This window comes from Antarcticibacterium sp. 1MA-6-2 (assembly GCF_021535135.1).
Lineage (GTDB): Bacteria > Bacteroidota > Bacteroidia > Flavobacteriales > Flavobacteriaceae > Gillisia.
This window is the reverse complement of sequence record NZ_CP091036.1, coordinates 288,356-403,698: the sequence shown is the minus strand read 5'-3', so window position 1 is coordinate 403,698 and position 115,343 is coordinate 288,356. Positions and strand designations below refer to the sequence as shown.

Sequence of the window (115,343 nt, the reverse complement as noted above, 5' to 3'; positions counted from 1 at the left end):
CATCCATATTCGTGTGCAGCAACAGCAAATTATTATCTGTCTTCATGTCCCGTAATTTTGCCACCCACTTTGCTTAGTTCCCAATATTGAACTTGTGAATCGTGCAAACCAGTTGTAATCAACATATTAGGATACTCTTGTTTCTTCACATTATCGTATGGAGAATAGGAGAGCATATATTCAAAATAGGTGCTGTCATTGGGGTTACCCCATTCATCATATTCGCCAGTTGTAAGGGGGATACTATCGTCTAGCATCGTAGTAACAACATCTACAAACGGTACTGCGGCAATAACACCATTATAAAGAGCTGGTTCCAGATTTACAACTGCTGCCATTAGTAAGCCTCCGGCAGATCCTCCCATAGCATAGAGATGTTTGGGTGAGGTATACTTTTGATCTATTAGGTGCCGGGAAACATCTATATAATCTGTAAACGTGTTCTTCTTATTTAAAAGTTTCCCGTCCTCATACCATTTCCTCCCCAAATATTCTCCACCCCGTATATGAGCAATGGCATATATAAATCCTCTATCGAGAAGTGATAATCGTGCACTTGAGAAATAAGGATCTATAGTTGAACCATATGATCCATATGCGTATAACAACAAAGGATTGCTACCATCTTTCTTAATGCCTTCCCTGTAAACCAGGGAAACCGGTATTTGAGTGCCGTCTTTGGCGGTTGCCCAAATACGTTCGGTAGCGTAATTATTTTTATTGAATTCTCCTCCTAAAACCTCCTGTTCCTTTAAAACTGTCTTTTCTCTTGTTTCCATATTAAAATCTACAACAGAAGTGGGAGTATTCAAGGAGTTGTAGGTATATCTGAGAATATTGGTATCAAAATCAGGATTTATACTTGTGTAAGCGGTATAGGTTTCATTGTCAAAAGGTAAGTAGTAACTTTCTCCACTATCCCACCGAGTGATCTTAATTTTGTTCAAACCATTGTTGCGCTCACTCACCACGAGGTATTTTTCAAAAATATCGAGATCCTCAAGCAGGTAGTCTTCCCGGTGCGGAATTACCTCCACCCAATTCACGGCTTCAGTATGTTCGACAGGAGTTTTCATCAACTTAAAATTAGTTGCCCCGTCTTTATTAGTGAGCACATAAAAATATCCGTCGTAATGACTTATCCCGTACTCATGCCCTCTTTGCCTTGGTTGAAAAATTTTGAATTCCTTCTCAGGAGTGTCTGCACTTAAAATACGATATTCACTGGTTAAAGTACTGTTGGACCCTATTACAAGGTACTGCTTAGACTTGGATTTATAGATATACGTATTAAAAGTTTCGTCTTTTTCCTCGTAAACTAATTCATCTTCATCGGGATTTGAGCCAAGGATATGTTTAAAAATTTGGTTGGACCTTAAGGTTTGCTCATCCTTTTTTGTGTAGAAGAGTGTTTTATTATCGTTAGCCCAGGTAGAACTTCCTGTTGTAGTAAGAATTTTTTCAGGACGAATTTCCCCCGTTTCGAGGTTTTTAATTTGTATGGTGTATTTCCTTCGACTCAGGGTGTCTACTGCAAAAGCTATTAATTTATTATCAGGACTTACATTTAATCCTCCCAGGCTGTAGTAATCATAACCTTCGGCCATTTCATTGACATCAAATAAAATTTCTTCAGGTGCGTCAAGACTTTCCTTTTTACGGGAATAAATAGGGTAATCTTTTCCTTTTTCGAAACGGGTGAGGTACCAGTAGCCATTCAGCTTATATGGAACTGAAGAATCATCTTCTTTGATCCTTCCTCTCATTTCATTAAACAATTTCTCCTGGAATTCTACAGTGTGAGCCGTCATTTTCTCATTATACTCATTCTCGCTGTTCAGGTAATCAATGACCTTTGGGTTTTCCCTGTCATTCAACCAGTAATAATCATCAACCCTTACCTTATTGTGGTGTGCCAGTTCTTTAGATATTTTCTCTGCTTTTGGGGGAATGATTTCTTTTTTCAAATTGCTGTTATTTTGTGCGGTCGCAAAGGTAAGGCATCCTAAGAAAATAATTAATAGTGTTCTCATATTAACTATAATGAGGAGGTAATTTAGTAATTTTGAAATTACGCTAATTAAAAAAAAGAAAATATGTTTGGAGATATGATGGGCATGATGAATAAGCTCAAGGAAACCCAGGAAAAAGTTGAAGCCACTAAAGAACGTCTTAAAACCGTTTTAGTTGATGAACATTCCAGCGACGGATTATTAAAAGTGACCATAGCAGCGAGTCGTGAAATCAAGAATATATCCATTGCAGATGAACTGCTGGAAGACAGGGAACAGCTCGAGGATTATCTCGTTTTAACTTTAAATAAAGCTATTACAAAAGCTTCAGAAATTAATGAGAATGAATTGGCAGCTGTAGCCAAAGATGGTATGCCGGATATTCCGGGTCTTGATATGTTTAAATAATCAAGAAGAGAAGGTGATCTATTTCTACTAATATTTCACCTTCTTTTAGACTTATTCTCCCCCCTTGCAGGATAATCATTATCCAGAATATAATCAGTAGATTTTATTATATCATCTATAGAAGGTCTCGCAAAAGGCATAGACTGGATGTTGGCAGCGTACAAAGTATTATCTGGCTTCACCAGAAAAATTGCAGGTTCAAAGAAATATTCAGGCTCTTTTTTATTAATTCCCTTTGAAATATACAGGTCCCACTTGCGGGCGGTCTCTATAGGTAAGCTATGGCCAATAACGAGTTTCTCAATTTCCCATTTAGTCACCGTGTCTTCTGCCAGTCTACCGGAGTTGGCACTTATACATATAACGTTAATTCCATTATCCCTTAATTTATAAATTTTAGAATTAATTTCTTCAAGATATACTTTACAATACGGGCAGTGGAGTCCACGATAAAAAACAATCATGGTAAAATTTTCGGGTTGTTCTTCTCTCAGGTCCCACCTCATCCCATTTACAGTTTTCACGACTAATTCAGGGACTTCCTGTGTTGGAATCACGTTCTTCATATAATTATATTTTGTTACATTTTTAAAGTAATTTAAATCTCTTTACCTAAGATAAAAATCACATCCAAAATTGAGTTAAAGTTTTGATCTATAAATTAATAGCTGAGACAACTTCAATAAACCGTTGATGCATCTCTGCAGTATAATCCAGGTGTGTAACTATACGCAATTTCCCCTGTCCCATGTTACTAATCCTTATTTTTTCCTGCTGAAGTTTTCTAAGGAACTTTTCTTCTGCTAAAGGATTCTGAAGATAAAAAATGACAATATTTGTTTCAACAGGTTCCACTTCTTTTATAAATTCGAGTTTTGACAATGCCGCACCTATTTCCGAAGCTCTTTTATGATCTTCTGCAAGGCGTTCCACATTATTATCCAGTGCATAAATTCCTGCTGCAGCCATAAACCCTACCTGCCTCATTCCGCCCCCAAGAACTTTCCGAACTCTCATAGCACCTTTCATTATTTCCTTGTTACCAATTAAAACGGTACCTATAGGCGTTCCCAATCCTTTTGAAAGACAAACCGAAATGGTATCAAATATTTTCCCATACTCCCGTGGATCTTCTTTTCGAGCCACCAATGCATTAAAAAGTCTCGCTCCATCCAGGTGCAAGCCCAAATTATGTGCATCACAAATTTCTCTAATTTTTCGGAATTCTTCAAAATCGTAACAAGCCCCTCCCCCTTTGTTCGTAGTATTTTCCAAACATACCAGAGAAGTTAAGGGGCTATGATAAAAATCGGGTGGATTTATATTCTCCTTTACCTGTTCTGCTGTGATCATTCCTCTATTGCCATCTATTAACTTACAGGAAACACCACTATTAAAAGAAACCCCACCCCCTTCATAATTATAGACATGAGCCCATTTGTCACAAATTAGTTGTTCTGCAGGTTGAGTATGTAATTTAATTGCAGCCTGATTTGCCATACTTCCTGTTGGAAAGAATAAGGCTTCATCTTTTCCAAACAGGCTGGCTAGTTTCTGTTCAAGCTGGTTTACTGTTGGATCCTCTTTGTATACATCATCCCCCACCTTCGCACTCATCATTTCTTCCAACATTCCCTGGGAAGGTTTTGTCACCGTATCACTTCTTAAATCTATGTCCTTCATCAAATTATTCGCTAATTCTTTATAAATTTCTTTTCAGCAACTACTACAGTTAGTAATCTCCGCGGTTTTATAAAACAACATTTGTCGGTTTAATTTCAGCCGGAAACTTCTACACTTTTCAATTTCTTTTTATAATTTCTGAAAACAGTATTGCTATCTTTTAATTTTTTCCGCAGCCATCTCCATAATTTAATTTTATTAGCTTATTTAGAAAATAAAATTGGAGAGTAAGTCCATTTTATCGAACTCTTACTTTTAACCAAAAGTTGAGGAGAAAAATCCAAAGTTATAGAAATTGTAGTTAAGATTAATATCAGGGAAAGAAGAAGAAATCCATTTCAGGAGTTTTTCAAAATAAAAGATAGTTTTTTTAAAAAAAAAATTCATTTTTAAAAAGCTATTCCAGACCCTTCCATGGTTAAAGCTGTTAACATTAGATTCCCAAAATAAGTATCTTCCTACGAACTAAAAGCTAAGATTCCTTTACCTTTACCTCTCAAAATAATTGTGACTTTATGGTAAATACCGAGCAGGTGAAAGATTTGAATACAAGGCTTGATGCCTTATATAAACACCTGGATATAGAGCAAAAACAAATAGAAATTAGGAATGAAGAGGAAAAAACCTTTGATCCTGATTTTTGGAACCACCCCAAAGAAGCTGAAGATTTCATGCGCTCCCTGAGAGCAAAGAAAAAGTGGGTACAGGATTATGAAAAAGCTAAAAGCCTGCTTGAGGAATTGCAAATCCTTATTGAATTTAAAGATGAAGGAGACGCAACTGAAGATGAAGTGAAAAGTCATTATGACAAATTAATTGATCTTATAGAGGAAATCGAGTTCAGCAACATGCTTTCTGAAGAGGGGGATAATTTAAGTGCAGTTCTTCAGGTTACCGCAGGTGCTTAGCGGTACAGAAAGTTGTGATTGGGCTGAGATGCTTATGCGAATGTACCTAAGATGGGCAGATAGCAGAGGGTATAAAGTAAAGGAGCTAAACTATCAGGCAGGGGAAGTTGCCGGAGTAAAAACCGTGACAATAGAAATAGATGGGGAATATGCATTCGGTTGGTTAAAAGGTGAAAACGGGGTACACAGGCTGGTGAGAATTTCACCATTTGACAGCAACGCCAAGAGACATACCTCTTTCGCATCAATTTATGTTTATCCACTTGCAGATGATACCATAGAAATTGAAATTAATCCTGCCGATATTTCCTGGGAAACCATGAGATCCTCAGGAGCCGGGGGTCAAAATGTAAATAAAGTAGAGACTGCAGTAAGGTTACGCCACGCTCCTACGGGTATTGTCATAGAAAATTCTGAAACCAGATCTCAGCTGGACAACAAGACCAAGGCTATGCAACTTCTAAAAAGTCAACTGTATGAAATTGAACTTCAGAAACAGCAGGCCCAGCGTCGCGAGATTGAGGATTCAAAAATGAAAATTGAATGGGGCTCCCAAATTAGAAATTATGTGTTACACCCTTACAAACTGGTTAAAGATGTTCGCACGGCAGCCGAAACCGGAAATACTGAAGCAGTTATGGATGGGGAAATCGATATGTTTTTAAAAGCTTATCTCATGATGATGGGTCAACGGAATGATGATTGATAAATAATATTCAAATAATTTAATTAATAGGAATAATTTGTTACTTTATAAAAGTTATGATTACTATTTACCACAATTCGAGATGTAGCAAATCCCGGGAAGGTTTAAAAATGCTGGAAAAATCTGGCAGGGATTTTAAAGTTAGAGAATATCTTAAAGAGCCTTTATCTAAAGATGAAATACGGGATCTGGTAGTGAAATTAAAAGTTGTACCAATCCAGCTTGTAAGAAAAGGAGAGGCTATATGGAAGGAAAATTATAAGGACAAAGATTTAGGTGATGAAGAAATTATCCAAATCCTATCAGAAAATCCAAAATTGATTGAAAGACCAATTATTGAAAATGAAGATAAAGCTGTCATAGGAAGGCCGTCTTCCAACATAGACACCATTTTATAATTACAATTTTATCAAATTATGAAGATGAAAAACAAACTCTTATTAATAAGTATGGCTGGAATGATGGTGGCCGGGTTTGTATATTCACAAATATATTTTCACCAACAAAGACGCCGGGATCTTAAGGAAATAGTTCAGGAAATTGCCCTCACATGGCAGGAAAAACTTCATTTATCTGTTATTCAAACCCTGCAGCTTGAAGGAATAATCATCTCCTATACTCTCAGGAAAAACGAAATTATTACGGCTAACATTCCGCGGCAAAGTAAAATTAAACGGCTTCAAATAGTGCAGGCCAGGGAACATCAAATTATTAAAAAGATCATGAACGAGGATCAATTTGCCGCCTATGCCGGAATTAACAGGAATATTCCTGATGTTACTTTAGATCCTATAACTGAGCGCTAAACACCCCGGGCATACAAAAGATAATTCGCTTTAACAGTTTTTTAACGGCTTTAGATTAAACCTTTCTCTTCTCTTCAGGTCTAACTTTAAAAACGTTTTATGACTACCAAAAAGTTCTTACCTATCAGTTTCCTGCTGATATTATTTTTTTCAATTAACTTATTTTCCTACGCACAAACCCCGGAGTACACAATTTCAGGTAAAGTAATAGATGATGAAATGGGCGTACCTCTGGAATATGCAACCATTGCTATTACAAAACCCAATGATCCTGATTTTATTACTGGTGGGGTAACAGATCTTGAGGGTAATTTTTCTATAAGTGTTCCAGCGGGAACTTATAATATTGCGGTTGAATTTATTTCGTTTGAAACCAAGAATTTCAATAACAGGGAAGTTAATTCCAATATTAATTTAGGAACTATTGTACTGGGATTAAGCTCAGACAGTCTTGATGAAGTAGTTGTAAGGGCTGAAACTACACAGGTGGAAGTAAGACTTGATAAGAAAATTTACAACATTGGAAAAGACCTTACAACTGCTTAGGTGGAACGGTAAGCGATGCCCTTAATAACGTTCCATCAGTCACTGTAGATCTTGAGGGAGGGATTAGTTTGAGAGGAAATTCAAATGTGAGAATTCTTATTAATGGAAAACCATCTGCAATGGCAGGCTTTGGCGGAACAGATATTTTAAGCCAGTTACTTAGCCGAAGCCATAGACAGGGTTGAAGTTATTTCATCTCCTTCTGCCAGGTACGATGCTGAAGGAACTGCAGGTATTTTAAATATAATTCTTAGAAAAGAAAAAACTCTTGGTTTTAATGGATCTGTAACTTTAAATGCAGGTTATCCTGACCAGGCCGGAATTTCTACCAATATTAATTACCGTACTGAAAAATATAATTTGTTTAATACCACGGGATTCCGATATTTTGACGCACCAGGAAATGGTTATTTTGATACCCGATTTAACGAAAACAGCAATTCCAGGTTTGACAGAATCATTGAAGACAGGGAAATTGACAGGTTGAACAGAGGCTTCAATACGAACCTGGGAATGGAATATTATTTAAGTGACCAATCATCTATTACAGGAACTATATTTTATAGGACTGGAGAAGATGTTGATGTCACCACAAACATTTCTGATTATTTTATTGCCGGAGAAAATGTTCTTGAAACTATAAGAAAAGAAAACCAGCAGGAAAATGACAACAGTTATCAATTCTCGCTTTACTATATCAATAAATTTAACGAAGACGGTCATCAATTAACTGCTGATTTTCAATACGAAAATGACGAAGAAACGCAATTGACAAACCTTAACGAAATTGAAGAACTTGATCTAATTGATAATCCTTTGTTTTTAGCCGAAAGAATAGATCAGGTTGAAACTCAGCAGGAATATCTATTCCAGGCCGATTACGTTCTCCCCTTTAATGAAGATTCTCAATTTGAAGCCGGGTACCGCGGGAATTTTGAAAATTCAGTAACCGATTATGCTCTAAGTAGAGATTCCATTGGAGGAGGAGCTTATGAGTTAGATAGAAACTTAACCAACATTTTCGATTATACTGAAAATGTACAGGCACTATACACTCAATATGGTACAAGATTAGGTGATTTTTCTTTCCTTCTTGGACTAAGACTGGAACACACCAAATTAAAAGGGGAGATTAATTCTGAATTAACCGAAGAAGAACTTCAGGCAGAATTTGGATTTCCAATAGATACCAATTTCGATAACGACTACCTGGGATTATTTCCTACTGTAAATGTTATTTATGAATTAGGAGAGCAGGAAAATATTACTTTGGGTTATAACCGAAGAATCAACCGACCAAGAGGCTGGTTCATTAATCCTTTTCCATCCAGGAGCAGTACAAACAACGTATTCCAGGGAAACCCTAATTTACAACCAGCCTTTTCCAATGCTTTTGACCTTGGATATCTTAAGCGATGGGAAAAATTGACTTTGACTTCCTCAATTTATTATCAAAATGAAACTGACAGTTTTGAAAGAATTGAACAAAATGTGGAAGGTTCAAATATAATTAGAACCATTCCTGTAAACCTTTCCAGTAATGAAAGAACAGGTGGAGAATTAGGGCTTTTATACAACCCTGCTGACTGGCTTCGGCTAAACGGAAGTTTTAATTTCTTTCAATTTAAAACTGAAGGACAGTTTAACGGAGTAGACTATGGTGCCGAAAACACAAGCTGGTTTGCCAGATTTAGCTCTAAGGTAACTTTACCTGCAAAAATAGATTGGCAAACAAATGCGTTCTACAGAGGACCATCTCAGGAAGTCCAGGGTACCAGGGAAGGATTTCTTTCAATAGATCTTGCTTTAAGTAAAGACCTGTTTAATAATAATGCTACTCTTTCTTTTAATGTACGGGATCTTTTAAATAGTGGTAGAAGAGAATCTTTCACTAATACCCGAACTTATGACAGGTACAGCGAGTTTCAATGGAGACAAAGATCCTTTAATGTTTCCCTGGTATACAGATTTAATCAACAAAAGAACCAGAGAGACCGTGCCGCCAGAGAAGGAAATGATGATGACATGGGTGGAGATTTTGAAGGATAATCAAAATGTATCATAAATAAAAAAGGTTGTCCATTCCGGACAACCTTTTTTATTTATGATATTGTCCTGTCCTGAAATAGCGATACACTAAAAATCTAGTGTAATGAAAACATCAGCGAGCAAAGGGTATATCAAGCGTACCCAAAAAGATTACTCTGTTTCTTTTAAGTTACAAGTTGTCCAGGAAATTGAATTTGGTCAACTAGGCAGGACAGAAGCTTGTCATAAATATGGGATTCAAGCTAAATCAACAATTAGGGAATGGCTCAGAAAATATGGTAACTTTGATTGGGAGAATCAATCTGGAACTATTGTGGCAAAAACACCTGAACAAAGAATCCTTGAGCTAGAGGCCAAAGTCAAACTGCTGGAGAAACAGAAGGCAAGGGCGGAGCATCTTGCCGAGCGAGCAGATAAGAAAGTCATTATCTTCGATATGCTGGTAGATATGGCCGAGAAAGAATATGACATCCAGATCAGAAAAAATTACACGCCCGGGTTATCGACCACTTCAAAGAAGAACACAAAGAAACAATAGTTTCTTCCTGTGATTTACTCGGGGTAAGTAGACAGGTATATTACAGATCCATTAGATCTACCATTGAAAAACAGGAAGTGGCACAAAAGGTAATTGCCTTGGTGCGGCCCGTAAGAATACTGATGCCCAGGCTAGGTAGCAAGAAGCTGTACCATATCCTTAAAGAAGAACTTGTTCCTTTGAAAGTAGGACGTGACAAACTTTTTAGAATTCTTAGGGCAAACCATATGCTGATAAAATCCAGGAGAAGCTATCACATCACCACAGACTCGCACCATAGATTTAGAAAGCACAAAAACCTATTGTGTGCCACAGAAATAAATAGGCCAGAACAGGTTTTGGTAAGTGATATTACTTATGTGGGCAATAGGAGGAATCCTGCATACCTGGCACTGGTCACAGATGCTTACTCGAAAGTTGTAATGGGGCACGACGTATCGAATAGTTTGGATGTGTCAGGATCAATAAGAGCTATGGAGATGGCAGTCAAAAACAGATGCTATAGCGACCAACCTTTGATACACCACTCCGACAGGGGCCTCCAATACTGTTCCAACGACTATCAAAAGGTACTGGATAAAAACAATATTAAACCAAGTATGACTGAGAAGTATGATCCCTATGAAAATGCCATTGCCGAGCGGATAAATGGAATATTAAAGCAGGAATTCCATATTGCAAAATACGATACTGACCTCACAACAAGAAAAAAGCTAATAGATGAAGCAATAAAAATTTACAACCATTTAAGGCCACACCTGTCAAACCATATGCTAACTCCACATCAAATGCATCAACAATTAGTCCTAAAAAGAAAACAGTACAAATCAAAAAAGCTGAACAATGAGATCATCGTTCAGCTTTAAATAATTAATTTTAATCCTTAATAATCTGTATCGCTCATTTAGGACTAGACATATTTATTAAATCCGCGAGAGCGGAACAATTTTTACTACTTAAGAGTGAAGCTCCTTTGCTTCTTTTTCTCTACGTTTCTTCTCCTTTTTTTCTTTTAACATTTCCTGGATAGAACCTCCAATCCAGTAAGGTAAAATAGCCATTAAAAATATCATTAACCAAAATCCCATTGTAAGGATTGTGAGAAAAGCTAAGAAGCCAAGGTATTGATCAAATTCGAACATAATTTCCAGCTGGTTTTTATAAACAGTGTCAAAGATAGTAACTCTCCTATTTATGTCCCAACAATAATTTAAATTTTAAAAGAAAAATTTTAATAAGAAATATGTTCCGGGAAAGATTTTATAACAAAAAGATTAAAATTTGTCAATCATTTAAACCATTAGAAAATTGTGAAAATGTAAATTTGTAATCTAATCTTAAACATATGGACTACCGAATAGAGAAAGATACCATGGGTGAAGTGAAAGTTCCTGTAGATAAATTATGGGGAGCTCAAACTGAACGTTCAAAAAATAATTTTAAAATTGGAGCTGCTTAGTTCAATGCCAATGGAGATTGTGTATGGCTTTGCTTATCTTAAAAAAGCAGCGGCATTTACCAATTGCGAACTGGGTGTTCTGCCAGTAGAAAAAAGGGACTATATCGCAAAAGTATGTGATGAAATACTTGCGGGAAAACATGATGAACAATTCCCTTTAGTTATTTGGCAAACGGGAAGTGGTACTCAAAGCAATATGAACCTCAACGAGGTTATTGCCAATCGTGCTCACCAGTTGGCAGGAAAAACCATTGGCGAAGGTGAAAAAACACTAAATCCCAATGACGATGTAAATAAATCTCAATCTTCTAATGACACCTTTCCAACAGGAATGCACATTGCAGCCTATAAAAAGGTGGCGCAGGTAACTTTACCCGGGCTTAAGAAGTTGAGAAACACCCTAAAGAAAAAATCTGAAGAATTTAAGAATGTGGTAAAAATTGGCCGCACCCATTTTATGGATGCTACTCCATTAACCCTTGGCCAGGAATTTAGCGGCTATGTTGCACAGTTGGATTATGGAATAAGAGCTTTGGAAAATACTCTTCCACATCTTTCTGAACTGGCACTTGGAGGTACGGCTGTTGGGACGGGGTTAAATACCCCAAAGGGTTACGCTAAACGAGTAGCAGAATTTATAGCAAAGTTCACTGATCTTCCCTTTACATCTGCTCCAAATAAATTTGAAGCACTTGCAGCACTATGATGCTATAGTAGAGAGCCACGGAGCTTTAAAACAACTTGCTGTAGCTCTTAATAAAATAGCCAATGATATAAGAATGCTTGCATCTGGTCCCCGAAGCGGAATAGGAGAAATTAATATTCCAGCTAATGAACCAGGGTCATCTATTATGCCTGGGAAGGTTAATCCTACCCAGTGTGAAGCCTTAACAATGGTTTGCGCACAGATTATGGGGAACGATGTTGCGATAAGCGTTGGAGGAATGCAGGGACAATTTGAGCTGAATGTTTTTAAACCATTAATGGCGGCAAACTTTTTACAAAGTGCGCAGTTGCTTGGTGATGCCTGTGTATCATTTGAGGAACATTGCGCAAGAGGAATAGAACCTAATCATCAAAGGATCAAAGAACATCTGGATAATTCTTTAATGCTTGTTACAGCCCTTAACACCAAGATTGGGTATTACAAAGCTGCAGAAATAGCAAACACAGCTCATAAAAATGGTACTACTTTAAAAGAGGAAGCAGTTAATCTTGGCTATGTTACCAACGAGGAATTTGATGAATGGGTAAAACCGAGGGAAATGGTTGGAGGCCTAAAGTAATATTTCCTACAAATTAAAAAATCCTGCTATTTGCAGGATTTTTTAATTTTAAACCGTGTCCTGTCCTGAAATAGCGATACACTAAAAATCTAGTGTAATGAAAACATCAGCGAGCAAAGGGTATATCAAGCGTACCCAAAAAGATTACTCTGTTTCTTTTAAGTTACAAGTTGTCCAGGAAATTGAATTTGGTCAACTAGGCAGGACAGAAGCTTGTCATAAATATGGGATTCAAGCTAAATCAACAATTAGGGAATGGCTCAGAAAATATGGTAACTTTGATTGGGAGAATCAATCTGGAACTATTGTGGCAAAAACACCTGAACAAAGAATCCTTGAGCTAGAGGCCAAAGTCAAACTGCTGGAGAAACAGAAGGCAAGGGCGGAGCATCTTGCCGAGCGAGCAGATAAGAAAGTCATTATCTTCGATATGCTGGTAGATATGGCCGAGAAAGAATATGACATCCAGATCAGAAAAAATTACACGCCCGGGTTATCGACCACTTCAAAGAAGAACACAAAGAAACAATAGTTTCTTCCTGTGATTTACTCGGGGTAAGTAGACAGGTATATTACAGATCCATTAGATCTACCATTGAAAAACAGGAAGTGGCACAAAAGGTAATTGCCTTGGTGCGGCCCGTAAGAATACTGATGCCCAGGCTAGGTAGCAAGAAGCTGTACCATATCCTTAAAGAAGAACTTGTTCCTTTGAAAGTAGGACGTGACAAACTTTTTAGAATTCTTAGGGCAAACCATATGCTGATAAAATCCAGGAGAAGCTATCACATCACCACAGACTCGCACCATAGATTTAGAAAGCACAAAAACCTATTGTGTGCCACAGAAATAAATAGGCCAGAACAGGTTTTGGTAAGTGATATTACTTATGTGGGCAATAGGAGGAATCCTGCATACCTGGCACTGGTCACAGATGCTTACTCGAAAGTTGTAATGGGGCACGACGTATCGAATAGTTTGGATGTGTCAGGATCAATAAGAGCTATGGAGATGGCAGTCAAAAACAGATGCTATAGCGACCAACCTTTGATACACCACTCCGACAGGGGCCTCCAATACTGTTCCAACGACTATCAAAAGGTACTGGATAAAAACAATATTAAACCAAGTATGACTGAGAAGTATGATCCCTATGAAAATGCCATTGCCGAGCGGATAAATGGAATATTAAAGCAGGAATTCCATATTGCAAAATACGATACTGACCTCACAACAAGAAAAAAGCTAATAGATGAAGCAATAAAAATTTACAACCATTTAAGGCCACACCTGTCAAACCATATGCTAACTCCACATCAAATGCATCAACAATTAGTCCTAAAAAGAAAACAGTACAAATCAAAAAAGCTGAACAATGAGATCATCGTTCAGCTTTAAATAATTAATTTTAATCCTTAATAATCTGTATCGCTCATTTAGGACTAGACACCTATTTTTCAGATTCAGATAATCTCTTGTTTCCTTTACTGTAGTACTTGTTAAATTTCCAGTAAGAAACTGCACCCAGAATAGCCACAACTCCTATAGAATAATATACGAAAGTCGGGGTAATTACCTTGTCGCCACTTGCATATGAATGTAGCCCGGCAAGGTAGAAGTTCACTCCAAAATAGGTCATCATAATACTGGCAAAAGCAACTATGGCCATTAAATTAAAGAACCAACGGCTTCGAAGTCCTGGTACAAGTCTCATGTGTATAACAAAAGCATAAACCATAATACTAACCAAAGCCCAGGTTTCTTTAGGGTCCCAACCCCAGTACCTTCCCCAGCTTTCATTCGCCCATTGACCTCCCAGAAAGTTTCCAATAGTAAGCATTACCAACCCAACTGTCAGGGCCATTTCGGTAATTATGGTTATCTCTTTAATATTTAAATCCATTTTTACTTTATTCTTCTCTGTAGTCATGATCATTAACAACAGGGAAACTGCACCCAGGATCATTCCCAGCGTAAACGGACCGTAACTTCCAACTATCACCGACACATGGATCATTAACCAGTATGAATCGAGAACAGGAACCAAATTGGCTATAGAAGGATCCATCCAGTTCCAATGAGCTATCATAAGGATCATAGAAGCAACAAAAGCTGTTGAGGCAATTGTTAGATTACTTTTTCTCCCGAAGGCAAGGCCAAAGAACATTGTTGCCCAGGCAACATAGATCATAGATTCATAAGCATCACTCCAGGGAGCATGGCCGGAGATATACCACCTTGCAGCCAAACCAAGAGTATGAAGCACGAAAAATATTAAAATTGAAATTGCACTAATACCAATAAGGATCCGAATTACTTTGGAATCTTTAAAGATTTGGACAATAACAAATATGAGCATTATCAATCCGGCCAGCATATAGAGCATAAACAGGTTTCTGAAGATGTCGTACTTATTATAAAGAATTTCGGCATTAATCTTTTCCTGAGGAGGTCTTACTTCACTTCCAAATTTTTTCTGGAAACCGTTTATGCTTTCCAGCATTTCATCGGCTCGGGTGTAATCTCCTGTGGTTCTTGCTTCCCTTAAAGTATTCATGTAAATGGGCAGGATTTGCCTCACGTAAACTGAATCCATTCCTTTAAAATTAGATTCTGCCACATCTGTATAAGATACCCATTTGTTATTTTCATCTCCCGGAATTGGGAAAATGCGCAGCATCTCTCCCTGCAATGCATAAAAAAGCAGGTTCACCTTACGGTCTACGTCTATAAAATCTTTTTGAAATTGGTTAGGCACAGAAGCTTTGTAAGCATCTTCAAGAAATGGAGATAGTTTATAAGCTCCCGTCCTGTCAAAGAAATCTGTCATTGCTAAATACTTCCGGCCTTCTTCAACACCTGTTATATGATGTATACTGTCGTTATTAGGCTTTACATAAATAAGAGGAGCATTGTACCACAACGCAGGATTCTCGATCATAGAAATAAGTACCTGGTCGGCATTTAAATCTTCATAAGAATCTTTTTTGCTGAGTTTCCGAAGCAATTCTGAAGAAAAAGTGTTGGCAGGCTTCATCCTACCCCCGGCATCCTGGATTACAAGTTTCCCAAACTTATCAGCATGCTCATCAGAAACTACAGTTGTCGCAATAAGAGAATCTACCTGAGTTTTGGACATTTTCACGTGACCGTGTTCAGGATCTGCATCCTGGGCAAAACCTGCAGTAGACAGAAACAGAAATACTGTGAGTGTTGCCAGTTTGGCTTTTCTTGACTTTACTTTGTCGAGCAACACTTTTAATTTTCCAAAGCGGCTTCCTTTATCAAACAAAATTAACATTAGTCCTAAATAGAGAAGGGAGTAACCTATATAGGTGATCCAGGTGCCCCAATAATCATGGTTTACTGAAAGTACTGTTCCTTTTTCATCGGGATCAAAAGAAGCCTGAAAAAACCTGAACCCCTCTTTATCCAAAACGTGATTCATATAAATTTCATAAGGCCAGGTAATTCCATCCTCTTCCACAATAGTGACTTCACTTTTAAAAGAAGAATAACTTGGGGTGGGATTGCTCTCTGTACCAGGATATTTTTCAGCAATAAAATCATCCAGTTTAATTTGGAAAGGAAGTTCCATTTCCTTGGAACCATAATTAAGGTACAAATCCAAACCGCCTACCTGTACCTGTTGAGGAGGATTTACTACCCCTTTAGCTCCCAGCATACTTACCGTGGTTGACTCCCCTCCCGTTGTAACTTTAAGGCTAACTGCATTCTCCTGCCCCATCTCCTTGGTTTCTGTTGGAACTATATCATAATGGCCTCTCACAGCAGGCTCTGGAACAACAAACTGCATTCCTCCAAGATCATACAGGGATCTTAACTGGAAAGTCTGCAAACTATCTGCACTCACCTCCCCTTGCAGTTGATCACTCATTCTTAAATAAGTTCCTTCAAAAGGAGTATTGATCTGGTAAACTCCTTCATCTTCATCTACTATAAGATTTATAGCACCTTCAGTAGGTTTATTATAGGCAAATAACATATTATGGATGTTCGCAACATCTCCTTCTTTAAGAAAATGTTCGTGTCTCCCACCATCTCCTGCTTCAACAATTTGAAGATAGTTATCTCCACTTTCACTCGGTACAAGTCCTTCTTCTGCACCATGAATAAAATTCACCACTTCTATAGTGACGGGTTGCCCGTTAAAATCGGTATTTATGGTAACATCATTTTCTGTTTCTGGAGCAAGAAGAACAGGCTTTTCAATTATTCTGCGCCGTGGTTCCCCATTGATCTCACCGTCTATGAATGCCGTTAAATATGTTTTTTCTGAAAGAAAAATATTAGTTGTTTCTCCTTCTCTAATGGGCATTATTCCTTCATAACTAATATAGCGGGTAACAAATGCTCCAATAAGAATAAGTACAAAAGAGAGGTGAATGAGGAGGGAAGACCATTTTTCTCTCTTGTGAAGATTGTAGCGGTAAATATTTCCTGCAAAATTAATAACAAAAAAGAGCATAATTCCCTCGAACCACCAGGTATTATAAATAAGTACTCTTGCTGTTTCTATAGTGTACCAACTTTCAATAAAAGTTCCCAGGGCAAGTGCAATGGAAAATACAATGAACAAGACTGCCATAATTCTGGTTGAGAACAATACAGCCGCTATTTTATTCTGCATTAAAGTAATTTTTTAAACGCTGCAAATTTAACGAATAATAAACATTTCGACCTCCGAATACCAAACCATTTACCGTTGAGATATGTTAATTTTAAATGACTTTGCTACTGCTCCTCCTCAATCTCTATTGATCCTCCCGATAAAATTGATGTATTTTCCAGCAGGTAAAAATCTATTCTCAAAGAATTAAATTCCTGAGGTCGTGTTAGAATTAATAAAAGTTGGAGGCTATATTTAAAGCGGGTTCTTAATTTTTAGTCCCACGGCTGGGAGATTAAAATGAATTTCAGGAGAAAAACGATATTTTCATGGCATTCCTTTTATTTCTTAAACCTCTACATCCCCTATTTTTTCGATTTCTGATCCCGGGCCACATTATTTTTTTGGTAATTTAGCCGAATGAAGAGTATTGTTCTGTTTGGAGCCGGAAATGTTGCAACCCATTTATTTTCAGCTTTATCTCAAGCTGAAGGTTACGAGGTGATCCAGGTATACAATCATCAGAAAAAAAGCCTTGAAGAATTTAAAGATAAAGTCCCTGTCACTACCGATTTTACTGAAGTTTTTCCGGCAGATATCTATATTCTTGCTCTTAAAGATGAAGCCATTCCCCTGCTGGCAGAAAAGATTCTCTACAGGGAGGCAATGATACTTCATACTTCGGGTTCAACACCTCTCTCGATATTGAAACATTTCAGCAAAAAAGGAATTCTTTATCCCCTTCAAACATTTTCAAAGAGTAAGGCTCTGGATTTTAAAACTGTACCGCTGTGCATAGAAGCAGCTAATGAGCAGCAACTCGAGGAGATAAAAGGACTTGCCAGGCAGCTAAGTGAAAAGGTATATGAAATCTCATCAGAACAAAGAAAGGCTTTACATTTGGCAGCAGTATTTGTAAGCAATTTCTCCAATTATATGTACAGTATTGGAGACGAAATTTGCCGGGAGAATGATCTGCCATTTGAGATCCTTCACCCTTTGGTCCTGGAAACTGCCACAAAAGCAACAAATATGGCACCCAAAGATGCACAAACCTAGTCCGGCTAAACGTAATGATCTCCAGGTAATAAATATGCATCTCTCTCTGCTTTCTGAAGAAAGAAAAAAAATATATCAAATATTAAATGACTCAATCCGGCAGCTCCATGGAAAAGAATTATAAAGAATACCTTAATCACATAAACACCTTCATTTTTGATGTAGACGGCGTACTTACAGATGGCTCTATACAGGTGAGTACAGATGGGGAATTGCTTAGGACGATGAACATTAAAGATGGGTACGCATTAAAAACCGCACAACTGGCAGGATATAATGTATGTATTATCTCTGGCGGAAAAAATGAGGGCGTTAGAAAAAGATTACGGGATTTAGGCATTACTAACATTTATCTGGGGATCCAGGATAAGGTAGAGCAACTAAACGAATTTTTTGATATTTATGAAGTAGACGCACAAAATGTTCTTTATATGGGAGATGACATCCCCGATTTATACCCTATGAGACTTGTAGGCCTTCCATGCTGCCCACAGGATGCGGCTGCCGAAATAAAAGAAATAAGTCGATATGTTTCCCATAAAAAAGGTGGGAAAGGTTGTGTGCGGGATGTAATTGAGCAGGTATTGAAAGTTCAGGGAAAATGGCTTTCTAACCCTCACGCAATATGAACTGGGTAATTCTTGTTATAGCAGGATTATTTGAAGTTGCCTTTGCTTTTTGCCTTGGCAAAGCTAAATTTTCAACAGGGGCTACCTCCACTTATTGGTTAGTTGGTTTTCTACTTTCTCTGGCCGTAAGTATGGCTTTGCTATACAAAGCCACTCAAACTCTGCCCATTGGTACGGCCTATGCCGTGTGGACGGGAATAGGCGCAGTAGGAACTGTTCTTCTCGGGATATTCGTTTTTAAAGAACTTAGCTCATTTTTGGAGGGTGTTTTTCCTTAGCACCTTAATTATTTCAATTATAGGATTAAAATTTGTTTCTAATTGAACTATAAACCACTCCTCTCCTTCTTAAATTTGATCAGGTATCAAAACCTGATTCTTATAATAGCTACTCAGGTTTTAATTAAATATGCTCTTTTCGAAACCTTCGGAATTGAAATAACTCTTAGTGATTTCGGATTTTTTCTATTATGTTTTTCAACTGTAAATATTGCCGCTGCAGGAAATATTATCAACGACATATTCGATGTAGAGACAGATAGGATCAATAAGCCCCACAAAGGTGTCATCCCGCACCATATTTCAGAAAAAACTGCCTACAATCTCTATATTGCTTTAACAATAACCGGGGTGGGAATTGGATTTTATCTTTCAAACATCATTGGCAGGCCGGGCTTTTCTGCTATTTTTATTATTATTTCAGCTCTGCTCTACCTTTACGCTACTTACATAAAGCAAATTCTCGTATTAGGAAATCTGGTGGTTAGCAGCCTCGTGGCCTTCGTTATTATCATTATGGGGTTATTTGATCTCCTACTTAGCCATAACTCCTCAAAATCAACACACCCAATCCATAATTTTCTCGATACTTCTGGACTATGCTTTTTTTGCGTTTCTAATTAACTGGCTGCGGGAAATGGTTAAGGACCAGGAAGATCTTATCGGCGATTACAATACAGGTAGAAATACTCTACCCATAGCCGTGGGAAGGAATAGAGCAAATAAAATAATATTTGCAACAGGCCTTGTCCCTCTATTTTGTGTTATTTATTATATGTATGAATATCTTTTTAATAATATTTACGCAGTATTATACGCTTTAGTACTTATTGTAGGACCTCTTCTCTATTTTTTAATTAATGTACTTAATGCGAAGACAAAAAAGCAATTTTCCCGGCTTAGCATCCTTATAAAATTTATCATGATCCTGGGACTATTGTCAATTGGTCTTTACCCTTTTATACTCACTTGATATGCTAAAAGAAATCCTTAAAAACCATCACCTTATTCTCGCTTCGGGATCTCCAAGGCGGCACCAGTTTCTTAAAGACCTGGATATTCCATTTATTGTAGACCATAAATCTATAAAGGAAGAGTATCCGGATACCCTTCGTGGCAGTGAGATTACAGATTATTTGTCTGAATTAAAAGCAGAAGTTTTTCTGAAAGCCTTAAAGGACCACGAGATTCTTATTACCAGTGATACCATTGTATGGCACGAAGGAAAAGCTTTGGGAAAACCTGAAACTTCTTCTGAAGCATTTAAAATGATCGAATCAATGTCTGGGAAAACACACGAGGTAATTACCTCTGTTACTTTTACCACAAATAAGAGTCAAAAAACTCTTAACGATACTACAAGGGTTACGTTTAAGGATTTGACTAAAGATGAAATTAGTTATTATATAGAACATTATCACCCTCTGGATAAAGCCGGGGCTTATGGAATTCAGGAATGGATAGGGCTCATTGGGATTACCCGGGTGGAAGGAAGCTATTTTAATGTAGTTGGTTTGCCTACACACCTTGTCTACAAAGCATTAGTGGAAATAGCATCCCGTTGATTTTTAGTACCTTCAGTATAAAATTACCGGGATGAAACTTCAGCACTCTTCTGCAACTTTTCTTTTTATAGTTATACTAGTTGCTTAGCTGTTCAAAAAATTCTGGTGGTGGAGAAGAGCTTCCGCAGAGAGAACTTTCCGAAGAATTTAAAGAATACTGGTTTACGGGTAAAGCTGAAATTTCCTCGTATGAACTGGAGCAATCCCGCTATGGAGAAACCAGAAAAGGAAATGCAGTACTCATTTTTGTTACCGAGGATTTTTTAAAAGATGAGCAGGTAAAGGCAAATGAGAAAACTACAAATACAATTGAAGTTCTAAAATTAAATTCCACTAAAAATTTTATAACCGGAATTTATCCTTATTCAATCATGCAGAGCAGCTTTTATCCTCTTGAAGGCAAATCCCATGCTCTCAAAGTTGCGGCTTCTATTCAGGAATGGTGTGGCCAGGTATATATGCAGTTGAATAACAGGGGAAAATATGAAATAGTTTCTCATTCCTATTTCGCCGGGGAAACAGATGAGGACCTTTCTCTTCACAAGGTGCACCTGGAAAATGAAATTTGGAATCAATTGCGCATAGATCCTGATCTTTTACCTACAGGGGAGATAATTATAATACCTTCTTTTGAATACATAAGATTGGCACATATAGAAATAAAACCACATCCTGCAACCGCAGAATTTTATCAGGATGGGAAACTTTCAGTTTACAGGATTACTTATCCTGAACTTAAACGTAGTTTGAAGATATACTTTAAGCCTACCTTTCCTTATACGATTGAGAAGTGGACAGAAATAACTAACCACGATGGAAATGAATATTATACAACAGCCAATAAACTGTCAACTATAAAAATGGATTACTGGACTAAAAATTCTAATAAAGATTTACCTTTGCGGGACACCCTGAATTTAAATTAATGTACAAATATATTACCGACTACAGGACCGAAATCGGTTATACCATCGCTATTATATTAGTAATAACAATCCTGCAGTTTATATTAAAAAAAGCTGCTCACCGGGTTGGAAAAAGATCTGAAATAAATATTACCCGAACCAAGCTGATGTTTAAATATATCAATATCCTGGTTTCCATTATTGCTTTTTTTCTCTTCTCTTTTGCCTGGGGAATGGATCTTAGAGATCTCTCTCTTATCTTCTCTTCAACATTTGCCGTGATAGGTGTTGCATTATTTGCAATTTGGTCGATCCTAAGTAATATTACTTCGGGTATAATCATGTTCTTTTCCTTTCCCTATAGAATTGGTGATAAAATAAAGATCCATGACAAGGACATGCCAATTGAAGCTGTAATAGAAGATATTCGGGCTTTTCACTTACACCTTAGGGATGACCATGGAGAGCTTACCACCTACCCTAACAATCTTATCTTACAAAAGGCGGTGACTCTTATTAAGAAGGATTACTATCTGGATGAAGGAAAAGACAGCCTTTAAAAGTATTCGAGGGAAAAACTAAACATAAATATCTAAAGTTGTTATATTTGAAAAGGTTGATAACACCTTTTTTTAAATGCGTAAACTTCTAACCCTCTCTTTTTGTCTCCTATTCTTTGTTACCCAGGGACAGACCCCACAAAAGCTTAATTCAGCCGAAATATATCAGGCAATTAAAAAACTGAATTTTCTTGGTTCCGTTTTATATGTAGCTGCACACCCGGATGATGAAAACACCAGACTAATTTCCTGGTTTGCCAATGACATTCATGCCGTACTTAGCTACCTGTCTATTACACGCGGGGATGGAGGACAAAACTTAATAGGTGCCGAGTTACAGGAGCTTTTGGGAGTTATTAGGACACAGGAACTGCTAGAAGCAAGAAGAATAGACGGTGGAGAACAAATGTTTACCCGTGCTATAGACTTTGGCTACACCAAAACTCCAGAAGAAGCCATGGAATTCTGGAACAGTAAGGAGGTTCTGGGAGATGTAGTATGGGCAATAAGAAAATTTAAACCCGATGTTGTAATAAACTAGGTTCAACCATCGCACTTCCGGAGATACCCACGGCCAACATACAGCCTCAGCCCTACTAAGTACTGAAGCTTTTGAACTGGCCGGAAATCAAACTTCTTTCCCTGATCAACTCAAGTTAACAACAACATTTAGCCCAAAAAGGCTCTTTTTTAATACTTCCCCCTGGTTTTACGGAAGCGAAGAAGAGTTTAAAAAAGCAGTTAAAACTAATTATCTTGAATTTGACACAGGAGTATATTTTCCTTTACTCGGGCTGTCAAATCCGGAAATTGCAGCTTTAAGCCGAAGCCAACATCAATCCCAGGGATTTGGAAGTAAGGCAGTCGAGGCTCCCAACCGGAATATCTGGAATTGATCAAAGGAGAACTACCTGCTGATGCAAAATCTGTTTTCGCGGGGATTGACACCTCCTGGAACAGACTTAAAGGCGGAAAAGAAATTGGAAAAATACTTCTGGAAGTTGAGAAAAATTTTGATTTTCAAAAACCTGCTGCCAGTTTACCGGGATTGGTTAAAGCTTATTCCCTAATACAAAAGCTTGAAGATGAACATTGGAAAAAAATAAAATCTAAAGAAATTCAAGAAATTATTGCTGCCAGTGCTTAGTCTTTTCCTTGAAGCCACAGCCCAATCTCAAAGTGCAGTTCCAGGAAAACAAATAACGCTGGAGCTTGAAGCTATTAATCGTAGTCCTGGGAAAATGGAACTCGTAACAGTAGAAATTAATCCCGGAGAAGAAAAGTTATCCCCAGCACAAAGTCTCGAAAATAATGAGGACTGGAAAGGAGAAATAAATTACACAATACCCAGGGATATACAATACACTTCCCCATATTGGTTAAAAGAAAAAGGAACTATAGGAAAATATCAGGTTGATGATCTAAGCCTGGTGGGAAAACCTGAAAATCCTCCTGCTCTTACCGCCTATTTTAATGTTATGATAAATGGAGAGGTAATCCCATTTGAAAAACCTGTTGTTTATAAATTTAATGATCCTGTAGAAGGAGAAGTTTATCAGCCATTCCAGGTTATTCCACCCGTTTCAGTTGCATTAGTTGACAAGGTTTTAATATTTTCAAATGAAGAGCAAAAAACTGTTCCGGTAAGCATTTTGGCAGGACAGGCCAATATTTCGGGAGATATTAAATTAAAAGCTTCCAAAGATTGGCAAATATCACCTTCCAGCGTACCTTTTAATATTTCAGAAAAAGGTGCGGGTTTTACAGTAAATTTTACTGTTACTCCTCCCCCTGGACAAAATGAAAGCGACTTAATTCCTGAGGTAACTATAGAAGATGAAACATTTGGAAAAGAAATGGTCAATCTTAATTACGGGCATATTCCGCAGCAATCCATTCTTCTTCCTGCAAAGGCAAAACTGGTAAAACTCGACATTAAAAAGAAGGGTGAAAAGATTGCTTTTATTGAAGGTGCAGGCGATGTAGTACCTCAAAGTATGGAGCAAATTGGTTACGATGTTGTTAGGCTGGATCCTGCAGGTATCTCTTCACAATCACTTTCAGGTTTTGATGCTGTCATTTTGGGGATAAGAGCCTACAACACGGTAGATGCTTTAAAATATGTTCAAAATGAACTTTTTGACTACGTAAAGGGAGGTGGGACTGTGGTAGTTCAATATAATACAAACCGCGGAATACTGGTAAATCCTGTTGCGCCTTATAATTTACAAATATCGAGAGATAGGGTTACAGAAGAAAATGCAGAAGTACGTTTTCTAACCCCGGAACATCCTATACTTAATGTTCCCAATAAAATAAGTTCAGAAGATTTTAAAGGTTGGGTCCAGGAAAGAGGTCTTTATTTTGCCGATGAATGGGCACCTGAATTTACACCCATTCTTTCAATCAATGACAAAAACGAAACTCCCAAAGAAGGTGCTCTTTTGGTAGCTCCATACGGGAAAGGATATTTTGTTTATACCGGATTAAGCTTCTTTAGACAGTTTCCTGATGGGGTTCCCGGTGCATTCCGGCTTTTTGCCAATATAGTTTCCCTGGGAAAGTAATGGAACAGTCAAAAAAATATATCTGGAAAAGGTCCTATACCATAGTACTGGCAGCCAACGCAGGTTACATCGCGGTTTTTTATCTCTTAATGAAAATCTTTACTTAGGATGCAGGAATTAGACTGGGTAGTTCTCATCCTAACCTTAATATTTATTGTAAGCTACGGCGTTTATAAAACTCGGGGCAGCCGAAATGTCCAGGACTACATCCGGGGAGGAAATGAAGCCGAATGGTGGACCATTGGACTTTCGGTAATGGCAACACAAGCCAGCGCTATCACTTTTTTATCTACTCCCGGCCAGGCTTATCACGATGGTATGGGTTTTGTTCAATTTTATTTTGGACTTCCCATTGCAATGGTAATAATTTGTATGGTATTTATCCCTATTTACCATCGCCTGAACGTTTACACTGCCTATGAATACTTAGAGTCCCGGTTTGACTTAAAAACCCGTACCCTTACTGCCATTCTGTTTCTTATACAAAGAGGCCTTTCGGCAGGGATCACCATTTTTGCGCCTGCCATCATACTTTCTGCAGTACTAGGTTGGAATCTGAACTTTCTCACGGTGATAATTGGGGTACTCGTAATTATCTATACCGTTTCGGGTGGTACTAAAGCTGTAAATGTCACTCAGAAATACCAAATGGGGGTCATTTTTGGGGGAATGTTAATTGCATTCTTTCTTATTGTTAGCTATTTACCTGCCAATATTAACTTCACTAATGCACTGGAAATAGCTGGAGCCAGCGGAAAAATGGATATTCTGGATTTCTCATTTGACCTGAATAATCGATACACATTTTGGAGTGGTATTATTGGAGGAACTTTCCTTGCCCTCTCCTACTTCGGGACAGATCAAAGTCAGGTACAACGATATCTCATAAGCAGGTCTATGAGAGAAATGCAACTGGGAATGATCTTTAATGGCTTGCTGAAGGTACCTATGCAGTTCTTTATTTTACTCGTAGGAGTTATGGTCTTTGTATTCTACCAGTTCAATCAGTCTCCACTCAACTTTAATCCTGCGGCAACTGAAGCCGTTATGGAGTCTCCATATTCTGCAGAGTATGAGGTGCTCGTCGAAGAAAACCGGGAATTACAAAAACAACAACAGGAGCTTACAATTAACTATGGGCAAAGGATAAATTCTAATCTTGCAACAAATCAGGAAAAATTTAGAAATGACCTTCGGGAACTTAATGAAAAGGAAAAGGAAAATCGTGAGCAGGCAAAGGAATTAATAAAAGCCGCAAATGATAAAATGGAAACCAATGATAAAGATTACGTGTTTATCCATTTTATTCTGAATAATTTACCAAAAGGTTTAATAGGTTTATTGCTCGCAGTAATTCTTTCTGCTGCTATGTCCTCTACTGCATCTGAACTTAATGCACTGGCCTCCACTACGACCATTGATCTCTATAAACGTAACCGTGAAAATAGATCAGAAGGCCATTACGTAAAAGCCTCGAAATTATTTACGTTGGGTTGGGGAATTATAGCTATCCTGTTCGCCAGCTTTGCCAGTCTCTTTGATAATTTAATTCAATTGGTTAATATTATTGGTTCTATCTTCTATGGAAATGTCCTGGGAATATTCTTACTGGCCTTTTTCATCACTTACGTTCAGAGTAACGCTGTTTTTATTGCAGCTTTAATAACCCAGATCGTGGTTCTAATTGTCTATTACAATGACGTAATGGAGTATTTATGGCTTAATCTTTTTGGCTGCGGACTTGTGATCATATTAGCTTTAATCCTTCAAATATTAATATATTCTCCAAAAAAAGATAATGCAAAAGAAAACAATTAAATGGGGAATTCTGGGTCCCGGAAATATTGCCCATAAGTTCGTGAGCGACCTTGCTACTGTTGAAGATGCTGAACTGTTTGCCGTAGCAAGCAGGTCTAAAATAAAAGCTGAAGAGTTCGCCGCAACACACAAAATCGCACACAGTTATGGCAGTTATGAAGCTATGCTTAAAAATGAAGAATTGGATGTTGTCTACATAGCAACTCCTCACGTATTCCATTATGAGCACACACTTCTTTGTCTGAAGCATTCCAAAGCTGTACTATGTGAAAAACCTTTTGCAATGAACCTGGAGCAGGTAAAAGAAATGATAAGTGTGGCAAAGGAAAAAAATGTTTTTCTTATGGAAGCTCTCTGGACCTATTTCCTGCCCCATTATAAATATCTTCTTAAAATTGTAAAGGAAGAAACTTTTGGAAAAATTAAAGAATTTAAAGCCGATTTTGGATTTGCAGCTCAATATTTACCTAAGAAAAGACTCTATAACAAAAGCCTTGGTGGAGGTAGTCTCCTGGATATAGGAATTTATCCCGTTTTTGCAGCTTTAAGCTTGCTGGGAAGGCCGGATGAAATTGATGCAAGTGCATTGCTTTGTGAAACTGGGGTAGATGAAACCTGCGATATTAAATTTAATTATAAAGAAGGGGCAGTTGCTCATTTATCCAGCGCCATAAACAAAAACTTACCAACAACAGCTGTAATAAAATTTGAAAAAGCTGTTGTCACCCTGGTAACACGATTTTATGCACCCACGGAAATTTTAATTCAAACAGAAGAACAGGAAGAAAGAAAAACTTTTGATGTTAAAACTATAGGTTACAGTTTTGAAGCTGAACACGTGCAGGAAATGCTGAAACAAAGGAAGATGGAGAGCGATATAATGACTTTTGATATGAGTCTTTTGCTTATCGAAACTCTGGACAATATCCGAAAAAAGATTAATTTGGAGTACAACTAAAGGTATACTAAAACAAAAAACCTGTAAGCGGGCAGGTCTTTTTGTTTCTCAAAATTTATTAGTTAGCTCCCCATTTTTTCAATGAATCTTCATTCATCTTTACATAATCAGCATTGTTTGCTTTTTTGGATGCTTCTAAAGAAAGTTTGGCCGTAGCAATGGCTTCCTTCTTCATTCCAAGATCTGCCTGAATAAGAGATTTTTTTCGCAGCATCCAAAACGGTGTATTTTCTGCCTGCATTTCAATGGCCTTATTTACCCATTCCAAAGCTTGCTTATTATCTTTATTGGTATCGTGATAATATGTTGCCGCCGCAAAATAATCATTAGCCTTAAGCTCAGCTCCACTCATAGTTTTTTCTATACTTGCCATAGCTTTTGCATCTGTAGGAAAATTGATGGGAAGGGAGGCCACGGTGTTCTCCCACACAATGTTTAATACAGCAGAGTCATGTTTTAAATCATCAAGGAATATTGTAAAAGTTTCCATTTCAAAAGGAAGCTGGCTTACCTGGGCTGTAGCTTTCAAGGCTACTTTACTTTCATCCCACTCCTGTGGGTTTCCCCAATTTGTTGCATCACTGTAAAACATTACCTCCCAGGCACCTTGTTGTGGACGGGTGTAAATAGCATAAATCCCGGCAGGTAATTTATTTCCTGATATTTCCACTTCATCACTAAATGTAATTTTAGTATTTTCATTAGCACCCGTGCGCCAAACTTCCCCATAAGGAACCAGGTTTCCAAAAATTTCACGGCCTCTCATGCCCGGTCGGGAATATTCAAGAGTAACATCTGTAAGGCCTACCTTTTGTTCTATTTTGGTTGAAGGGCTTGGCTGGGGAGTTTGGATTTGTGCTCCTGCCCCAATAGAAACTACTCCTGCAAAAAGGAATAAAATAAAGTTTTTCATAATAAACTGAGTTTGTTTAATCAAATATACACAGTTAGACCAATATCCTGATAATCAGGAAAATTATTTTTTGTTTAACTTTATTATATTTTATTTAAACAATTAATGCCTTATTTTTGTTTCTGACATTTTATTATGAAACTCTATAGATTACAAACTAAACAACAACTACCGATTTCTCTGGAAGCGGCCTGGGACTTCCTGTCTGACCCTGGAAATCTTAAAATAATTACTCCCCATTATATGGGATTTAATATCCTTGGAGGAGCGGAAAGAAAAATGTATCCCGGACAGATCATTCAGTATATTGTTACTCCTGTTGCAGGAATAAAGACAAAATGGGTAACAGAAATAACACATGTTAAGGATTTGGAATATTTTGTAGACGAACAGCGGTTTGGACCGTATTCATTGTGGCACCACAAACATTTCCTCAAAGAAATTGAAGGAGGGGTGGAAATGGAAGACATAGTGGATTACAAATTACCATTTGGAATTTTGGGTCAAATGGTCCATCCCTTTTTGGTAGGTCCCAAACTAAAAGAAATATTTGACTACCGCGAGAAAAAATTAAAGGAACTCTTTGGTGAATTTAAATCCCGCAGAATGAGAATAACCACGAAATAGTAAGTTCTACTATTTAAAAATTTCACTTATGAAAAAGAATATCCTTTGTATTGGTGGTTCCCATGGGATTGGATTTGAAACCGTTAAAATTCTGAGCAAAGACCATAATATTATTGTAGCCTCCCGTACATCTGAAATGCTTCAGGAACAACAAATAACACATCATACTTTTGATGTCATGACAGATAATATTGAAGATCTCGATTTACCGGAATGTCTTGATGGATTGGTTTATTTTCCCGGTAGCATAAACCTAAAGCCATTGAAAATGTTGAAAATAAAAGATTTTCAATATGACATGGAACTTAATTTCTTTTCTCTTGTAAAAGTAGTGCAGGCATTGATTCCAAAATTAAAAAGGTCAAAAAATCCCAGCCTCGTCTTTTTTAGTACTGTAGCAGTAAAAATTGGTATGCCATTTCATACAAGTGTTGCTGCAGCAAAAGGAGCAATTGAAGGTTTTGCTAAAGCTTTGGCGGCGGAATACGCCCCTCTATTCCGGGTAAATGTGATCGCTCCCTCTCTAACCAATACAAGTCTGGCACAAAAAATTTTGTCAAGCGAAGACAAAAAAAGTAAAATGGATTCAAGACATCCATTAAAACGGATAGGAGAACCTGAAGATATTGCGAACCTGGTAGTATTTTTACTTTCAGAAAATAGTAACTGGATGACTGGCCAAATACTTAGTATAGACGGTGGATTATCTTCAATAAATTTAAATTAATGGAAGATCCTATTTCAATTTTCTGGTTTAGACGTGACCTTCGGCTGGAAGACAATGTTGGATTTTTTCATGCTTTAAATAATTCATTGCCTGTTCTGCTTAGTTTCATCTTCGACACAGAAATTTTGGACAGTCTTCCAGAAGATGACGCAAGAGTTACATTTATTCATCAAATTCTTCAAAAATTAAGATATCAACTTCAGGAATACCACAGCTCCATTGCACTATATCACGGAAAACCAAAAGAAATATTTAAACAGCTTCAAAAGGATTATAATATTAAGAAGGTTTTTACGAATCACGATTACGAACCTTATGCCAGGAAGAGAGACAGAGATATTGCTGAATTTCTTGCTTCGGAAGGAATTGAATTTCAAACATACAAGGACCAGGTAATTTTTGAAAAGAATGAAATTGTAAAGAAGGATGGCGATCCGTACGTTGTTTATTCTCCATATATGCGGCTGTGGAAAGAACGCCTGAAGGCAAATGGGCTTGAAGTTTTTGATTCTAAGGTCCATTTTAAAAATCTCATACAACATTCTAAGCTCCCCGATTTAAGTCTTTCTGATATTGGTTTTACCGAATCTCAAATTAAGGTTCCGGAGCTGGATGTCTCCCCGTCTCGAATAAATGAATATGAAGCAAAGCGAAACGATCCTGCCGCAGCTGGTACTTCTCATCTAGGGCCGCACTTAAGATTTGGGACCGTGGGCATTAGAACTATTGTAGCTAAAGCAGTTGCTGAACCGAATGAGACGTTTTTACAGGAGCTCATTTGGCGTGAATTCTTTATGCAGATACTCTGGCATTATCCTCAAACCGTTACCGAAGCCTTTAAACCCCAATATGACCGAATAAAATGGAGAAATAATGAAGAGGAGTTTAAGATGTGGAAAATGGGAAAAATGAGCTATGCTTTAGTGGATGCCGGAATGAGGCAGTTGAATGCAACTGGTTTTATGCACAACCGGGTACGCATGCTGGTTGCCAGCTTTTTATGCAAGCACCTGCTCATAGATTGGCGTTGGGGAGAGGCTTACTTTGCTGAAAAACTTTTAGATTATGAACTGGCTTCTAATGTGGGCAACTGGCAATGGGGAGCCGGAAGCGGAGTTGACGCTGCACCTTACTTCAGAATTTTTAATCCTATGACTCAGGCAGAAAAATTTGATAAAGACAATGTTTATATAAAAAAATGGATTCGGGAATACAACACTTCAGCTTACCCTGCACCTATAGTTGATCATAAAGAAGCCCGGGAAAGAGCTTTACGAGTTTATAAGGAGGGGCTTTCCTAGAGAAGAATTTTAGATAGACCTCACAGGTTTTAGAAACCTGTAAGGTCTTATAAGAAGCAAATAACTTAGTTAAAAAGCTTTCTGGCTTTTTCAAGGTCTTCAGCAGTGTCTATTCCTATTCCTCTAAAATCTGTCTCCACCATTTTAATACTCTTTCCGTATTCAAGGTATCTTATACATTCAATCTTTTCCGCAGCCTCCAAGGAGAGCATTGGCAACTGGTGAAAATCCATTAAGGCCTGCTTTCTAAAGGCATAAACCCCAATATGTTTATAGTAAGTCACCCGCGCATCTGTATCCCGGGGATAGGGTACCGGAAACCTGGAAAAATAGAGAGCAAAATTGTCTTTATTGGTGATTACTTTTACATTATTGGGATTAGTGATTTCCTCACTCTCGTGCATAGGAGTTTTAAGTGATGCCAGGTCTATTCTTTTTTCTGTGTCTCCTTCAAAAACCTGTAACAACTTTTGAAGGCTTTGATGATCAATTAGCGGCTCATCCCCCTGCACATTAAGTACAATATCCACGTCCATGTTTTCTACCGCTTCAGCAATTCTATCGCTGCCACATTCGTGCTCCTGTTTACTTTTAATAGCTTTTCCACCATTCCTGATTATCTCTTCAAAAATAATATCACTATCAGTCACCACAAAGACTTCCTGGAATAGCCCTGTGTTTACGGCTGCTTCATAAGTCCTTTGGATAACGGTTTTCCCATTCAGATCCTGCATCAGTTTTCCCGGAAATCTGGACGCCTGATATCGCGCCGGGATCATTGCTATTATTTTATTTGAAGTAGTATTCATGTTAGTCTGTTTCAGTAAAGTTTACATTTTAATCTTCAGCAAAAAACTCATTTTTAAATCCTATGAGGTACAGTTTCTCCCTTGCACGCGTAACTGCGGTGTATAACCAGCGTAAATAATCTTTGTCCATTCCATTTGGAAGGTACGGCTGCTCAATAAAAATAGTATGCCACTGGCCACCCTGTGATTTATGACAGGTCATGGCATAGGAGAATTTAATTTGCAGTGCGTTAAAGTATTTGTTCGACTTAACCTTCATAAACTTCTTATACTTAGAGGTTTCGTCTTCATAATCCTTCATCACTTCCTGATATAAGTTGTTGGATTCATCGTAAGTTAGAGAAGGGGAGTTGCTTTGCAGGGTATCTAATATTACAACAGTTTCAAACGGTTTCATTTTTGGATAATCTACCATTTGCACTTTAACTTCAGCAAAACGAAATCCATATAATTCTTTTATTGCAAAGATTTCCAGCACTTTTATTATATCACCATTGGCTATAAAACCTGCTTCTGAAGAAGGTTTAATCCAGAAGTAATTATTCTTTACCACCATTAAATAATCCCCGGCAGAGATCTCTTCTTCCTGAAATAATATTCTCGACCTTATTTGCTGATTATATTGATTCGCCCTTTTATTGGACCTCACAATAATTGATGTGTCCTCGTGTCCAAGATGATCGTAGGAATCCTGAATAGCATCAAGGATCTCCTGACCATCCATAAGCCTAACGACATCGGCCTTTGAAGTAATTTGAAACTTAAAAGATTCATAGAATTCTCCCGCCAAAACCTCTCTAATATTCGTGGCATTTAATAGAATATCGCTTTCCTCACTTTGGCGTACCACCTCGTCCAGTTCAATATGAATTACTTCCTTTTGGTAAACCTCTCTTAACTTTTTCTCCTCGAGTGCAGGACTTACATCCAACTTTACGGGAGGAAGCTGTGCAGTATCCCCAATTAAAATAAGCAAACAATTTTTCCCGGAATTTACATATTGAATAAGGTCGGGTAACAGTCCATTATTTTCAAACAGTCGTGATTCAGGATCCTCATCGGGGATCATTGAGGCCTCATCAACAATAAATATTGAATTTTTATGCTTGTTAGGCTGTAAAACAAACTGTACTCCTGCCCCACCAGTTTTTTTGGGAAAATATATTTTTTTGTGAATCGTTTGAGCCTCCTGGCCGGAGTAAAGAGATATAACTTTTGCGGCCCTACCTGTAGGTGCAAGTAAAATACCACTCTTTTTTATCTTCCAAAGATTTTTCACCAGTGCGCTAACTATGGTAGTTTTACCCGTTCCTGCAAAACCTTTTAATAGAAATAAAGAGTCTGGAGAAGAATTTACAACAAAAGAGGCTAATTGTTGTAAAGCAATATCCTGTTTTAATTTTGCCGAGAAACCTAATTCCTTAAGTAACAGTTTATAGAATTTTTCGGCAGTGATGTCTTCCATGGATTTTCTTGAAATATCAAAGATAACAATGGATTTTTAGGGCAGAAACTTTTACGAATAAAAAAAAATTGTAGATTTGCGATGAACTCTAATTATTTTAAACTTAAAAAAGCATGAAACTTGTAATTCAATTACTCCTCTGGATTGTGATCTTCTTTCTGGGTTATCTGGTTTTTAATTCAGTATATGGCCCGGTTCAATTTAATGAGGTTAAAGAAAAAAGGTACGCTAAGGTAATTGAACGTCTTAAAGATATTCGTGCGGCCCAACTTGCACACCAGGAAGTAACGGGTACTTTTGCAAAAGATTTTAATGGATTGGTACAATTTATTGATACAGCAGAATATGTATTGACCCAAAGAAGAGATTCTACCGTTCTTGACGAAGAATACAAAAAAACTTACGGGGTAGATCAGTATAAAGACATAATAATTATTGACACTCTTGGTTACGCTTCGGTTAAAGATTCTTTATTTAAAAGAAGCAATTACCGGGAAATGATGAACGTACCTGTTGATGGAATAGATGCTAAATTTGAAATGGATGCAGGAACAGTATTAAAAAATGACAATAAAATTCCTGTGTTTGAAGCCAAGGTTGATAAGGCTGTAATTCTTCATGATCAGGATAAAGATCTTGTAATGCAGGAGAAACAGGTAGTTTCGGTTGACCAGGTAAATGGAGCTTTTATTAAAGTTGGTTCAATGGAAGAGGTTAATACCAACGGGAACTGGCCACAAGTATATGGAGCAAACGACCAATAGGGAAAATTCACAAAGTATAAAGTTGTCCATTCAGGTTCGCCTGAATGGACTTTCTTTTTGTACCATGAATGAGGAGACCCGGGAAGTTCTTTGGTACCAGAAAGTGAATTTTCATAAAGAATACAATCCACTGAAGATCCTTGAACAAATCGAAGCTCTTTATAATTCTGAAAAACAGCTGCAACAACCTGTAAAAGAAGTGAGCCTCCTTTTTTCAAATGAACTTTATTCCTTTGTGCCCAAAGATTTTTTTATAGAAGAGGAAGCTTCTACTTATCTTAAATTCAACACCAAGATCCTCAAAACCGATATTGTGGCTCATGATTTTCTGGAAGCTGAAGATTTAGTTAATGTATACATCCCTTACACCAACATTACAAATTTCTTTTTTGACAGGTATGGGGAATTTGAATATCAACACAGTTGTTCTATTCTGGCACAGGAAGTGCTAAATGATTTGAATAAGGACCGGGTTAATGTATATCTTAATAACTTTGAGGGGTATTACGATCTTGCAGTGGCAAAAGGGAAAGAGCTTTTGTTATGTAATACCTTCACTTATGATACAAAGGAAGATTTTATATATTATCTCCTGTTTACAGCTGAACAATTGAAGCTAAACCGCGAAGAGCTGGAATTAACTCTTCTTGGAAATATAAATGAGGATTCAGCTTTATATAAAATCCTTTATACATACATTAAGAATGTTAAGTTCCTGTCCAAAAGCCTGAACTGTACTTCGAAAAAATATCAGGGAGAGCAGTTCCAGCGTGAAGCTTTTCTCCTTCTCAAGACACTAGGATGCGAATAATATCAGGACAACATAGAGGAAAAAGAATAACAGCACCTAAAAAGCTGCCCATTAGGCCTACAACCGACTTTGCTAAAGAAGCGCTGTTTAATATTTTAAACAATAGATTTCACTTTAATGGCCTTAAGGTAATTGACCTTTTTTCGGGTTCAGGAAATATCGCTTATGAATTTGGATCCCGCGGGGCAGGACCTATTATCGCCGTAGATGAAAACTTTGAAAGTATTAAGTTCATTAAGAAAACTGCAGAGGAGCTTAATCTTGATATTTCTCCTGTAAAGAGTGACGCCTTTAAATATCTTGAGAAAGGCGCAGGAAAGGCAGACATTATTTTTGCCGATCCACCTTACAATTTTGATATTGAAACTCTACTCTCCCTTGTAACAATAACATTTGAAAGAGAGCTCCTGGAGGAAAACGGGGAGCTTATTATTGAACATTCAAAAAAACTTGACCTTTCCTCTTCCCTTAATTTTATTGAGGTAAGAAAGTATGGAAACTCCGTATTTAGCTTTTTTTCCGTAACTTGAAAATGCATGGAAAAAATACACAGCGTAAACATGGAATTTACCAGTTTAGAATTCTATCCTGATTATGTAATTTCACGGGTGCGGGAAGATGTGCTATTTAGTATCCAACAGGTCCGGGATTTATTAGAAGAGTGCGCCAGGTTCTATAAACAACATTCCTTTGTGTATATATCACTCCGGGAAAACGATTATAATGTTGATCCCACTATTTACTATAACATTAAGAATACAAATCTCGCCGGGATTGCCATTGTAAGTATAAAAGCCTCATCTTTAAAAATGGCCGAATTTGAGCAGAAATTTGCCAAAATGCCTTTCGAATTATTTACCGATCTTGAAGAGGCAAAAGCCTGGGTGAAGGGATTCGATTTAAAATAAAAAAGCAGGCCTATAAGCCGGATTCTGTTCTTCCAGTATCACTACCAGAATACCCTATCATTTATCTTAGATCTTTGTTACCAAAGAACTTTAGCTGCCTACCCTCCGGCAACGGGCGGGTAACCCTTAAATGCTTGTATACATGGCATTGCACCGCATAGAGTTTACCTGGTTTCACTACAGCATTACCTGTACATCCTTTCTGTTGCACTTGTCCTGAACCAATCCCGATAATATCAGAAATGGAACGGTGGGTGTTACCCACTATGCTACCCTCTGGTGTCCGGACTTTCCTCCCCGCTAAAAGCGGAGCGATAAGGCGGCCTGCTTATTTTAATGCAAAGATACAGCGTAAATTATTATAGTCTTCAGCCTAGAGAATAAATAAACAAATCTTAAGGTTTTTAAAATTGAGCGATCCAACTGGTGAAACATACCGTTTTATCTCCTCAAATCCGCTATTTTAGGCTTAGGCAATAAGAGGGGAGTTATGAAAATACTATTAACAGGTTCAACAGGATATATTGGTAAAAGATTACTCCCAGTTCTTCTGGAGCGGGGACATGAGGTGATTTGTTGTGTAAGGGACGTAAAAAGGTTTAATCCTCCCCGTTCTCTTGAAGCTAAAATTACTGTCATTGAAGTTGATCTGTTAGACAAAGAGTCGCTAAAAAAATCCCTACAGATATTGATGGAGCCTATTACCTTGTGCATTCCATGTCAACATCAGAAAATTATATGGAAATGGAGAAGGAATCTGCCATTAACTTCCGCACTGCCCTTAACAGTACAAAAGTTCAACATGTGGTATACCTAAGCGGAATTGTAAATGAATCTAACCTTTCAGAACATTTAGCTTCCCGCAAGAATGTGGAAATAGAATTGGAAAAAGGAAACTATGCTTTCACTACCCTACGCGCAGGAATAATAATAGGATCAGGTAGTGCTTCTTTTGAAATTATAAGAGACCTGGTTGAAAAACTGCCTGTTATGGTAGCTCCCAAATGGCTAAATACGAAATGCCAGCCAATAGGAATATCAGACGTTATTGCCTTTCTTTCGAAAACAATTTTTAATTCTGAAACTTATAATCAAAATTATGATATAGGTGGAAAAGATGTGTTGTCATATAAAGAAATGCTATTGGGATTTGCTGAAGCCCGTAATTTAAACCGAAAGATTATTACCGTCCCGGTGATGACACCAAAATTATCATCGTACTGGCTTTATTTTGTCACCTCTACCTCTTATAAATTGGCAAAATCCCTCGTTGATAGCATGAAAGTCGAGGTGGTATGCAGGGATAACAGACTTAATAAAATCCTGCAGGTTTCACCTTTATCATACCAGGAATCTCTTAAAAAAGCCTTTACCAAAATTGAAAATAATGAGATTATCTCAAGCTGGAAGGATGCGTATATTAGTAGTGGCCTCAACTTCAATATTTCAGATTTTGTGCGGGTTCCCATGTACGGCTGTTTTGTAGATAAACGCAGTCGTAAGTATGATAATCGTGAAGCCTGTATTAATAATATTTGGAGTATAGGTGGAAAAACAGGATGGTATCACGGGAATTGGCTTTGGAAGGTAAGAGGTTTCCTTGACAAGTTAATTGGAGGGGTGGGATTGAGAAGAGGCCGAACCAACCAAAATTCCATAAATGCCGGGGACACTTTGGATTTCTGGCGGGTTTTATATGCAAACCGGGAAGAAGGCAGATTGCTTTTATTTGCTGAAATGAAATTGCCTGGAGAAGCCTGGCTGGAATTTCGAATTGAAGAAGACGAGTTAGTTCAAACGGCTACCTTCAGGCCACTCGGGATCCCCGGTAGATTATATTGGTATTCAGTCTATCCCTTTCATGGAACAATTTTTCGGGGAATGCTTGAGAAGCTAACTAGTAACGGGCGCTAATATTAATTATGCTTTCTGAAAAATCTTTCTGAAAATATTTTTTTCGAAAAAAGGAACAAAACATTAAACCGGACCAGAATTACAGGAATATAATTCCCTCTTCAGGAAGCCTGTTTTATCAACAGGTTTGGGTATAACTCTTCAGAAAAATAAAAGATTAGTTAGAGTTCTTCAAGCAGGGTTTTTTATATTTGTTTCGAATTAAGATCTAATGGAGCACTTTGTTGTATCGGCACGAAAGTACCGCCCTCAAACATTTAAAGATGTGGTTGGCCAGCAGGCAATTACAAACACACTTTTAAATGCAATTAATCACAACCACCTTGCACAGGCCCTGCTTTTCACAGGTCCACGTGGAGTTGGAAAAACAACCTGTGCCCGTATTTTAGCAAAAATGATCAATCATGACGGGACTCAAAAACCGGATGAAGATTTTGCTTTCAATATTTTTGAACTTGATGCTGCTTCAAACAATTCTGTTGACGATATAAGAAACCTTATCGACCAGGTAAGGATCCCGCCCCAGGTTGGAAAATACAAAGTTTACATTATTGATGAAGTACACATGCTCTCCGCTTCAGCATTTAATGCATTTCTTAAGACCTTGGAAGAGCCGCCAAAACACGCGATCTTTATTCTTGCAACAACTGAAAAACATAAAATAATCCCTACCATTCTCTCGAGATGTCAAATTTTTGACTTTAAGAGAATTACGGTGACAGATGTAAGAAATTATCTCGCATACATTGCAGAACAGGAAGGTGTCGAAGCCGAAGAAGATGCTCTACACATAATCGCCCAAAAAGCTGATGGTGCTATGCGGGATGCGCTTTCAATTTATGACAGAGTGGTAAGTTTCAGCGGTGCCAGCCTCACAAGACAGGCCGTGACAGAAAACCTAAATGTGCTGGATTATGAAACATACCTCAATATTACCCAGCTAATCCTGGAAAATAACATTCCGCAATTACTTGTGGAATTTAATGAGATCCTTGCCCGTGGTTTTGACGGACATCATTTCATTGCGGGTCTTGCTTCTCATTTTCGGGACTTACTGGTTTGCCGAAACCCAAAAACAATTAGCCTTCTGGAAGTTGGAGAAACTACAAAAACAAGCTATTATGAGCAGGCGCGCCAAACCAGTGAAGCGTTTTTAATGCAGGGTATAGAACTCGCTAATGAGTGTGATCTAAAATACAAAAGCAGCCGTAACCAACGGCTCCTCGTAGAATTATGCCTTATGCAACTTGCCTCTATCACTTTTGATGGAGAAAAAAAAGCCTGAGGGATTCATAATTCCTTCTAAACATTTTAAAAACATTGCACCCACTTCTCCAAAAAATCTTACTTCAGAAGAAAGAAGAGTAATAAGTGAGAACGAATATGCAAAAGGAGATTCCGCACCCACAGTAGAATCTCAGGTTCCGGCTCAAAACAATCCTGATCCTGAAAAGGCCGACAAAGTACCTGCGGAAGGCTTGCCAGACCCGGAAAAAACAAATTGCCATCCAGATGAACAACCGCTGCGTTCTCAGCAAAAAACTGAAGAATCCATTCCTCATACTGCGGCGATATCAAAAGAGAAAGTTTCAGGACTATCCCTGGCCAGCATTAGAAAGAAAAAAGAACTACTTGCAAAGCAACAGGGAAAAACCGCTTCCTCTATAGAGGAGAAAAATGAAAAATTTACTGAAACTCAACTTCACGCCGCCTGGGACGACTATATTCATAGATTAAAAAACAAGGGAGAAAAGATCCTCGCCTCGATTATGGAAACCGATATGCCGAAGGTAAACGGCAATATTATTTCTATTGAATTGCTTAAGCAGACACTATGAAAAAGGATTTAGAGAGAGGGCAAAATCCATTGATGGGCTTTCTGAAGAAAAAGCTTCAGAACACATTTATTGTTCTGGAAATTCAGGTGAATGAGACTAAGGCAAAGCAATATGCTTTTACAAATATTGAAAAATATAATAAGCTAAAAGAAAAAAATCCCCTGATAGAAAAATTGCGAACCACATTTGATCTAGATATATAATTATGCTGGGCTTAAAACTACCTACAGATCCAAGATGGGCAAAAATTGCCGATAAAAACATTGAAGAAATCCTCATTGATCACGCCTGGTGCGAACAAAAAGCTGCGTCTACCGCTATCTCACTTATTGTTACTTATCCGGAATACAGCGAACTTGTAAAAGCTATGACTGCTTTAGTAAGAGAGGAAATGGGACATTTTAAAATGGTGCACGATCGCCTTTTGGCTAAAGGATTAAAGTTGGGCTGGGACAGGAAAGACGAATATGTTATCCAATTAAGGGACTTTTTTCCAAAAGGAGGTAGCCGTGTCACACAAATGGTTCACTTAGCTTTTAATTGCTGCATTAATAGAAGCCAGGAGTTGTGAAAGGTTCAGGTTACTTTCAGAGCAACTTGAAGATGAAGAACTACGGGAGTTCTACCTAGCAGTTAATGATTAGTGAGGCAAATCATTATACCCTTTTCCTTAATTTTGCACGACAATACGGGGAACGGGAGATTGTAGATAAAAAATGGCAGGAGTTATTGGAATTTGAGGCTCAAATAATGAAGGAGCTGGGCAAAAAAGAAAGTATTCACGGCTAACCTACCTGTTCCTCAATACTTTCCTGGTAGAGAGATTTAATAATGCCATCTGCCAAACCTATTTTTGGGACATATATTCTCCTCGCCTTGGTCCATTTCATTGCAGATAAATAGATTTTTGTTGCGGGTATAATTACATCGGCTCTGTCTGCATTCAAATTAAGTTCTGTAATACGTTCTTCGTAAGTAAAAGAATTCAGAAGTTGATAGTAGGAGCTTAAATACAAGAAGCTTAATGGTTTTCCTACTGCTTTTCCACTGCTCTTAAAGATGTTGTTAATATTTCCACCGGAACCAATTAGATCAATTTTTGGATAATCTCTGGTCACATTCTTAATCCACTCCTCTACTTCCTCCCACAAATCTTCATCTACATTTTTTTTCAAAAGACGAACAGTACCCAGTTTAAAGGATTTTGATGCCACCGTTTCCCCACTACTGTATAAAGTGAATTCTGTACTACCACCACCCACATCTACATATAAATAAGTTTTATCAGATTGAATAAGCGCATTTAGATCTGTTGCCGCAATAATTGCAGCTTCGTGATTTCCATCTATAATATCTATTTTCACCCCGGTCTTATGTTGTATGAGATCTGCAACATCTTCCCCATTTTTAGCTTCCCTCATAGCAGATGTAGCACAGGCTTTATATTTTTCTATTTTATGCGACCTCATAAGTAATTTAAAGGCTTGCATAGTGTCTACCATTCTTGCTATATTCTCTTCAGAAATTAATTTGGAAATAAAAACATCTGCTCCCAATCTTATTGGCACCCTCACCAGAGATGTCTTTTTAAAAAGCGGCTCCTTTCCTTCCTGCTCGGTAATAGTCATTATTAATAACCTTACCGCATTGGATCCTATATCTATTGCTGCAAATTTCTTTTGTTCAATCACCCTTTAAAATTTTCAAGTTTTTGTTGATAGTATTCGTATAACGCGAATTGAGAGCGCAATGGTTTTTTATCATTTCTACGATAAGCATTATCCTGGTTCTTACAAAGAACTCTTGCTTTCACATTATCATTCCAGCAAATTTCAAAGGTTTCCATAATTTCCTTCTTGATCTCCACGTCATATATAGGACAGGAAATTTCCACCCTCAAATCCATATTCCGAGTCATCCAGTCAGCCGAAGAAATATAAATCTTTTCGTCACCGTCGTTTTCAAAAATATAGACCCTTGGGTGTTCCAAAAATTTATCAATAATACTTATTGCTTCAATATTATCACTTAAGCCCGGTACTCCCGGAATTAAAGAGCATATCCCTCTAATGATTAGTTTGATCTTAACTCCGGCCTTGCTGGCCTCGTACAATTTATCAATTAATGCAAAATCTGAAAGGCTGTTTAACTTTAGTTTGATACCAGATTTTTTACCGTTTTGAGCATTTTCAATTTCGGTTTGTATAAGTTTTACTAATGCAGTTCTTGTATAATGAGGTGAAACTAAAAGATGTTTGTATCTGCTCACTTTATAGTTGATTTCAAAGAAATCAAACACCTTATTAAACTCTTTTAAAAGCTCCTGGTTCCCTGTAAATAATGTGTAATCTGTATATATTCTGGAAGTAGATTCATTAAAATTACTTTGCTTAAAAATCCGTACCTACGCATTTTAGCTTCCTCCCTTTCTATAACACAGGCTTTGCAGTGCACTTTAAGACTTAGTCACTCCAAAAATAAGATTTACGCCTTCCTGCTGCATTTGCTCTGCATAACGAATATTGGCTACTTCGTCAAATCTTGCACGTAGTTCTATTTGCACCGTAACCTTTTTTCCATTTTTCACCGCATTTATAAGAGAACTGGCTATGTGGGATATTTTAGCGAGACGATAAATGGTAATTTTTATAGATCTTACTTTAGGGTCCAATGCAGCCTCTCTTAAAAACTTTACGACATATTGAAACGCCTGATAAGGAGCATAAAGCAAATAATCTTTTTTGGCAATCATTCCCAATAAGCTTCCCTGCAGGATCAATCCCGGGATAGGTAAAGGTTCTATAGCTTTGTAAAGCAGCTTTTCATTCCCCAAACTCGGAAAATTCATATAATCCCGACGGTTATGATAGCGGCCCCCTGGAATTATACTATCTGTTGAATCAATCCCCATTTTATTCATAAGGAAACTTAAAGTATCCTCATCAATGTTCATATCATATACAAACCGCACAGGATCTCCCTTAATGCGGTCTTTAACACTCATAGAAACTTTTTCAATAAAGCTTTTACTCAAATCACTATCAATATCTAACTCGGCATCCCGGGTTATTTTGATCATATGAGCAGAAACACTCTCGTATTCAAAAATATTAAAAATCGTTTTAAGGTTATACCTTATAAGATCATCGAGTAAAATGATGTATTGCTTTCCATTCTCCTCCGGAAGAACTACAAACCGCTCTATACTTCGGGGTATTTCAATAAGGACATATCTCCTATCCCTCGAGTTTCTATTAAGTAATTTGGAAATCCCATGTTGGGGGATCTCCTCTTTCATGATCATTTTAACTGCCAGATAAGCAGCACTATCTTTTAAGCTAGGTACCTCTACAAGATCATTTAGGATAATTGTTACGAGGGCCGGACTTACAACAGAGAGAAAATAATTTTTAATAAATGTTTCCTGGGAGGAAGAAACCTGTTTTTCGTTGATAATATGAATATCATAATCTTCTAATTGTTTCTGGATTTTATCCAGGACGTAAAGACTTTCTGACTGTTGTTCAATTACAATTTGGGTTATTTCTTCAAGTAATTTTCCGGCTTTAATACCACCTAATATACTCTTGGCACTTTTGCCCGCAAGATCAATACGCTTAATAGTAGCGTATCTAACTTTAAAAAATTCATCTAAATTATTAGAGAAAATACCCAGGAACCGAAGTCTCTCAATAAGAGGTACAGTTTCATCTTCTGCTTCCTGTAGTACCCGGGCATTAAATTGAAGCCAACTTATTTCCCTGTTTATATATTGGTGGTTACCCATAAGGTTTATCGTAAATTTTTAGGAAATAAATTGAGAATAGTTTTTCCATTTTTGAGGTCGTTCCAGTCCCTGGTTTCGAAGTCTATTATAGTTAACCCTGTAGTAGGAATATTACTAAAGGTTTTATCACCTATGGAATTCACCACTTGCGTCATAGCCGGGTTATGACCAAATATCATTAATTCATTTACCGAAGGTTCACAGGTTCCTATTTGAGTTAACAGGGAACTTTGATTAAAAGTATAGAGCTGGGATTTTATTACGAAATCCTGATCCTCCACCTCAAGTTTATCTTTAAAAATTTTTGCAGTCTCATAGGCTCTTACCGCAGGACTGGTCCATATTAGGATAGGATGGTCCTGAAATCTTTTAAAAGCTTCAGAAATGAGTTCCCCATCTGCAAAGCCTCGTTTTTTCAGAGGTCTTTTGTCATCTGCAACATCATATTTCCAGGAGGATTTCCCATGTCTTACAAGTATGAGTCTTTTCATTATGGTGCAAGTCGTTTAGTGAGCCATTGCTCATTTTCTTTTGTATACAAAATCCTGTCGTGAAGCCTGTTGGGTCGCCCCTGCCAAAATTCAATAGAAACGGGACGAACTAAATATCCACCCCAAAATTCGGGTTTCGGAATATCTTTATTTACAAATTTGTTTTCCAGTTCCCTCACAGATTCTTCCAATACTTCCCTCGAAGCTATTTCCCTGCTTTGGTTGGACGCCCAAGCTCCTATTTGACTACCCCGGGGCCTGGATTGAAAGTATTCAGTAGATCTCTCTTCTGAACATTTTTCTGCTTTTCCTTTTATTATTACCTGCCGCTCAAGTTCTGCCCAAAAGAAAGAGAGACAAATATGAGGATTAGCTTTAAGAGCTTCCGCTTTTTCTGAATTGTAATTTGTAAAAAATGTAAAACCTTCAGCTCCAAATTCTTTTAATAGAACAACCCTGTTTTTTGGAAAACCGTCTAATCCCATTGTGGAAATTGTCATTGCATTAACCTCCACCAGGTCTTTAATTTTCTCCATCTGCTCAAACCACACCTGAAATAAATTAAGAGGATCATCGGGAATTTCAGCTTCCATTAACTGGCCTTTGGAATAGATCCGCCGGAAATCTGCCAGACTTTTACTCATAGATTGCTATTTGCTGCAATTTACAAGTTTTGCAAGTAAGAAAGAAAATGAATCCCTAAGATTTTCAGGACCAAATCAGCTATTTTACTCCTATCTTCAGTACCGTATTTAAAGTTTTTGGTTTCTGAAGCCTGTTGTTCTGAAAGAGACAGCTGACTCATTCTGTAATTAAAAGGCAATAACTAACGCCTCTGCAAATCCTCTAAATAAGACCAATACACAAATTGCTTTCTTTAAAGCAGACGGTAATAGAAATTTTGAAACAACATTTAGCAGAAATATGACATATCCAACAGAAACAAGGTTGTTGAATTGTAGAATTAAACCGGGAAGCTTTAATTTTTCTAAAAAAACTAAAAAGAAGAATGTAGGTGAAATATCCCGTGAGTTTAATTGAAGATGGTAGATATCCGGCTGAATAGATCTTTTTTATTTGAATTACTTTTCATCAACTTAGACCTTCGGCTGAAAAAACTTTATAAACTTCGTAGGATTACTTGGTCGACCTAAAGCCCGGATCTGGTTTTTTTAAAGAAAGGTCTGACAAAAAATTGTCAGACCCCTCTCAATAAAACTAACCAATCTCAAATATGAAGCTACTTCAAATTACTGTTGAATTTACACTAGCCAAAATACAAAAATAATCGATTAAAAACACATGTAGGTCTTCATTTAGAGGATCTATGGTGAACATTAACTAAAAAAGTAAGTTAATTCTTACATTTTAAAAGTGTGAAATACGGGAATGGTCATTTAGAAGTTGAAGATTTTTCCGTCGTCAGCAAGTTCAACTTTTGGAAAAACTGTCTTTGCTTCTGTTCTAAATTGTTCAAGATCTCCATATCTTGTAGAAAAATGACCAAGGAGAAGTTGATTTGCTTTAGCATCTCTAGCGATAGTCGCGGCCTGGATGGCTGTGGAATGTTTAGTAGGAAAAGCCAGCTCAGCGTTTTCCTCTAAAAATGTAGATTCGTGATATAGTAAAGAAACCTCTTTAATTTGATCTACGATACCGGGATCAAAAACAGTGTCACTGCAATAAGCATAACTTTTTGGAGGATCTGGCGGTGCCGTTACCAACTGGTTATCTATAACTTCTCCGTCTTCAGAAACCACGTTCTTTCCCATCTTCACGCTCTGGTACAAGGAAACGTCAATTTTATGTTGAGCAATCTCGTTAATTAAGAGCTTCCGAAGCCCCGGCTTCTCTTTAAATAAAAAGCCATTTGTGTAAATGCGGTGCTTCCAAAGGGATCGTCTCTACCGTCACTTTATCATCTTCATAAATGATCTCTGGTTCTTTACCTTCAAGTTCGTGAAAGTGCAGGGGGTAATTTGTCCAGGAGTTTGAGAGTTTTAACTGGAGAGTAATAATCTCTTTTATTCCTTTAGGGGCATAAATGTGGAGATCAGATTTTCGATTGAGTAATCTAAAGGTTGAAATGAGGCCTACAAGCCCGAAGCAATGATCCCCGTGCAGGTGAGAGATGAAGATGTGTTGAATTTTTCCAAATTTTACTTTATTCCGTCTTAATTCAACCTGGGTGCCTTCACCACAATCTATTAAAAATTTATGGCCTTTTATCTCCAGTACCTGCGAAGAAGGATTAGTAAAAGATCTGGGAGTGGCGGCATAACAACCTAATATTGTAAGTTTCATTGTTTCAGGTACCCTGCTTCAGGTAAATATTTCAGAAAAAAAGTTAGTGCTCAAGTTCTCTCTCCAGCTCTTCCATATTAATAATGTCTTCTGCCTCCCTTAAACTTGGAACCACAATTAATTCTTCCGGAATATTATCAAAAGACATCTCTCTGGCAGCAATTACAAATGATTTCTTTTGAAGCCTGTGAAGATTTGAAATTTCCAGGAAAACCAGAAGATCCTTTTCTTTAAGATCTTCTTTAGCTAAAATATCTATAACCACATTATCCTTCTGGATTTCTTTGTGTTCCTGTGAAATTAATGTGGCAAGTCCACCCAAATCATCATTGTTACCTTCTATAATTATGTAATTTTCCTTCTGAATAACTTTCATGACTGCTTTTTTAAGGTTTTATCTTAGAAGCCAGCAAATAAATTACGGCCATTCGAATCGCTACTCCATTTTGAACCTGGTCAAGAATGATAGCCTGCTTCGAATCTGCCACGTCACTTGTAATTTCTACTCCCCTGTTAATGGGTCCAGGGTGCATAACAACAATTTTTTTCTCCAGTGAATCTAGAATTTGCTTATTAAGTCCAAACTGCTGCGTGTATTCTCTTGTGCTGGGAAAATAACTTATTTCCATCCTCTCATTTTGAACCCGCAACATGTTTGCCACATCACACCATTCAAGAGCTTTTCTTAGATTTGTTTCCACTTTTACTCCTAATGATTCAATATGTTTTGGAATTAAGGTTTTTGGACCGCATACCTTTACTTCTGCTCCCTGAAGACGTAAAGCAAATATGTTAGAAAGGGCAACCCTGCTATGTAAAATATCCCCTACTATAACTACTTTTTTGCCTTTCACTTCTCCCAGTTTTTCTCTTATTGAATAGGAATCAAGAAGCGCCTGTGTAGGATGTTCGTGGGTTCCATCTCCGGCATTGATTATACTGGCCTCAACATTTCTGGATAAAAAAATTCCTGCTCCAGGGTTGGGATGTCTCATTACAACCATATCTACTTTCATAGAAAGGATGTTATTTACAGTATCTATAAGAGTCTCCCCTTTCGTGACCGAAGAGCTGGAGGCAGAAAAATTTATAACATCTGCACTTAGCCTTTTTTCGGCTAGTTCAAAAGATAATCTTGTCCTGGTGCTGTTCTCAAAAAATAAATTGGCAATTGTTATATCCCGCAGAGAAGGAACTTTTTTAATGGGTCTATTGATTACTTCCTTAAAATGATCGGCTGTTTTAAAAATAAGCTCAATATCGTTCTGGTTAAGATACTTAATTCCCAGTAAGTGGTTTACACTTAATTCGTTCATTGACTATTGTTGTTTAGGCATAAGATAAACTGCATCTTCGCCGTAGTTTTCCTTCCAGTGTACTTTTACCTGTTCATCGTTTATAGCATCCACCTGTCTTCCGTTATAATCGGGTTGTATGGGCAAATGCTTAGCTAAATCTTCGGTCTATCAAAGTGAGTAGTTCAATTTCCTTCGGCCGCCCAAAAGATTGAATAGCAGTAAGGGCTGCGCGAATGCTTCGGCCTGTGTACAGTACATCATCTATAAACACCACTTGTTTGTCTTCAACAATAAAATCTATTTTAGTTTTATTGGCTTCCAGGGGTTTATCGCTTCTTCTAAAATCATCTCTGTAAAAGGTAATATCTAATTGGCCGGAAAGAATATTATTTATACCATAGTCTTCTTCCAGGATCTTAATAATTCTGTTCGCGAGATAGATCCCCCTGGGCTGGATCCCTATGAGAACTGTATTTTCTAATCCGGGATGATTTTCAATTAACTGGCAGGCCAAACGATGAAGTATTATGTTGATCTCTTTAGAATTAAGCAACACTTTTTGGCTCATAATTTTTTTAGGCTGAAGTTCAGAAACAAAAGTAAGATAATTTTATATTTTTCTACGGCGGAATAAGAATAACTGGTGTTATCTAAAATGCTTTCTTAATATTTACTGTAAAAAGTCCTTACATAAAAAAACCTCCTTAGTTTCCCAAGGAGGTTCATTATTATGATAAAAAGAAATTTATTTTCCTTCCATCTTATCTTTAAGAGCTTGTAGCTCAGCATTCACATCACCAATGGTTGTCTTTTCATTGTTTTGTGATGCAGCTTTTTTAGCTGCCTGCTTCACTATTTGCTGCTCTTCTTCTTTGTGGATTGCAGTGTGAGAAGCTACCACTCTCTTAAATTCTTTATTGAATTCAATGATTTGGAACTCTGCACTTTCTCCCTGCTTTAATTTCTTACCATCTTCTTTTTCAAGGTGACGGGTAGGAACAAAAGCTGTGATATCTTCATTAAACTCGATAGTCGCACCTTTGTCTACTATTTCAGAAATTTCTGCAGTGTGAGTTGTACCTACAGCAAACTCAGTTTCATACTTATCCCAAGGATTAGATTCAGTTTGTTTGTGACCTAAACTAAGTTTACGTCCATCAACATCTAATTCTAATACAACAACTTCCAAAGTATCACCTACATTAGTAAATTCACTTGGATGCTTGATCTTCTTGGTCCATGAAAGGTCAGAGATATAAATAAGTCCGTCGATTCCTTCTTCAAGTTCTACGAAAACACCAAAGTTGGTGAAGTTACGTACGATACCTGAATGTCTTGAACCTACAGGATATTTTGAAGTAATATCAGTCCATGGATCTGGAGTTAATTGCTTAATTCCAAGAGACATTTTACGATCATCACGATCTAAAGTTAAGATTTGAGCTTCAACCTCATCCCCTACTTTCACGAAATCCTGGGCAGAACGCAAATGCGTGCTCCATGACATTTCAGAAACGTGGATAAGACCTTCAACACCTTCAGCAACTTCGATAAATGCACCGTAATCTGCGATTACAACTACTTTACCTTTTACTTTATCACCTACAGCAAGATTCTCATCAAGAGCTTCCCATGGGTGTTTGTGTAATTGCTTAAGACCTAATTGAATTCTTGTCTTAGCTTCATCAAAGTCAAGAATAACAACATTAAGTTTTTGATCAAGTTCAACGATCTCATTTGGATGGTTAATACGTGACCAGCTAAGATCTGTAATGTGGATAAGTCCATCTACACCGCCAAGGTCTACGAATACACCGTAAGAAGTAATGTTCTTAACAGTACCTTCAAGTACCTGACCTTTTTCTAACTGACCAATGATCTCTTTCTTCTGCTCTTCAATATCAGCTTCAATAAGAGCTTTGTGAGATACTACTACGTTCTTGAATTCGTGGTTGATCTTAACAACTTTAAATTCCATAGTCTTACCAACGTATGCATCGTAATCCCTAATTGGTTTTACGTCGATTTGAGATCCCGGAAGGAAAGCCTCAATTCCAAATACGTCTACGATCATACCACCTTTGGTACGACATTTTACAAAACCATTTACTATTAAACTTTCGTCGTGAGCTTTATTTACACGATCCCAGGCCATAATAACTCGGGCCTTACGGTGAGAAAGAATTAATTGTCCTGTAGCATCTTCACGCACATCAATTAAAACTTCAACCTCATCACCTACTTTTAGATCTGGATTGTAACGAAATTCGTTAAGGGAAATAACACCTTCACTCTTAGCATTAATGTCAATGATTGCATCACGATCTGTAATATTAATTACTTTTCCTGTTGTAACCTCATCATCTAAAGTGTCTACGAAATTTTCTGAAACAAGCTTCTCAAATTCTTCAAGCTTTTGATCATCTACAGGATCTATACCTTCCTCGTAGTTGTGCCAGTTAAAATCTGCAAGAAATTTCTCAGGGTTTTGTTGCTGTGCAACTGTGTCCGGTTGAGAAGCAGTGTCCATACCTGCTACTTCCTGAACGTCTTGATTTTTGTTTTCTTCAGCCATTGCTGATTGTAATATTTGTATCCTGTGAACCTTCGGAAAAAATTCAGGCAATAAAAGACACAGAAGCGATTATTGTTTTGATTTTCAACCCTTTTCTTTTTCCTTTATTTTGCCGAAAAAGGTCTGCAAAAATACAACTATTTTCTGTAAATCAAAAGGACTGAAAACAAATTAAGTAGAAGAATTATTCAGTAGAATTTACTTCTGAAATTTTTGAAAGGGCGAGATCCCTAATTTTCTGAAACTGTTGATCTATATTTAGGGAAGAATTGTCTATTTCTATGGCATCCTCAGCTTTTACCAGAGGAGAATCTTCTCTTGTGGTATCAAGAAAATCCCGCTCCTGGACGTTTTTCAACACTGCTTCATACTCAACATTATCACCTTTTTCCTTCAGTTCAAAAAATCTTCTCTTTGCTCTTTCTTCCGCAGTAGCGGTCATATACAATTTTAATTCAGCATCGGGAAAAACTACGGTGCCAATGTCCCTCCCGTCCATAACAACGCCTTTTTCTTTTCCCATAATTTGTTGTTGAGATACCAGCTTTTCTCTTACCTGGGAAATAGCGGCCACTTTACTCACGTAGTTGGAAACATCCATGGAACGGATCTCCTTTTCTACATTCTCATCATTCAGGTAAATAGCGGCATAACCTATATTAGTGTCAAAAATGAACTTAAGGTTTATAGAAGGAAGTTTATTAATTAAGGATTCTTTGTTTAATCCATCTTCAGAAATAAAAGAATTTCTCATTGCAAATAAGGTGACGGCTCTGTACATAGCACTAAGCTGTCCACATAGACATATCCCAGTTCCTTGGCTAACTGTCTTGCAACAGTACTTTTACCTGTTGAAGAAAATCCATCTATAGCAATGGTAATGTTTTTATTCATTGAATTTAAGATTTTGGCAAAGGTAGAGATTTATAAAAGAGCAAAAAAAAAGCCCCTTTAAAAGAGGCTAATTATTTACAGAGACTTGGCGTTCTCCACCTGTTCCCGGGTGAGCGCAATATCTATTACTTCACTCATCTCTTTTACATAATGAAAAGTAAGGCCTTTTAAATATTCGTCCTTAATTTCAGCAATGTCCCTTTCGTTGTCTTTACAAAGAATGATCTCTTTAATACTTGCTCTTTTTGCAGCCAGGATCTTTTCTTTGATCCCTCCTACCTAAGCAGAACTTTACCTCTTAAAGTAATTTCTCCCGTCATTGCTATACTCTTCTTTACTTTACGTTGAGTAAAGAGTGAAACCAGCGAGGTTAACATAGTAATTCCTGCACTTGGTCCATCTTTTGGAGTTGCACCTTCAGGCACGTGAATGTGTACGTTATACTTATTAAAGACATCAGGAGAAATTCCCCATTTATCGGCATTTGATTTAATGTACTCCATTGCAATGGTAGCTGATTCTTTCATCACCTTCCCAAGATTACCTGTTATATTAAGGTTACCCTTGCCCTGGGAAAGTATGGATTCTATAAAAAGAATATCTCCCCCTACCTGGGTCCAGGCAAGACTTAGTCACAACTCCCGCAACATCATTATTCTCATATTTATCTCTCTCCAGACGCGGACTTCCAAGTATTTCTATAACATCTTCATTGCTTATTTTGATATTATATTTTTCATCCATCGCAATATTCTTGGCAGCGTACCTTACCACTTTTGCGATTTGCTTTTCAAGTCCCCGAACTCCCGATTCTCTTGTGTACCCTTCAATGATCTTTTCCAGTTGCGGTTTGGCCACTTTCAAATTCTCTTTAGTCAAGCCGTGTTCCTCAAGCTGTTTTGGAAGTAAATGCTGTTTTGCAATTTCTACCTTCTCTTCTATTGTATAACCTGTTACATTGATTATTTCCATACGGTCTCTTAATGCAGGCTGAATAGTATTTAAACTGTTTGCCGTAGCAATAAACATAACCTTGGAAAGGTCAAATCCCATCTCCAGGAAATTATCATGAAACTCACTGTTTTGCTCAGGATCCAGAACCTCCAGTAAAGCTGAAGAAGGATCCCCCTGGTTACCGCTTGCCAGCTTATCAATCTCATCAAGAACGAAAACCGGATTACTTGTTCCCGCTTTCTTAAGACTTTGAACTATTCTTCCCGGCATTGCACCTATATACGTTTTTCTGTGTCCTCTTATTTCGGCCTCATCGCGTAAACCCCCTAAAGAAACCCTAACATACTCACGCCCTAAAGCCTCGGCTACAGATTTACCTAAAGAAGTTTTACCAACTCCCGGAGGTCCATAAAGACACAGGATTGGTGACTTCATATCGTTCCTCAATTTAAGAACTGCGAGATATTCAATGATTCGCTTCTTTACATCTTCAAGACCGTAATGGTCCCGGTCCAAAATACGTTGCGCCCGTTTCAGGTCAAATTTATCTTTGCTGAAATCATTCCAGGGAAGATCAAGAAAAAGATCAAGATAATTACGTTGAATAGAATACTCTGCTACCTGAGGATTCATTCGCTGCATTTTAGCAAGCTCTTTATTAAAATGCTTTTTTACTTTCTCATCCCATTTTTTCTTTTTTGCGCGAACACGCATTTCCTCCACTTCATCTTCATGAGATACCCCACCCAGTTCTTCCTGAATGGTTTTCATTTGCTGGTGTAGAAAATACTCCCGCTGCTGCTGGCTCATATCGCTTTGCACCTTGCTCTGGATATCGTTCTTCAATTCCAGCTTCTGGAACTCAACATTCATATACTTCAAAGTCGCAAGAGCCCTGTCCTTAAGATTATTTGTTTCCAAAAGCTGTTGCTTTTCTTCTACTGTAAGATTCATATTAGAAGAAACAAAGTTTATAAGGAAAGACGGGCTTTCAATGTTCTTTATAGCAAAAGATGCTTCTGTAGGTATATTAGGACTGCCCTTTATTATTTGAAGCGCAAGATCTTTAATGGACTCTATTATAGCACCAAACTCTGCATTATCAACTTCCGGGCGCTCTTCCGGTACTTCGTTTATAGTTGCTGATAAATACGGTTTATCTGATATTACTTCCCCGATCTTAAAGCGTTTTTTTCCCTGGATAATTACTGTTGTGTTACCATCGGGCATTTTAAGCACCCGAAGTATTCTTGCAACTACACAAGTATTGTGTATATCCTTTGTTTTGGGATTCTCTACCTCCTCATCCTTTTGCGCAACCACGCCAATAACTTTGGTACCGTTATTAGCATCATTAATTAATTTTATTGAAGTATCCCTTCCTGCTGTAATAGGAATTACTACCCCTGGAAATAGAACTGTATTACGTAAGGGTAAAATGGGCAGAACATCCGGGAGGTCTTCTTTATTTATTTCTTCTTCATCTTCAGGAGTCATTAAAGGAATTAACTCTGCATCCTCGTCTATTCCCTGTAATGACAAACTGTCAATATTCATTATTTTAGATTTAGCCATATCTTTTTTTAGGTCAAACTGTCACAACAGCTGGTTATTTATTCTTTACTTCACTGCAACTTATTTATACATAAGCCTCAGGCAGTGAGATCAAGGTATTTACTCGTTCGTACTAATTCAATTCTTATGCCACCAAAAGAATTGAAAAAAATTTTCCTGAAACTGTAACAATTTAAAAACACACCTATCTTTATTATAGAGCTTAAGTTATTTTTTTGACACCAACCATCACTTATATAGACGAACTAGTTGCCCGTTGCATAAAAGGCGATCAACGTGCACAAATGGAAATTTATAATAAATATTATAAAGCCATGTATAATACTGCCCTTAGGATAGTAAATGATCAGGCAGAAGCTGAAGACATCATGCAGGAGGCGTTTATAAAGGCTTTCTCTAAATTAAAGACGTTTCAGGGAAAATCCACTTTTGGTGCCTGGCTTAAAAAAATTACTGTGAATTTGAGTATCAACTCCTTCAATAAAAGTTCGAAATATAAAAACCTCTCTTATGAGGATGAATTTAAACACGAGCTGGAGGAAAATGAAGGAATAGACGTAGCTGCTGAAGAAACGAATACAAAAGTTCAAAAAGTCCTGAAAGCTATGAACAGTTTAAAGGAGAGTTACAGGATCATCCTTACCCTACATTTAATTGAAGGTTACGATTACGATGAAATTTGCGAAATACTAGGTTTAAGTTCTGCCAACTGCAGGACATCAATCTCCCGGGCAAAGGAAAGCCTTCGGAAAAAACTTGAAGAATATGGATTATAATAAATTTGATGATTTGTTCAAAGAAGAGAACTTTGACATTGCTGAACCCACAGAAGGGCATCAGGCGAGGTTCCTTAACAAACTCAAGGCTGAAAAAAACAAACCTCCAAAGGGAGGTAAAATTAGAATGCTGTGGAGCCCAATTGTAGCTATTGCAGCCTGTCTTACAATAATTTTTCTTGTGGCAGGAAATCTAATAGGCACCACCAGCCTTTCAAATTCAGGTGATTTGGCCGGGATCTCTCCCGAAATGAAGGAGACGCATCAATTTTACACCAATCTTATTAGGACAGAACTGGCAAAAGTCAAAGCAGAAGATTCTCCTGCAACCCAAGCTATAGTAAAGGACGCTTTACTCCAAATGGAAAAGCTGGATAATGATTATGAAAAATTGAAGGAAGACTTAAAGAAGAGCGGCCAGGATAAGCGGGTGATTTCTGCTATGATCACCAACCTTCAGCAGCGTATAGATTTATTGAACAACGTTTTAGAACATATTGAAACTATTAAAGAACTTAAAAACCCTAACAATGAAAACAACTTTATATAAACTATTACTTTTAATTGCCCTCTCCCCCTCTATTCTCGTGGCTGAAAATGGCCCTGGTGATCTTAGCGGTAAACACACCCGGGAGAAAAAGATCAATAAAACCTATAAAGTGGCAGCCGATGCTACACTTAAGATAGATAACAGTTACGGTAATATCGATCTCAAGACCTGGAACCAAAATACCGTTAGTATAGAAGTAATAATTAAAGCAAACGGCAATGACGAGCAAAAAGTACGAGAGAAGCTTGATGAAATAAATGTTGATTTTCAGCAAACATCTTCGGGAGTAAGTGCCCGTACCACCTTTGCCAAACAAAACAGCTCCTGGATAGGCTCTTTGTTCAGCGGAAGCAGCAATGTAAATATGGAGATAAATTATATTGTAAGAGCTCCTGCTACGAATAATGTAGATCTTAGTAATGACTACGGAAGCATCTTCCTCGATAAGTTAACAGGTAATGCCAAGATTAGTTGTGACTACGGAAGGCTCGATCTGGGCGAATTGCGAGGCAGCAGTAACCACATTAGTTTTGATTACTCCCGAAACAGCCAGTTTGGATATATAAACCGAGCTATTATAAATGCAGATTATTCTGAATTTACTGTAGAAGATGCAGGATCTGTAGACCTTAATGCCGATTATACAAATTCTAATTTTAATAGAATTGAACTGCTACAGTTTAGTTGTGATTACGGAAGTTTAACTGTAGATAAGGTAAAGCGTATTACAGGCTCAGGAGATTATTTAAGCACACGAATTGGTGACCTTCATCAAACTGCAGATCTAAAATTTGATTATGGCAGCGCATCAATAGACAGGATAGTAAAAGGAGCAGGTGAAGTTAAAATCAACAGCGACTATACAGGACTTAAGATAGGTTATGATGCAAACCATCCATTCAGTTTCTCTTTTAATACCTCCTACGGAAGCGTGAAAGGAATAAATAACTTTGAGGTTAATAAGCAGAATGATAACAATACCAGTAAATCTTATTCCGGTTATTATCTCAACAGGTCAAATAGCAGTAACATCACGATAAATTCAAGTTATGCTACAATATCATTTCAACAACAATAATCATCAATTAAAAAAACCATTAAACATGAAAAATTTTATTTTAATTTTCAGTGTCGTGATATTATCGGCAAATTCTGTGAACGCCCAGTGGTGGAGTAATTCAACAAAAGTAACGGGTAATAAAGATGTTAAGCAACAAACAAGAACAGTAGACAATTATGACCGCGTAGCCGTAACAGGCATGATGGATGTACAACTGGTTGCCGGGAAAGAAGGAAAAATTGATCTTGAAGCTGAAAGTAACCTCCTGGAGTATCTCGAGACAGAAGTAAGTAATGGCCAGTTGAAAATTTCTGTGCGTAAAGGCGTAAACCTGGAGCCATCGAGAAATTATCCCATTAAAATTACTGTACCTTTTGAAGATCTGGATGCGGTAACTTTAACAGGATCAGGCCATATTAAGAACAGCGATGTAATTCGTGCAGAAAATTTTAAGCTTACCGTTACCGGTTCCGGAAATATGAACCTGAACCTTGAAGTAGAAGATTTGGAAGGAACAGTTACAGGTTCCGGAGACGTAAAATTGAAAGGAAGAGCAAGAACACTTGACTGTACCGTAACAGGCTCGGGTGATTTCCTGGCTTACGACCTTAAAACCGAAATGGTTAAAGCATCTGTGACAGGATCGGGAGACATAGAGGTTTCCGTAGAAAGCGAACTTGCTGCACGGATATCAGGTTCAGGAGATATTAAGTACAGAGGGAATCCGGATAAACAGAACTTTAAAACTTCAGGATCTGGATCGGTTTCAAAAAGCTAAAAATTTTTGTTTGATTTTTTGAGGGGCCGTAGAAACGGCCTTTTTTTATACCCTTTCTTTCGGTACTCTCCACAACAAAATAACGCCACCAATGAAAAATATTATGAGGAAAGGAATGGCATTTCGTACGCTACTGGAGATACTGGGCTACTGCACCATAAATAGACATTCCAATAACTATCCCTATTTTTTCTGAAACATCGTAAAAACTGAAGTAGCTGGCTGTATCCCTGGTTTCAGGAAGTAACTTTGAATAAGTAGAACGGGATAATGCCTGTATACCACCCATTATTAAACCTACTGCCGCAGCAGCTACATAAAATTGTTGAGGTGTAGTAATAAAGTATGCATAGGCGCAGATACCAATCCAAAAAAGGTTGAGATAAATAAGAACTTTTACATTTCCAATTCGCAACGCCAGCCTCGAAGTTAGGGTTGCACCTGCCACTGCTACTAACTGGATCAAAAGAATACTAATAATAAGCCCTGTAGTAGCGTTCTGTTCTCCCCAATCAAGTTCCTCTATTCCAAAATATGTCGCAATAAGCATTATAGTTTGAACTCCCATGCTATAGGTGAAAAATGCTATAAGGAAACGCTTCAGCCTTATTTGATCTTCCATAGAATTCCAGATATACCTTAATTCCCTATAGCCATTAAATAAAACATTCCTTGTCATGGCCTGTTTTTTATTTCCTTTGGGGAGATAATAATAAGTATACTGGCTGAAACCAATCCACCAAACCCCGGTTAAAACGAAAGATAAGCGTGTGGGTAAACCTTCATCCTCAAAACCAAACCATTCAAACTTTAGGATCATTACAAGACATAAGATCAAAAGTATAACGCTCCCAATGTAACCAAGCGAGAAGCCCTTTGCACTTATTTTATCCTGTTGATCGGGAAAAGCAATATCGGGCAGGTAAGAATTATAAAACACGAGGCTGGCCCAAAACCCTACGAGAGCGAGGAAATAACACAATAGTCCAAACCACAAAAAATTCAGGTCAAACCAAAACAAGCCTATACATGAAATCGCTCCCAGATAACAGAAGAACTTAAGAAAGGATTTTTTGTTTCCTACAAAATCAGATATTCCGGAGAGAAAGGGACTAATAATTGAAACTACCAGGAAAGCGAGGGCAGTGACATAGCTTATAAGGGAATCATTGTTAAAATTTATTCCAAGGAAGTGGACAGAGTCACTTAAAACTTTGCCTGAGTCATCTTTAACAATGGTAATAGCACCATAAAAAATGGGGAAAATCGCACTGGCAATTACAAGGCTGTAAACTGAATTTGCCCAGTCGTAAAATGCCCAGGCATTCAACAACTTTTTACTTCCTTTGGGGAGATCTTTCATTTTTTAAAAATAAAAAAAAGCTGCCCGTATTGAGCAGCTTCTTACTTTATTTTTAGGTAATCTTATTTAAAGGATGTTACTCCATATTTACGAGCTTCTGCTTTAGCCTCAGGTGCCCATTTAGTAATGTTACTTATCCTAGTAGAAGATGCAGGGTGAGTACTTAAAAACTCCGGTGGAGACTGACCCTGGCTTTGAGCTGCCATTCTTCTCCAAAGATCTGCAGCTTCTTCAGGATTATATCCGGCAATCGCCATTAAAGTTAATCCTATTCTATCGGCTTCAGTTTCATGGCTTCGGCTAAAAGGAAGCATTACTCCTAATTGTGATCCAAGTCCATATGCCTGAGCAAAGATTTGTTGTGTTTGCTCGCTTCTTCCGCTTAAAGCCACACTCCCGGCAACACTTACCAATTGTTGTAATTGTCCTGCACTCATACGTTGTGCACCGTGATCGGCAAGAGCGTGAGCCACCTCATGGGCCATAATTGCTGCAACTCCGGTTTCAGTTTGTGCTACAGGTAATATACCTGTATAAAATACAATTTTACCTCCCGGCATAGCCCAGGCATTTAATTGCTCATCCTTAACAAGATTGAATTCCCACGCAAAATCATTTAAATATCCCTGATACCCGTTCGCATTTAAATATCTTTCAGCAGCAGTTACTATTTTTTGCCCTACATTCTTTATCATTCGGTCTTCAGCTGTTCCGGTAACAACATTATTTTCAGCTAAAAACTGGTCATACTGTGCAAAGGCTGCCGGAAAAAGCTGGTCGTTGGAAACGAAATTAAGATTCTTTTCCCCTGTAAACGGATTCGTTTTACATCCAGCCAGGGAAAGGACCATTAACACGGCTATAAAAAAGTTTTTGATTCTCATAATATTAGGTTTTAAGATAATAAAAGTACAAAACAACGTCCGTTGTGTTAAAGGGTTTATGTTGGCTTTAACAATTAGAGCATTGACAAAAATGATACCAATCCAGTTTTAACGGGAGATGTTAAGGCGTCCACCCTTTCTTCTTCAAATCATTAACTTTGCATTTTTAATTCAAAAAATGACGAAAAAACAAAAAGAAAAAACGCCTGTACAGGTTCTTCTTACTCCTCAATATATACTTACAACAGGAAAAATCCTTACAGCAGTATCTCCATATCTTGCCAGTAGATTTGCAGCTAAATTATTCCTGACTCCCAGAAAATATAAACTTCCTGAAAGGGAAAAGAAAATGGACCGGGAGTCGTTTCAAAGAACTATAAAGCTTCCAAAAAGTGGAGAAGAAATTATAATTTACACCTATGGTAACAAAAAGGCTGAAAAAAGGGTATTACTGGTCCATGGCTGGAGTGGTAGAGGTACTCAACTATCTGTTATCGCAGAAGAATTTGTGACCTTGGGATACCAGGTAATTAGTTTTGACGCCCCTGCTCATGGTAAAGCAACAGGTAAAATGAGTATGATGCCTTATTTTATAGAGGGAGTAGAGGTTGTTGATAAAGAGCTTGGACCTTTTAATGCTGCAATAGGACATTCCCTTGGAGGTATGTCATTATTAAAAGCGGTAAAAGATGGATTGAATTTACAAAAGCTGGTGATCATAGGAACAGCTAACAGCGTCACGCATATTACAAAGGAATTTGCCTCTAACATGAAGTTGGACGAAACTGTAGCCATGAAAATGAAAGCCTATCTGGATGGAAAATTTGGACAGGATATGGATACATACTCCGGAGCTTTGTCAGCAAAAGAGGTGGAAATACCTACACTTGTTGTACATGATAAGGATGATGTAGATGTTCATGTTAGCTCTGCTTATGAAATTCTCGAACAACTTGAAAATGGTGAAATACATGTTACTGAAGGATTGGGTCATCGTAAAATCCTTGGAGATAAGGAGGTAATTAACAAAATCAAAACATTCATCGCGGTATAATCTTTGTAACTTCGATGAATATGAAAAAGATAATTATAATTTTAATTGCCGTTGTTGCTGTTAGCTGCAACAGTAATGCTCAAAAAAATCCCCTAAAAATTCCCCGGAATACAAAGTTTCAAAGACTGAAGCTGAATGGAAAGAAATTTTGTCTCCCCAGGAATATGCAGTTTTAAGAAAAGCAGCTACAGAAACGCCTCACTCCAGCGAACTAAATGACATTCACGAATCCGGAACATTTGTTTGTGCAGCTTGTGGAAATGAGCTTTACAAAACCAAACACAAATTTGAAAGTGGTACAGGATGGCCAAGTTTTGACTTACCTGTAGAAGGTGGAGTCGCTTATGGATCTGATTCTAAATTAGGGTACCAAAGGGATGAAGTTCACTGTGCCGACTGTGGAGGACACTTAGGTCACGTTTTTGATGATGGCCCACAGGAAACCACAGGAAAAAGACATTGCATCAATGGAATTGCGATGAACTTTATTCCTGCAGATAAGAAGTAATAATTTTTGAAAACGCTTACCAATGAAAAAATACAGTGTAGAAAAAACTGAGGCGGAGTGGAAGGAACAGCTTGGAGAAGAGCGGTACAGGGTCCTGAGAAGGAAAGGGACGGAAGCGCCTCATACAGGGAAATATAATCTTCATTTTGAAGACGGAGAATACCACTGTGCGGCCTGTCATGCCAAACTCTTCGAGAGTAATACCAAATTTGAAAGTGGTTGCGGCTGGCCAAGTTTTGACGAAGCCATAGAAGGAAGTATTGAATATGTACAGGATAAAACCTTTGGAATGATTCGTACAGAAATACTTTGCGCCAACTGCGGGAGCCATCTTGGCCACGTTTTTGATGATGGTCCTACAGAATCAGGTCAACGTTATTGTGTTAACTCGGCCAGTATAGAATTTACTAAATAATTTAAACTTACAATTATGAAAAAAATATTCACATTATTATTCGTTTCAACTATCCTTTTTTCATCCTGTTCAGAGGAGGGCCCAAGAGGTCCGGAAGGACCACAAGGACCTCCAGGTGAGGACGGAGCGGGTTCCAGAACAGGATTGGTTTTAGACTTTAACCCTGTGGATCTCAACGCCGGAAATGACTATAGTATTCTTATTGATTTTAATGATCAGGATGTTACCGTAAGAGAAACAGATGCTGTTTTTGTTTACCTCAAAGTTGATGAAGATGGTACAGCAGATGGTTTGCCTGTTGAAGTTTTTAGACTCTTACCTCAAACTTATTATGTAGAAGATGGAGAAGTTCAATATAATTATGATTTTACCTTTTTTGATGTATCTATATTCATGGATGGAACGGCAAATTTTGAAAATTTAGACCCTGCCTACACGCAAGATCAGGTATTTAGAGTGGTAATATTGCCTGCATCTATGGCAGCTTCCTTAGACACTTCAAACATGAATAACGTTTTGAAAGCAATGAACGTTCAGGAAAAGGAGGTAAAAAAAGCAAGCTTGTAAATAAAAAATTTTTAAAATATTCCAATGGCCTGTCTTAACTGACGGGCCATTTTATTTGAATGAATTTAATTCTACTCTGGTTAAGATTAAGACTTTCAGTTTAGCCCATTATTCCGTAAATTCGCAACTTCTTAACTGTTACAAAAAATTCCAAAAATGAGTAAATACGATATCATTGTTTTAGGAAGTGGTCCAGGTGGATATGTCACCGCCATTCGCGCTTCACAATTAGGTTTTAAAACCGCTATTGTTGAAAAGGAGAGCCTTGGAGGGGTTTGCCTAAACTGGGGATGTATACCTACTAAAGCCCTGCTTAAGAGCGCGCAGGTTTTTAATTATCTTAAACACGCTGAAGATTACGGACTAAAACTGGAGAATGCCGATAAAGATTTTGGAGCAGTTATAAAACGTAGCCGAAATGTAGCAGATGGAATGAGCAAAGGGGTTCAATTCCTGATGAAAAAAATAAAATAGATGTCATAGAAGGCTATGGTAAGCTGAAAAAAGGTAAGAAAATAGAAGTTAAAGCTAAGGACGGCAAGACTACCGATTATGAGGCAAAACACATAATTATTGCTACTGGAGCGCGTTCACGGGAATTGCCAAGCCTTAAGCAGGACGGCAAAAAAGTAATAGGTTACCGGAAAGCAATGAGCCTTGATAAACAACCTGAATCTATGATCGTTGTAGGATCTGGTGCAATTGGGGTTGAATTCGCCCATTTCTATAACTCAATGGGAACAGATGTTACCATAGTAGAATTTTTACCTAATGTGGTTCCGCTCGAAGATGAAGAAATTTCCAAGCAATTTGAAAGAAGCATCAAGAAAGCAGGGATTAAAGTAATGACCAATTCTTCCGTAGAAAGTGTTGATACTTCTGGTAAAAAGGTAAAAGCAAAGGTCAAAACTCAAAAAGGAGAAGAAACTCTTGAGGCTGATATAGTACTTTCTGCAGTTGGAATTAAAACAAATATTGAAAACATTGGGCTGGAGGAATTAGGAATTAAAACTGATAAAGATAAAATAGTTGTTAGTCCTTTCTATGAAACCAATGTAGAAGGTATATACGCTATAGGTGATGTGGTAGCAGGACCAGCTCTTGCACATGTTGCATCTGCTGAAGGTATTACCTGTGTAGAGAAAATTGCTGGCCTGCATGTTGAACCTATCGACTACGGAAATATTCCCGGTTGTACCTATGCGTCTCCTGAAATTGCATCAGTTGGAATGACTGAAAAACAGGCGAAAGAACAAGGTTACGAACTGAAAGTTGGGAAATTTCCTTTCTCGGCTTCAGGAAAAGCAAAAGCTGCTTAGTACTCCTGACGGATTTGTAAAAGTAATCTTTGATGCAAAATACGGAGAATGGTTAGGTTGCCATATGATAGGTGCCGGGGTGACTGATATGATTGCAGAAGCTGTATTAGGAAGAAAACTGGAAACTACAGGCCACGAAGTTTTAAAAGCGATCCACCCTCACCCAACTATGAGTGAAGCGGTTATGGAAGCAGTGGCTGCCGCATACGACGAAGTAATACACTTGTAGACGTTAGACGTTAGACGTTAGACGTTAGACGTTAGACGTTAGACAAAAATAAAAAACCCTGCTGCGAAAAAAACCTAGCGGGGTTTTTCTTTTAAAAGACTGTCTAGTCCTAAATGAGCGATACAGATTATTAAGGATTAAAATTAATTATTTAAAGCTGAACGATGATCTCATTGTTCAGCTTTTTTGATTTGTACTGTTTTCTTTTTAGGACTAATTGTTGATGCATTTGATGTGGAGTTAGCATATGGTTTGACAGGTGTGGCCTTAAATGGTTGTAAATTTTTATTGCTTCATCTATTAGCTTTTTTCTTGTTGTGAGGTCAGTATCGTATTTTGCAATATGGAATTCCTGCTTTAATATTCCATTTATCCGCTCGGCAATGGCATTTTCATAGGGATCATACTTCTCAGTCATACTTGGTTTAATATTGTTTTTATCCAGTACCTTTTGATAGTCGTTGGAACAGTATTGGAGGCCCCTGTCGGAGTGGTGTATCAAAGGTTGGTCGCTATAGCATCTGTTTTTGACTGCCATCTCCATAGCTCTTATTGATCCTGACACATCCAAACTATTCGATACGTCGTGCCCCATTACAACTTTCGAGTAAGCATCTGTGACCAGTGCCAGGTATGCAGGATTCCTCCTATTGCCCACATAAGTAATATCACTTACCAAAACCTGTTCTGGCCTATTTATTTCTGTGGCACACAATAGGTTTTTGTGCTTTCTAAATCTATGGTGCGAGTCTGTGGTGATGTGATAGCTTCTCCTGGATTTTATCAGCATATGGTTTGCCCTAAGAATTCTAAAAAGTTTGTCACGTCCTACTTTCAAAGGAACAAGTTCTTCTTTAAGGATATGGTACAGCTTCTTGCTACCTAGCCTGGGCATCAGTATTCTTACGGGCCGCACCAAGGCAATTACCTTTTGTGCCACTTCCTGTTTTTCAATGGTAGATCTAATGGATCTGTAATATACCTGTCTACTTACCCCGAGTAAATCACAGGAAGAAACTATTGTTTCTTTGTGTTCTTCTTTGAAGTGGTCGATAACCCGGGCGTGTAATTTTTTCTGATCTGGATGTCATATTCTTTCTCGGCCATATCTACCAGCATATCGAAGATAATGACTTTCTTATCTGCTCGCTCGGCAAGATGCTCCGCCCTTGCCTTCTGTTTCTCCAGCAGTTTGACTTTGGCCTCTAGCTCAAGGATTCTTTGTTCAGGTGTTTTTGCCACAATAGTTCCAGATTGATTCTCCCAATCAAAGTTACCATATTTTCTGAGCCATTCCCTAATTGTTGATTTAGCTTGAATCCCATATTTATGACAAGCTTCTGTCCTGCCTAGTTGACCAAATTCAATTTCCTGGACAACTTGTAACTTAAAAGAAACAGAGTAATCTTTTTGGGTACGCTTGATATACCCTTTGCTCGCTGATGTTTTCATTACACTAGATTTTTAGTGTATCGCTATTTCAGGACAGGACAGACTTTTAAATGGGAAGTAAATCACAATACCAGAATGCTGTGTCCCAGGATGTCTCCTCCTCTTTGAAACAGTCATCTTTTGAAGAAGAAGGAGTATAAAATTTTTCAACGACCTCCCCTACTTCAAATTTTACAGGCTCTTTAAAAATGGGACCATCAAAAACAAAAGTGTGAAATTCTCCATTTTCTCCACAGGGATCAACACCATCAGGTAAAGAGGCCAGGAATTCTTTGTCAATTACTTTTCCGCAGTAGGACTTGTCCAAAAATTTTGAATTTACACAAACTGTAATAGCTTTAAATCCGGCTTCCAGAAATACCTCTATTAATTTCGAAGAATCCCGTTTCCATAAAGGAAACACAGCTTCTATTCCCACTTTGTTTAGTTCCTTCTCCCTGTACTCCCTCAGGTCCTCGAGAAAGATGTCTCCAAAAATACTATGAGTCATATTCTGAGATTTCAGGTCTTTTACAGCTTCAGTCATTTTCAGGTTATAATCTGAAAGAGAAACATTACCATTTAAAGAAATGGCGTAAAGCGGAATTCCTATTGATTTGGCCTGACGGAGAAGCAATTCAGTTCTCACACCGTGCATCGAAATTTGGTTTGTTTCAGAATTAATGGTGGTAACTAATTTTTCTACTGAAAATTTTCCCTCTTTCTGAAGTTCATAAAGAGCTAATGCAGCATCTTTTCCGCTGCTCCAGTTGAGATAAGATTTTTTCACTATTAGTCTTTAAGGAAACTGGAAATTGCCAGGTCATAACTTTGAAGGCCAAATCCTAAAACAACGCCTTTTGCGTGAGCTGATAGAAATGATTTATGACGGAAAGCTTCGCGAGCAAAAGTGTTTGAAATATGCACCTCTACCACAGGTGTAGAAATTGCTTTGACGGCATCACCAATACCAATGGAAGTGTGAGTGTAAGCTGCGGCATTTAATACGATTCCATCAAAATTTTTATCTGCCTCCTGTATGCGGCTAATGAGTTCGCCCTCTATATTACTTTGGTAATAGGAAAGTTCCACTGCTCTAAATTTAGACTGAAGTTTAGAAAAATAATCTTCAAAGCTTTCTTTCCCGTAAGTTTCCGGCTCCCGCCTACCTAACAAATTTAAATTAGGTCCATTTATTATTAATATTCTCATAAGCTAAAGATATTAAAATTTAGAATTAAACAGTATTCCCTGTTACCACTCTACATCTTAAATATATTACTGAAAATTTTCAGAAATAAAAAAAGCAGGATTTCTCCTGCTTCAAATATGTCATTAATAATTAGTTATAAACCAAATTCCACTCCCAGGTTAACAGAGGAAATACTTCCTCCATCCATACTAATTCCCTGATATGAGGCAATTAAACCTACTGGCCCTAAATTAAAACCTACCTGGGGTCTATAGTAAAATCCCCCGTCATTTCCGTCGTTTAATCCAACAGCATAACCAAGATCCAATCCCAGGGCTAAAGAAAGTAGATTAAATCTACCAGATGCTGCAATTGGAACAAATTGCACATCATCAACTTCCCATTCAAAATCACCTTCCTCACCAGAGTCTCCAAAAAAATGCGAATATCCAACCATAGGACCTACGGCCGCCACATCTGCTAAACTCAGCATATAAGCAACATCTGCTCCTAATTGAAATGTAGTTAAATCAGCTGCATCTCCTATAGGCAGACCTGCGTTTACTCCTAAACGAAAATTTCCCTGGCCGTATGAAGAAGTAAATCCCATAACTGCCAACACTACTAATAAAATTAATTTTTTCATGTTTGTGGTTTTAGTTGTTTAACCAAATATATAAATATTTTGTTAAAACATTGGTTTATAGCAACTTAATTTCTGTAGTAGAAGTATTACAGGATTCTGTCTTAAAAATCACCCGTTTTGGTTCTTTAAGTCAGTTTGTGTGTGGGATAAACGAAGTAGGATCTACCACTAAAATTATAAAATTACCTTGTATAAATGAATAAAGCTTAGAACATATAACCTAAGGATAATTAGCCTACTTTATTAAAATACTCAACCTCAATAATTTCATCTCCGGTAATTCCACTTAATCTTCCTTTGGCTACATTAGATCCTAAAAAATATCTGCCTCTCACAAAAAACCTAGGTTGGACAATTTGTATCCTACTCCAAAAGCAATTAAAAGATCAATGTTTTCAAAATCATCATTGGAAACCGGGGAATTTTTTATCTCACCCGAAGAACCAAGCAAAATTCCCAACTGCGGACCTATTTCCACATTTAAACTTTTAATAAAATAGTATCTACCCATTACAGGGATTTGAAGGTAATTTAATTTAAGCTCCATCTCGTCTCCTGTAGCACCTTGAGAGGAATACAGTAGCTCCGGCGCTATAAAAAGTTTTCCTCCCAGTAAGAGTTCCGAAACAAATCCAATATGAAAACCTGTTCGGGGATCAATGTTATTAAATTCCTGGCCCGTATTTAAATCTTTCCCGCTTACAGTAGCAAATTAATACCTGCTGTTGCGCCCCAATTAAATTCTTGTGCCTGGGATGAAGTAATAGACAGGAATAAAAATGCCACTAACAATAGTTTTTTCATATTCACCCTAATTACCTGATTGTGAGACCTAATCTATGAAATAGTTCAATCCTTTGAAAGAGGCAAATAAAAAAAGGTGTAAGACTAATCTTACACCTTTCTTGTTTATAAGTTCAATTATCTTTAGAACATAAATCCTATCCCAGCCTGAATAACTGAATGTTTAGCATCAGCTTCTGAAAAAAGATTGTTGGAAATACTATCATCATAGATTTGGTTTAAACCTATGTTATATCTTCCATTAACAAAGAATCCACCACGGAATTTGTAAGAAGCACCAAGTACTACTCCATAGTCAACGCTATTAAACTGTTCTTCATCCAAAGGAATAGAATTTTCATCATTTACTGAAGAAGGATTCGCATCTATTCTGCTGTTAACTAAAAATCCTATTTGGGGACCTGCTTCCAGAGCAAGACCTTCAAATACATAGACTTTAGCTATAACAGGAACCTGGATATAGTCTAACTGGTACTCCACATCATTTGCATCTTCCCTGCTGGCAATATCATAACCCTGCCCTGAGTATAGAACCTCTGGTTGAATTGAGAATCTTTCACTCATGGGAATTTCAGCAACAAGACCTAAATGAAAGGATGTTCTTCCGGAAGGGTCATTCCAGGCATTTACTCCATCTCCTGAAAATGTTGAAAAATTCACACCTCCTTTAGCTCCAAACATAACAAATTCCTGTGCCTTCATATTGGTAAATCCAAATATTGCAAGAGCAACGAATAAAATTGACTTTTTCATATCTTTCTGATTTTAAAGTTGAGAACAAATGTAGGCTTACTGGTGTTAAGAAAGTGTTACTTAAACCTAAAGTAATACTAATACTCAAACCTCTTTTGTTAATAACCTACTATATGAATTGGAATCAGGCACTTAGGGATTTTCGGGATTATTTACTTGTAGAACGAGGTTTAGCAGATAATTCAGTAGAAAATTATTCGCTTGACATTCAAAAACTTATTAACTATTTAGACACAAATCAGTTATCGGTTTCTCCTACAAAAATTTCTAAAGAAACCTTACAACAATTTATATATGAACTTGCCAAATTAGTTAACGCAAGATCGCAGTCACGAATTATATCAGGCTTAAAAAGTTTTTTTAGTTACCTGGTTTTTGAAGGTTACCGTGATACTAACCCTATGGATTTAATAGAATCTCCCAAAATAGGTAGAAAATTGCCCGATACCTTATCCTTACAGGAAATAGACCATTTAATAGACAGTGTGGATCTTTCAAAAAATGAGGGGGAACGAAATAAAGCCATAATAGAAACTTTGTATGGTTGCGGATTACGGGTTTCAGAAATAATAAATCTCCGGCTTAGCGATCTCTATTTTAATGATGGATTTATAAAAGTTACAGGAAAAGGTGAAAAAGATCGATTTGTACCTATTGGAAAAGTCACCCAGGATTACATCAATATATATGTAGAAAATAGCTTAGTCTATTGTCCCTGTACAAAATTCTTATACAGATATTGTATTTCTCAACCGCAGGGGCAAAATGCTAACCCGGGCAATGATTTTTACAATTGTAAAAAATTTAGCCACTTCAGCAGGAATAAATAAGAAAATTAGTCCTCATACCTTTAGGCACTCTTTTGCAACTCACTTACTGGAAAATGGAGCCGATCTTCGGGCAATTCAGCAAATGTTGGGACACGAGAGCATAACTACTACCGAAATTTACATGCACGTAGACAAAACGCACTTGAGAAAAGTCATCACCAGTTATCATCCCCGAAGCAAATATTAAAGTTGTGCTAAATCCCTCTTTCTGCTTTTGAAGACACTATGCGGTTGTTATCTTAAGGAAAAATTGCAACTATGAAAACATTAAAATTTAGAAATGGTGATGAGATGCTTAGCAATTGGCCTGGGCACCTGGAAATCTGGAAAAGGTGAAGTGGGAAGAGCTGTGAAAGCAGCAATTAAGAGTGGCTATCGTCATATAGACTGTGCAGCAACCTACGGTAACGAGGCCGAAATTGGCGAAGCATTTTCTGAGATTTTCAAAGAAGGAAAAATTAAACGCGAGGAGGTATGGGTAACTTCTAAACTATGGAATAATGCACATAAAAAAGAAGATGTTATACCTGCATTAAAACAAACCTTAACAGATCTTGAGCTGGATTACCTGGATCTATACCTTATTCATTGGCCAGTGGCATTTAAACCTGATGTTGCTTCTCCAAAGAAAGATGAGGATTATCTTTCCCTTGAGGAAGCTCCAATTCTTGATACCTGGAAAATGTTGCGGGAAGCAAAGGAGCAGGGACTGGTAAAACATATTGGAGTTTCAAATTTCAGCAGAAAAAAATTACAGGATTTAATGGCTGAAAGTAATGAGAATCCTGAATTGAACCAGGTAGAACTTCATCCTTATTTACAGCAACAGGAATTACTGGAATTTTGTAAACAAAATAATATCCATTTGACAGGATATTCCCCTTTGGGAAGTGGTGACAGGCCTGAAGGAATGAAAGCTTCCAACGAGCCCTCCCTTTTGGAAAATGAGGTAATAATAGAGATAGCAGAAAAACACCAGGCCTCTGCTTACCAAATTTTAATTTCGTGGCATCTCACCCGGGATACAGCCGTTATTCCAAAATCTACTAATCCCGGTAGAATAGAAGAAAACCTGAAAAGTAGTGAGATTAAGTTGGACAAAGAAGATCTGGAAAAGATCACTAAACTGAACAAACATTTTCGATATGTTACCGGGGAATTCTTTGTCACTCCTGGAAATTCCTATGAAGATATCTATGATGAGAAAAAGTAGGTGGGCTTTGTCATAGACCAACTTATGTTTAATATTTTAAAATTGAAAAGCCTCTGATTATAAAATATATCAGAGGCTTTTCATTATCTGTAATTTCCATAAAATTCAGGAAAAAAAGAACCTTCTCTTCTCTCTTACTTCTTGGTTCTTGGTTCTTGTCTCTTGACTCTTGGTTCTTGTCTCTTGTTTCTTGTTTCTTGTTTCTTGTCTCTTGACTCCAAACACTTTACTCGCAAAGTAAAAATCAATTATTTCGCAATGTTCACAGCCCTTGTCTCCCTTATAACAGTAACCTTCACCTGGCCTGGGTAAGTCATATCGGTTTGGATCTTTTGAGAAATTTCAAAAGATAGATTTGCCGCTTTATCGTCAGTCACTTTTTCGCTCTCCACGATAACCCGTAGTTCTCTACCCGCCTGGATAGCATAAGCTTTTTTCACTCCACCAAAACCAAAGGCGATATCTTCAAGATCTTTTAATCTCTGGATGTATGAATCCAGTACCTGGCGTCTTGCTCCCGGTCTTGCACCGCTTATTGCATCACAAACCTGTACAATAGGAGAAAGCAGGGAATTCATTTCTATCTCGTCGTGGTGAGCTCCAATAGCATTACATACTTCAGGTTTTTCCCCATATTTTTCAGCCCATTGCATTCCAAGAATAGCGTGAGGAACTTCAGTTTCTGTGTCCGGCACTTTTCCTATATCGTGCAACAGTCCTGCTCTTTTCGCCAGTTTCGGGTTTAAGCCAAGTTCCGCAGCCATTACCCCGCAAAGTTTGGCAACCTCTCTGGAGTGTTGTAGCAGATTTTGACCATAAGAAGAACGGTACTTCATTCTACCCACAGTTTTAATTAATTCAGGATGCAATCCATGAATTCCAAGATCAATTACAGTCCTTTTTCCTATGTCAATAATTTCCTCATCAATCTGTTTCCTCGTCTTTTTGACCACTTCCTCAATTCTTGCAGGGTGAATCCTTCCGTCGGTAACAAGTTTGTGAAGGGAAAGGCGTGCAACTTCTCTTCTTACGGTATCAAAGCAGGAAAGTATAATTGCCTCAGGGGTATCATCTACAATAATTTCTACACTTAGTCGCTGCTTCAATAGCACGAATATTTCTTCCTTCCCGTCCAATAATTCTTCCTTTTACATCATCACTTTCAAGGTTAAAAACAGATACACAGTTATCTATAGCCTCTTCCGTTCCAATTCGCTGGATCGTATTAATAATGATCTTTTTCGCCTCCTGCTGTGCTGTTAATTTAGCTTCTTCAATAGTATCCTGGATCAATGACATAGCATCTGCCCTTGCTGAATCTTTAAGAGAATCTGTAAGCTGTGCTTTTGCCTCCTCTGCTGAAAGTCCTGAAATAACCTCCAGCTGTTGGATCTTACTGTGGTGCAGTTTGTCAACTTCCTGTTGCTTCTTGTCCAGAAATTCTGTTCTCGCATCATAGTCCTGGATCTTATCTTCCAGCTCTTTATTAAGATTTTTATTTCTGGCCAGTTCACTTGAAACCTGTGATTCTTTATCCCTCACCCGCTTTTCTGCTTCTCCAATTTTCTTATCCCTGGAAAGAATAACCTTTTCGTGTTCAGCTTTAAGTTCAATAAATTTTTCCTTGGCCTGAAGGATCTTGTCCTTCTTAGTACTTTCTGCTTCAGTCTTTGCTTCTTTAAGAATAGCGGCGGCCGATTTCTTGGCTCTTTGTACCACCTTTGAAGCATTGTTCTTTTCAAGAACCTTTGCTATTGCAAAGCCTATCGCAAGACCAACAATTAAAGCAGAAATAAGAATTATAATAGTAGTTGTTTCCATAGATTAAAATTAGATGTAAAAAAAAAGCCTGTATTAGCTTCGATTTTGTATAAACTCCTTAAAAACAGGTTTAGGGCTAACAAGCTGATCAAGTATCCGCTCTAAGACGGCACGCTTTTACAACTTAAACTCACCCTCTTTAAAGAATCCGTGTTGAGTTTATCAAAAAAATTACTAATACAGGCAGTAAACCTTGTGTATTTAAAGAACTTACGTGGCCAGGTGTTTTTGAAGAAGATCATTGAGTGATTTCAATTTTTCTCCTGCAAGTTCCACCTCGCTTTGATTATCTAAACTTTTTTGTTCTGTTTGGGCTGCAAATTGTAAGGCGCACATCGCCAATACATCCTGCTTATCCCTAACGGCATAACTTTGCTCAAATTGCTTGATCATCGCCTCAATTTTTTTTGCAGCTTTACGAAGCCCCTCTTCCTGATGGGCTTTTATTGTAAGGGATAAACCCTGTCTGCAATTGAAAGTTTGATCTTAAGCGCGTCCGACATTTATTTTCCTATTCTGATAATTGAACAATACATTGATCAATCTCTCTTATTAAGCTGTTTATTTTGAGCTTAGTCTCTTTCTTGTAATCATTACTGCCTAGCATCGCGTTGGCTGCTTTTAAAGTCTGCACCTGGTATTGAGAATTTCTAACTTCTTCTTCTAACCGGGCGTTTTCGGTTTTAACAGATTTCAATTCTTCCTGAATTGAAAGTTGATCCTGCCTAAGAGCTTCATACTTCCCAAGCAACTTGCCTATTCTGTTTTCAAGGCTCTCAACTATTTCCGTCAAATCACTCATAAAAGCTCAACGTGCTACTTATTACCACAAAGTTAACATACCGCCTGAAATTTCCCAATACTTTTAAATCTATTTTCAATATTCTGTTCAAGTTTTCCTACTACTCAGGCTGCCAGGGTATTATTTTTGATAAAAAGATTTAATTACATTTGCACACCTCAAAACCTGCTCTTAATTAAAGAAAATGAAGAAGTTTTTTTTCCTGATTACCTTATTATTTCCTTTCACCATTATCGCCCAAACCCAGATACCAAAAGATTACTTTGCTCATCCTCTGGATGTGGGCCTCATTCTTTCGGGAACTTTTGGAGAGCTAAGATCTAATCACTTTCACAGTGGGCTCGACATAAAAACCCAGCAACGGGAAGGGATAAATGTGGTTGCAGCTGCTGAAGGTTATGTGAGCAGGATCAACGTCCAGCATTATGGTTATGGAAAGGCTCTTTATATTCAACATCCTAATGGCTACACCACAGTTTACGGTCACTTAAAAGAATTTTCTCCGGAAATTGAAGCTTACATCAAGAAGCAGCAATACGCCAGGGAAAGTTATGAAATTGAGATCTATCCCGAAGAAGGTGTACTTCCTGTGAATAAAGGGGAACTCGTGGCTTTGAGTGGAAATACCGGAGTGGTAGCGGTGGGCCTCATCTTCATTTTGAGATTAGGGATGCAGAGGAACGCCCAATGAACCCTAAATTATTTGGTATAAATATTAAAGATACACAACCGCCCACTATAAACAGTTTATATGCTTACGCCCTGGGAGAAGACTCTCATGTAAATGGTTCAGCAGAACGTCAGCGAGTGCGGCTTATACCTTTACCAGATGGATCTTTTAAAACAGAACAGATTAATGCCTGTGGCAATATTGGCTTCGGAATTTCTACTGTTGATAAACAGGATGGGGCCGCAAATAATAACGGAGTTTATAAAATAGTTTCTAATTTAAATGGAGATACCGTTTACGAGATTAAGATGGACAGGTTTTCCTTTGATGAATCCCGGCATCTTAACCAGCTTATAGACTACCAGTATTATATCTCAAACAGCAGTAGGATTACCCGGCTCTTTATGGGAAGAAATAATCCTTTAAGCATCTATAATAATGTGGTGAACAACGGGATACTTAACATTCAGGATGAGCTGAATTATGTGTACACAATAAAAGTTTCTGACTTTGAAGGCAATGAAAGATTAATACGTATTCCAATCCAGGGAAAAAATATTGAGAACCCTCCTGCACAAAAGGTCCTGAAGACCGAATATTTTGTAGATGCTAACCAGGCTTTTACTGTTGAAGAAAATGGAATAGACGTATATATTCCTAAAAACAGCCTGTACGAAGATACCTTCCTGGACATCAAATTTAAGGGAGACACTATTTATTTACACAATGATGAAACTCCTGTACACAGTAATATTACTTTGGGTTTTGATGTAAGCAAATACAGGCCTGAGGACCTGGAAAAAATGTTTATTGCCCGCCTTGGCTATCGTAACTAAGCCAAGCTACAATTCAACCACTAAAAAGGATAACAGGTTTACAACAGGAATAAGGACCTTTGGAACGTATACTTTGGCCTCTGATGTTCGGCCGCCATCCATTTCTCCGGTAAATTTTAAAGATGGCCAATGGATCTCCGGCAACAGTACTCTTGTTTTAAAGATTTCTGATGACCTTTCGGGAGTTAAAAGTTACCGGGCTACTGCAAACGGTAAATTTATCCTGATGGAGTATGAGTATAAGAACAACACCCTTACCCACAAATTCAGCGACGGAGTTTTAACAGATACTGAGAATAAACTAAAGTTAATAGTAACAGATAATGTTGGAAACAGCACAACCTATGAAGCAACCTTTTTCAGAAAGTAAACCGAAATAAGTTTAGATTTAAAGCTTCAGGTTCAAGGTTTGAATATTGGATATGCCTGAATGTGGTTCCCCATTTTCAGATCTAAAGTGAGAAGCAATTAAAATTTTCAATTTCTATTCTTGTTGTCTCTTGATTCTTGGCTCTTGATTCTTGGCTCTTGATTCTTGTTTCTTGATTCTTGTTTCTTTCCTATCAGGATTCTACAAATTCCTTCAGTACTTTTACTACATAAGCAATTTCTTCTTTTGTATTATAATGAGAAAAGGAGAAACGTAAGGAAGGTTTTGCAAGATCTTCATCAGTTAGGAAAGCGCTTAGCACATGAGATCCTTTATCACTCCCACTCTGGCAGGCACTACCCTTTGAACAGGCGATTCCTTTAAGATCTAACTGAAATAAAAGCATTAAGGCCTTTTCCTGAGAAACAGGAAGGCAAATATTAACCAGCGTATATGTACTTAAATCTGGGTTTTCACATTGCCCGTTAAATTTTACACCGGGAATGGCTTCTTTTAATTCATTAATAAAATGAGATTTTAGAGAAGAAACATATTTTTTCTCTTCCTCAAGATTTTGGTAAGCCAGTTTAAGAGCCTCTTCTAATCCTACAATGTTATGAACACTTTCTGTCTAAGCACGTGTACCCCGCTCCTGCTCTCCTCCAAAAATTAAAGGTTTGAGGCCGCTGTTTTTTCTTATAAAAGCAAATCCAACTCCCTTTGGACCGTAAAATTTATGAGCGCTTACCGCAGTGAAATCGACCGGAATATCAGAAAAATCCAGTTCAAAATGTCCAATTGATTGAACAGTATCTGAGTGGAACAGCGCCTGGTGTTTCTTGCATAGTTCACCTACAGCTTTAATATCCAGCATAGTTCCAATCTCATTATTTACATGCATCAGGCTAACCAGGGTCTTATGAGAAGAATCCTCCAACAACTCCTTAAGGTGATTTAAATCTACACTCCCTTTTTTATCAAGGTTCACATAAATTACTTCAACATCAAATGTTCTTTCCAGTTGCTCAACTGTGTATAACACAGCATGATGCTCTATTCTGGATGTAATGATCCTCTTCACTCCCAGGTCGCGAACCGCAGAGTTTAAAGCCAGGTTATCAGCTTCAGTTCCACCAGATGTAAAAATGATTTCTGCAGCTGAAACGTTTAGAAATTTTGCCACAGTCTTGCGGGCATTTTCAATTAAGGATTTTGAAGATCTTCCAAAAGCATGGGTAGAGGAAGGATTCCCGTAGTTTTCCTTCATTACCCTTACCATTTTTTCTATTACTTCTTCACGTATTTGCGTGGTTGCAGCGCTGTCGAGATATACTTTGTTCATGGGGAGCAAAATTAAATATTTTAAATTATTAATGCGAGGCTCTTCCAGAATTTCCTAAAAGTTTATTTTTGTTGAAAATGATAAAAATGCGCATCTATTCAGCTTTACTTTTAATGGCCATTTTCTTTACTTCCTGCGATGATGGGGATATTATTGTAACAACCTTTGAATTTGAGGAAGATGCCTTTACTATATGTGGCGATGGTAACAGCAAAGTTTTGTACCATATAAATAATGAAGATGTTTTTGAAACCCTATCGGTACAAATTACAAACGGGGCCCTTTCAAATGAAGATGATAAATTAATTAAAGCTCTCACCTCTCTTTCTTTACCATTAGATCCCGGCGTACTTCCTCCAATAAGAATCGTTTTAACAGGAAATAATCAGGTGATATACCGCACCTATGACGGCACTATTCCTGCCAGAGATTATTTTTGCCGCGATATCCCCCCTGCTTCCCCAAAAGTTTTACAGGAATACAGAAGCGTTGGTGGAGAAATAGTAATAACTACAAATATAACTTACGGAAATATCACTGATCACGATGAAGATGGAATTCCATCTAACCTTGAAGGAATGGACTCCTTACAGGATACGGATGGTGATGGAATTCCAGATTTCCTTGATAAAGATGATGACGGCGATAATGTAGCAACTTCATTTGAAATTAGGGACAGTATTGAAGCCGATGATCCCACTGTTAATGATTACCCCGATACAGACGGTGACGGGATCCCTAATTACCTGGATACAGATGATGACCAGGATGGCGTTCCTACACGTCGGGAAGTAACTGAAGCTAATCAGGATCCAAGACAAAACAACAATGAAGGCGGAGTACTTTACCTCTATTTGGATCGCTTTTCTTCAAATTCCTACTCCGGGGAAATTGATTTCAAAGTTTCTAATGATATTTCTATACGCTATACTTCTTTTATAGAAGCCCGAAACCTGAAATTACAAAAACAGGATGGTGATGGTGAAGAGATATCATTTGTGAGTAAAATTCTGGGAGTATACAATTCTTCCGGTACTACCCCAATAGATGTAGACAATAGTGAAGAGGAAAATCCTGATGAAGAAGAAACCGAAGAAAATGGCGGAGAATAAAAGTTAGTAATTCTGAAACAGATAAACCTCGGTAGCTCCCACACCATACTTTTGATAGTCGGCATCATAGTACTTTAAATTTTCATAGCGACCAAAAAGGTAATCGAGTTCGGCTTTTAAAACGCCTTCTCCCACCCCGTGGATAAATACTATTTTTTGAATTCTTTTTCGGGTAGCAAATTCAATTTGCCTTTTTGCAGTGTCGAGCTGCAGGCTAAGAATATCATGATTAGTCATTCCTCTATAGGAATTTACCAGCTTTTCAATATGAAGGTCAACCTCCATGGGAGGTGCGTTTCTTTCTTTCGGCTTAATCCTAATGGATCTTGGCTTTTTTGAGGATTGCTTCTCTTTGATTATTTCAGAAACCTAAGCACATCTGAAGTTGATATTAATCTGTTTTGTTCAGGACTGGTTCTTATTAGTTCTGTTTCGTGGTAATTCAGCAAAAAACCTTCCGTAGTTTCAATAGAAATATTTGCACCTTCAACTGCGACTACTTTTCCTTTTAAAGCATCATCCAGGACTTCAACTATATCATTTATCTTAAATTTCATAGGTCATTTTGTTGTTGTTCCTGTTCTTCTTTGTGATCATGTTTTGTCTCTACCCAGTGATTGGTCGCCCTGTAAAGACCGAACATTATTATTATAAAACCAAAAATTTGCAAAAGCTGGTGCGGTTCCTCGTTAGCGATGGTATAAATTAAGATCCCACCGCCTAAAACGATTAAAATAGTATTAAGAAGCTGACTGTTCTTTTTAGTCATAATTAACTGATTTTTAGCACTTAAAATGTTTTCTTTAATAAAAGTGCCGTTTATTAAGCATTATCTTTATAGACACAGCATTATGAAACAAATATACACCATAGCATTATTTTTCCTGCCTTTTTACTGCTTTTCCCAGCTTTATGTAAAACCTAAGCAGAAAATAAAGAGACCTTTGTCTATGTGGCTAACGAGGTGTTCTTTGTGGAGAAGCAAATCCATCTTACCCCGAATCCTAATGGAATAGCAAACCTTTATCTACGGAATGAAGCCCAGTTAATACAGGGACAAGATAATGATCCAAATACGGGGAACGGTACGCTCTCTGTTTTTCAGGAAGGCAAAGCTTCTGAATATACCTATAATTACTGGAGTTCTCCTGTTGATAAACTTCCGGGAAAAGATCAATTTGAAGAAATTATTTATGAACCACAAACCCGCCTTTTAAGTAGAAAAGCAAATTTCACAAATGAGCTTAACGGGAAAGCAAATCCTTTGACTATTTCAGCTAAATGGATCTATAAATTACAAGGCAGTAACTACGGGGAATGGAAATATCTTGGTAATAATTTCAATTTAGATGCGGGGGAAGGTTTTACTATGAAAGGTGTAGAGGGAGTAAATAATTCAGTCAATCTATACGGGGTTTCCAACAATCCAGGGAATGAGCAGCGATATGACTTTAGAGGTAAACCTAACAATGGTCTTATAGTACAGCAGGTAAGAACAGCAGAGGTGAAATTAATAGGAAATCCCTATCCCTCTGCCCTGGATTTAAACGCCTTCCTGCTTAACAATTCCAACATTACTTAGTATCGCCTACTTCTGGGACTCTGCACAAGTCACTTCTCATTATCTTGTGGATTACCTGGGAGGTTACGCTGCATACTCTCCTGCTTTAGGAACTCACGGGTATGTGCCTGCTGTTTTCTTCAAATATTCTCCTGATGGTCAAGCTGTTGAAAATACAGGAATTTCAGGAGAGATCTATGGCCGAAGATTTTTACCTATTGCACAGGGCTTTATGGTTGAAGGCCTTGAGAACGGACCTATATTTTTTAAAAATGAGTACAGGAAATACCAAAAAGAAGCTGCGGGCATTTCAGAATTTAAAACTTCTGATCTTCCTTTAAAAAATTCTGAATCAGTACCGTTTCTCCGCCTAAACATAAATTTTGACAACACCTATACAAGGCAATTATTACTTGCATTTCATCCCGGCTCTACCACGGGAGTAGACAGAGCAATGGACGCCAAGAATCTTATGCTTCTTGAATCAGATGCTTAGCTGGAGACTTGAACATGAGGAGTTTCTTATAAATGTTCAACCCTTCCAAAGGAACGAAAAGGTGCCAATTTTCTTTTCTATTGCTGAAACTACACCTGTAGAAATTTTATTAGCTGAAAAAGGGAATTTCGAAGAAACTATCTTCTTATATGATGCTGAAGAAAATCTATACTACAATATTTCTGAACCTATTTCCTTAGTTTTGAATAAAGGTGATTACGCCCAAAGGTTCTACCTTACTTTTGAAACTCCTTTAGATCCTCCTCAAATTTCTCCTCCTTCAGAAATAGCCATATTTCAGAATAACATAGAACAACGAACTGAAATTCGCATCCAATCAAATTTTAATACAGAAGCAATTGCTCTTTTCGATATTTCGGGCAGAAAATTAGTTGAAGTCAAAGCAGATCCCGGGAAGCTGGAATACTTAATATCTACAGGGAATTATAGCAATGGATACTACGTTATAAAAATAAAATCGCAAGATGGTGCTGTAATCTCTAAAAAAGTAATAATTTCAAATTGAAAGAGATATTGCTTTTAATGTATGGAGGAATTTTTACTTCCCTGTTTAAATAAAGAAATTTTTGGCCTGGACTGTTACGGCTGTGGGGGGCAACGCTCTTTTTTGTTGCTGCTTAAGGGAGAATTCTCTGCTGCTTTTCATATGTTTCCTGCAATTTACACCCTGCTCATCCTTCTCTTTTTCGTTTTAATAAATCTATTTTATAAATTTAAATATGATTACACTATAAAAATTGGTCTCGTTTTAGTTAACGCGGCTATTTTGGTGATCAATTATATAGTTAAAATGTACTTTTTAATAACCTAACCACCTAATCAATTCATTATGAACACAGAAACACAACAACTCCCTAACTCCACCCTCATTTTAGTATTTGGTATCCTTTCTATTGTTGGATGCTGCTGCTGGGGAGTAGTAGGTTTAATTTTTGGAATCGTCGCTTTGGTAATGTCCAAAAAAGCCATTGAAACATATAATGCCAATCCCGGAATTTACAGCGGCTACGACAATGTAAAAACCGGAAGAATTTTGGCTATTATAGGAATTATTTTAAGTGTATTAGTCTTACTCGCCAATCTTGTAATGATAGTGCTTTATGGCTTTGATGGAATTGAGGAAATGCAAAGAGAAATGATTGAACAGTATGGAGGCTAAATTTTGTCCTTCATAAATAAAGAAACCCGGCAATTTAGCCGGGTTTCTTTATTATTATAGCAGTTGATTTATTAACTCCTCCAGGTTAATTATTTCCTGGTCTCCTGTTTCCATATTTTTAAGGGCGAATTTACTGCTTCCATTTCTTCCGGTCCCGCAAGTATTACAAAAGGAATATTTCTTTTATTAGCATAATTCATTTGTTTTTTCATTTTTGCGCTATCTGGAAATAATTCAGCAAATATTCCTTTGTCTCTCAATTGTTTAATAGCCTTTAACCCATACAGAGCCTCCTCCTCTCCAAAATTGATAAAAAGAACCCTGGTGGAACGGGTGACTGTTTCAGGGAAAAGATTTAATTCCTCAAGTACCAGGTAGATCCTGTCCAGACCAAAAGAAATCCCTACGCCGCTAATATTTTTGAGACCAAAGATCCCGGTAAGATCGTCATAACGACCACCACCACCAATGGAGCCCATTTGTACACCAGCTGGAGCCGCAACTTCAAATATAGCTCCCGTATAATAATTGAGTCCGCGGGCAAGGGTAACATCAAGCTCCAGGTTTGCAGATTTTAACTCTAAATTTGAAATGGCACTATGAACAAACTCCAGTTCTTCAATTCCTTTTTACCTAGTTTCAGAACCACTTAGAATATTTTTTAAAATTTCTATTTTGTCTAAAAAGGATCCCGATAAGCCAAAAATAGGTTGAATGGCTTGTAGAGCTTTTTCAGAAATTCCTTTTTCCTGCATCTCTTTTTTTACACCTTCTTCTCCTATTTTATCCAGTTTATCCAAAGCGACGGTGAAATCTATAAGTTTCTCCTGTTCTCCTATCACTTCAGCAAAACCCGAAAGAATTTTTCTATTGTTGATCTTAATAGTAACACCCTCCAGTTTAAGTTTTGTAAATACTTCATCGTATAGCTGTACAAACTCTACCTCCTGCCAAAGACTATCACTTCCTACCACATCTGCATCACATTGAAAGAATTCACGAAAACGGCCTTTTTGCGGCCTGTCTGCCCGCCATACTTAGCTGTATTTGATAACGCTTAAAAGGAAACTCAATCTCGCTTTGGTGTTGCACCACATAACGTGCAAAAGGAACTGTAAGATCATATCTTAAAGCTTTCTCACTTATTGAAGAAGTAAGTTTGGTACTATCCTTCCCGGTATAAGCATCTTCATCAGCTTTACTCAAATAATCTCCGGAGTTAAGAATTTTAAATATAAGCCTGTCCCCTTCTTCTCCATATTTCCCCATAAGAGTTTCAGAATTTTCAAAGCTGGGAGTTTCTATTGGTTGAAATCCAAATTTTTCAAAACAGGAACGAATTTCATGAATTATATAATTGCGCTTTGCTACTTCTACAGGATTAAAATCCCTGGTGCCTTTAGGGATGGAAGGTTTTTGTGCCATTTTTCTAATTTATGCGAACTTTTTAACTACTCTACCTTTAAGTAAAAATCCCGGTTTAGCCGGAAAAGAGTAATTTTTAATGAAGTGCAAATATCTTAAATTTTATACGATCTTAAACAAATTTCAATTTTTAAGTAACATTCGCGCCTGTTATTAGTCTAACCTTTACGTACGATATTTAATACTATGTTTCAACTCCTAAAGGAAAACATAAGAATAGCTTTTGATTCCATAAAAGGTCAGATCTTAAGAACTATTCTTACCGTCCTCATAATTGCAATTGGTATAACCGCTTTAGTAGGAATATTAAGTGCAGTTAGTGCTCTTGAAAATACCATTAGTAGTGATTTTGCCTCTATGGGAGCTAACACTTTTAACCTGCAACGCTATTCCTTAACCACTCAGGCTCGGGGTGGTGGTGAAAAATTTAAGGTAAACCCGGTAATATCTTATAGGGAGGTTAAAGAATTCAAGGAAACTTTTGAATATCCCGGCACCCAAACTTCCATTTCATTTACAGGAACGGCTTAAGTGCAGAGGTAAAATATGAAGATCAAAAAACCGATCCTGAAGTGTCTATTTTAGGGGTTAATGAGCATTACCTTACCAACTCGGGCTTATCTTTAGAAGAGGGAAGGGATTTTAGCTATTTTGATATTCAGAATAACAACAATGTTGCCATCCTGGGAGCCGATTTTGCCGAGGGTTTATTTAAAGGTGTATCCCCCATAGACAAAGAAATAAGTCTTAGAGGAGCAAAATTCCGTGTTATTGGAATTTTGGAATCCAAGGGTTCTACCTTTGGAAACAATCAGGATCTAAGGGTATTAATTCCTGTTGAATTAGCTCGCTCCCTATTTACCCAGCCCAATATTAATTACAACATTAGTATTAAAGTTGAAGACAAAGAGATGCTCGAAGGGGCGCAAAGTGAAGCTATTATCACTTTCCGAAATATTCGTGCGTTAAGCCCTGTGGAAGAAAATAATTTTGGAATGGCTAAGAGTGATGATCTTTTAAATGAAATCTATCAGATTACAAGCGTCCTTAACCTCGCAGCCTGGATCATTTCTATAATTACAATTTTTGGTTCGTCCATTGCCTTAATGAATATTATGCTGGTTTCTGTAGCTGAACGTACTCGTGAGATAGGAATTAGAAAAGCTTTGGGGGCAAAACGGGGTACTATAGCAACTCAGTTTTTCATGGAAACATTAATTATTGGACAACTGGGTGGGATCTTGGGAATAATTCTTGGCATACTAGTAGGTTACGCAGTTTCCAGCGCAGCAAACTTCAATTTTGTCACTCCCTGGACTGCCATGTTCTGGGCTACAGGTATTACTATCCTTGTAGCTATTTTAGCCGGGAGTTATCCTGCCAGCAAAGCAGCAAAACAAGACCCTGTGGAATCCCTTCATTATGAATAGCAATAGCTGCCTGAAATTTATTCATTCACAACCTCATCAAAATACCTGAACAGGTCACCTTTTGTAATTACTGCTCCCTGTTGAATTAGTGCAAAAATGTCTTTGTTCCTGTCTTCCTGTAAAACCTTGCTCGAGGTATAGAGGTTTACACTGTCGTCCATAAGATTCTTTTGAAGCCATTGATATCCCGCTCTGGATGTTATATCGATTTCTTCGTTATCTATCTTCACGGCAATTAATCTTATTTCTACCTGGGTTATATTAAATAAGAACATTTGTTGAGGAGAAAAATGTTCAAGATAATTTACTTTATCTAAAACACCTTCCCAAATGAGATCACTAAAAACATCCAGCTCCTCCTCTGCTACCTGGGGTTTATCTTTTTTTAGTTCTTCCCACTCGCTCGAGGTAATGGATTGCGTTGCCAGGAAATTTATAAACTCCTGATGTAGTTCTTCAAATTGTTCCTTTGTTAAACGGGTATATTTCATAAATATATTTTTTGAATCTAAGTTTGATCCTCTCTTCACAGTTAAAAACAGAAAAGCCCACTCGCAGGGAGTAGGCTTTTACTAAATTATTATCTTCCTTATGCTTCAGCAACAACATCAAATGTAAAGGTAGAAATCACTTCACGATGAAAACGCAATGTAGCTTCGTATTGTCCTAAACGTTTAATGTTACCACCTGCAATAGTGATATATTTTTTCTCAAGCTCAATTCCTTCTTTAGCCAGGGCTTCAGAAAGGTCTGCATCTGTAATTGATCCAAACATTTTATCTCCTCCACCTGCTTTAGCAGTAAGTTTAAGATCAAGGTTGTTCAATTTTGCAGCTTGTTTCTTAGCTTCCTCTATATTCTTTTGCTCTTTGTAAGAACGTTGCTTTACAGTCTCAGCTAAAACTTTCTTAGCAGATGGAGTAGCCAATGCTGCAAATCCCTGGGGAATAAGGAAGTTTCTGCCGTAACCATTCTTTACGTTTACAACATCATCTTTAAATCCCAGATTTTCTACGTCTTTCTTAAGTATTAATTCCATAATTGTCTACTTGTTATTTTAATAAATCGGCCACATACGGCATCAAAGCCAAATGACGTGCACGCTTAACCGCCACAGCCACTTTACGTTGATATTTTAAAGATGTACCAGTTAAACGACGGGGTAATAATTTCCCCTGCTCGTTAACAAACTTCAATAAAAAATCCGGGTCTTTGTAATCGATATATTTTATACCTGATCTTTTGAACCTGCAATACTTTTTAGTTTTGCTGGTCTCTATATTAAGAGGAGTAAGATACCTGATCTCTCCGTCTTTTTTTCCTTTTGCTTGTTGTTCAATAGATGACATAACTACGCTTTTTCTTTGTTTCTTTTTCTTCTCTTTTCTGCCCAGGCGATAGCGTGTTTATCTAACTTTACAGTAAGATAACGCATCATACGCTCGTCTCTTCTAAACTCCACCTCAAGAGGGTTTATAGCCTCTCCCGGCGCTGTGTACTCAAATAAGTGATAAAAACCACTCTTTTTGTGTTGAATTGGGTAAGCTAACTTTTTAAGCCCCCAGTTCTCTTTGGATATCATCTCGGCACCGTTAGAAACAAGAAAATCTTCGTATTTCTGAACTGTTTCCTTTATCTGGTCATCAGATAAAACGGGATTCAAGATGAAAACAGTTTCATAATGATTCATAAAATATGATTTAAATTAAATTGGCTGCAAAAGTAACATGTTTTTTTAATTCTGCCAACATTTTATGCAACGGCAAAATGCTCTTTTAATCGACGAAATTACTTTTTCCCTTGGTTTAGTAAAATTTTATGGTTAATATTGTTTATACTTAACCTTACCCCCGTGGAAGAAACATTACTTAAATGTGCTGTGGTTGATGATTCCAGTTTACAACGTTTATCGATTGTAAAATTAATAAAAGACCACCCTAATTTAAAATTAGTTGCCGAATATAATAATGCCATTGAAACCAAAAATGGATTATTAGATACGGCGGTAGATCTTATATTTCTGGATATTGAAATGCCTATTCTTACAGGCTTTGAGCTGTTGGACGATCTTCCAAACAAACCCCAGATCATCTTTGTCACCGGAAAAACGAAATATGCCTTTAAAGCGTTTGACTATGATGCAGTGGACTACATCCATAAACCTGTAAACAAAGAACGATTTAATAACGCTGTTGCAAAAGCGATAAATCTTTACAATCTTAAAACTCACGGCACTCCACTGGAGGACGAAAACTTTATTTTTGTGAAGAGCAATCTTAAAAACAGAAAGGTTTTTCTCAATAAGCTCAAGTATATAGAAGCGCTGGGAGATTACGTTAAATTCGTTACAGAAAAGGATACTTTTGTTGTACTTGCCACAATGAAATCTTTTGAAGAGCAGTTACCGCAGGAGCAATTCCTGCGTATTCATAAATCTTATATCGTTAATCTGGAAAAAGTTGAGCGGTACAACAGTAAGAATATTGAAATAGACAAACAACAAATTCCTTTGAGCAGGCACAAGAAATCCAACCTTATAGAAGCCTTAAGTGCAATGCAATAGATTTAACCGTTATTAAAGACTCTATTATATTGTTCTATTAATAAGGATCCACATTAATAATTACCCTAACACTTCGCCATATTCCTATAGCTTTAAAGCTGCCCATTACTTTCTCTATATACTTTTTAGTTTTTCCCAGAGATTGCTTAGGAGGTATTTTTATGAGGATGTTTTTATAATATTCATTTCTAATGCGAGCTACAGGAGGAAACTCTGGGCCCAGAACATTTTCTTTGAATACATTTCCTAAAGACCTGGCTACCCATTCAGCAGCCTCGTTAGTTTTGCTGTAATCACGGCTTTTCACCGTAAGCTTTATTAGTTTGTAATAAGGGGGATATTTATATTGATAGCGCTCTTCCAGTTGCTCCTTGTACATCTCTACATAATTATTGGTAGAAACCTGTTTTACTATCTGGTGATGCGGATTGTATGTTTGAATAATAACCTTTCCTCTTGTCTTTGTCCTTCCGGCTCTACCCGCTACCTGTAACATTAACTGAAAACTACGCTCGTGCGCACGAAAATCGGGAAAATTGAGAAGAGTATCGGCATTCATAATTCCCACCAGTCTAACTTTTCTAAAGTCCAGTCCCTTACTCAACATTTGTGTACCTACAAGAATATCGATCTCCTCCTGCTCAAATGAGGTGATGATCTTTTGGTGACCATGCTTTCCACGGGTAGAATCCAGATCCATTCGTCCAATTTTGGCATCGGGCAAAAGAGCTTTAAGTTCAGTTTCTATTTGTTCTGTGCCAAAACCTTTGGTTGTAAGCTCTGTACTGTCACAGGCCATACACTTTTGTTGCATTGCAATATGATATCCGCAGTAGTGACAGCGCAACTGGTTGCTGTGATTGTGAAAAGTAAGACTAACATCACAATTGGGGCATTGTGGGGAATAACCACAGGTTGTACATTCAAGAATGGGAGAATAGCCCCTCCTGTTCTGAAAAAGAATAACCTGCTCCCCTTCGTCCAATGCAATTTGAATTTCCTCCAGAAGCCTGTCAGAAAAGTGGCTTAGTCATTTTTTTCTTTTTGTACTTCTCCTTTATATCTACAATCTCTATTTCGGGAATCATCACCTCCCCGTACCTTCTGTTAAGGTTTACCAGGCGGTACTTGTCGTGTACAGCATTAAAATATGACTCCAGGGAAGGAGTGGCCGATCCCAGTATAAGATGTGCTTTTTGCATTTGGCTAAGAACCACCGCTGCATCCCGGGCATTATACCTGGGAGCAGGATCAAACTGCTTAAAAGTTGTTTCATGTTCTTCATCTACCACAATAAGACCCAGGTTCTGGAATGGAAGAAAAAGAGAAGATCGCGCTCCCAGCACAATTTTAGCCTTTCCGCTGGAATTGAGAACGTGATTATAGACCTCCATTCTCTCATTTACTGAATATTTGCTGTGATAAACGAGAACCTGCTCTCCAAAAAATGCCTGTAACCGGGAAACGAGTTGAGCTGTAAGTGCAATTTCCGGAAGAAGGTACAAAACCTGTTTACCTTCAGAAATAGCTTTTTCTATTAATTTTATATAAAGTTCTGTTTTACCTGAAGAGGTTATACCGTGCAAAAGAACTACTTCTCCTTCCTGAAAATGCTGTTCTATTTCCTCAAAAGCTTTTTCCTGCCAGTCATTTAACCTAAGGGAAGTATTAGTCACATCAGCATCAAAATTAATTCTGTCCGTCTGTAAATAATATTCCTCGAAAACACCTTTATCTATTAGAGTCTTAATTGTAGCTGAAGAACTGCTGCTGGCACGAACGAGATCTTTTACTTTTACAAGTTTCTTTTTTTGTGCCTCAAGGTGAAAAAATACAAGGACCGCGTCTCTTTGTTTTGGAGCTCTGTTCAAATTATCCAGAAGCTGATGCATTGCTGCCTCTTCGGAAAAATCTTTACTAATCCTGATATACCTGATGAGTTTTGGCTTGTATTGCTCAAAAATTTCCTGGTTAACCACAATTACCCCCTTAGACACCATTTTATTAATCACCGGAAGAACGGTTTTTTTATCCAGCAATTGCATTACTTCCTGAATTTTTAAGGATGACTGCTTTTGAAGTGCTTCAAATATTAATAATTCCTGATCTTCCAGCTGCGAAATGTCGATATTTTCTGAAACTGATAATTGTATAAGCGTCTCACTTTCCAGAAGAAAACCACCGGGTAATGCCGCTCTTAAGACTTCACCTTCCGCACACATATAATAGCGTGCAAGCCATTTCCAAAATTCCAGTTGATGAAGAGTTACAATTGGAGTTTCATCCAGGATTTGTTCAATAGGCTTAGCCTCATATAACTGGGGTGGATTAGAATGAATTCCCGCAACTATACCCGTGTAGATCTTAGACTTGCCAAAAGGCACTGCTACTCTCATCCCGGGCTTTAAAAAATCGGCCTCAGCCTTACTTACCTGGTAGGTAAACTGCTTTTCTAAAGGAAGTGGAAGAATAACATTAATAAAGAAAGTCATAGCCTGGTTTAGGTGAAACAAATTTAAGCTTCTTTTTAATTCAAAAAAAACCACTCTATATTAGAATGGCTTTAAAAAATCTATTTTTCAATTTTTACTGAACTCTCTCCCAGGTTTGAGTTCTATAAAAGAAGGCGATATAGCCTCTAACCTTTAAAAGATTGGGATTATTCTCATCCAGCCATACTTTTACCCTGTACTCTTTTCCTGTTTCAGGATCTGTAATTATTCCCCCGGAAAATTCATCATCTTTTTGTTTCAATCCTGTCATTAACTCAAGACCTTCCACGGGTTTATTCTTCAATTCTCCCTCACAGTTTTCACATATCCTGTCCCGATCACTCTCTTTTAAAATTTTAACCACTTTTCCATTTATCTCATCTCCCTCCTTATAAATTTCAATTATAGAATTGGGTTTTCCTGTTTCATCGTTTCTGGTTTTCCACTTTCCAAAAATGGTTTGTGCCTGCAGGCCTCCTAAGACAAACAGAAATAAAATTGTCAATGTCCTCTTCATCAAGTTGTCTTTGTTAATTTATTATTTTATTTCCAAATGCTTTCAGTACCTAGCCCTTTAACATCCCATCTTTCAATTTCTTATCTGCCGGATTGTTGGATAACCAAATTCCAAAGAGAGCTTTTTTAAACTCCAACCCCTGGACATTTCCTTTTTTGGTGCCATTCTTATAAACTGTTACACCTTGTTTTGGAAGATATACAATATCAAAAACATCATCTTTGGTTATCTCTTCTTTAAAAAAACTTTTGAACTCTTCAATTTCAGAATTTATTGCGGAAGTTTTACCATTTGTTGCACTTTGAAAACCTTCATTAACAGCATCAATCATTTTATCGCTGGATATTAATTTTGAAACTATATGGATCTTAATAGCCATAGGTTCATTGGCAGCCATTATTTTTTCTCCACTATTGGATTTTGACTGAACATACAAAGCACCTGCGTACATGTCCATCCAAAATTTCTCTCTTACTCCTACCCCGTTTAAGACCAGTTTTTCACCCTCAAAACTTTGGGTATTTGGCAAAGTTACTCCCGCCGCTTTCGTTTGAGCTGAAGCCGTTGAGATAGTAAGAACTGCAACAAGTAAAAAAATTGCTTTTTTCATTAGATTCATTGTTAGGGATTATCAATATTTTCGTTTCATCTTGGTTAAGGATGCATTGAGTTCAAAACCCAGCAAGAGGATGTTTGAATTCAGCCAAATATATACCATTAGTACAAGCAGTGCACCAATCGAGCCATATAATTCATTATAGGAAGAAAAATTGGTAATATACAAGCCAAAGAGATAAGTGGTTAACATTATTAGCAAGGTTGTAAACAAAGCTCCAACTGAAAAAAACCTTGCCAGCCTGCCTTCCTTAGTTCCAAAATAATAAAGTGTCGCAACAGCAAGATATGTCAAAATTATTAAAATTATATACTGTAATAATTGCGAGGCAAGGCTCTTCTCAAATAATAATCCCAACTTACTTAAATCGTCTACTGCATACGTAAGGTAAACGGCCACTACCACAGTAACGAGCAACAACAATGCCATTACAATTGAGACCGCTACAGCTACTAAATACTGTCTTACAATAGAGCGATTTTTATGTGTGTGGTAAGAAAACTCAAAACCTGTGAAAATTGCATTTACACCATTGGTCATTAAAAAAATAGACAGCAGGAAGGCGAATGATAACAATCCACCCCGTGGCGTACCAGCTATATCGAGAAAGATATCTTCAAACAAATCATAAGTTGTGGGTGGCAACATATTGTTCATGAATACCAGGAACTCTATTTGAAAATCATCTATAAAGGAAATGTAGGGAATGAGGTTAAGAATAAAAATGAGAAATGGAAAAATAGCCATAAAGAAACTATAGGCAATCGCACTTGCCCTGGTAGAAAACGTTCCCTGAATAATCCCACCTGAGTATATTTCCCAGAGGTCAAAAGCAGTAAGACCATCCATTCCCGGCAAAATGATCTTTCTTGTCCTGCGTTCCCAGGAGTTAGAAAATCTTTCCAGAAGGGATGTTGTCTTTTTACCTATCCCCATTTATCATACTGCTTTAAGGCTTAGATCCATATTGTAAATTGAATGGGTAAGGGCACCACTTGAAACAAAATCTACCCCACAGTCGGCATACTTTCTTACTGTTTCTAGAGTAATTCCTCCGCTGGATTCAGTTTGACACTTGTTGTTTATTAGCTCTACAGCCTTTTTCGTTTCCTCAAAGTTAAAATTATCAATCAAAATTCTGTACACCCCACTTGAGGAAAGAATTTCACGAATTTCGGCCATGTCCCTCGCTTCGACTATAATTTTAAGATCCAGATTATTCTGTTGTAGATACGATTTGGTTTTATCTATGGCCTCTGTAATACCCCCTGCAAAGTCTATATGATTATCCTTCAGCATTATCATATCATAAAGAGCAAAACGGTGATTTTCCCCACCTCCTATTTTCACGGCCCATTTTTCTAAAGCACGAATGCCGGGAGTAGTTTTGCGGGTATCCAGGATTTTGGTTTTGGTACCTTCCAGCCTTGTTGCAAATTCCTTTGTTTTTGTGGCTATAGCACTCATTCTTTGCATCCCGTTCAATACAAGCCTCTCGGCCATTAAAATAGATCTTGAAGAACCTTCTACGTAAAAAGCTACGTCTCTTTTCTTCATTCTTTCCCCATCTTTTAAAATTGTCTCGACATTAAGATCTTTGTCAATGTATTTAAAAACCCGCTTTGCAAAATCTATTCCTGCAATTATCCCATCATCTTTAACGAGCAATTTTGCCTTTCCCTTAGCCTGAGAGGGAATACAGGCTAATGAACTATGGTCGCCATCTCCTACATCTTCCCTTACTGCGTTCTTAATAATTAAGTCAATTTCCTTTTCAAATTGTGCCTGTGAGATCATTGCAATAGTTATTTTTGTAAATGTAGCAAAGTCTGGATAAAATGACCATAAAATTACTGGGGATAGGTAAAACCGATGATCCTGCACTTCAGGAGTTAACTGATGTTTATGTAAAACGACTTCAGTTTTACAACAAATTCGAGCAGGAACTTATACCCGATCTTAAAAAGGTTAAGAATCTCGATGAAAATCAACAGAAACAGAAAGAAGGAGAATTATTGCTGTCAAAGTTTAGTCCTTCAGATTTTGTTGTGCTCCTTGATGAAAAAGGAAAGCAATACACCTCAGTAGAATTTTCAGAATTTCTTCAGAAGAGATTAAACAGTGGGGTGAAGCAACTTATGTTCGTTATTGGCGGGCCCTATGGTTTTTCTCAGGAAGTTTATAACCGGGCAGATGCTAAAATGTCTTTATCAAAAATGACTTTTTCCCATCAAATGGTGAGGCTATTCTTTGTAGAACAACTTTACCGGGGCTTTACTATTTTACGTAATGAACCTTACCACCATAAATAATTCCACCACTCTATGAAACTGGTATTTGCAACACACAACCAAAATAAACTAAAAGAAGTGCAGGCCCTTATGCCTGCATCAATTGAGTTGTTATCGCTGGACGATATTTGCTGTTATGAAGAAATTCCTGAAACAGCCGATACGATTGATGAAAATGCTATTTTAAAAGCTGATTTTGTCAAGAACAATTATAACATGGATTGTTTTGCCGACGATACAGGGCTGGAAGTAACTGTACTTAATGGAGCACCCGGAGTTTACTCTGCCCGGTACGCAGGCGGAGATAAAAATAACGAAAACAATATTAACAAGCTCTTAAAGGAGCTGGATGGTGTAAAAGATCGAAGTGCACAATTTAAAACTGTCATAGCATTAAACCTTAATGACCATCAATTTATGTTCCTGGGAGTTTGTAAGGGAACAATCACCACGGAAAGAAGGGGAAGCGAAGGATTTGGCTACGATGCTGTTTTTCAGCCTGAAGGTTATGAAAAAACATTTGCCGAAATGACTTTAGAAGAAAAATCAAAGATTAGTCATCGCGGAATTGCGCTTCAGGATTTAATAGAATATCTCTCAAAATAGGCCTTTTTATTCCTATAAGATTTCTGCAATAAGCTGTAAACTAATGCTTACCTTTGCAACTTATTAAAATTTTATATGAATAAATTTGAACAATTAGGGTTAAATCCTGCTATTCTTAAAGCTGTCGAAGATATGGGCTTTACGAGTCCAAGTGAAGTGCAGGAAAAAGCGATCCCTATTTTACTGCAGGAAGACACAGATATGGTGGCTCTTGCCCAAACGGTACCGGGAAAACTGCTGCTTTTGGTTTCCCACTAATTCAAAAGATCACTGCTGAGAAGAAGCATACGCAAGGATTAATTCTTTCCCCAACAAGGGAATTGTGTTTACAAATTACCAATGAACTTAAAAATTATTCCAAATTTACTCCGGGATTAAACACCGTAGCTATTTATGGAGGAGCCAGCATCACAGATCAGGCTCAACAAATAAAACGTGGAGCACAAATAGTTGTGGCTACTCCCGGAAGAATGCAGGATATGATCAATCGTAAACTGGTTGATATTTCTAAAATTGAGTTTTGCATCCTTGATGAAGCCGATGAAATGCTGAATATGGGCTTTTATGAAGACATTACAGCCATATTGTCTCATACCCCACGTGAAAAAAACACCTGGTTATTTTCGGCTACCATGCCGCAGGAAGTTTCTACTATTGCAAAGAAGTTCATGAGAACTCCTGTAGAGATTACAGTAGGAACAAAAAATCAGGGAACTTCAAATGTATCTCATGAATTTTACGCAGTAAATTCCAGAGACCGTTATCCGGCCTTAAAAAGACTTGCAGATGCAAATCCTGATATTTTTTCTGTAGTTTTTTGTAGAACCAAGCGTGATACTCAAAAGGTTGCTGAACAACTTATTGAAGACGGATACAATGCTGCTGCGTTGCACGGCGATTTAAGCCAAAATCAGCGGGATCTCGTGATGAAGAGTTTTAGAGCGAGACAAATCCAAATGCTTGTTGCTACAGATGTTGCGGCTAGAGGAATTGATGTAGATGATATTACCCATGTAATTCATTACCAGTTACCAGATGAACCTGAAGTTTACACTCACCGTAGCGGTAGAACTTAGCCGTGCCGGGAAAAGTGGTGTTTCAATGGTCATTGTCTCTAAAAGTGAGGTGCGAAAGATCAAAAGCATTGAGCGCATTATTAAGCAACCATTTGAGCAAAAAGAAATTCCTGACGGAATGGAAATTTGTCGCGTGCAGTTGTTCCACCTTGCAACAGACATTAAGAACACAAAGATTAACCACGATATAGATCCTTACCTTCCAAGTATAGAAGAGGTGCTTCAGGATTTTTCTAAAGAAGAACTTATTAAAAAAGTATTTTCTGTGGAATTCACAAGGTTCTTTAACTATTATAAAAACTCCTCAGACCTGAATGTAAAAGGAGCATCATCAGGCCGTGAGGATTATTCTTCAGGCGGAGACAGCACCAGGTTCTTTATTAATGTTGGTGCCAAGGATGATTTTGACTGGATGAAGTTGAAAGATTTTCTAAAGGCTACGCTGGATCTTGGGCGCGACGATGTGACCCGGGTAGATGTAAAAGATAGCTTTTCTTTTTTCAATACGAGTTCAGAAATTAAGGAAAGGATCCTGTCAACCTTTGAAAATTTCCAACACCAGGGTAGACGAATTAGCGTTGAAGTATCACAGGATACAGGTGGTGGCGGAAGATCTTCAGGAAAACCCAGAAGCAGAAAACCCCGTGGAGATTTTAAATCTCGCGACGCAGGTTCTTCTGACGATGGAGGTAGAAGAAGATCAGCTAAATCTTCAGATTCCGGATCATCGAATGACGGCGGAAGAAGAAGATCTGCATCAGATTCCGGATCAAAATCAGGAGGTGATAAAAACAAAGGAGGAAGCAGGAAACGAAATATTGAAAGTTCTGTTAACCGAAGAAAATCACGACGTTCATAAGAAATTTTCACATTGGGAGTTATTTGGTATAATATTTACTACTATTAAACTCCCAATGTATTTAGTTATATGAGATTACTTTTTACCCTACTGGCTATTTGCCTTATAAGCATTAGCGGGTTTTCGCAGGAGCAGGATATTGTCACAGGTAAAGTTCTTAATGCTGCCAATGATATACCTTTGGAAAATGTTCACATTGTGAACCTTAACCAGGTAAAAGGAACAACTACTGCATTCCCGAAGGAGATTTTGAACTACCTGCAACAGTTAACGATACCCTTTATTTTTCTTACCTGGGTTTTCGAACAATTAAGGTGAGAGTTACAAACGACTGGTTGAAATATGGAGTGGTAAAGGTTAAAATGACCGAACTGGGTATCGCCTTGGAAGAAGTGACTGTTAAACCCATCCAGCTTACAGGATATTTGGAAATAGATGTAAAAAATATTCCTATATACGAGAATACACGTTACAGCATATCAGGATTAAATGCGGGATACGAGGGAGGAGACCAATCCCCTTCTGCCGCCACAAAGGTTCTAGGGGCAATTTTTAATCCTGCTGATGCACTTTATAATTTGTTTGGGAATAAACCCCGGCAAATGAAAAAGTTGAGACAAATGAAGCAGGATGATGAAATTAGAGATCTTCTAAAGTCAAAATTTGACCGCCAAACTTTGGCAGCCGTACTTCAAATTACTGATGTTGAAATTGAGGAGATCTTAGCGCGTTGTAATTATTCCAAAGATTTTATGCGGGATGCTAATGACCTCCAAATTCTCGATGCGATTAGTGGATGTTATGAGGAATATAAAGTCCTTAAAAGATAGAAAAAGAGCTCCTGAAAAGGGGCTTTTTAATTTTTAGCCTCAAGAATTGTTTTCAGGTTTTTTAGTCCTTCTTCCAGCTTTTCTCCATAGGCTTTATCTACAGGATGAACCAAAGAAATTACTGAAAGCGGAAAGGCGAGTCCTCCCCTTACACCCCATACAATTTTGGTTTTGTTGTCTTCCATCTCCTTTAGACCCTTGTATTCCAGGAGCACCAATCGAAAGGGTTTTACAATTAAAAACCTTGTTTCAATAATTTTTCCCTGGTTGAGCTTTACGATCTTTTGCGTACCCTCATAAAAAGTTTTATGTCCTTTCCAATATAGAAGGGCATCAAGCTTCCCGTCATCGCCCCGGTACTTAAGAATTCCATTAAAATTATTAAAAAACCACGGCATCCATTGTTTCTCTTTCTTGAGTTGCCTTACGAGATTATAAACTTCTTCTTTGGGGCGGTTGATTACAGTTGTCCTGCTTATATCAAACTCTTTTCTGGCCCAGGCGTGGAGAAACGCAAAAAAAGTAATGATCGCAATGAAAATGTAAAAAATGAGGGTCATTAAAAATTCTTTAGCGACATTAAAAGTAGAAAATTACACATTATCATGAAATCTTTTGATTAATTGAGGTAAATTTTTAAAACTTTTACCCAACCATTCAAATTTAATTTCATTTTTCTGATTTTCAGATAATTCCCATTTCACTTCACTTCTGCGTAACCGCTGTGTTATTTGCTGAAGTATAATTGCTGCCGAAACTGAGATATTTAAACTATCTGTAAAACCAACCATGGGGATCTGCAGGTATTCATCCGCTTCATTAAGTATTTCTTCTGATAATCCATTTTTCTCTGTACCGAAGAAGATTGCAGAGGGTTTTGAAATATCAAAGTCAGCTAAATTACTGGCTGTCCCGTGAGGCATTGTGGCAACTACCTGGTAACCTTGTTTTCTTAAATGTGCTACACACTCTTTACTGGAATGGTGACGGTTTAGACTCACCCATTTTTGAGCTCCCATCGCAATTTCCCTGTCTATTTTGCGCCTGTTCCTCTCTTCGATCACATGAATGTTTTGAACGCCAAATACATCACAACTCCGTATTACAGCACTGGTGTTATGTAACTGGTAAACGTCCTCAGTAGCCACCGTAAAATGATTGGTTCTCTGCGCAAGTACTTTATCATAAAGAATCTTCCTTTCGGGCGTGAGGAGATTTTCAAGAAAGCTTATTAGTTCGGGGTTTGCCATGTTTTATATAATAAAAGAGCTGCCCGGTATTGCAGACAGCCCTTCAGCAAAATTTTTAAAAATTTCCTATTTCTCAAAATCTTTGAGAGTGCGGGTAATGATCTCAACACAATCCAGTAACTGCTCTTCACTCATAACCAGGGGTGGTGCAAACCTAATAATATTCCCGTGAGTAGGTTTGGCCAATAATCCATTTTCTTTTAAGGCCATACAAATGTCCCAGGCGGTAGAACTGTCTTCAGTATCATTGATGAGGATCGCATTAAGCAATCCTTTTCCTCTCACTAAATTTACAATTGAAGAACTCCTAATGTAATCATTCATTTTTCTTCGGAAGAGGTTTCCTAATTTTTCAGCATTATCGGCTAAATTTTCATCTTTGACTACTTCCAAAGCAGCCATAGCCACCGCACAGGCCACAGGATTACCTCCAAAAGTAGAACCGTGTTGTCCCGGCTTTATTACATCCATCACATTATTATTTGCAAGAACAGCAGAAACAGGATAAACTCCCCCGGAAATTGCTTTTCCCAGGATCAAAATATCCGGCCGTACATTCTCGTGATCCACAGCGAGTAACTTTCCGGTACGGGCAATACCCGTCTGCACTTCATCTGCAATAAAAAGAACATTATGTTTTTCACACAAAGCTTTTGCCCTGGTAAGATAACCTTCAGAAGGAACATACACTCCCGCTTCTCCCTGTATTGGTTCTACCAGGAATGCTGCAATATTACTGTTGTTATTTAAGGTTTCCTCAAGGGCTTCAGTATTATTATAAGGGATCTTCAGGAAACCCGGAGTATAGGGGCCAAAGTTTTTTCGTGCACCTTCATCATTAGAAAAAGAGATTATAGTTGTTGTCCTTCCGTGGAAATTATTTTCACAAACGATTATTTGTGCTTCTCTTTCATCAACACCTTTCTTTTCGTAAGCCCATTTTCGGGCAAGTTTAATAGCAGTTTCAACCGCTTCTGCTCCGGTATTCATAGGAAGCAGTTTGTCGAAACCAAAGTATTCTGTAGCATACTTTTCATACGGGCCCAGCACATCATTATAAAAGGCCCGGGATGTGAGGCCTAATTTTAAAGCCTGCTCATGCATTGCCCCTACTATCTTTGGATGGCAATGTCCCTGATTAATTGCTGAATAAGCTGAAAGAAAATCATAATATTTTTTACCTTCTACATCCCACACATGAACGCCTTCTCCCTTGCTGAGAACCACGGGCAACGGATGATAATTATGTGCTCCATGTTTATCTTCAAGATCAATCGCCTGTTGTGATGTCGAAATTTGTTGTAATTGCATTTTTGTTATTTTTGTTTTCTATTCCAGTTATTCCTACTTGAATTTCTTCTGAAAAACAGAAAAAATTACCGGAGAGAAATCATCCCCTTGCATATCACGCAAATTACTAAATGTTCTACGAAATTTATAATCAGCTCCCTTTAAAATCTTCTCAATTGTCCTATTTTTGCGCTATGGGAAGAAAGAATAAAAACAAGCTATTTGAAGAACTTGAAATCACTGGCGCCGGAGCAAAAGGTAAAAGTATTGCCAAAGCACCCGATGGCAAAGTGGTTTTCATAAACAATGTAGTTCCCGGTGATATTGCAGATATCCAGACGACAAAGAAGAAAAAATCTTTCTACGAAGGAACTGCGGTAAAGATTCATAAGTTTTCAGATAAACGTGTAGAACCTGTATGCTTAAGCATTTTGGCACCTGCGGTGGCTGTAAGTGGCAGCATATGGGGTATGAACACCAGCTGTTCTATAAGCAACAGGAAGTAGAGAACAATCTCAGGAGAATTGGTAAAGTTGAGCTCCCTCCTTTTATTCCCATCCTGGGAAGTGAGGATATCTATTTCTACCGCAATAAAATGGAATTTTCTTTTAGTGACAGCCGCTGGCTTACGCTGGAGGAAATTAAGAGTAACAGGGAATTTGAAGACAAAAATGCACTGGGCTTCCATATTCCTGGGATGTGGGATAAAATTTTAGATATAAAGAAGTGCCATTTGCAGGAGGATCCCAGCAATGCCATCAGGAATTTCGTTAAGCATTTTGCTATTGCAAATGAAATTTCCTTTTTTAATACCCGCGATCAACACGGCCTGTTAAGAACTTTAATGATACGCACCTCTTCTACAGGGGAACTAATGGTGGTGGTGCAATTTTTTGCTGAAGATGCTGTTAAAAGAACTTTGCTATTAGATAATATTGCAAAAGAATTTCCGGAGATAACTTCTTTACAATATGTCATCAATTCCAAAGGAAATGATACGATCTATGATCAGGATGTGATCTGTTATACAGGTCGTGACCATATATTTGAAGAAATGGAAGGGCTGCAATTCAAAATTAACGCCAAATCCTTTTATCAAACAAATTCCAAGCAGGCTCACGAACTGTATAAGATCACAAGAGATTTTGCCCGGTTAACAGGGGAAGAACTGGTTTATGACCTTTATACGGTACGGGTACAATTGCCCAGTTTGTTGCACGTCACGCCCGGAAGGTTGTTGGAATAGAAGCTGTACCTGTAGCAATTGAAGACGCGAAACAAAATGCCGAAAGGAACAACATCACTAATACCGAATTTTTCGCGGGTGATATGAAAAAAGTGTTTACCCGTGAATTCATCGACCGCCATGGAAAACCCGATGTTATAATAACTGACCCTCCAAGGGACGGGATGCACAAGGACGTAGTTGATCAAATTATTGGTATCTTGCCCGACCGTATTGTTTATGTGAGTTGTAATTCGGCCACACAGGCCCGGGACCTTGCTTTAATGGACGAATATTATCGGGTAGTAAAAGTTCAACTTAGTGGATATGTTTCCACAAACTTTTCATGTAGAAAATGTGGTATGCCTAGAAAGAAGATAAAAATATTAGCTTTAGCTGGATTGTTCCTCCTTATGCCCCTTGCACAAAGTTGCCAAAGAGATGATATTTGCCCGGCTGCCACACCTGTAACTCCCCTGCTCAAAATTGCATTTTTTGATGCGGAAGAACTGGATGTGCCCAAACCCCCTGTGAATCTTAGGGTAAAAGCAGCCAGGTTATGATTCCATTTTTGTAAACAGGTATAATGATGACGTTTTAAGTATTCCACTTAGACCAGATCTTGATATTTCTGAATACGAGTTTACAATTAATGCTCCTGCCATTCCTACAGATGATGAACAGGAAGAACCTAACGATAATACGAATATGGACAAAATAATTTTTTCCTACAGCAGGGAGGAAATATATGTCAACAGGGCCTGTAGTTACAAGGTTCATTATCTCGGGTTGCAGGCAAGATTAGATCAGGATGATAATAGATGGATAAATCGTATAACCGTAAATGAAGCAAATATTGTAAATGAAACAGACTCAACTCATATCTCTATTTACCATTAATATTTTTCTTTTTTTTATTGGTACTATACAGGCGCAGGCTGTTTTGGATACTATTAATTATGAAGAACGTTACGGTCTTAGAGTAGGAATAGATCTTAGTAAACCTTTGCGTAGCATCCTGCAGGAAGATTATCGTGGTTTGGAAATTATGGGAGACTACCGGGTCTACGATAACTACTATCTGGCTGCCGAAATAGGTAATGAACAGTTACCTTTTAAAGGAGACAATCTTAGCGTTACAGCCAATGGCAGTTACATAAAACTGGGAGCAGATTATAATGCTTATGATAATTGGGCAGGAATGGAAAATGCAATTTACGCCGGATTGCGTTACGGTTTTTCAACCTTCTCCCAAACCCTGGAGAGCTACTCTATCTACAGCAGGGAACAATATTTTCCACCTACAGTAATTGAAGGGCCCTTTGAATCTTCAGGTTTAACTGCAAGCTGGATAGAACTTGTTGTAGGTTTAAAGGTAGAAATCCTGCACAATTTATATCTTGGCGGGAATGTTCAGCTCAAAAGAATTGTAACCCAAAATTCTCCTTCCAACTTTGATAATTTGGTGATTCCCGGCTTTAACAGGACCTATGACGATAGTTCTTTTGGAGTAGGTTATGGCTACAATATTTCTTACCTCATTCCGCTTTACAGAAAAGAAAAAGATTAATCTTCCTCGTTTTTAATCTTATGAAGCTTTTTTGTGCCTTCATAAATATCATACTTCAGGAATTTAGATTCCAAAGCCCCATTAAATAATTTTATTTTTCTTGAAGGTCGTAATCCAACGTTTTTTATAGCTTCCAGATTGGAAGTTATAAACCATGCCTCTGTACCTGGATAATTCTGCTTTAAAGTATCTCCAATATTTTTATAGAATGCTTAAGCATATTTATGTCAAGACGTTCCCCATAGGGTGGATTAAATACCATATGCAGTCTACGTTCACTTTCCTTTTCACTTTCAAAAAAATCCTGCTGTTTTACCGAAATGAATTCTGAAAGGTTTGCATTTTCCACATTATCTATAGCTTTATGTACAGCCGAAGGTGCAGTGTCATAACCACTAATATTGAAATGGAAATCCCTTACTTTTTTAAGAACCGACTCCTCTATTTTCTCATAAAGATCTACATCCCAATCTTTCCACTTTTCAAAAGCAAATTCTTTTCTGTTTAAATTTGGGGGTATATTACAGGCTATCATTGCTGCTTCAATAAGTATGGTCCCGCTTCCGCACATGGGATCGAGAAAATCACACTGCCCATCCCATCCAGAAAGTAAAAGTAAACCCGCCGCCAACACTTCATTAATTGGAGCAATATTTGTGGCGGTTTTATAACCTCTTTTGTGCAGAGACTGCCCGGAACTGTCAAAACTTAAGTTACAAAGATCATTTTCTATATGAACATTAATTCTAAGGCTGGGAAAATCAAGATCCACATCTGGCCGGGATCCAAATTTTTCACGAAATCTATCTACTATAGCATCTTTTGTTTTCTGCGCTATATATTTAGAATGGGTAAACTTTTCTGAATGAACAGTAGCATCAATCGCGAGGGTGTCGCTAACCTCCATTTCCTCTTCCCATGCAATTTTTTTAACCTCATTATACAAATCATCTTCATTGTTAATTCTAAAAGATTTAAATGGCTTGAGAATTTTTATTGCGGTGCGAAGACTTAAATTGGCTTTATACATAAAACCTTTATCTCCAGTAAATTTTACATTTCTCGTTCCTTCCTGGATATCCATCGCTCCAAGAGAACGTAATTCCTTAGCCAGAATGGGTTCAAAACCATAAAGGGTTTTGGCCACCATTTCAAAATTATTTCCCATATGTAAAAGTTCTTCTCCGGCAAAAATACGTTAATTTTGTGCCATATAATAATTACAGCCAGGCCAGAATCCTTAGTTTTACTGGTTCTTACTGAAAATTTGTCGTAGAATATTATAGAACCTACTACTTAATAAATGATCTATATACTACCCTTACTTGCTGTAATTTTAGGTTACATCATCGCAGTGTTTTTAAAACCCCATTCTTCATTAAGTTTTAAGCTGTTACTGGCGTTTAGCGGCGCTTATTTGTTATCCTTAACTGTGTTTGAACTTCTTCCTGAGGTATACGAAAACGAGGATCATTCTATAGGTATTTTTATAATGGCGGGATTGCTTCTCCAAATAATCCTGGAATTTGGATCAAATGGTGTTGAACACGGGCATATACATTCCCATGGTAATACTACAAGCTTTCCTTTTGCTTTACTTATTAGCCTCTGTATTCACGCTTTCCTGGAAGGTTTTCCTCTTAACACCAGTGATCATTTGCTTTACGGCGTTATAATTCATAAAGTACTTAGTTGCTGCGATTCTTTCAACTTTCCTTATCCAGTCAGGAATAAAAAAATCAAAGGTTATTTTATTTCTGGTAATTTTCGCTTTAATGACTCCTTTGGGAAGCTGGTTTCAACGCTTTGAAGAATTGCATCAATATGAGCATTATATTAATGCAGTGGTAATTGGTATTTTTCTACATGTTTCAACTACTATATTATTTGAGGCATCAAAAAATCATACTTTTAATGCCTCCAAGTTACTTGTAATAATTTTGGGGATTTTATTAGCTTATTTATTATAATGTTCAGCCGGGAAGAATCAAAAAAAATACGGGAAGAATTTTGGACCTCCTTCGGAAAAGAGTTTCCACGGAAATGGATTTTGTATAACACCCAAATAAAAGATTTGCAATTAAAATTCACCTTCACAAATCAGGCTGCAAGAGTTTCTTTGGATCTAACCTCAAATGATGAAATACTGAGAGCATACTATTTTGAGAAGCTTCTCTCCCTGAAAAATATTCTTCTTACTGAATATTTACCCGATGCTGAATTTCTGGAAATAAATACATTGCCTGAAGGAAAAGTTATTTCTACCATTTTTGTAGAATTAAAGAAAGTAAATATCCATAACAAAAAAGATTGGCCTCCTGTAATGGAATTCCTGGAAGACAGGATGAACCTCCTGGAAAAATTCTTTTTGGAATATTCTGATTTTATCGCAGACTGAATTAATGAATAACCCGGATAACTGTTTCAAAAGTTGAATTTTTAAAGTTTCCGCGGAAAATTTTCAGAATTCCTGGTTTGACCTGAAGGGTATTCAACTTATCCGGAGGATATCGTCTCATATAAAAAATGGTTGCCTCCTTTATAAAGTTGCCTGGCAACTGTTAAAATAAATTGTTGCCTTGGCGCTTTCTGCAATGTTACTCAATAATCCTGGATTAAAATCTCAGTGGGGATATGCAATTTGGCATTCAGTTTTCTAATCATTTCCAAAGTCGGTTTAAGCTTTTTGTTCATTATTTCAATAACCCGACTTCTAAAACCAGTCATCCCGACCAAATTCTTTTGTTTCAGCCCATTTGCTCCATTCTAAAATTGATCGTAAAAATTGGATCAGGCATCCCGATTGGGAACTTTTCATTTTTATAGTGGTCGATAAGGATTGCTAAAATTTCCAGTTGGTCACCTTCATCAGTTCCTCTTTTTCACATCAAAAATAACTTCCAAATGCTCAAGTGCTTTTAAGTAGTGCACTTCATTTTTAATTTTTTTTGCGTTAATCTTATCGTCTTCTGCGGGCGTTCCACTAAACCTTATACACGCAAGTTGATACTTAATATAAATTTAAAAGTCAGACTATAATCGTTAGCAACAAGAAGCTAAATTAAAAAAGGTGACACTGATATTTAATCTGCACCACCATTTAATAATTTATTTTTTTCAGAATTAAGGTTTGTCCTGGGAAAGCTCATCTACATCTTCAAAAAATTGATTTTGTAGTTTTAAAGTTTGTGTATCTTCCTTAACTGCTTTTAATGCTTTGGTTAAAGCTTCAATTTTATGATCTGTTAGAAGTTTTCCTAACTCTTTAGTAGCTTTATCTCCTTCTCCGGCATAATGATTAGGATAAGCGGCATACCACCATATTCCTGTATAAATATTGGGAATTCCCGGCAATCTTTTTTGATTTTCTCCAGACTCCTGTTTAGCCCTATCCAACTGAACCAAGTCGGGACGCAAATAGAGTAAGGCTGAAGTTTCATTTTCTCCGCCATGTTGATCCCCCGCGGGATCTGATTTTCTCATACTATTTACCTTCTCCTGAAAAGCCTGATCATGTTGTGGATCAAAAAAATAAACTGCATAATCCTTCTTCTCATCCAATTGAGTTTGAACAAAATATCTCAGCATCTGTGGATTGCCTCCATGCCCATTCACAATTAATATTTTTTCAAAACCATTTCTTCCTAATTCCTCACATGTAGCTTTTAAAAGTTCAAATGCAAGTTTATCGGGTAGGGCAAATGTCCCAGGGTGATTTTTTGCTTCATTAATTTGACCATAAAAATATTCCGGAAAGACAACGGCATATTCATTCTCAACAGCACCCATTGCCCACGCCCTCACATTTATAAGATCTGAACCAATAGGGGCATGAGGTCCATGCTTTTCCAAGATCCCAATAGGTAAAATTATTGTCTTTGAAGATTTTTGCAGGGCAAGTGACCAGTCACTTGCAGTAAGCTCCTCCCACCGAGCCGGAATATCCTGGGAGTATAAATTTGTTGATAACAATAACCCCAGTAATAGTATAATTCTCATAGTATAATGTGTTTTAGCTGCACATCAATATAATGAATTTCAGACTAATTGTAAATAACAATCTGATATCTTACATCTTATAGTGGTTATATTACCAATTGAGAAGTATAGGTTGTTTTGTATGTCGTCACGGATTGCAAATCCGCGCCCACTGTATTATCATTATCTAAGGTTGTCGCGGATTTTCAATCCGTGACAGTATTTCGATTTACTGCATAAAAAAACCCTTCATCGAATCGATGAAGGGTTTTCAAAAAGAAGGCGGCGACATACTCTCCCACAATACAGCAGTACCATCTGCGCTAACGGGCTTAACTTCTCTGTTCGGAAAGGGAAGAGGTGAGCCCCGTTGCTATAGCCACCTTAAATCTTAAAGTAGTAGTGAGATATTAGTAGTGAGTAGTGAGACAAAATCTCAATACTCAATTCTCAATACTAACTTCTAATAAGTTAACATATAAGGAAATAAACAAAAGAAGAAAAACGATGATATTGTAATAGAATAAATGAGTTTTAGGTTATCCTGTCCCGGTATTGCTACCGGGACGGGTGCACTAAGCTTTACGGATTATTAGTACCACTCGGCTATGACATTACTGCCTTTACACCTATGGCCTATCAACGTGGTAGTCTTCCACGATCCTTTAAAGAAATCTCATCTTGTGGTGGGTTTCGCGCTTATATGCTTTCAGCGCTTATCCCTTCCCAACGTAGCTACCCAGCAATGCTCCTGGCGGAACAACTGGTGCACCAGAGGTTAGTCCAACTCGGTCCTCTCGTACTAGAGTCAGATCCACTCAAATTTCTAACGCCCACTGTAGATAGAGACCGAACTGTCTCACGACGTTCTGAACCCAGCTCGCGTGCCACTTTAATGGGCGAACAGCCCAACCCTTGGGACCTTCTCCAGCCCCAGGATGTGACGAGCCGACATCGAGGTGCCAAACCCCCCCGTCGATGTGAGCTCTTGGGGGAGATCAGCCTGTTATCCCCGGCGTACCTTTTATCCTTTGAGCGATGGCCCTTCCATGCGGAACCACCGGATCACTATGCTCTACTTTCGTACCTGATCGACCTGTATGTCTCTCAGTCAAGCTCCCTTTTGCCATTGCACTCTACGCACGGTTACCAAGCGTGCTGAGGGAACCTTTAGAAGCCTCCGTTACTCTTTTGGAGGCGACCACCCCAGTCAAACTACCCACCAAGCATTGTCCCCCGTGTTGCGGGGTTAGGCTTCAAACAAGTAAAGGGTGGTATTTCAACAATGACTCCACGACGCCTGGCGACGCCGCTTCAAAGTCTCCCACCTATCCTACACATCACTTGTCCAAAGTCAATACTAAGCTATAGTAAAGGTGCACGGGGTCTTTTCGTCCCACAGCGGGTAATCGGCATCTTCACCGATACTACAATTTCACCGAGCTCATGGCTGAGACAGTGTCCAGATCGTTGCACCATTCGTGCAGGTCGGAACTTACCCGACAAGGAATTTCGCTACCTTAGGACCGTTATAGTTACGGCCGCCGTTTACTGGGGCTTCAATTCAATGCTTCGCACGAATGCTAACATCTCCTCTTAACCTTCCAGCACCGGGCAGGTGTCAGGCCCTATACATCATCTTTCGATTTAGCAGAGCCCTGTGTTTTTGATAAACAGTCGCCTGGACCTCTTCACTGCGGCCCACATTGCTGTGGGCGACCCTTCTCCCGAAGTTACGGGTCTATTTTGCCTAGTTCCTTAGCCATGAATCTCTCGAGCACCTTAGAATTCTCATCCCAACTACCTGTGTCGGTTTGCGGTACGGGCTGCCACCACTCGCTTTTCTTGGAAGTCGATCCGCTGGATTATCACGCCAGCCGAAGCCTTTGTGTACTATCGCCGTGTTACCACTGGCTTCAACGCACTATTCCGTCAGTGCGCACCAACTTTTCGCCTCCGTCACTTTTAACGTGGGGCAGGTACAGAAATATTAATCTGTTGTCCATCGACTAACCCATTCGGGGTCGCCTTAGGTCCCGACTAACCCTCAGCTGATTAGCATAGCTGAGGAAACCTTAGTCTTTCGGTGTGCGGGTTTCTCGCCCGCATTATCGTTACTTATGCCTACATTTTCTTTTGTAACCAGTCCAGCAAGCCTCAAAGCTTACCTTCAACCCTGTTACAATGCTCCCCTACCACTCCATATCTAAATATGAAATCCATAGCTTCGGTAGTATATTTATGCCCGATTATTATCCATGCCGAACCGCTCGACTAGTGAGCTGTTACGCACTCTTTAAATGAATGGCTGCTTCCAAGCCAACATCCTAGCTGTCTGGGCAGTTCAACCGCGTTTTTTCAACTTAATATACATTTGGGGACCTTAGCTGATGGTCTGGGTTCTTTCCCTCTCGGACATGGACCTTAGCACCCATGCCCTCACTGATCTAAAACATTTTATAGCATTCGGAGTTTGTCAGGAATTGGTAGGCGGTGAAGCCCCCGCATCCAATCAGTAGCTCTACCTCTATAAAACTATTAAATCGCTGCACCTAAATGCATTTCGGGGAGTACGAGCTATTTCCGAGTTTGATTGGCCTTTCACCCCTACCCTCAGGTCATCCCAAGACTTTTCAACGTCAACGGGTTCGGTCCTCCACTATGTGTTACCACAGCTTCAACCTGCCCAAGGGTAGATCACACGGTTTCGCGTCTAACACTACCAACTATAGCGCCCTATTAAGACTCGCTTTCGCTACGGCTCCACATCTTAAATGCTTAACCTTGCTGGCAACGTTAACTCGTAGGCTCATTATGCAAAAGGCACGCCGTCACCCCTAAAGGCTCCGACCGCTTGTAAGCGTATGGTTTCAGGATCTATTTCACTCCGTTATTCACGGTTCTTTTCACCTTTCCCTCACGGTACTGGTTCACTATCGGTCTCTCAGGAGTATTTAGCCTTAGCGGATGGTCCCGCCAAATTCATACAGGGTTTCTCGTGCCCCGCACTACTCAGGATACCACTATGGTTTATGATCTTTACCTATACGGGACTATCACCCTCTATGGTCACTCTTTCCAAAGTGTTCTAATTCATAACACAACCAATGTCGTGGTCCTACAACCCCACGCAGCCCGTAAGCTACGTGGTTTGGGCTAATGCGCGTTCGCTCGCCACTACTTGCGCAATCACTTTTGTTTTCTTCTCCTCCGGGTACTTAGATGTTTCAGTTCCCCGGGTTCGCCTGCCTTTCGGCATACTATATCTTCAATATAGTGGGTTGCCCCATTCGGATATCTGCGGATCAACCTGTATGTGCCAGTCCCCGCAGCTTTTCGCAGCTTATCACGTCCTTCATCGCCTCTGAGAGCCTAGGCATTCCCCATACGCCCTTATTTAGCTTATGTGCTTTTTACCTAATATGCTCTTGTCCTTATAAACAGCCGTGCAGCATGTTTATAAAAACGATTTTATTCTATTATTCTATCTACTTGTATAAATACAAATTCGATTTTTCTCGTATTCTTTATTTCCCAATATGTCAATGAACGTTTCTCTTAGTAGTGAGTATTTAGTAGTGAGTAATGAGATAAAATCTCAATTCTCAATTCTAGTATCTCAATACTAAAAACAGTGGAGAATATCGGAGTCGAACCGATGACCTCCTGCGTGCAAGGCAGGCGCTCTAGCCAGCTGAGCTAATCCCCCAAATCAAAAATGAAATTCCAAAAAAACTAAAATTCCAAATTCCAAAAAGGATAGGCATCCCAACTTCTAAAATTTCCTTTCAATAATTGTAATGAACTTATGTCTCCAGTTCAACTTTGAACTTTAAACCTTTAACTTTAAACTCCGCCCCTGGGCGGTAGTAGTCTCAGGCAGACTCCCTTCGATGCGGCACTACCGTGCCTTACTCAGGATAAACTTCTCGTCTGCTTCGACTTGTAGTCTCAGGCAGACTCGAACTGCCGACCTCTACATTATCAGTGTAGCGCTCTAACCAGCTGAGCTATGAGACTGCTTCTTTTTTTAAGAGACAAGACTCAAGAGCCAAGAGTCAAGACAAAAGTCTTACTTCTTGTTTCTTACTTCTTGTTTCTCTTTAAATTATAAATTAAAATCGACAGCTAAATTAAGACCAAGGAGTTCCTCTTTGAGAACCTTTGATAATTGCGCTTTGCTCTTTAATAAGCAAAAGCTCTAGAAAGGAGGTGTTCCAGCCGCACCTTCCGGTACGGCTACCTTGTTACGACTTAGCCCCAGTTACTAGTTTTACCCTAGGCGGCTCCTTGCGGTGACCGACTTCAGGTACCCCCAGCTTCCATGGCTTGACGGGCGGTGTGTACAAGGCCCGGGAACGTATTCACCGCATCATGGCTGATATGCGATTACTAGCGATTCCAGCTTCACGGAGTCGAGTTGCAGACTCCGATCCGAACTGAGATAGGGTTTATAGATTCGCTCCTCTTTGCAAAGTGGCTGCTCTCTGTCCCTACCATTGTAGCACGTGTGTGGCCCAGGACGTAAGGGCCGTGATGATTTGACGTCATCCCCACCTTCCTCACGGTTTGCACCTTAGCAGTCTTGTTAGAGTTCCCGACATTACTCGCTGGCAACTAACAACAGGGGTTGCGCTCGTTATAGGACTTAACCTGACACCTCACGGCACGAGCTGACGACAACCATGCAGCACCTTGTAATCTGTCCGAAGAAAAAGGTGTTTCCACCCCTGTCAGACTACATTTAAGCCCTGGTAAGGTTCCTCGCGTATCATCGAATTAAACCACATGCTCCACCGCTTGTGCGGGCCCCCGTCAATTCCTTTGAGTTTCATTCTTGCGAACGTACTCCCCAGGTGGGTTACTTATCACTTTCGCTTAGCCACTCAGTCCGAAGACCAAACAGCTAGTAACCATCGTTTACGGCGTAGACTACCAGGGTATCTAATCCTGTTCGCTACCTACGCTTTCGTCCATCAGCGTCAGTATTTTATTAGTGATCTGCCTTCGCAATCGGTATTCTATGTAATATCTATGCATTTCACCGCTACACTACATATTCTAACCACTTCATAAACACTCAAGAATAACAGTATCAATGGCAATTCTACAGTTGAGCTGCAGACTTTCACCACTGACTTATTATCCCGCCTACGGACCCTTTAAACCCAATGATTCCGGATAACGCTTGGATCCTCCGTATTACCGCGGCTGCTGGCACGGAGTTAGCCGATCCTTATTCTTACGGTACCGTCAAGCTCCTTCACGAAGGAGTGTTTCTTCCCGTATAAAAGCAGTTTACAACCCATAGGGCCGTCTTCCTGCACGCGGCATGGCTGGATCAGGCTCTCGCCCATTGTCCAATATTCCTCACTGCTGCCTCCCGTAGGAGTCTGGTCCGTGTCTCAGTACCAGTGTGGGGGATCTCCCTCTCAGGACCCCTACCTATCGAAGTCTTGGTAAGCCGTTACCTTACCAACTAACTAATAGGACGCATACTCATCTTGTAGCCATAAATGTTTAACCTAAAAACAATGCTGTCTCTAAGTACTATGGGGTATTAATCCGGGTTTCCCCGGGCTATCCCCCTCTACAAGGTAGATTGTATACGCGTTACGCACCCGTGCGCTTAGTCGCCACCATCCGAAGACGTGCTGCCCCTCGACTTGCATGTGTTAAGCCTGCCGCTAGCGTTCATCCTGAGCCAGGATCAAACTCTTCATCGTTAATCTTTAAATAAATTTACAATTACTAAGGTCGATTCATCTCTTACCTAAATAAGAAACGCTCAAAACGAATTCTCTAGTCTTAATTTAATTTCTTTGCTTTAATCCCGAAGAATTAAAACGCGCTGTCAATTTCAATATATCAATGAACTTTGCCACATTGTGGCTTTTGTAAAAATAAAAGGACTCGAACCTTTTTCTCTCACCCACCCGGGATTTCTTATTTTCAGTAACTCTTAAAGAACTCTCGCTCGTTTTTAAAGCGGCTGCAAATGTACAACAACTTCTTCTTACCAGCAAAACTTTTTTTGAAGTTTTTTTTGAGGAAATTTTTTGTAGAACGTTCCGCCGTTTTTACAATAGCGGGGTGCAAATATACACCCGATTTTCTTTCCACCAAAAACTTTTTTAAAGTTTTTTTAAGAAGCGGCAGAGACTATTCTCCCTACATTTACTCCCACTCCAGTATTCAATGAACTTCCCGCTCTTTTTGAAGCATTACCCTCTCTCTAAGCGGCTGCAAATATACACCGCTTTTTTTCTTTCCCGCAAATAAAATCTTTGGATTTAATCCCTCTTTTTTAACTCCAAATCTTAATGCTTTGATCCTGTTGTTTTTGAACCTGAAACTTTAACATTTGAGGAGGTCGGGGGAATTTCAAAATTAGAAGCAGGAACAATCTCAAGGCTGGGGTTAGCCACTAATGCACTAATGCAGTTTATACCCACAACTCAGGTACTCTTAGTATCTTCTGATTATTAATTTTAATAATTTTAAAAAGAAGTTATGTCATCCTACATCTCCCTTAAGAAACTTCCCGTCGGCATATAGCAGCGGTCGCTTTTATAAAGCCACCAGCTTTTTCAAACTATAGCAGAAATCCCGAACAGAAGGAAAATCTATAACATTATAAACAGGGTTCCACACTTATCCCAACCTTATGATAAAATTCCGGTAAGGTTGACCTAGTGCAGAAAAGTGTAAGAATTTATCGTGATGTGGTGCTGGAAGTCCATTTATTCTCCAGTTCCATAAAATTAAAATCCAGTGCACTGGGTTGCGGCTCCAAAACTTTTGCCTGGAAAGAACGTTGTAAGATATCTTCAATTAAATAATCTTCCTTATTGGTCCTCGGGTTGTATTCCTCTTTTAATGAAATATCAAAAAGACTGGCGGTGGAATTATACCAGAAAGCTCTCCAGCCACTTTTCAAATTTTTAATTAGATCATATGCAGTTACCCCGGTTTGCCTGTGTATCAATTTTACCAGGATCTGTCCTTCAGTGCGGGTTAATTTTTTAAGTTCAGCAGAAAACTGATCTTCAATATAGTCCTGAACAATTTTAGTGTAGCGTTTCCTGTCTCTCTTGGATTTAATTTGATCCAGGCGGGAATTTAATTCCACCAATCTTTCAGACGCCAGTTTGGCATATGGATAAACCTTACGGGTCTTCCTTCTTAGTATAAGATAATCCCTTCGCTCCTTTTCCGATTTAAATTTGAGCCTGCTAAGGATCCTCACCTCTTCAAGGTCAATGGCCTGTCTTAAAATTGTATCTCCAAGTATAATAAAGTATTCTTTATCTATAGTATCTGTAACAGGATCTGGAACCTGAGCCCGGACGCCTGTAAAAATAATAAAGAAAATTCCAAAAATTAATAGCCTCAACATATAGCATTTAGGTTATACTATTCTAACTAAAACCGTTCCAAATTTACAATTATTGCTCTTGCCATACATTTAATTCTTACTAAATTCGTGCAAAATTAAAATACAATGAAAGAAAAAGAGATACTCGATAAAAACTCCATAGAATTTCTTGAAAAGTACCTGAATAATGCATCTCCTACCTAGCTATGAGTGGGAGGGGCAAAAGATCTGGATGGATTACTTAAAGCCTTATGTAGATGAATTCATTACCGACACTTATGGTACTGCCGTTGGTGTTATAAATCCTGAAGCAGAATTTAAAGTGGTAATTGAAGGTCACGCCGATGAAATTTCGTGGTATGTTAATTATATTACCGATGATGGATTGATCTATGTTATACGTAACGGCGGGAGTGACCACCAGATCGCGGCATCAAAAAGAGTAAATATCCATACCAAAAAAGGAATTGTAAAAGGTGTTTTTGGATGGTAAGCAATTCATACCAGGGATAAAGAGAAGGAAACCCCTCCAAAAATGGATAATATTTGCATAGACGTGGGATGTGCAACAAAAGATGAAGTACTTGCTCTTGGAGTTCACGTAGGTTGTGTTATCACTTATCCAGATGAGTTTTTTATCCTAAACAATAATAAATTTGTAAGCCGGGCCCTTGATAACAGGATTGGAGGTTTCATGGTTGCGCAGGTAGCCAGACTACTAAAGGAGAATAACAAAAAATTGCCTTTTGGATTATATGTCACCAACTCTGTGCAGGAAGAAATTGGTCTTAAAGGGGCTGAAATGATTACCCAGCGTATTAAACCAAATGTAGCCATAGTGACAGATGTTACTCATGATACCACTACTCCAATGATCGAGAAAAAGACAAACGGTTATGCAAAAATTGGAGAAGGACCTGTTATTACTTACGCGCCTGCAGTACAAAATAAACTCCGGGAACTTTTAATTGAAACTGCTGAAGAGAAGAAAATTCCTTTTCAAAGAGCAGCATCCTCCCGCTGCACCGGGACTGATACTGATGCTTTCGCCTATAGCAATGGTGGAGTAGCATCTGCTTTAATTTCTTTACCCTTAAGATATATGCACACCACTGTAGAAATGGTCCAGAAGGAAGATGTAGAAAATGTGATCAGGTTAATTTATGAAAGTATTTTACAAATTAAAGATGGAGATACTTTTAGTTACTTTGACTAATTAGCGTACATATTAGAATTTTTATACTCCTTTTGGTTTATCTTAAAGGAGTATTTTTTTACCCTAAAGTCAACTTTCACAATTCTTTACCATTCATCTAACGCAATTCAATATATCTTTCGAAAAAAATGCAATGACGCTTTCTCCTGAGGATATAACGACAATTCTTGAAAATCCAATTGAGGCTATAGAACTTACGAACCTGGTTTATGTATCAGAAAACAATCTTTCAATCCATCGAAAAAAGGTGGGCAGAGGATTTACTTACATTAAAAAAGGGGAAAAAGTTACAGATCCTGCTACCCTGGACCGAATTAAAAAGCTTGTTATCCCTCCAGCCTGGACAAATGTTAGAATTTCACGTTTTAAAAATGGTCACCTGCAGGCTGTAGGAAGAGATGAGAAAAAGCGTAAACAATATCTTTACCATCCTCTATGGTCTAATCTTAGAAACCAGACTAAATTTTTTAAGATGGCTAAGTTTGGAGAAAAGCTCCCGGCAATACGCCAGCAGGTGGAAAAAGATCTCGACCTGCCAAAAATGACCAGGAAAAAGGTCATGGCACTGGTAATAAGGTTAATGGAGGAAACCCATATTAGGATTGGGAATGCTTATTACGCAAAGCAGAATAAGACCTATGGCCTTTCCACCTTAAGGGCAAGACACGTTAAAACTTCCAAAAACAAAATGAAGTTTGAGTTTGTGGGTAAAAAAGGAAAGGAACATTCTATTACTATAAGAAACAAAAAGCTTGTAAAACTGGTTAACCAATGTGAAGAGATCCCGGGATGGGAGTTATTTAAATTTTACGATGAAGACGGAAATAAACATTCTCTGGATAGTGGAATGATCAATGAATATATTCAGGAAATTAGTTGTGACCAATTTTCAGCAAAAGATTTTAGAACCTGGTCCGCCTCTAAGATATTTTTTGAAACCCTTTATGAAATTGGTTATACTGAAGATGAAAAGGAGAATAAAAAGAATATTCTGAAAGCATACGATGCAGCCGCAACAGGTCTTGGGAACACCAGAACCGTTTGTAGATCCTATTATGTACATCCCCGTATAGTTGAAAGCTACGAAAATGGTGAAATACTAAAATATTTTTCAGAAATACAACCTTCAGAAAAAAAGGATTATACCAGCCTTTCAGCCAGTGAAGATAAAATGCTGGAACTTATTGGAGATTATAAAATTGAAATATAGGCATCCTACAAATACATCTTCTGACAATAAAAAAGAAAACCCACTTTTTTACAGTGGGTTTTTCTATTATCCAATCCTGCTTACCCTACATAGAGGATGGATAAATAACATTATAATCTACAGCCTTTACCGGGGGAAGATTAGAATTATAAGTTTCATTAATAGCGGCAATAAATTTATTAGCAAGATAAGCATAACCACGAGCTGTGGGGTGAACGCCGTCCAGGGAGAAAGCACCGCCAAAGACCAGTTTTGAATTCAGAAAATATTCATCAAATGCTACTTCAGAATCTGCCAGTTGTACAAGAATAGAATTCACATCAACAAAGGCAAGACCTTTAGCTTCTGCCAGGGATTCTATTGTTTGATTATAGGCTGCAGTAGCCTGTAGAACTTCCTCCTGTTCAGCTTTAGTTAAAACCCATTTATCTGCCAGGGGAACAGAAACCCCATTGATCATTTGGGGATTGTCGCCTGCAGTAGTCCCAATAAATGAAGCAGCGGTAAGAACAATTAGATCCTCATCTGTCACCATTCTGTAAGAAGGTATTCCTAAAGCGCTAAGGTTAGTTAAATTTTCATCTTCAATTACCACTGCATTTTGTCCTTCTGCAAAAGAAATCATGCGCGCCTGCGCTTCTTCTGCATTAATTAGGTTATTAGCCAGGGCTAATTGTAAGCCACCGTTATATTGAGCGTACCCGTTATTTAAAGCAGCTGCTGTAGTAGCATCGAGAGGGACAGGCTTGCGGGGAACAGTTGTAAAATATGGCAGAGAGGTGACATTTGGAATATTAGCCACCACACCGTCTGCACCATTTGCCGTAAGTGCGTCTAAAAGAGTAGAATATACCTGGGCGAAAACATTAGGATCTGTAATATCATTACTTCCATAAGTGGAAGGATCAAAATTTCCTGTTTGATCTACTCCTACCCCACCGCTTGTCGCATAAGAAAGTACATCATTGTTTCCAATCCAAAGGGAAAAGAAGGTAGGATCCTGAGCTACGGCATCTGCCAAAACTGTTGTTGCTGGACTGCTGGCAAATCTTACAAAATAAGGATTGGATTGTCCCGTAGCAACTCCCGCCACATTGCCATAACCCGGAGCAAGTAAATGAAAACTTTTTGCTCCCGGAACTCCCATATTATTAAACGGGCCTGATAAGGTACTTGTAATTTCGGTTGTAGGTGTTGCTGTTAATCGTTGTGGACCAGATCCATTAAAGAAAAGCCTTGGCTCCTGGATCACATTTCCTCCCAACAATAATCCACCAATATTATCATTTATTAACGGCTGTGTAAATTCCCCGCCTCCTGTAAGTTCAAACTGCTCTGCCAGTATGTTTGGAAGTGAATTTTGCTGACCTGCGAGAAACAGGGTTCCATCAGTTAATCCTGCTGTTAAGCTATTACCTAAAGCCACATAGTGTGAGAAATCTGCCGAGCCTGAAGTATATTCTCCCGGCTCCACAATAATTGTTCCCGAGTCATCATCAGAACTACAACCTGTCACCACTCCCACCAGTAATAGTAAAAGCCATTTATAATTATATATTTTCATTAGATTATATTTTATGTTCAATTAAAAATCTTTTCAGCTTAAAAAATTTAAAATTAAAGATTGTTGAATA

Annotated in this window: 92 protein-coding genes, 2 tRNA genes, 3 rRNA genes, 2 other RNA genes and 30 pseudogenes (2 of these 129 running past the window's edge); 67 read left to right on the top strand and 62 right to left on the bottom strand. The window is 38.0% G+C overall.

The features are described 5' to 3' along the window. A pseudogene (locus LZ575_RS01975) lies at nt 1-2,033 on the bottom strand (S9 family peptidase) (it extends 95 nt beyond the left edge of the window). A gap of 63 nt (nt 2,034-2,096) precedes the next feature. Between LZ575_RS01975 and LZ575_RS01970 the strand changes: the two are divergent. Continuing rightward, on the top strand, nt 2,097-2,420 hold the full coding sequence (locus tag LZ575_RS01970; protein WP_235328009.1) for a YbaB/EbfC family nucleoid-associated protein: 324 nt from the start codon (nt 2,097-2,099) through the stop codon (nt 2,418-2,420). A 35-nt stretch (nt 2,421-2,455) separates the two neighbouring features. Here the strand turns inward: LZ575_RS01970 and LZ575_RS01965 are convergent, their stop codons facing one another. Beyond that, complete coding sequence (locus LZ575_RS01965) at nt 2,456-2,986, bottom strand: redoxin domain-containing protein (RefSeq protein WP_235328007.1); 531 nt, start codon at nt 2,984-2,986, stop codon at nt 2,456-2,458. Nucleotides 2,987-3,074: 88 nt separating this feature from the next. Continuing rightward, nucleotides 3,075-4,103: a low specificity L-threonine aldolase gene (locus LZ575_RS01960; RefSeq protein WP_235328005.1), complete on the bottom strand. Its 1,029-nt coding sequence runs from the start codon at nt 4,101-4,103 to the stop codon at nt 3,075-3,077. A gap of 515 nt (nt 4,104-4,618) precedes the next feature. Between LZ575_RS01960 and prfB the strand changes: the two genes are divergently transcribed. The 7 genes from prfB to LZ575_RS01930 all read left to right on the top strand — a co-directional run bounded on the left by prfB (nt 4,619) and on the right by LZ575_RS01930 (nt 10,522). Next, nucleotides 4,619-5,717, top strand: a protein-coding gene (gene prfB, locus LZ575_RS01955) for a peptide chain release factor 2 (protein WP_235328003.1) whose coding sequence is annotated in 2 segments (ribosomal slippage) — nt 4,619-5,008 and nt 5,010-5,717 — 1,098 coding nt in all. Because the reading frame shifts where the segments join, the coding sequence is not laid out codon by codon here. 56 nt (nt 5,718-5,773) lie between these two features. After that, the gene (gene arsC / locus LZ575_RS01950) at nt 5,774-6,115 is read left to right on the top strand and encodes an arsenate reductase (glutaredoxin) (protein ID WP_235328001.1); all 342 of its coding nucleotides are present in this window, start codon (nt 5,774-5,776) and stop codon (nt 6,113-6,115) included. Nucleotides 6,116-6,139: 24 nt separating this feature from the next. Continuing rightward, a complete protein-coding gene (locus LZ575_RS01945) occupies nt 6,140-6,523 on the top strand; it encodes a hypothetical protein (protein ID WP_235327999.1) in 384 nt (127 codons plus the stop codon). A 99-nt stretch (nt 6,524-6,622) separates the two neighbouring features. Next, the gene (locus tag LZ575_RS23110; RefSeq protein ID WP_311195929.1) at nt 6,623-7,069 is read left to right on the top strand and encodes a carboxypeptidase-like regulatory domain-containing protein; all 447 of its coding nucleotides are present in this window, start codon (nt 6,623-6,625) and stop codon (nt 7,067-7,069) included. Nucleotides 7,070-7,429: 360 nt separating this feature from the next. Continuing rightward, a complete protein-coding gene (locus LZ575_RS01940) occupies nt 7,430-9,118 on the top strand; it encodes an outer membrane beta-barrel family protein (protein WP_311195928.1) in 1,689 nt (562 codons plus the stop codon). A 103-nt stretch (nt 9,119-9,221) separates the two neighbouring features. Next, the gene (locus tag LZ575_RS01935; RefSeq protein WP_235325074.1) at nt 9,222-9,656 is read left to right on the top strand and encodes a helix-turn-helix domain-containing protein; all 435 of its coding nucleotides are present in this window, start codon (nt 9,222-9,224) and stop codon (nt 9,654-9,656) included. Then, entirely contained in the window at nt 9,620-10,522 is a 903-nt protein-coding gene (locus LZ575_RS01930; RefSeq protein WP_311196085.1) for an IS3 family transposase, read from the top strand. Before LZ575_RS01935 ends, LZ575_RS01930 begins: the two co-directional genes overlap by 37 nt. A 90-nt stretch (nt 10,523-10,612) precedes the next feature. Here LZ575_RS01930 and LZ575_RS01925 read toward each other — a convergent pair whose 3' ends face one another. Continuing rightward, the gene (locus LZ575_RS01925) at nt 10,613-10,798 is read right to left on the bottom strand and encodes a hypothetical protein (protein ID WP_235327997.1); all 186 of its coding nucleotides are present in this window, start codon (nt 10,796-10,798) and stop codon (nt 10,613-10,615) included. A gap of 203 nt (nt 10,799-11,001) precedes the next feature. On the opposite strand from LZ575_RS01925, the pseudogene fumC reads away from it, so the two are divergent. From fumC to LZ575_RS01910, 3 genes and pseudogenes are all read left to right on the top strand, one after another. Continuing rightward, nucleotides 11,002-12,401, top strand: a pseudogene (gene fumC, locus LZ575_RS01920) (class II fumarate hydratase). A gap of 97 nt (nt 12,402-12,498) precedes the next feature. Further along, nucleotides 12,499-12,933 carry a helix-turn-helix domain-containing protein gene (locus tag LZ575_RS01915; protein ID WP_235325074.1) on the top strand — a complete coding sequence of 145 codons (435 nt, stop codon included), beginning with the start codon at nt 12,499-12,501 and terminating at the stop codon, nt 12,931-12,933. Then, nucleotides 12,897-13,799, top strand: coding sequence for an IS3 family transposase (locus LZ575_RS01910; RefSeq protein WP_311196085.1), 903 nt, complete (start codon nt 12,897-12,899; stop codon nt 13,797-13,799). Before LZ575_RS01915 ends, LZ575_RS01910 begins: the two co-directional genes overlap by 37 nt. 52 nt (nt 13,800-13,851) lie before the next feature. On the opposite strand, the gene ccsA is transcribed toward LZ575_RS01910, so the two are convergent. Continuing rightward, entirely contained in the window at nt 13,852-17,052 is a 3,201-nt protein-coding gene (gene ccsA / locus LZ575_RS01905; RefSeq protein WP_235327995.1) for a cytochrome c biogenesis protein CcsA, read from the bottom strand. Nucleotides 17,053-17,451: 399 nt separating this feature from the next. Between ccsA and LZ575_RS01900 the strand changes: the two genes are divergently transcribed. The 11 genes and pseudogenes from LZ575_RS01900 (at nt 17,452) to LZ575_RS01855 (ending at nt 27,370) form a co-directional block, all read left to right on the top strand. Further along, nucleotides 17,452-18,090: a Rossmann-like and DUF2520 domain-containing protein gene (locus LZ575_RS01900; RefSeq protein ID WP_235327993.1), complete on the top strand. Its 639-nt coding sequence runs from the start codon at nt 17,452-17,454 to the stop codon at nt 18,088-18,090. 107 nt (nt 18,091-18,197) lie between these two features. Next, nucleotides 18,198-18,719: an HAD family hydrolase gene (locus LZ575_RS01895; RefSeq protein WP_235330655.1), complete on the top strand. Its 522-nt coding sequence runs from the start codon at nt 18,198-18,200 to the stop codon at nt 18,717-18,719. Next, a pseudogene (locus LZ575_RS01890) lies at nt 18,716-19,043 on the top strand (DMT family transporter). Before LZ575_RS01895 ends, LZ575_RS01890 begins: the two are co-directional and overlap by 4 nt. 29 nt (nt 19,044-19,072) lie before the next feature. After that, the gene (locus tag LZ575_RS23105; RefSeq protein ID WP_311195927.1) at nt 19,073-19,621 is read left to right on the top strand and encodes a UbiA family prenyltransferase; all 549 of its coding nucleotides are present in this window, start codon (nt 19,073-19,075) and stop codon (nt 19,619-19,621) included. A 13-nt stretch (nt 19,622-19,634) separates the two neighbouring features. Beyond that, entirely contained in the window at nt 19,635-19,970 is a 336-nt protein-coding gene (locus tag LZ575_RS23100) for a hypothetical protein (RefSeq protein ID WP_311195926.1), read from the top strand. A gap of 1 nt (nt 19,971) precedes the next feature. After that, nucleotides 19,972-20,562, top strand: a complete 591-nt coding sequence (locus LZ575_RS01880; RefSeq protein ID WP_235327991.1) for a Maf-like protein — start codon at nt 19,972-19,974, stop codon at nt 20,560-20,562. Between the two features lie 80 nt (nt 20,563-20,642). After that, the gene (locus tag LZ575_RS01875) at nt 20,643-21,488 is read left to right on the top strand and encodes a septum formation inhibitor Maf (protein ID WP_235327989.1); all 846 of its coding nucleotides are present in this window, start codon (nt 20,643-20,645) and stop codon (nt 21,486-21,488) included. Continuing rightward, on the top strand, nt 21,488-22,027 hold the full coding sequence (locus LZ575_RS01870; protein WP_235327987.1) for a mechanosensitive ion channel domain-containing protein: 540 nt from the start codon (nt 21,488-21,490) through the stop codon (nt 22,025-22,027). The genes LZ575_RS01875 and LZ575_RS01870 overlap by 1 nt, the downstream gene beginning before the upstream one ends. Nucleotides 22,028-22,103: 76 nt before the next feature. Continuing rightward, nucleotides 22,104-24,594: pseudogene (locus LZ575_RS01865) on the top strand (PIG-L family deacetylase). Nucleotides 24,595-24,702: 108 nt separating this feature from the next. Then, complete coding sequence (locus tag LZ575_RS01860) at nt 24,703-26,412, top strand: sodium:solute symporter family transporter (protein ID WP_235327985.1); 1,710 nt, start codon at nt 24,703-24,705, stop codon at nt 26,410-26,412. After that, complete coding sequence (locus LZ575_RS01855; protein WP_235327983.1) at nt 26,393-27,370, top strand: Gfo/Idh/MocA family protein; 978 nt, start codon at nt 26,393-26,395, stop codon at nt 27,368-27,370. The genes LZ575_RS01860 and LZ575_RS01855 overlap by 20 nt, the downstream gene beginning before the upstream one ends. A 58-nt stretch (nt 27,371-27,428) precedes the next feature. Here LZ575_RS01855 and LZ575_RS01850 read toward each other — a convergent pair whose 3' ends face one another. Next, nucleotides 27,429-28,283 carry a DUF2911 domain-containing protein gene (locus tag LZ575_RS01850; RefSeq protein ID WP_235327981.1) on the bottom strand — a complete coding sequence of 285 codons (855 nt, stop codon included), beginning with the start codon at nt 28,281-28,283 and terminating at the stop codon, nt 27,429-27,431. A 135-nt stretch (nt 28,284-28,418) separates the two neighbouring features. On the opposite strand from LZ575_RS01850, the gene LZ575_RS01845 reads away from it, so the two are divergent. Genes LZ575_RS01845 through LZ575_RS01835 form a run of 3 tightly spaced genes read left to right on the top strand, consistent with a single transcriptional unit; the run spans nt 28,419 to nt 30,938 of the window. After that, complete coding sequence (locus LZ575_RS01845) at nt 28,419-28,910, top strand: SRPBCC family protein (RefSeq protein WP_235327979.1); 492 nt, start codon at nt 28,419-28,421, stop codon at nt 28,908-28,910. Nucleotides 28,911-28,938: 28 nt separating this feature from the next. After that, nucleotides 28,939-29,637: an SDR family NAD(P)-dependent oxidoreductase gene (locus LZ575_RS01840; RefSeq protein ID WP_235327977.1), complete on the top strand. Its 699-nt coding sequence runs from the start codon at nt 28,939-28,941 to the stop codon at nt 29,635-29,637. Beyond that, nucleotides 29,637-30,938 carry a deoxyribodipyrimidine photo-lyase gene (locus LZ575_RS01835; RefSeq protein ID WP_235327975.1) on the top strand — a complete coding sequence of 434 codons (1,302 nt, stop codon included), beginning with the start codon at nt 29,637-29,639 and terminating at the stop codon, nt 30,936-30,938. The genes LZ575_RS01840 and LZ575_RS01835 overlap by 1 nt, the downstream gene beginning before the upstream one ends. Nucleotides 30,939-31,003: 65 nt before the next feature. On the opposite strand, the gene kdsB is transcribed toward LZ575_RS01835, so the two are convergent. Further along, nucleotides 31,004-31,747: a 3-deoxy-manno-octulosonate cytidylyltransferase gene (gene kdsB / locus LZ575_RS01830; protein ID WP_235327973.1), complete on the bottom strand. Its 744-nt coding sequence runs from the start codon at nt 31,745-31,747 to the stop codon at nt 31,004-31,006. Between the two features lie 28 nt (nt 31,748-31,775). Beyond that, nucleotides 31,776-33,212: an ATP-dependent RecD-like DNA helicase gene (locus LZ575_RS01825; protein WP_235327971.1), complete on the bottom strand. Its 1,437-nt coding sequence runs from the start codon at nt 33,210-33,212 to the stop codon at nt 31,776-31,778. A 113-nt stretch (nt 33,213-33,325) separates the two neighbouring features. Between LZ575_RS01825 and LZ575_RS01820 the strand changes: the two genes are divergently transcribed. Genes LZ575_RS01820 through LZ575_RS01805 form a run of 4 tightly spaced genes read left to right on the top strand, consistent with a single transcriptional unit; the run spans nt 33,326 to nt 35,695 of the window. Further along, the gene (locus LZ575_RS01820; RefSeq protein WP_235327969.1) at nt 33,326-33,976 is read left to right on the top strand and encodes a hypothetical protein; all 651 of its coding nucleotides are present in this window, start codon (nt 33,326-33,328) and stop codon (nt 33,974-33,976) included. Further along, complete coding sequence (locus tag LZ575_RS01815; RefSeq protein WP_235327967.1) at nt 33,957-34,787, top strand: DUF3822 family protein; 831 nt, start codon at nt 33,957-33,959, stop codon at nt 34,785-34,787. The genes LZ575_RS01820 and LZ575_RS01815 overlap by 20 nt, the downstream gene beginning before the upstream one ends. Then, nucleotides 34,778-35,317, top strand: coding sequence for an RsmD family RNA methyltransferase (locus LZ575_RS01810; RefSeq protein ID WP_235327965.1), 540 nt, complete (start codon nt 34,778-34,780; stop codon nt 35,315-35,317). Before LZ575_RS01815 ends, LZ575_RS01810 begins: the two co-directional genes overlap by 10 nt. Before the next feature lie 6 nt (nt 35,318-35,323). After that, entirely contained in the window at nt 35,324-35,695 is a 372-nt protein-coding gene (locus LZ575_RS01805; protein ID WP_235327963.1) for a hypothetical protein, read from the top strand. Here LZ575_RS01805 and rnpB read toward each other — a convergent pair. Beyond that, nucleotides 35,693-36,026, bottom strand: an RNA gene (gene rnpB / locus LZ575_RS01800) — RNase P RNA component class A. The two genes, LZ575_RS01805 and rnpB, sit on opposite strands and share 3 nt — an antisense overlap. A gap of 159 nt (nt 36,027-36,185) precedes the next feature. Here rnpB and LZ575_RS01795 point away from each other — a divergent pair. From LZ575_RS01795 to LZ575_RS01775, 4 genes and pseudogenes are all read left to right on the top strand, one after another. Next, nucleotides 36,186-37,609: pseudogene (locus tag LZ575_RS01795) on the top strand (SDR family oxidoreductase). 211 nt (nt 37,610-37,820) lie between these two features. After that, nucleotides 37,821-38,913, top strand: a pseudogene (gene dnaX, locus LZ575_RS01790) (DNA polymerase III subunit gamma/tau); the annotation flags it as partial. A gap of 530 nt (nt 38,914-39,443) precedes the next feature. Then, nucleotides 39,444-39,650: a hypothetical protein gene (locus LZ575_RS01780; protein ID WP_235327957.1), complete on the top strand. Its 207-nt coding sequence runs from the start codon at nt 39,444-39,446 to the stop codon at nt 39,648-39,650. A 2-nt stretch (nt 39,651-39,652) separates the two neighbouring features. Continuing rightward, nucleotides 39,653-40,236: pseudogene (locus LZ575_RS01775) on the top strand (tRNA-(ms[2]io[6]A)-hydroxylase). On the opposite strand, the gene LZ575_RS01770 reads toward LZ575_RS01775, so the two are convergent. The 13 genes and pseudogenes from LZ575_RS01770 to lon all read right to left on the bottom strand — a co-directional run bounded on the left by LZ575_RS01770 (nt 40,233) and on the right by lon (nt 53,325). Next, a complete protein-coding gene (locus LZ575_RS01770; protein ID WP_235327955.1) occupies nt 40,233-41,138 on the bottom strand; it encodes a Ppx/GppA phosphatase family protein in 906 nt (301 codons plus the stop codon). The pseudogene LZ575_RS01775 and the gene LZ575_RS01770 overlap by 4 nt on opposite strands. Beyond that, complete coding sequence (locus tag LZ575_RS01765; protein WP_235330654.1) at nt 41,135-41,716, bottom strand: phospholipase D-like domain-containing protein; 582 nt, start codon at nt 41,714-41,716, stop codon at nt 41,135-41,137. Before LZ575_RS01765 ends, LZ575_RS01770 begins: the two co-directional genes overlap by 4 nt. Before the next feature lie 63 nt (nt 41,717-41,779). Continuing rightward, a pseudogene (locus LZ575_RS01760) lies at nt 41,780-43,234 on the bottom strand (polyphosphate kinase 1); the annotation flags it as partial. Between the two features lie 5 nt (nt 43,235-43,239). Next, the gene (locus tag LZ575_RS01755; RefSeq protein WP_235327953.1) at nt 43,240-43,725 is read right to left on the bottom strand and encodes a histidine phosphatase family protein; all 486 of its coding nucleotides are present in this window, start codon (nt 43,723-43,725) and stop codon (nt 43,240-43,242) included. Beyond that, nucleotides 43,725-44,369 (bottom strand): pyridoxamine 5'-phosphate oxidase, encoded by a 645-nt coding sequence (gene pdxH / locus LZ575_RS01750; protein ID WP_235327951.1) that lies wholly within the window; start codon nt 44,367-44,369, stop codon nt 43,725-43,727. Before pdxH ends, LZ575_RS01755 begins: the two co-directional genes overlap by 1 nt. A 753-nt stretch (nt 44,370-45,122) precedes the next feature. Then, nucleotides 45,123-46,029: pseudogene (locus LZ575_RS01745) on the bottom strand (ribonuclease Z). Between the two features lie 43 nt (nt 46,030-46,072). Continuing rightward, on the bottom strand, nt 46,073-46,405 hold the full coding sequence (locus tag LZ575_RS01740; RefSeq protein WP_235327949.1) for a ribonuclease Z: 333 nt from the start codon (nt 46,403-46,405) through the stop codon (nt 46,073-46,075). A 10-nt stretch (nt 46,406-46,415) separates the two neighbouring features. Continuing rightward, nucleotides 46,416-47,345: an aspartate carbamoyltransferase catalytic subunit gene (locus LZ575_RS01735; RefSeq protein ID WP_235327947.1), complete on the bottom strand. Its 930-nt coding sequence runs from the start codon at nt 47,343-47,345 to the stop codon at nt 46,416-46,418. A gap of 3 nt (nt 47,346-47,348) precedes the next feature. After that, nucleotides 47,349-47,895 (bottom strand): annotated as a pseudogene (gene pyrR / locus LZ575_RS01730) (bifunctional pyr operon transcriptional regulator/uracil phosphoribosyltransferase PyrR). A 177-nt stretch (nt 47,896-48,072) separates the two neighbouring features. Beyond that, nucleotides 48,073-49,902, bottom strand: coding sequence for a 30S ribosomal protein S1 (gene rpsA / locus LZ575_RS01725; protein ID WP_235327945.1), 1,830 nt, complete (start codon nt 49,900-49,902; stop codon nt 48,073-48,075). Nucleotides 49,903-50,086: 184 nt separating this feature from the next. Further along, nucleotides 50,087-50,718, bottom strand: a pseudogene (gene cmk / locus LZ575_RS01720) ((d)CMP kinase); the annotation flags it as partial. Next, nucleotides 50,653-50,796, bottom strand: coding sequence for a (d)CMP kinase (locus tag LZ575_RS01715; RefSeq protein WP_235327943.1), 144 nt, complete (start codon nt 50,794-50,796; stop codon nt 50,653-50,655). The gene LZ575_RS01715 and the pseudogene cmk, both read right to left, overlap by 66 nt. Nucleotides 50,797-50,871: 75 nt before the next feature. Continuing rightward, nucleotides 50,872-53,325: pseudogene (gene lon, locus LZ575_RS01710) on the bottom strand (endopeptidase La). A gap of 215 nt (nt 53,326-53,540) precedes the next feature. Here lon and LZ575_RS01705 point away from each other — a divergent pair. The 4 genes from LZ575_RS01705 to LZ575_RS01690 are packed head-to-tail and all read left to right on the top strand — an operon-like array spanning nt 53,541 to nt 56,489. Continuing rightward, complete coding sequence (locus LZ575_RS01705) at nt 53,541-54,101, top strand: RNA polymerase sigma factor (protein WP_235327941.1); 561 nt, start codon at nt 53,541-53,543, stop codon at nt 54,099-54,101. Further along, nucleotides 54,091-54,651 carry a DUF4179 domain-containing protein gene (locus LZ575_RS01700; RefSeq protein ID WP_235327939.1) on the top strand — a complete coding sequence of 187 codons (561 nt, stop codon included), beginning with the start codon at nt 54,091-54,093 and terminating at the stop codon, nt 54,649-54,651. Before LZ575_RS01705 ends, LZ575_RS01700 begins: the two co-directional genes overlap by 11 nt. Continuing rightward, nucleotides 54,632-55,729: a hypothetical protein gene (locus tag LZ575_RS01695; RefSeq protein WP_235327936.1), complete on the top strand. Its 1,098-nt coding sequence runs from the start codon at nt 54,632-54,634 to the stop codon at nt 55,727-55,729. The genes LZ575_RS01700 and LZ575_RS01695 overlap by 20 nt, the downstream gene beginning before the upstream one ends. Before the next feature lie 25 nt (nt 55,730-55,754). After that, nucleotides 55,755-56,489 carry a head GIN domain-containing protein gene (locus LZ575_RS01690; RefSeq protein WP_235327934.1) on the top strand — a complete coding sequence of 245 codons (735 nt, stop codon included), beginning with the start codon at nt 55,755-55,757 and terminating at the stop codon, nt 56,487-56,489. A gap of 45 nt (nt 56,490-56,534) precedes the next feature. Here the strand turns inward: LZ575_RS01690 and LZ575_RS01685 are convergent. Together LZ575_RS01685 and LZ575_RS01680 are read right to left on the bottom strand one after the other, a co-directional pair. Further along, nucleotides 56,535-57,852, bottom strand: a pseudogene (locus LZ575_RS01685) (MFS transporter). A gap of 62 nt (nt 57,853-57,914) precedes the next feature. Then, complete coding sequence (locus LZ575_RS01680; protein ID WP_235327932.1) at nt 57,915-58,736, bottom strand: M48 family metallopeptidase; 822 nt, start codon at nt 58,734-58,736, stop codon at nt 57,915-57,917. Between the two features lie 178 nt (nt 58,737-58,914). Here LZ575_RS01680 and LZ575_RS01675 point away from each other — a divergent pair, with 178 nt between their 5' ends. The 5 genes and pseudogenes from LZ575_RS01675 (at nt 58,915) to lpdA (ending at nt 62,828) form a co-directional block, all read left to right on the top strand. Next, entirely contained in the window at nt 58,915-59,790 is an 876-nt protein-coding gene (locus tag LZ575_RS01675; protein WP_235327930.1) for an alpha/beta fold hydrolase, read from the top strand. 148 nt (nt 59,791-59,938) lie between these two features. After that, nucleotides 59,939-60,298 (top strand): peptide-methionine (R)-S-oxide reductase MsrB, encoded by a 360-nt coding sequence (gene msrB / locus LZ575_RS01670; RefSeq protein ID WP_409187188.1) that lies wholly within the window; start codon nt 59,939-59,941, stop codon nt 60,296-60,298. Between the two features lie 22 nt (nt 60,299-60,320). After that, on the top strand, nt 60,321-60,713 hold the full coding sequence (msrB, locus tag LZ575_RS01665) for a peptide-methionine (R)-S-oxide reductase MsrB (RefSeq protein WP_235327928.1): 393 nt from the start codon (nt 60,321-60,323) through the stop codon (nt 60,711-60,713). Between the two features lie 15 nt (nt 60,714-60,728). Then, on the top strand, nt 60,729-61,280 hold the full coding sequence (locus LZ575_RS01660; RefSeq protein ID WP_235327926.1) for a collagen-like protein: 552 nt from the start codon (nt 60,729-60,731) through the stop codon (nt 61,278-61,280). A 156-nt stretch (nt 61,281-61,436) separates the two neighbouring features. Then, nucleotides 61,437-62,828: pseudogene (lpdA, locus tag LZ575_RS01655) on the top strand (dihydrolipoyl dehydrogenase). A 151-nt stretch (nt 62,829-62,979) separates the two neighbouring features. Here the strand turns inward: lpdA and LZ575_RS01650 are convergent. The 7 genes from LZ575_RS01650 to LZ575_RS01620 form a co-directional block, all read right to left on the bottom strand. After that, nucleotides 62,980-63,849 (bottom strand): IS3 family transposase, encoded by an 870-nt coding sequence (locus LZ575_RS01650; RefSeq protein ID WP_235330653.1) that lies wholly within the window; start codon nt 63,847-63,849, stop codon nt 62,980-62,982. Then, complete coding sequence (locus LZ575_RS01645) at nt 63,846-64,280, bottom strand: helix-turn-helix domain-containing protein (RefSeq protein ID WP_235325074.1); 435 nt, start codon at nt 64,278-64,280, stop codon at nt 63,846-63,848. Before LZ575_RS01645 ends, LZ575_RS01650 begins: the two co-directional genes overlap by 4 nt. Nucleotides 64,281-64,326: 46 nt before the next feature. After that, complete coding sequence (locus LZ575_RS01640; protein ID WP_235327924.1) at nt 64,327-65,049, bottom strand: diphthine--ammonia ligase; 723 nt, start codon at nt 65,047-65,049, stop codon at nt 64,327-64,329. Nucleotides 65,050-65,051: 2 nt separating this feature from the next. Then, nucleotides 65,052-65,471: a type II 3-dehydroquinate dehydratase gene (gene aroQ / locus LZ575_RS01635; protein WP_235327922.1), complete on the bottom strand. Its 420-nt coding sequence runs from the start codon at nt 65,469-65,471 to the stop codon at nt 65,052-65,054. A gap of 134 nt (nt 65,472-65,605) precedes the next feature. After that, nucleotides 65,606-66,097: a hypothetical protein gene (locus tag LZ575_RS01630; RefSeq protein WP_235327920.1), complete on the bottom strand. Its 492-nt coding sequence runs from the start codon at nt 66,095-66,097 to the stop codon at nt 65,606-65,608. A 331-nt stretch (nt 66,098-66,428) separates the two neighbouring features. Next, complete coding sequence (locus LZ575_RS01625) at nt 66,429-66,734, bottom strand: porin family protein (RefSeq protein WP_235330652.1); 306 nt, start codon at nt 66,732-66,734, stop codon at nt 66,429-66,431. 290 nt (nt 66,735-67,024) lie between these two features. Further along, nucleotides 67,025-67,654, bottom strand: coding sequence for a porin family protein (locus LZ575_RS01620; protein ID WP_235327918.1), 630 nt, complete (start codon nt 67,652-67,654; stop codon nt 67,025-67,027). Between the two features lie 113 nt (nt 67,655-67,767). Here LZ575_RS01620 and xerD point away from each other — a divergent pair. Next, nucleotides 67,768-68,671 (top strand): annotated as a pseudogene (xerD, locus tag LZ575_RS01615) (site-specific tyrosine recombinase XerD). A gap of 99 nt (nt 68,672-68,770) precedes the next feature. Continuing rightward, nucleotides 68,771-69,697 (top strand): aldo/keto reductase, encoded by a 927-nt coding sequence (locus LZ575_RS01610; protein ID WP_311195925.1) that lies wholly within the window; start codon nt 68,771-68,773, stop codon nt 69,695-69,697. 248 nt (nt 69,698-69,945) lie between these two features. Here the strand turns inward: LZ575_RS01610 and rny are convergent. From rny to LZ575_RS01590, 4 genes and pseudogenes are all read right to left on the bottom strand, one after another. Next, nucleotides 69,946-71,518, bottom strand: a pseudogene (gene rny / locus LZ575_RS01605) (ribonuclease Y). Between the two features lie 51 nt (nt 71,519-71,569). Further along, a non-coding RNA gene (gene ssrS / locus LZ575_RS01600) (6S RNA) lies at nt 71,570-71,677 on the bottom strand. Nucleotides 71,678-71,728: 51 nt separating this feature from the next. Continuing rightward, nucleotides 71,729-72,021: pseudogene (locus LZ575_RS01595) on the bottom strand (cell division protein ZapA). A gap of 8 nt (nt 72,022-72,029) precedes the next feature. Next, entirely contained in the window at nt 72,030-72,320 is a 291-nt protein-coding gene (locus LZ575_RS01590) for a hypothetical protein (protein ID WP_235327916.1), read from the bottom strand. 184 nt (nt 72,321-72,504) lie between these two features. Between LZ575_RS01590 and LZ575_RS23095 the strand changes: the two genes are divergently transcribed. The 3 genes from LZ575_RS23095 to LZ575_RS23085 are packed head-to-tail and all read left to right on the top strand — an operon-like array spanning nt 72,505 to nt 74,196. Continuing rightward, entirely contained in the window at nt 72,505-73,011 is a 507-nt protein-coding gene (locus LZ575_RS23095; RefSeq protein WP_311195924.1) for a M23 family metallopeptidase, read from the top strand. Beyond that, nucleotides 73,008-73,826: a hypothetical protein gene (locus LZ575_RS23090; RefSeq protein ID WP_311195923.1), complete on the top strand. Its 819-nt coding sequence runs from the start codon at nt 73,008-73,010 to the stop codon at nt 73,824-73,826. Before LZ575_RS23095 ends, LZ575_RS23090 begins: the two co-directional genes overlap by 4 nt. Beyond that, complete coding sequence (locus LZ575_RS23085) at nt 73,810-74,196, top strand: hypothetical protein (RefSeq protein ID WP_311195922.1); 387 nt, start codon at nt 73,810-73,812, stop codon at nt 74,194-74,196. Before LZ575_RS23090 ends, LZ575_RS23085 begins: the two co-directional genes overlap by 17 nt. A 193-nt stretch (nt 74,197-74,389) precedes the next feature. Here LZ575_RS23085 and LZ575_RS01580 read toward each other — a convergent pair. Next, nucleotides 74,390-75,538: pseudogene (locus LZ575_RS01580) on the bottom strand (cysteine desulfurase family protein). Nucleotides 75,539-75,624: 86 nt separating this feature from the next. Here LZ575_RS01580 and LZ575_RS01575 point away from each other — a divergent pair. Continuing rightward, nucleotides 75,625-76,650, top strand: coding sequence for a hypothetical protein (locus LZ575_RS01575; protein WP_235327914.1), 1,026 nt, complete (start codon nt 75,625-75,627; stop codon nt 76,648-76,650). Between the two features lie 3 nt (nt 76,651-76,653). Here the strand turns inward: LZ575_RS01575 and LZ575_RS24170 are convergent. Both LZ575_RS24170 and LZ575_RS01565 read right to left on the bottom strand, forming a co-directional pair. Next, nucleotides 76,654-77,207 (bottom strand): annotated as a pseudogene (locus tag LZ575_RS24170) (Smr/MutS family protein). Next, nucleotides 77,204-77,419, bottom strand: a complete 216-nt coding sequence (locus LZ575_RS01565) for a hypothetical protein (RefSeq protein WP_235327912.1) — start codon at nt 77,417-77,419, stop codon at nt 77,204-77,206. Before LZ575_RS01565 ends, LZ575_RS24170 begins: the two are co-directional and overlap by 4 nt. Before the next feature lie 183 nt (nt 77,420-77,602). On the opposite strand from LZ575_RS01565, the gene LZ575_RS01560 reads away from it, so the two are divergent. Genes LZ575_RS01560 through LZ575_RS01540 form a run of 5 tightly spaced genes read left to right on the top strand, consistent with a single transcriptional unit; the run spans nt 77,603 to nt 79,887 of the window. Then, complete coding sequence (locus LZ575_RS01560) at nt 77,603-78,232, top strand: hypothetical protein (RefSeq protein WP_235327910.1); 630 nt, start codon at nt 77,603-77,605, stop codon at nt 78,230-78,232. A 46-nt stretch (nt 78,233-78,278) separates the two neighbouring features. Beyond that, nucleotides 78,279-78,707 carry a hypothetical protein gene (locus LZ575_RS01555; protein WP_235327908.1) on the top strand — a complete coding sequence of 143 codons (429 nt, stop codon included), beginning with the start codon at nt 78,279-78,281 and terminating at the stop codon, nt 78,705-78,707. Beyond that, complete coding sequence (locus LZ575_RS01550; protein WP_235327906.1) at nt 78,700-79,233, top strand: T9SS type A sorting domain-containing protein; 534 nt, start codon at nt 78,700-78,702, stop codon at nt 79,231-79,233. Before LZ575_RS01555 ends, LZ575_RS01550 begins: the two co-directional genes overlap by 8 nt. A gap of 21 nt (nt 79,234-79,254) precedes the next feature. Further along, nucleotides 79,255-79,539, top strand: coding sequence for a DUF2752 domain-containing protein (locus LZ575_RS01545; protein WP_235327904.1), 285 nt, complete (start codon nt 79,255-79,257; stop codon nt 79,537-79,539). An 18-nt stretch (nt 79,540-79,557) separates the two neighbouring features. Then, on the top strand, nt 79,558-79,887 hold the full coding sequence (locus LZ575_RS01540) for a CCC motif membrane protein (RefSeq protein ID WP_235327902.1): 330 nt from the start codon (nt 79,558-79,560) through the stop codon (nt 79,885-79,887). A 54-nt stretch (nt 79,888-79,941) separates the two neighbouring features. Here the strand turns inward: LZ575_RS01540 and hisS are convergent. Further along, nucleotides 79,942-81,312 (bottom strand): annotated as a pseudogene (gene hisS / locus LZ575_RS01535) (histidine--tRNA ligase). A gap of 186 nt (nt 81,313-81,498) precedes the next feature. Between hisS and LZ575_RS01530 the strand changes: the two are divergent. Then, nucleotides 81,499-82,742, top strand: a pseudogene (locus LZ575_RS01530) (ABC transporter permease). Between the two features lie 17 nt (nt 82,743-82,759). Here the strand turns inward: LZ575_RS01530 and LZ575_RS01525 are convergent. From LZ575_RS01525 to rpsF, 4 genes are all read right to left on the bottom strand, one after another. Then, nucleotides 82,760-83,233: a DUF6495 family protein gene (locus LZ575_RS01525; RefSeq protein ID WP_235327900.1), complete on the bottom strand. Its 474-nt coding sequence runs from the start codon at nt 83,231-83,233 to the stop codon at nt 82,760-82,762. A gap of 98 nt (nt 83,234-83,331) precedes the next feature. Further along, a complete protein-coding gene (gene rplI / locus LZ575_RS01520) occupies nt 83,332-83,781 on the bottom strand; it encodes a 50S ribosomal protein L9 (protein WP_235327898.1) in 450 nt (149 codons plus the stop codon). A 13-nt stretch (nt 83,782-83,794) separates the two neighbouring features. Continuing rightward, the gene (gene rpsR, locus LZ575_RS01515; protein WP_235327896.1) at nt 83,795-84,091 is read right to left on the bottom strand and encodes a 30S ribosomal protein S18; all 297 of its coding nucleotides are present in this window, start codon (nt 84,089-84,091) and stop codon (nt 83,795-83,797) included. 2 nt (nt 84,092-84,093) lie between these two features. Beyond that, nucleotides 84,094-84,432, bottom strand: a complete 339-nt coding sequence (rpsF, locus tag LZ575_RS01510) for a 30S ribosomal protein S6 (RefSeq protein ID WP_235327894.1) — start codon at nt 84,430-84,432, stop codon at nt 84,094-84,096. Nucleotides 84,433-84,594: 162 nt separating this feature from the next. Here rpsF and LZ575_RS01505 point away from each other — a divergent pair, with 162 nt between their 5' ends. After that, nucleotides 84,595-85,305 carry a LytTR family DNA-binding domain-containing protein gene (locus tag LZ575_RS01505; protein ID WP_235330651.1) on the top strand — a complete coding sequence of 237 codons (711 nt, stop codon included), beginning with the start codon at nt 84,595-84,597 and terminating at the stop codon, nt 85,303-85,305. 37 nt (nt 85,306-85,342) lie between these two features. Here the strand turns inward: LZ575_RS01505 and priA are convergent. The 5 genes and pseudogenes from priA to nadC form a co-directional block, all read right to left on the bottom strand. Then, nucleotides 85,343-87,797, bottom strand: a pseudogene (gene priA, locus LZ575_RS01500) (primosomal protein N'). Between the two features lie 94 nt (nt 87,798-87,891). Next, on the bottom strand, nt 87,892-88,314 hold the full coding sequence (locus LZ575_RS01495) for a DUF2147 domain-containing protein (RefSeq protein ID WP_235327892.1): 423 nt from the start codon (nt 88,312-88,314) through the stop codon (nt 87,892-87,894). Between the two features lie 49 nt (nt 88,315-88,363). Then, nucleotides 88,364-88,924: a chalcone isomerase family protein gene (locus tag LZ575_RS01490; RefSeq protein WP_235327890.1), complete on the bottom strand. Its 561-nt coding sequence runs from the start codon at nt 88,922-88,924 to the stop codon at nt 88,364-88,366. Between the two features lie 21 nt (nt 88,925-88,945). Continuing rightward, entirely contained in the window at nt 88,946-89,866 is a 921-nt protein-coding gene (locus LZ575_RS01485; protein ID WP_235327888.1) for a YihY/virulence factor BrkB family protein, read from the bottom strand. Between the two features lie 3 nt (nt 89,867-89,869). Continuing rightward, the gene (gene nadC, locus LZ575_RS01480) at nt 89,870-90,727 is read right to left on the bottom strand and encodes a carboxylating nicotinate-nucleotide diphosphorylase (RefSeq protein ID WP_235327886.1); all 858 of its coding nucleotides are present in this window, start codon (nt 90,725-90,727) and stop codon (nt 89,870-89,872) included. 41 nt (nt 90,728-90,768) lie between these two features. On the opposite strand from nadC, the gene rlmH reads away from it, so the two are divergent. From rlmH to LZ575_RS01460, 4 genes and pseudogenes are all read left to right on the top strand, one after another. Beyond that, nucleotides 90,769-91,242 carry a 23S rRNA (pseudouridine(1915)-N(3))-methyltransferase RlmH gene (gene rlmH / locus LZ575_RS01475; protein WP_235327884.1) on the top strand — a complete coding sequence of 158 codons (474 nt, stop codon included), beginning with the start codon at nt 90,769-90,771 and terminating at the stop codon, nt 91,240-91,242. Nucleotides 91,243-91,254: 12 nt separating this feature from the next. Further along, the gene (locus tag LZ575_RS01470; protein ID WP_235327882.1) at nt 91,255-91,827 is read left to right on the top strand and encodes a non-canonical purine NTP diphosphatase; all 573 of its coding nucleotides are present in this window, start codon (nt 91,255-91,257) and stop codon (nt 91,825-91,827) included. Nucleotides 91,828-91,902: 75 nt separating this feature from the next. Continuing rightward, nucleotides 91,903-93,762: pseudogene (locus LZ575_RS01465) on the top strand (DEAD/DEAH box helicase). A 69-nt stretch (nt 93,763-93,831) separates the two neighbouring features. Continuing rightward, a pseudogene (locus LZ575_RS01460) lies at nt 93,832-94,592 on the top strand (carboxypeptidase-like regulatory domain-containing protein). Nucleotides 94,593-94,618: 26 nt separating this feature from the next. Here the strand turns inward: LZ575_RS01460 and LZ575_RS01455 are convergent. The 3 genes from LZ575_RS01455 to rocD all read right to left on the bottom strand — a co-directional run bounded on the left by LZ575_RS01455 (nt 94,619) and on the right by rocD (nt 97,153). Beyond that, nucleotides 94,619-95,152 carry an SRPBCC family protein gene (locus LZ575_RS01455; protein ID WP_235327880.1) on the bottom strand — a complete coding sequence of 178 codons (534 nt, stop codon included), beginning with the start codon at nt 95,150-95,152 and terminating at the stop codon, nt 94,619-94,621. A 33-nt stretch (nt 95,153-95,185) separates the two neighbouring features. Continuing rightward, nucleotides 95,186-95,842 (bottom strand): RNA methyltransferase, encoded by a 657-nt coding sequence (locus tag LZ575_RS01450; protein WP_235327878.1) that lies wholly within the window; start codon nt 95,840-95,842, stop codon nt 95,186-95,188. A gap of 66 nt (nt 95,843-95,908) precedes the next feature. Beyond that, complete coding sequence (rocD, locus tag LZ575_RS01445; protein ID WP_235327877.1) at nt 95,909-97,153, bottom strand: ornithine--oxo-acid transaminase; 1,245 nt, start codon at nt 97,151-97,153, stop codon at nt 95,909-95,911. 173 nt (nt 97,154-97,326) lie between these two features. On the opposite strand from rocD, the pseudogene rlmD reads away from it, so the two are divergent. From rlmD to LZ575_RS01425, 4 genes and pseudogenes are all read left to right on the top strand, one after another. Next, a pseudogene (rlmD, locus tag LZ575_RS01440) lies at nt 97,327-98,738 on the top strand (23S rRNA (uracil(1939)-C(5))-methyltransferase RlmD). Then, the gene (locus LZ575_RS01435) at nt 98,720-98,920 is read left to right on the top strand and encodes a hypothetical protein (protein ID WP_235327875.1); all 201 of its coding nucleotides are present in this window, start codon (nt 98,720-98,722) and stop codon (nt 98,918-98,920) included. The pseudogene rlmD and the gene LZ575_RS01435 overlap by 19 nt, the downstream one beginning before the upstream one ends. 4 nt (nt 98,921-98,924) lie before the next feature. Next, nucleotides 98,925-99,257: a DUF6452 family protein gene (locus LZ575_RS01430; protein ID WP_311196084.1), complete on the top strand. Its 333-nt coding sequence runs from the start codon at nt 98,925-98,927 to the stop codon at nt 99,255-99,257. After that, nucleotides 99,220-99,927, top strand: a complete 708-nt coding sequence (locus LZ575_RS01425) for a DUF6048 family protein (RefSeq protein ID WP_235327873.1) — start codon at nt 99,220-99,222, stop codon at nt 99,925-99,927. Before LZ575_RS01430 ends, LZ575_RS01425 begins: the two co-directional genes overlap by 38 nt. Here LZ575_RS01425 and LZ575_RS01420 read toward each other — a convergent pair. Next, nucleotides 99,924-101,095 (bottom strand): annotated as a pseudogene (locus tag LZ575_RS01420) (class I SAM-dependent RNA methyltransferase). The gene LZ575_RS01425 and the pseudogene LZ575_RS01420 overlap by 4 nt on opposite strands. Before the next feature lie 135 nt (nt 101,096-101,230). Between LZ575_RS01420 and LZ575_RS01415 the strand changes: the two are divergent. Both LZ575_RS01415 and LZ575_RS01410 read left to right on the top strand, forming a co-directional pair. Beyond that, a pseudogene (locus LZ575_RS01415) lies at nt 101,231-101,897 on the top strand (ZIP family metal transporter). Beyond that, nucleotides 101,897-102,325 carry a DUF4268 domain-containing protein gene (locus LZ575_RS01410; RefSeq protein ID WP_235327871.1) on the top strand — a complete coding sequence of 143 codons (429 nt, stop codon included), beginning with the start codon at nt 101,897-101,899 and terminating at the stop codon, nt 102,323-102,325. Before LZ575_RS01415 ends, LZ575_RS01410 begins: the two are co-directional and overlap by 1 nt. Nucleotides 102,326-102,528: 203 nt before the next feature. Here the strand turns inward: LZ575_RS01410 and LZ575_RS01405 are convergent. The 8 genes and pseudogenes from LZ575_RS01405 to LZ575_RS01370 all read right to left on the bottom strand — a co-directional run bounded on the left by LZ575_RS01405 (nt 102,529) and on the right by LZ575_RS01370 (nt 111,304). After that, nucleotides 102,529-102,885, bottom strand: a pseudogene (locus LZ575_RS01405) (type II toxin-antitoxin system HigA family antitoxin). Nucleotides 102,886-103,050: 165 nt separating this feature from the next. After that, entirely contained in the window at nt 103,051-103,926 is an 876-nt protein-coding gene (locus LZ575_RS01400) for a creatininase family protein (RefSeq protein WP_235327869.1), read from the bottom strand. Between the two features lie 256 nt (nt 103,927-104,182). After that, nucleotides 104,183-104,292 (bottom strand): 5S ribosomal RNA (gene rrf, locus LZ575_RS01395). Between the two features lie 184 nt (nt 104,293-104,476). Then, nucleotides 104,477-107,314 (bottom strand): 23S ribosomal RNA (locus LZ575_RS01390). Nucleotides 107,315-107,540: 226 nt separating this feature from the next. After that, nucleotides 107,541-107,614, bottom strand: a tRNA-Ala gene (locus tag LZ575_RS01385). A gap of 237 nt (nt 107,615-107,851) precedes the next feature. Beyond that, nucleotides 107,852-107,925: transfer RNA gene (locus LZ575_RS01380), tRNA-Ile, on the bottom strand. A 185-nt stretch (nt 107,926-108,110) separates the two neighbouring features. Next, nucleotides 108,111-109,631: ribosomal RNA gene (locus LZ575_RS01375) — 16S ribosomal RNA — on the bottom strand. Together the 16S, 23S and 5S rRNA genes with 2 tRNA genes alongside form the textbook arrangement of a ribosomal RNA operon. A 989-nt stretch (nt 109,632-110,620) precedes the next feature. Beyond that, nucleotides 110,621-111,304 carry a DUF4294 domain-containing protein gene (locus tag LZ575_RS01370; RefSeq protein ID WP_235327867.1) on the bottom strand — a complete coding sequence of 228 codons (684 nt, stop codon included), beginning with the start codon at nt 111,302-111,304 and terminating at the stop codon, nt 110,621-110,623. 105 nt (nt 111,305-111,409) lie between these two features. On the opposite strand from LZ575_RS01370, the pseudogene LZ575_RS01365 reads away from it, so the two are divergent. Continuing rightward, a pseudogene (locus LZ575_RS01365) lies at nt 111,410-112,499 on the top strand (M42 family metallopeptidase). A 133-nt stretch (nt 112,500-112,632) separates the two neighbouring features. Next, complete coding sequence (locus LZ575_RS01360) at nt 112,633-113,709, top strand: DNA topoisomerase IB (protein ID WP_235327865.1); 1,077 nt, start codon at nt 112,633-112,635, stop codon at nt 113,707-113,709. A gap of 85 nt (nt 113,710-113,794) precedes the next feature. Here LZ575_RS01360 and LZ575_RS01355 read toward each other — a convergent pair whose 3' ends face one another. Further along, entirely contained in the window at nt 113,795-115,273 is a 1,479-nt protein-coding gene (locus tag LZ575_RS01355) for an SGNH/GDSL hydrolase family protein (RefSeq protein ID WP_235327863.1), read from the bottom strand. Nucleotides 115,274-115,326: 53 nt separating this feature from the next. After that, nucleotides 115,327-115,343, bottom strand: a pseudogene (locus tag LZ575_RS01350) (TonB-dependent receptor); it runs 2,756 nt beyond the window's last position.

What these genes read in the sequence shown, in the direction of transcription:
- ccsA (WP_235327995.1), bottom strand. Translation starts at nt 17,052, where the DNA reads ATGCAGAATAAAATAGCGGCTGTATTGTTCTCAACCAGAATTATGGCA.
- LZ575_RS01715 (WP_235327943.1), bottom strand. Translation starts at nt 50,796, where the DNA reads ATGAATAAAAACATTACCATTGCTATAGATGGATTTTCTTCAACAGGT.
- LZ575_RS01370 (WP_235327867.1), bottom strand. Translation starts at nt 111,304, where the DNA reads ATGTTGAGGCTATTAATTTTTGGAATTTTCTTTATTATTTTTACAGGC.
- rpsR (WP_235327896.1), bottom strand. Translation starts at nt 84,091, where the DNA reads ATGTCATCTATTGAACAACAAGCAAAAGGAAAAAAAGACGGAGAGATC.
- rpsF (WP_235327894.1), bottom strand. Translation starts at nt 84,432, where the DNA reads ATGAATCATTATGAAACTGTTTTCATCTTGAATCCCGTTTTATCTGAT.
- LZ575_RS01880 (WP_235327991.1), top strand. Translation starts at nt 19,972, where the DNA reads ATGCTAAAAGAAATCCTTAAAAACCATCACCTTATTCTCGCTTCGGGA.
- LZ575_RS01965 (WP_235328007.1), bottom strand. Translation starts at nt 2,986, where the DNA reads ATGAAGAACGTGATTCCAACACAGGAAGTCCCTGAATTAGTCGTGAAA.
- LZ575_RS01690 (WP_235327934.1), top strand. Translation starts at nt 55,755, where the DNA reads ATGAAAAATTTTATTTTAATTTTCAGTGTCGTGATATTATCGGCAAAT.
- LZ575_RS01675 (WP_235327930.1), top strand. Translation starts at nt 58,915, where the DNA reads ATGACGAAAAAACAAAAAGAAAAAACGCCTGTACAGGTTCTTCTTACT.
- LZ575_RS01815 (WP_235327967.1), top strand. Translation starts at nt 33,957, where the DNA reads ATGGAGCAAACGACCAATAGGGAAAATTCACAAAGTATAAAGTTGTCC.
- LZ575_RS01755 (WP_235327953.1), bottom strand. Translation starts at nt 43,725, where the DNA reads ATGAAAAGACTCATACTTGTAAGACATGGGAAATCCTCCTGGAAATAT.
- LZ575_RS01620 (WP_235327918.1), bottom strand. Translation starts at nt 67,654, where the DNA reads ATGAAAAAGTCAATTTTATTCGTTGCTCTTGCAATATTTGGATTTACC.
- LZ575_RS01810 (WP_235327965.1), top strand. Translation starts at nt 34,778, where the DNA reads ATGCGAATAATATCAGGACAACATAGAGGAAAAAGAATAACAGCACCT.
- LZ575_RS01645 (WP_235325074.1), bottom strand. Translation starts at nt 64,280, where the DNA reads ATGAAAACATCAGCGAGCAAAGGGTATATCAAGCGTACCCAAAAAGAT.
- LZ575_RS01410 (WP_235327871.1), top strand. Translation starts at nt 101,897, where the DNA reads ATGTTCAGCCGGGAAGAATCAAAAAAAATACGGGAAGAATTTTGGACC.
- LZ575_RS01925 (WP_235327997.1), bottom strand. Translation starts at nt 10,798, where the DNA reads ATGTTCGAATTTGATCAATACCTTGGCTTCTTAGCTTTTCTCACAATC.
- LZ575_RS23110 (WP_311195929.1), top strand. Translation starts at nt 6,623, where the DNA reads ATGACTACCAAAAAGTTCTTACCTATCAGTTTCCTGCTGATATTATTT.
- LZ575_RS01495 (WP_235327892.1), bottom strand. Translation starts at nt 88,314, where the DNA reads ATGAAGAGGACATTGACAATTTTATTTCTGTTTGTCTTAGGAGGCCTG.
- LZ575_RS01400 (WP_235327869.1), bottom strand. Translation starts at nt 103,926, where the DNA reads ATGAGAATTATACTATTACTGGGGTTATTGTTATCAACAAATTTATAC.
- kdsB (WP_235327973.1), bottom strand. Translation starts at nt 31,747, where the DNA reads ATGAATACTACTTCAAATAAAATAATAGCAATGATCCCGGCGCGATAT.
- LZ575_RS01820 (WP_235327969.1), top strand. Translation starts at nt 33,326, where the DNA reads ATGAAACTTGTAATTCAATTACTCCTCTGGATTGTGATCTTCTTTCTG.
- LZ575_RS01945 (WP_235327999.1), top strand. Translation starts at nt 6,140, where the DNA reads ATGAAAAACAAACTCTTATTAATAAGTATGGCTGGAATGATGGTGGCC.
- LZ575_RS01450 (WP_235327878.1), bottom strand. Translation starts at nt 95,842, where the DNA reads ATGGCAAACCCCGAACTAATAAGCTTTCTTGAAAATCTCCTCACGCCC.
- LZ575_RS01355 (WP_235327863.1), bottom strand. Translation starts at nt 115,273, where the DNA reads ATGAAAATATATAATTATAAATGGCTTTTACTATTACTGGTGGGAGTG.
- LZ575_RS01590 (WP_235327916.1), bottom strand. Translation starts at nt 72,320, where the DNA reads ATGAGTGATTTGACGGAAATAGTTGAGAGCCTTGAAAACAGAATAGGC.
- LZ575_RS01525 (WP_235327900.1), bottom strand. Translation starts at nt 83,233, where the DNA reads ATGAAATATACCCGTTTAACAAAGGAACAATTTGAAGAACTACATCAG.
- LZ575_RS01485 (WP_235327888.1), bottom strand. Translation starts at nt 89,866, where the DNA reads ATGGGGATAGGTAAAAAGACAACATCCCTTCTGGAAAGATTTTCTAAC.
- LZ575_RS01825 (WP_235327971.1), bottom strand. Translation starts at nt 33,212, where the DNA reads ATGGAAGACATCACTGCCGAAAAATTCTATAAACTGTTACTTAAGGAA.
- LZ575_RS01575 (WP_235327914.1), top strand. Translation starts at nt 75,625, where the DNA reads ATGCGCATCTATTCAGCTTTACTTTTAATGGCCATTTTCTTTACTTCC.
- arsC (WP_235328001.1), top strand. Translation starts at nt 5,774, where the DNA reads ATGATTACTATTTACCACAATTCGAGATGTAGCAAATCCCGGGAAGGT.
- LZ575_RS01970 (WP_235328009.1), top strand. Translation starts at nt 2,097, where the DNA reads ATGTTTGGAGATATGATGGGCATGATGAATAAGCTCAAGGAAACCCAG.
- LZ575_RS01860 (WP_235327985.1), top strand. Translation starts at nt 24,703, where the DNA reads ATGCAGGAATTAGACTGGGTAGTTCTCATCCTAACCTTAATATTTATT.
- LZ575_RS01915 (WP_235325074.1), top strand. Translation starts at nt 12,499, where the DNA reads ATGAAAACATCAGCGAGCAAAGGGTATATCAAGCGTACCCAAAAAGAT.
- LZ575_RS01895 (WP_235330655.1), top strand. Translation starts at nt 18,198, where the DNA reads ATGGAAAAGAATTATAAAGAATACCTTAATCACATAAACACCTTCATT.
- LZ575_RS01700 (WP_235327939.1), top strand. Translation starts at nt 54,091, where the DNA reads ATGGATTATAATAAATTTGATGATTTGTTCAAAGAAGAGAACTTTGAC.
- LZ575_RS01425 (WP_235327873.1), top strand. Translation starts at nt 99,220, where the DNA reads ATGAAACAGACTCAACTCATATCTCTATTTACCATTAATATTTTTCTT.
- LZ575_RS23100 (WP_311195926.1), top strand. Translation starts at nt 19,635, where the DNA reads ATGGTTAAGGACCAGGAAGATCTTATCGGCGATTACAATACAGGTAGA.
- rocD (WP_235327877.1), bottom strand. Translation starts at nt 97,153, where the DNA reads ATGCAATTACAACAAATTTCGACATCACAACAGGCGATTGATCTTGAA.
- LZ575_RS01855 (WP_235327983.1), top strand. Translation starts at nt 26,393, where the DNA reads ATGCAAAAGAAAACAATTAAATGGGGAATTCTGGGTCCCGGAAATATT.
- LZ575_RS01695 (WP_235327936.1), top strand. Translation starts at nt 54,632, where the DNA reads ATGAAAACAACTTTATATAAACTATTACTTTTAATTGCCCTCTCCCCC.
- msrB (WP_235327928.1), top strand. Translation starts at nt 60,321, where the DNA reads ATGAAAAAATACAGTGTAGAAAAAACTGAGGCGGAGTGGAAGGAACAG.
- LZ575_RS01630 (WP_235327920.1), bottom strand. Translation starts at nt 66,097, where the DNA reads ATGAAAAAATTAATTTTATTAGTAGTGTTGGCAGTTATGGGATTTACT.
- LZ575_RS01490 (WP_235327890.1), bottom strand. Translation starts at nt 88,924, where the DNA reads ATGAAAAAAGCAATTTTTTTACTTGTTGCAGTTCTTACTATCTCAACG.
- LZ575_RS01870 (WP_235327987.1), top strand. Translation starts at nt 21,488, where the DNA reads ATGTACAAATATATTACCGACTACAGGACCGAAATCGGTTATACCATC.
- LZ575_RS01735 (WP_235327947.1), bottom strand. Translation starts at nt 47,345, where the DNA reads ATGAACGAATTAAGTGTAAACCACTTACTGGGAATTAAGTATCTTAAC.
- LZ575_RS01540 (WP_235327902.1), top strand. Translation starts at nt 79,558, where the DNA reads ATGAACACAGAAACACAACAACTCCCTAACTCCACCCTCATTTTAGTA.
- LZ575_RS01435 (WP_235327875.1), top strand. Translation starts at nt 98,720, where the DNA reads ATGCCTAGAAAGAAGATAAAAATATTAGCTTTAGCTGGATTGTTCCTC.
- LZ575_RS01680 (WP_235327932.1), bottom strand. Translation starts at nt 58,736, where the DNA reads ATGAGAATCAAAAACTTTTTTATAGCCGTGTTAATGGTCCTTTCCCTG.
- LZ575_RS01565 (WP_235327912.1), bottom strand. Translation starts at nt 77,419, where the DNA reads ATGACTAAAAAGAACAGTCAGCTTCTTAATACTATTTTAATCGTTTTA.
- LZ575_RS01835 (WP_235327975.1), top strand. Translation starts at nt 29,637, where the DNA reads ATGGAAGATCCTATTTCAATTTTCTGGTTTAGACGTGACCTTCGGCTG.
- LZ575_RS23095 (WP_311195924.1), top strand. Translation starts at nt 72,505, where the DNA reads ATGAAGAAGTTTTTTTTCCTGATTACCTTATTATTTCCTTTCACCATT.
- LZ575_RS01740 (WP_235327949.1), bottom strand. Translation starts at nt 46,405, where the DNA reads ATGAAAGTTATTCAGAAGGAAAATTACATAATTATAGAAGGTAACAAT.
- LZ575_RS23090 (WP_311195923.1), top strand. Translation starts at nt 73,008, where the DNA reads ATGAACCCTAAATTATTTGGTATAAATATTAAAGATACACAACCGCCC.
- pdxH (WP_235327951.1), bottom strand. Translation starts at nt 44,369, where the DNA reads ATGAGTAAAAGTCTGGCAGATTTCCGGCGGATCTATTCCAAAGGCCAG.
- LZ575_RS01455 (WP_235327880.1), bottom strand. Translation starts at nt 95,152, where the DNA reads ATGACCCTCATTTTTTACATTTTCATTGCGATCATTACTTTTTTTGCG.
- LZ575_RS01845 (WP_235327979.1), top strand. Translation starts at nt 28,419, where the DNA reads ATGAAACTCTATAGATTACAAACTAAACAACAACTACCGATTTCTCTG.
- LZ575_RS01360 (WP_235327865.1), top strand. Translation starts at nt 112,633, where the DNA reads ATGACGCTTTCTCCTGAGGATATAACGACAATTCTTGAAAATCCAATT.
- LZ575_RS01805 (WP_235327963.1), top strand. Translation starts at nt 35,324, where the DNA reads ATGGAAAAAATACACAGCGTAAACATGGAATTTACCAGTTTAGAATTC.
- rlmH (WP_235327884.1), top strand. Translation starts at nt 90,769, where the DNA reads ATGACCATAAAATTACTGGGGATAGGTAAAACCGATGATCCTGCACTT.
- nadC (WP_235327886.1), bottom strand. Translation starts at nt 90,727, where the DNA reads ATGATCTCACAGGCACAATTTGAAAAGGAAATTGACTTAATTATTAAG.
- rpsA (WP_235327945.1), bottom strand. Translation starts at nt 49,902, where the DNA reads ATGGCTGAAGAAAACAAAAATCAAGACGTTCAGGAAGTAGCAGGTATG.
- LZ575_RS01840 (WP_235327977.1), top strand. Translation starts at nt 28,939, where the DNA reads ATGAAAAAGAATATCCTTTGTATTGGTGGTTCCCATGGGATTGGATTT.
- LZ575_RS01850 (WP_235327981.1), bottom strand. Translation starts at nt 28,283, where the DNA reads ATGAAAAACTTTATTTTATTCCTTTTTGCAGGAGTAGTTTCTATTGGG.
- LZ575_RS01550 (WP_235327906.1), top strand. Translation starts at nt 78,700, where the DNA reads ATGCTTAGCTGGAGACTTGAACATGAGGAGTTTCTTATAAATGTTCAA.
- LZ575_RS01610 (WP_311195925.1), top strand. Translation starts at nt 68,771, where the DNA reads ATGAGATGCTTAGCAATTGGCCTGGGCACCTGGAAATCTGGAAAAGGT.
- rplI (WP_235327898.1), bottom strand. Translation starts at nt 83,781, where the DNA reads ATGGAATTAATACTTAAGAAAGACGTAGAAAATCTGGGATTTAAAGAT.
- aroQ (WP_235327922.1), bottom strand. Translation starts at nt 65,471, where the DNA reads ATGAGAATATTAATAATAAATGGACCTAATTTAAATTTGTTAGGTAGG.
- LZ575_RS01660 (WP_235327926.1), top strand. Translation starts at nt 60,729, where the DNA reads ATGAAAAAAATATTCACATTATTATTCGTTTCAACTATCCTTTTTTCA.
- LZ575_RS01960 (WP_235328005.1), bottom strand. Translation starts at nt 4,103, where the DNA reads ATGAAGGACATAGATTTAAGAAGTGATACGGTGACAAAACCTTCCCAG.
- LZ575_RS01470 (WP_235327882.1), top strand. Translation starts at nt 91,255, where the DNA reads ATGAAACTGGTATTTGCAACACACAACCAAAATAAACTAAAAGAAGTG.
- LZ575_RS01780 (WP_235327957.1), top strand. Translation starts at nt 39,444, where the DNA reads ATGAAAAAGGATTTAGAGAGAGGGCAAAATCCATTGATGGGCTTTCTG.
- LZ575_RS01900 (WP_235327993.1), top strand. Translation starts at nt 17,452, where the DNA reads ATGAAGAGTATTGTTCTGTTTGGAGCCGGAAATGTTGCAACCCATTTA.
- LZ575_RS01545 (WP_235327904.1), top strand. Translation starts at nt 79,255, where the DNA reads ATGGAGGAATTTTTACTTCCCTGTTTAAATAAAGAAATTTTTGGCCTG.
- LZ575_RS01935 (WP_235325074.1), top strand. Translation starts at nt 9,222, where the DNA reads ATGAAAACATCAGCGAGCAAAGGGTATATCAAGCGTACCCAAAAAGAT.